General features: G+C 48.0%; 101 protein-coding genes, 5 tRNA genes and 3 pseudogenes (1 of these 109 only partly in view). 79 read left to right on the top strand and 30 right to left on the bottom strand.

What is annotated here, in order from left to right; translation table 11 throughout:
• Positions 1 to 361, bottom strand: partial view of an RNA polymerase sigma factor gene (locus CIP100161_RS07155; protein ID WP_155873145.1) — the start only. It extends 1,232 nt beyond the left edge of the window; the window shows 361 of its 1,593 coding nt (coding positions 1-361); its start codon is at positions 359 to 361; its stop codon lies off the left edge, out of view.
• A 392-nt stretch (positions 362 to 753) separates the two neighbouring features.
• The gene (ppgK, locus tag CIP100161_RS07145; protein ID WP_155873143.1) at positions 754 to 1,515 is read right to left on the bottom strand and encodes a polyphosphate--glucose phosphotransferase; all 762 of its coding nucleotides are present in this window, start codon (positions 1,513 to 1,515) and stop codon (positions 754 to 756) included.
• 151 nt (positions 1,516 to 1,666) lie between these two features.
• On the opposite strand from ppgK, the gene CIP100161_RS07140 reads away from it, so the two are divergent.
• Both CIP100161_RS07140 and CIP100161_RS07135 read left to right on the top strand, forming a co-directional pair.
• A complete protein-coding gene (locus tag CIP100161_RS07140; protein ID WP_155873141.1) occupies positions 1,667 to 2,551 on the top strand; it encodes an inositol monophosphatase family protein in 885 nt (294 codons plus the stop codon).
• A 192-nt stretch (positions 2,552 to 2,743) separates the two neighbouring features.
• Positions 2,744 to 3,037 (top strand): DUF4193 domain-containing protein, encoded by a 294-nt coding sequence (locus tag CIP100161_RS07135; protein ID WP_003851778.1) that lies wholly within the window; start codon positions 2,744 to 2,746, stop codon positions 3,035 to 3,037.
• 35 nt (positions 3,038 to 3,072) lie between these two features.
• On the opposite strand, the gene CIP100161_RS07130 is transcribed toward CIP100161_RS07135, so the two are convergent.
• Complete coding sequence (locus CIP100161_RS07130) at positions 3,073 to 3,585, bottom strand: DUF3093 domain-containing protein (RefSeq protein WP_155873137.1); 513 nt, start codon at positions 3,583 to 3,585, stop codon at positions 3,073 to 3,075.
• Between the two features lie 142 nt (positions 3,586 to 3,727).
• Between CIP100161_RS07130 and dut the strand changes: the two genes are divergently transcribed.
• The 4 genes from dut to dxs all read left to right on the top strand — a co-directional run bounded on the left by dut (position 3,728) and on the right by dxs (position 8,663).
• On the top strand, positions 3,728 to 4,186 hold the full coding sequence (dut, locus tag CIP100161_RS07125) for a dUTP diphosphatase (protein WP_155873136.1): 459 nt from the start codon (positions 3,728 to 3,730) through the stop codon (positions 4,184 to 4,186).
• Positions 4,187 to 4,244: 58 nt separating this feature from the next.
• Positions 4,245 to 4,982 (top strand): DUF3710 domain-containing protein, encoded by a 738-nt coding sequence (locus CIP100161_RS07120; protein ID WP_155873134.1) that lies wholly within the window; start codon positions 4,245 to 4,247, stop codon positions 4,980 to 4,982.
• A 299-nt stretch (positions 4,983 to 5,281) separates the two neighbouring features.
• The gene (locus CIP100161_RS07115) at positions 5,282 to 6,547 is read left to right on the top strand and encodes a class I SAM-dependent RNA methyltransferase (RefSeq protein WP_155873132.1); all 1,266 of its coding nucleotides are present in this window, start codon (positions 5,282 to 5,284) and stop codon (positions 6,545 to 6,547) included.
• A 208-nt stretch (positions 6,548 to 6,755) separates the two neighbouring features.
• Positions 6,756 to 8,663 carry a 1-deoxy-D-xylulose-5-phosphate synthase gene (gene dxs / locus CIP100161_RS07110; protein ID WP_174775775.1) on the top strand — a complete coding sequence of 636 codons (1,908 nt, stop codon included), beginning with the start codon at positions 6,756 to 6,758 and terminating at the stop codon, positions 8,661 to 8,663.
• 61 nt (positions 8,664 to 8,724) lie between these two features.
• Here the strand turns inward: dxs and CIP100161_RS07105 are convergent.
• Both CIP100161_RS07105 and CIP100161_RS07100 read right to left on the bottom strand, forming a co-directional pair.
• A pseudogene (locus CIP100161_RS07105) lies at positions 8,725 to 9,949 on the bottom strand (HRDC domain-containing protein).
• Positions 9,950 to 9,966: 17 nt separating this feature from the next.
• Complete coding sequence (locus CIP100161_RS07100) at positions 9,967 to 10,566, bottom strand: DUF3000 domain-containing protein (RefSeq protein WP_155873126.1); 600 nt, start codon at positions 10,564 to 10,566, stop codon at positions 9,967 to 9,969.
• A gap of 207 nt (positions 10,567 to 10,773) precedes the next feature.
• Here CIP100161_RS07100 and hemQ point away from each other — a divergent pair, with 207 nt between their 5' ends.
• Positions 10,774 to 11,478, top strand: a complete 705-nt coding sequence (gene hemQ / locus CIP100161_RS07095) for a hydrogen peroxide-dependent heme synthase (RefSeq protein WP_155873124.1) — start codon at positions 10,774 to 10,776, stop codon at positions 11,476 to 11,478.
• A gap of 78 nt (positions 11,479 to 11,556) precedes the next feature.
• Here the strand turns inward: hemQ and msrB are convergent, their stop codons facing one another.
• The 6 genes from msrB to CIP100161_RS07065 all read right to left on the bottom strand — a co-directional run bounded on the left by msrB (position 11,557) and on the right by CIP100161_RS07065 (position 13,156).
• Positions 11,557 to 11,967: a peptide-methionine (R)-S-oxide reductase MsrB gene (gene msrB, locus CIP100161_RS07090; RefSeq protein ID WP_155873122.1), complete on the bottom strand. Its 411-nt coding sequence runs from the start codon at positions 11,965 to 11,967 to the stop codon at positions 11,557 to 11,559.
• Between the two features lie 462 nt (positions 11,968 to 12,429).
• Complete coding sequence (locus CIP100161_RS12165; protein WP_232053123.1) at positions 12,430 to 12,735, bottom strand: dihydrofolate reductase family protein; 306 nt, start codon at positions 12,733 to 12,735, stop codon at positions 12,430 to 12,432.
• Between the two features lie 54 nt (positions 12,736 to 12,789).
• A tRNA-Gly gene (locus CIP100161_RS07080) sits at positions 12,790 to 12,862 on the bottom strand.
• 33 nt (positions 12,863 to 12,895) lie between these two features.
• A tRNA-Val gene (locus CIP100161_RS07075) sits at positions 12,896 to 12,967 on the bottom strand.
• A gap of 7 nt (positions 12,968 to 12,974) precedes the next feature.
• Positions 12,975 to 13,045 (bottom strand) — tRNA-Cys (locus CIP100161_RS07070).
• Positions 13,046 to 13,083: 38 nt separating this feature from the next.
• Positions 13,084 to 13,156: transfer RNA gene (locus CIP100161_RS07065), tRNA-Gly, on the bottom strand.
• Positions 13,157 to 13,429: 273 nt separating this feature from the next.
• Between CIP100161_RS07065 and CIP100161_RS07060 the strand changes: the two genes are divergently transcribed.
• The 10 genes from CIP100161_RS07060 (at position 13,430) to CIP100161_RS07015 (ending at position 22,497) form a co-directional block, all read left to right on the top strand.
• Positions 13,430 to 13,501: transfer RNA gene (locus CIP100161_RS07060), tRNA-Val, on the top strand.
• A gap of 266 nt (positions 13,502 to 13,767) precedes the next feature.
• A complete protein-coding gene (locus CIP100161_RS07055; RefSeq protein WP_155874557.1) occupies positions 13,768 to 14,334 on the top strand; it encodes a copper resistance CopC family protein in 567 nt (188 codons plus the stop codon).
• A gap of 9 nt (positions 14,335 to 14,343) precedes the next feature.
• Positions 14,344 to 14,958 (top strand): copper chaperone PCu(A)C, encoded by a 615-nt coding sequence (locus tag CIP100161_RS07050; RefSeq protein WP_155873120.1) that lies wholly within the window; start codon positions 14,344 to 14,346, stop codon positions 14,956 to 14,958.
• A 44-nt stretch (positions 14,959 to 15,002) separates the two neighbouring features.
• Positions 15,003 to 16,274: a Dyp-type peroxidase gene (locus CIP100161_RS07045; RefSeq protein ID WP_155873118.1), complete on the top strand. Its 1,272-nt coding sequence runs from the start codon at positions 15,003 to 15,005 to the stop codon at positions 16,272 to 16,274.
• Positions 16,275 to 16,461: 187 nt separating this feature from the next.
• A complete protein-coding gene (gene thrS, locus CIP100161_RS07040; RefSeq protein ID WP_155873116.1) occupies positions 16,462 to 18,525 on the top strand; it encodes a threonine--tRNA ligase in 2,064 nt (687 codons plus the stop codon).
• A 182-nt stretch (positions 18,526 to 18,707) separates the two neighbouring features.
• On the top strand, positions 18,708 to 19,292 hold the full coding sequence (locus CIP100161_RS07035; RefSeq protein ID WP_155873114.1) for an HIT family protein: 585 nt from the start codon (positions 18,708 to 18,710) through the stop codon (positions 19,290 to 19,292).
• On the top strand, positions 19,285 to 19,938 hold the full coding sequence (pgsA, locus tag CIP100161_RS07030; RefSeq protein WP_155873112.1) for a phosphatidylinositol phosphate synthase: 654 nt from the start codon (positions 19,285 to 19,287) through the stop codon (positions 19,936 to 19,938). The genes CIP100161_RS07035 and pgsA overlap by 8 nt, the downstream gene beginning before the upstream one ends.
• Before the next feature lie 26 nt (positions 19,939 to 19,964).
• Positions 19,965 to 20,906, top strand: coding sequence for a phosphatidylinositol mannoside acyltransferase (locus CIP100161_RS07025; protein ID WP_155873110.1), 942 nt, complete (start codon positions 19,965 to 19,967; stop codon positions 20,904 to 20,906).
• 17 nt (positions 20,907 to 20,923) lie between these two features.
• The gene (locus CIP100161_RS07020) at positions 20,924 to 22,024 is read left to right on the top strand and encodes a glycosyltransferase family 4 protein (RefSeq protein ID WP_155873108.1); all 1,101 of its coding nucleotides are present in this window, start codon (positions 20,924 to 20,926) and stop codon (positions 22,022 to 22,024) included.
• An 11-nt stretch (positions 22,025 to 22,035) separates the two neighbouring features.
• Positions 22,036 to 22,497: a hypothetical protein gene (locus CIP100161_RS07015; protein WP_155873106.1), complete on the top strand. Its 462-nt coding sequence runs from the start codon at positions 22,036 to 22,038 to the stop codon at positions 22,495 to 22,497.
• On the opposite strand, the gene CIP100161_RS07010 is transcribed toward CIP100161_RS07015, so the two are convergent.
• The 3 genes from CIP100161_RS07010 to CIP100161_RS07000 all read right to left on the bottom strand — a co-directional run bounded on the left by CIP100161_RS07010 (position 22,494) and on the right by CIP100161_RS07000 (position 25,710).
• A complete protein-coding gene (locus CIP100161_RS07010; RefSeq protein WP_155873104.1) occupies positions 22,494 to 23,693 on the bottom strand; it encodes an aminotransferase class I/II-fold pyridoxal phosphate-dependent enzyme in 1,200 nt (399 codons plus the stop codon). The genes CIP100161_RS07015 and CIP100161_RS07010 overlap by 4 nt on opposite strands.
• Positions 23,693 to 24,418, bottom strand: coding sequence for a 6-carboxyhexanoate--CoA ligase (locus tag CIP100161_RS07005; RefSeq protein ID WP_155873102.1), 726 nt, complete (start codon positions 24,416 to 24,418; stop codon positions 23,693 to 23,695). Before CIP100161_RS07005 ends, CIP100161_RS07010 begins: the two co-directional genes overlap by 1 nt.
• Before the next feature lie 71 nt (positions 24,419 to 24,489).
• Positions 24,490 to 25,710, bottom strand: a complete 1,221-nt coding sequence (locus tag CIP100161_RS07000) for a hypothetical protein (RefSeq protein WP_155873100.1) — start codon at positions 25,708 to 25,710, stop codon at positions 24,490 to 24,492.
• Positions 25,711 to 25,865: 155 nt separating this feature from the next.
• On the opposite strand from CIP100161_RS07000, the gene CIP100161_RS06995 reads away from it, so the two are divergent.
• The 11 genes from CIP100161_RS06995 to CIP100161_RS06945 all read left to right on the top strand — a co-directional run bounded on the left by CIP100161_RS06995 (position 25,866) and on the right by CIP100161_RS06945 (position 38,329).
• Entirely contained in the window at positions 25,866 to 26,720 is an 855-nt protein-coding gene (locus CIP100161_RS06995) for an acyl-CoA thioesterase (RefSeq protein WP_155873098.1), read from the top strand.
• A gap of 237 nt (positions 26,721 to 26,957) precedes the next feature.
• Positions 26,958 to 27,710: a YebC/PmpR family DNA-binding transcriptional regulator gene (locus CIP100161_RS06990; RefSeq protein ID WP_155873096.1), complete on the top strand. Its 753-nt coding sequence runs from the start codon at positions 26,958 to 26,960 to the stop codon at positions 27,708 to 27,710.
• Positions 27,711 to 27,845: 135 nt separating this feature from the next.
• Positions 27,846 to 28,385 carry a crossover junction endodeoxyribonuclease RuvC gene (gene ruvC, locus CIP100161_RS06985; protein ID WP_155873094.1) on the top strand — a complete coding sequence of 180 codons (540 nt, stop codon included), beginning with the start codon at positions 27,846 to 27,848 and terminating at the stop codon, positions 28,383 to 28,385.
• Positions 28,386 to 28,424: 39 nt separating this feature from the next.
• Positions 28,425 to 29,036: a Holliday junction branch migration protein RuvA gene (gene ruvA / locus CIP100161_RS06980; RefSeq protein ID WP_155873092.1), complete on the top strand. Its 612-nt coding sequence runs from the start codon at positions 28,425 to 28,427 to the stop codon at positions 29,034 to 29,036.
• Positions 29,037 to 29,053: 17 nt separating this feature from the next.
• Positions 29,054 to 30,142, top strand: a complete 1,089-nt coding sequence (gene ruvB, locus CIP100161_RS06975; protein ID WP_155873090.1) for a Holliday junction branch migration DNA helicase RuvB — start codon at positions 29,054 to 29,056, stop codon at positions 30,140 to 30,142.
• 3 nt (positions 30,143 to 30,145) lie between these two features.
• Positions 30,146 to 30,439, top strand: coding sequence for a preprotein translocase subunit YajC (yajC, locus tag CIP100161_RS06970; RefSeq protein WP_155873088.1), 294 nt, complete (start codon positions 30,146 to 30,148; stop codon positions 30,437 to 30,439).
• 230 nt (positions 30,440 to 30,669) lie between these two features.
• Positions 30,670 to 32,448 (top strand): protein translocase subunit SecD, encoded by a 1,779-nt coding sequence (gene secD, locus CIP100161_RS06965; protein WP_155873086.1) that lies wholly within the window; start codon positions 30,670 to 30,672, stop codon positions 32,446 to 32,448.
• A complete protein-coding gene (gene secF / locus CIP100161_RS06960) occupies positions 32,449 to 33,561 on the top strand; it encodes a protein translocase subunit SecF (protein ID WP_155873084.1) in 1,113 nt (370 codons plus the stop codon). It begins immediately after the preceding gene.
• Positions 33,562 to 33,674: 113 nt separating this feature from the next.
• Positions 33,675 to 35,381, top strand: coding sequence for an ABC transporter substrate-binding protein (locus CIP100161_RS06955; RefSeq protein WP_155873082.1), 1,707 nt, complete (start codon positions 33,675 to 33,677; stop codon positions 35,379 to 35,381).
• A 55-nt stretch (positions 35,382 to 35,436) separates the two neighbouring features.
• Positions 35,437 to 35,991 (top strand): adenine phosphoribosyltransferase, encoded by a 555-nt coding sequence (locus CIP100161_RS06950; RefSeq protein WP_155873080.1) that lies wholly within the window; start codon positions 35,437 to 35,439, stop codon positions 35,989 to 35,991.
• A gap of 58 nt (positions 35,992 to 36,049) precedes the next feature.
• Entirely contained in the window at positions 36,050 to 38,329 is a 2,280-nt protein-coding gene (locus tag CIP100161_RS06945) for a RelA/SpoT family protein (protein WP_155873078.1), read from the top strand.
• Positions 38,330 to 38,370: 41 nt separating this feature from the next.
• Here CIP100161_RS06945 and CIP100161_RS06940 read toward each other — a convergent pair whose 3' ends face one another.
• Both CIP100161_RS06940 and CIP100161_RS06935 read right to left on the bottom strand, forming a co-directional pair.
• The gene (locus CIP100161_RS06940; protein WP_155873076.1) at positions 38,371 to 38,733 is read right to left on the bottom strand and encodes a hypothetical protein; all 363 of its coding nucleotides are present in this window, start codon (positions 38,731 to 38,733) and stop codon (positions 38,371 to 38,373) included.
• Between the two features lie 159 nt (positions 38,734 to 38,892).
• Entirely contained in the window at positions 38,893 to 39,735 is an 843-nt protein-coding gene (locus CIP100161_RS06935; RefSeq protein WP_155873074.1) for a peptidylprolyl isomerase, read from the bottom strand.
• Between the two features lie 143 nt (positions 39,736 to 39,878).
• On the opposite strand from CIP100161_RS06935, the gene tpx reads away from it, so the two are divergent.
• From tpx to hisS, 3 genes are read left to right on the top strand one after another with little or no spacing between them, the layout of a single operon-like run.
• Positions 39,879 to 40,376, top strand: a complete 498-nt coding sequence (gene tpx, locus CIP100161_RS06930) for a thiol peroxidase (RefSeq protein ID WP_155873072.1) — start codon at positions 39,879 to 39,881, stop codon at positions 40,374 to 40,376.
• 11 nt (positions 40,377 to 40,387) lie between these two features.
• Positions 40,388 to 41,044, top strand: a complete 657-nt coding sequence (locus tag CIP100161_RS06925; protein WP_155873070.1) for an MBL fold metallo-hydrolase — start codon at positions 40,388 to 40,390, stop codon at positions 41,042 to 41,044.
• A gap of 40 nt (positions 41,045 to 41,084) precedes the next feature.
• Complete coding sequence (gene hisS / locus CIP100161_RS06920; protein WP_155873068.1) at positions 41,085 to 42,356, top strand: histidine--tRNA ligase; 1,272 nt, start codon at positions 41,085 to 41,087, stop codon at positions 42,354 to 42,356.
• 71 nt (positions 42,357 to 42,427) lie between these two features.
• Here the strand turns inward: hisS and CIP100161_RS06915 are convergent, their stop codons facing one another.
• A complete protein-coding gene (locus CIP100161_RS06915; protein WP_155873066.1) occupies positions 42,428 to 43,816 on the bottom strand; it encodes an L-serine ammonia-lyase in 1,389 nt (462 codons plus the stop codon).
• Between the two features lie 44 nt (positions 43,817 to 43,860).
• The gene (locus CIP100161_RS06910; RefSeq protein ID WP_155873064.1) at positions 43,861 to 44,451 is read right to left on the bottom strand and encodes a TetR/AcrR family transcriptional regulator; all 591 of its coding nucleotides are present in this window, start codon (positions 44,449 to 44,451) and stop codon (positions 43,861 to 43,863) included.
• A gap of 162 nt (positions 44,452 to 44,613) precedes the next feature.
• On the opposite strand from CIP100161_RS06910, the gene CIP100161_RS06905 reads away from it, so the two are divergent.
• The 3 genes from CIP100161_RS06905 (at position 44,614) to CIP100161_RS06895 (ending at position 50,122) form a co-directional block, all read left to right on the top strand.
• The gene (locus CIP100161_RS06905) at positions 44,614 to 45,348 is read left to right on the top strand and encodes a P-loop NTPase family protein (RefSeq protein WP_155873062.1); all 735 of its coding nucleotides are present in this window, start codon (positions 44,614 to 44,616) and stop codon (positions 45,346 to 45,348) included.
• Positions 45,349 to 45,366: 18 nt separating this feature from the next.
• Positions 45,367 to 47,388, top strand: a complete 2,022-nt coding sequence (locus CIP100161_RS06900; protein ID WP_155873060.1) for a YhgE/Pip domain-containing protein — start codon at positions 45,367 to 45,369, stop codon at positions 47,386 to 47,388.
• A gap of 64 nt (positions 47,389 to 47,452) precedes the next feature.
• Positions 47,453 to 50,122, top strand: a complete 2,670-nt coding sequence (locus CIP100161_RS06895) for a DEAD/DEAH box helicase (RefSeq protein WP_155873058.1) — start codon at positions 47,453 to 47,455, stop codon at positions 50,120 to 50,122.
• Between the two features lie 81 nt (positions 50,123 to 50,203).
• Here the strand turns inward: CIP100161_RS06895 and ypfJ are convergent.
• Positions 50,204 to 51,087 (bottom strand): annotated as a pseudogene (gene ypfJ, locus CIP100161_RS06890) (KPN_02809 family neutral zinc metallopeptidase).
• A 226-nt stretch (positions 51,088 to 51,313) separates the two neighbouring features.
• On the opposite strand from ypfJ, the gene aspS reads away from it, so the two are divergent.
• The 15 genes from aspS (at position 51,314) to nusB (ending at position 68,057) form a co-directional block, all read left to right on the top strand.
• Positions 51,314 to 53,113: an aspartate--tRNA ligase gene (gene aspS / locus CIP100161_RS06885; RefSeq protein ID WP_179951830.1), complete on the top strand. Its 1,800-nt coding sequence runs from the start codon at positions 51,314 to 51,316 to the stop codon at positions 53,111 to 53,113.
• 35 nt (positions 53,114 to 53,148) lie between these two features.
• Positions 53,149 to 54,498 (top strand): protein kinase family protein, encoded by a 1,350-nt coding sequence (locus CIP100161_RS06880; RefSeq protein ID WP_155873052.1) that lies wholly within the window; start codon positions 53,149 to 53,151, stop codon positions 54,496 to 54,498.
• A 36-nt stretch (positions 54,499 to 54,534) separates the two neighbouring features.
• Positions 54,535 to 55,893 (top strand): replication-associated recombination protein A, encoded by a 1,359-nt coding sequence (locus CIP100161_RS06875; RefSeq protein ID WP_155873050.1) that lies wholly within the window; start codon positions 54,535 to 54,537, stop codon positions 55,891 to 55,893.
• A 162-nt stretch (positions 55,894 to 56,055) separates the two neighbouring features.
• Positions 56,056 to 58,722, top strand: coding sequence for an alanine--tRNA ligase (alaS, locus tag CIP100161_RS06870; protein WP_155874556.1), 2,667 nt, complete (start codon positions 56,056 to 56,058; stop codon positions 58,720 to 58,722).
• Between the two features lie 264 nt (positions 58,723 to 58,986).
• Positions 58,987 to 59,502: a Holliday junction resolvase RuvX gene (gene ruvX, locus CIP100161_RS06865; RefSeq protein ID WP_155873048.1), complete on the top strand. Its 516-nt coding sequence runs from the start codon at positions 58,987 to 58,989 to the stop codon at positions 59,500 to 59,502.
• Between the two features lie 112 nt (positions 59,503 to 59,614).
• On the top strand, positions 59,615 to 60,763 hold the full coding sequence (gene mltG, locus CIP100161_RS06860; protein ID WP_155873046.1) for an endolytic transglycosylase MltG: 1,149 nt from the start codon (positions 59,615 to 59,617) through the stop codon (positions 60,761 to 60,763).
• Between the two features lie 121 nt (positions 60,764 to 60,884).
• Positions 60,885 to 61,727 carry a shikimate dehydrogenase gene (locus CIP100161_RS06855; protein ID WP_155873044.1) on the top strand — a complete coding sequence of 281 codons (843 nt, stop codon included), beginning with the start codon at positions 60,885 to 60,887 and terminating at the stop codon, positions 61,725 to 61,727.
• A 36-nt stretch (positions 61,728 to 61,763) separates the two neighbouring features.
• Positions 61,764 to 62,240, top strand: coding sequence for a prepilin peptidase (locus tag CIP100161_RS12570; protein ID WP_155873042.1), 477 nt, complete (start codon positions 61,764 to 61,766; stop codon positions 62,238 to 62,240).
• 77 nt (positions 62,241 to 62,317) lie between these two features.
• Positions 62,318 to 63,529 carry a chorismate synthase gene (gene aroC, locus CIP100161_RS06845; protein WP_155873040.1) on the top strand — a complete coding sequence of 404 codons (1,212 nt, stop codon included), beginning with the start codon at positions 62,318 to 62,320 and terminating at the stop codon, positions 63,527 to 63,529.
• Between the two features lie 7 nt (positions 63,530 to 63,536).
• Complete coding sequence (locus CIP100161_RS06840) at positions 63,537 to 64,085, top strand: shikimate kinase (protein ID WP_155873038.1); 549 nt, start codon at positions 63,537 to 63,539, stop codon at positions 64,083 to 64,085.
• Between the two features lie 46 nt (positions 64,086 to 64,131).
• Entirely contained in the window at positions 64,132 to 65,211 is a 1,080-nt protein-coding gene (gene aroB / locus CIP100161_RS06835; protein ID WP_155873036.1) for a 3-dehydroquinate synthase, read from the top strand.
• Positions 65,212 to 65,652: a type II 3-dehydroquinate dehydratase gene (gene aroQ, locus CIP100161_RS06830; RefSeq protein WP_155873034.1), complete on the top strand. Its 441-nt coding sequence runs from the start codon at positions 65,212 to 65,214 to the stop codon at positions 65,650 to 65,652.
• 31 nt (positions 65,653 to 65,683) lie between these two features.
• The gene (locus CIP100161_RS06825; protein ID WP_155874555.1) at positions 65,684 to 66,775 is read left to right on the top strand and encodes an aminopeptidase P family protein; all 1,092 of its coding nucleotides are present in this window, start codon (positions 65,684 to 65,686) and stop codon (positions 66,773 to 66,775) included.
• A gap of 101 nt (positions 66,776 to 66,876) precedes the next feature.
• Positions 66,877 to 67,440, top strand: coding sequence for an elongation factor P (gene efp, locus CIP100161_RS06820; RefSeq protein ID WP_003851660.1), 564 nt, complete (start codon positions 66,877 to 66,879; stop codon positions 67,438 to 67,440).
• Positions 67,441 to 67,457: 17 nt separating this feature from the next.
• Complete coding sequence (gene nusB / locus CIP100161_RS06815; RefSeq protein ID WP_155874554.1) at positions 67,458 to 68,057, top strand: transcription antitermination factor NusB; 600 nt, start codon at positions 67,458 to 67,460, stop codon at positions 68,055 to 68,057.
• A 669-nt stretch (positions 68,058 to 68,726) separates the two neighbouring features.
• Here nusB and CIP100161_RS12160 read toward each other — a convergent pair.
• The gene (locus tag CIP100161_RS12160) at positions 68,727 to 68,954 is read right to left on the bottom strand and encodes a hypothetical protein (protein ID WP_232053120.1); all 228 of its coding nucleotides are present in this window, start codon (positions 68,952 to 68,954) and stop codon (positions 68,727 to 68,729) included.
• A 7-nt stretch (positions 68,955 to 68,961) separates the two neighbouring features.
• Positions 68,962 to 70,323 (bottom strand): TIGR01777 family oxidoreductase, encoded by a 1,362-nt coding sequence (locus tag CIP100161_RS06805; RefSeq protein ID WP_155873032.1) that lies wholly within the window; start codon positions 70,321 to 70,323, stop codon positions 68,962 to 68,964.
• Positions 70,324 to 70,587: 264 nt separating this feature from the next.
• Here CIP100161_RS06805 and pyrR point away from each other — a divergent pair, with 264 nt between their 5' ends.
• From pyrR to secG, 29 genes are all read left to right on the top strand, one after another.
• On the top strand, positions 70,588 to 71,160 hold the full coding sequence (gene pyrR, locus CIP100161_RS06800) for a bifunctional pyr operon transcriptional regulator/uracil phosphoribosyltransferase PyrR (protein WP_155873030.1): 573 nt from the start codon (positions 70,588 to 70,590) through the stop codon (positions 71,158 to 71,160).
• On the top strand, positions 71,160 to 72,101 hold the full coding sequence (locus CIP100161_RS06795; RefSeq protein WP_155873029.1) for an aspartate carbamoyltransferase catalytic subunit: 942 nt from the start codon (positions 71,160 to 71,162) through the stop codon (positions 72,099 to 72,101). The genes pyrR and CIP100161_RS06795 overlap by 1 nt, the downstream gene beginning before the upstream one ends.
• Positions 72,102 to 72,123: 22 nt before the next feature.
• Positions 72,124 to 73,470, top strand: coding sequence for a dihydroorotase (locus CIP100161_RS06790; RefSeq protein WP_155873027.1), 1,347 nt, complete (start codon positions 72,124 to 72,126; stop codon positions 73,468 to 73,470).
• A 155-nt stretch (positions 73,471 to 73,625) separates the two neighbouring features.
• Positions 73,626 to 74,765, top strand: a complete 1,140-nt coding sequence (gene carA, locus CIP100161_RS06785) for a glutamine-hydrolyzing carbamoyl-phosphate synthase small subunit (RefSeq protein WP_155873025.1) — start codon at positions 73,626 to 73,628, stop codon at positions 74,763 to 74,765.
• 21 nt (positions 74,766 to 74,786) lie between these two features.
• Positions 74,787 to 78,143 carry a carbamoyl-phosphate synthase large subunit gene (gene carB, locus CIP100161_RS06780; protein ID WP_155873023.1) on the top strand — a complete coding sequence of 1,119 codons (3,357 nt, stop codon included), beginning with the start codon at positions 74,787 to 74,789 and terminating at the stop codon, positions 78,141 to 78,143.
• Complete coding sequence (pyrF, locus tag CIP100161_RS06775) at positions 78,140 to 78,988, top strand: orotidine-5'-phosphate decarboxylase (RefSeq protein WP_155873021.1); 849 nt, start codon at positions 78,140 to 78,142, stop codon at positions 78,986 to 78,988. Before carB ends, pyrF begins: the two co-directional genes overlap by 4 nt.
• Before the next feature lie 348 nt (positions 78,989 to 79,336).
• Entirely contained in the window at positions 79,337 to 79,660 is a 324-nt protein-coding gene (gene mihF / locus CIP100161_RS06770) for an integration host factor, actinobacterial type (protein WP_003851636.1), read from the top strand.
• Between the two features lie 3 nt (positions 79,661 to 79,663).
• On the top strand, positions 79,664 to 80,239 hold the full coding sequence (gmk, locus tag CIP100161_RS06765) for a guanylate kinase (RefSeq protein ID WP_155873019.1): 576 nt from the start codon (positions 79,664 to 79,666) through the stop codon (positions 80,237 to 80,239).
• A gap of 73 nt (positions 80,240 to 80,312) precedes the next feature.
• Positions 80,313 to 80,591 carry a DNA-directed RNA polymerase subunit omega gene (rpoZ, locus tag CIP100161_RS06760; RefSeq protein ID WP_003851632.1) on the top strand — a complete coding sequence of 93 codons (279 nt, stop codon included), beginning with the start codon at positions 80,313 to 80,315 and terminating at the stop codon, positions 80,589 to 80,591.
• Positions 80,592 to 80,692: 101 nt separating this feature from the next.
• Positions 80,693 to 81,937: a bifunctional phosphopantothenoylcysteine decarboxylase/phosphopantothenate--cysteine ligase CoaBC gene (gene coaBC, locus CIP100161_RS06755; RefSeq protein ID WP_155873017.1), complete on the top strand. Its 1,245-nt coding sequence runs from the start codon at positions 80,693 to 80,695 to the stop codon at positions 81,935 to 81,937.
• 140 nt (positions 81,938 to 82,077) lie between these two features.
• The gene (gene metK / locus CIP100161_RS06750; protein WP_155873015.1) at positions 82,078 to 83,310 is read left to right on the top strand and encodes a methionine adenosyltransferase; all 1,233 of its coding nucleotides are present in this window, start codon (positions 82,078 to 82,080) and stop codon (positions 83,308 to 83,310) included.
• 18 nt (positions 83,311 to 83,328) lie between these two features.
• Positions 83,329 to 85,356: a primosomal protein N' gene (locus CIP100161_RS06745; RefSeq protein WP_155873013.1), complete on the top strand. Its 2,028-nt coding sequence runs from the start codon at positions 83,329 to 83,331 to the stop codon at positions 85,354 to 85,356.
• Positions 85,357 to 85,437: 81 nt separating this feature from the next.
• Positions 85,438 to 85,947, top strand: a complete 510-nt coding sequence (gene def / locus CIP100161_RS06740; protein WP_155873011.1) for a peptide deformylase — start codon at positions 85,438 to 85,440, stop codon at positions 85,945 to 85,947.
• Between the two features lie 36 nt (positions 85,948 to 85,983).
• On the top strand, positions 85,984 to 86,919 hold the full coding sequence (fmt, locus tag CIP100161_RS06735; RefSeq protein ID WP_155873009.1) for a methionyl-tRNA formyltransferase: 936 nt from the start codon (positions 85,984 to 85,986) through the stop codon (positions 86,917 to 86,919).
• A complete protein-coding gene (locus tag CIP100161_RS06730) occupies positions 86,916 to 88,385 on the top strand; it encodes an RsmB/NOP family class I SAM-dependent RNA methyltransferase (protein ID WP_155873007.1) in 1,470 nt (489 codons plus the stop codon). The genes fmt and CIP100161_RS06730 overlap by 4 nt, the downstream gene beginning before the upstream one ends.
• Positions 88,386 to 88,425: 40 nt before the next feature.
• Entirely contained in the window at positions 88,426 to 89,100 is a 675-nt protein-coding gene (gene rpe, locus CIP100161_RS06725; protein WP_155873004.1) for a ribulose-phosphate 3-epimerase, read from the top strand.
• Positions 89,101 to 89,194: 94 nt separating this feature from the next.
• Entirely contained in the window at positions 89,195 to 90,199 is a 1,005-nt protein-coding gene (ribD, locus tag CIP100161_RS06720) for a bifunctional diaminohydroxyphosphoribosylaminopyrimidine deaminase/5-amino-6-(5-phosphoribosylamino)uracil reductase RibD (protein ID WP_155874553.1), read from the top strand.
• Between the two features lie 58 nt (positions 90,200 to 90,257).
• A complete protein-coding gene (locus CIP100161_RS06715) occupies positions 90,258 to 90,866 on the top strand; it encodes a riboflavin synthase (RefSeq protein ID WP_155873002.1) in 609 nt (202 codons plus the stop codon).
• 69 nt (positions 90,867 to 90,935) lie between these two features.
• Positions 90,936 to 92,219: a bifunctional 3,4-dihydroxy-2-butanone-4-phosphate synthase/GTP cyclohydrolase II gene (locus tag CIP100161_RS06710; protein ID WP_166443191.1), complete on the top strand. Its 1,284-nt coding sequence runs from the start codon at positions 90,936 to 90,938 to the stop codon at positions 92,217 to 92,219.
• Complete coding sequence (ribH, locus tag CIP100161_RS06705) at positions 92,220 to 92,687, top strand: 6,7-dimethyl-8-ribityllumazine synthase (RefSeq protein WP_155872998.1); 468 nt, start codon at positions 92,220 to 92,222, stop codon at positions 92,685 to 92,687.
• Between the two features lie 138 nt (positions 92,688 to 92,825).
• Positions 92,826 to 93,386 carry a PH domain-containing protein gene (locus tag CIP100161_RS06700; RefSeq protein WP_155872996.1) on the top strand — a complete coding sequence of 187 codons (561 nt, stop codon included), beginning with the start codon at positions 92,826 to 92,828 and terminating at the stop codon, positions 93,384 to 93,386.
• 9 nt (positions 93,387 to 93,395) lie between these two features.
• Entirely contained in the window at positions 93,396 to 95,459 is a 2,064-nt protein-coding gene (gene uvrC, locus CIP100161_RS06695; RefSeq protein WP_155872994.1) for an excinuclease ABC subunit UvrC, read from the top strand.
• A gap of 5 nt (positions 95,460 to 95,464) precedes the next feature.
• Positions 95,465 to 96,364 (top strand): RNase adapter RapZ, encoded by a 900-nt coding sequence (gene rapZ, locus CIP100161_RS06690; protein WP_155872992.1) that lies wholly within the window; start codon positions 95,465 to 95,467, stop codon positions 96,362 to 96,364.
• An 18-nt stretch (positions 96,365 to 96,382) separates the two neighbouring features.
• A complete protein-coding gene (locus CIP100161_RS06685) occupies positions 96,383 to 97,354 on the top strand; it encodes a gluconeogenesis factor YvcK family protein (RefSeq protein ID WP_155872990.1) in 972 nt (323 codons plus the stop codon).
• 87 nt (positions 97,355 to 97,441) lie between these two features.
• On the top strand, positions 97,442 to 98,428 hold the full coding sequence (gene whiA, locus CIP100161_RS06680; protein WP_155872988.1) for a DNA-binding protein WhiA: 987 nt from the start codon (positions 97,442 to 97,444) through the stop codon (positions 98,426 to 98,428).
• 370 nt (positions 98,429 to 98,798) lie between these two features.
• A complete protein-coding gene (gene gap / locus CIP100161_RS06675) occupies positions 98,799 to 99,803 on the top strand; it encodes a type I glyceraldehyde-3-phosphate dehydrogenase (RefSeq protein ID WP_155872986.1) in 1,005 nt (334 codons plus the stop codon).
• A gap of 130 nt (positions 99,804 to 99,933) precedes the next feature.
• Complete coding sequence (locus CIP100161_RS06670) at positions 99,934 to 101,151, top strand: phosphoglycerate kinase (protein ID WP_155872984.1); 1,218 nt, start codon at positions 99,934 to 99,936, stop codon at positions 101,149 to 101,151.
• Positions 101,152 to 101,261: 110 nt separating this feature from the next.
• The gene (tpiA, locus tag CIP100161_RS06665) at positions 101,262 to 102,044 is read left to right on the top strand and encodes a triose-phosphate isomerase (RefSeq protein WP_155872982.1); all 783 of its coding nucleotides are present in this window, start codon (positions 101,262 to 101,264) and stop codon (positions 102,042 to 102,044) included.
• Positions 102,045 to 102,217: 173 nt separating this feature from the next.
• A complete protein-coding gene (gene secG / locus CIP100161_RS06660; protein WP_003851593.1) occupies positions 102,218 to 102,451 on the top strand; it encodes a preprotein translocase subunit SecG in 234 nt (77 codons plus the stop codon).
• Between the two features lie 67 nt (positions 102,452 to 102,518).
• Here the strand turns inward: secG and pgl are convergent.
• The 5 genes and pseudogenes from pgl to tkt all read right to left on the bottom strand — a co-directional run.
• Positions 102,519 to 103,232 (bottom strand): annotated as a pseudogene (gene pgl / locus CIP100161_RS06655) (6-phosphogluconolactonase); the annotation flags it as partial.
• A gap of 25 nt (positions 103,233 to 103,257) precedes the next feature.
• Positions 103,258 to 104,217: a glucose-6-phosphate dehydrogenase assembly protein OpcA gene (locus CIP100161_RS06650; RefSeq protein WP_155872980.1), complete on the bottom strand. Its 960-nt coding sequence runs from the start codon at positions 104,215 to 104,217 to the stop codon at positions 103,258 to 103,260.
• Positions 104,218 to 104,241: 24 nt separating this feature from the next.
• Positions 104,242 to 105,891, bottom strand: a complete 1,650-nt coding sequence (gene zwf, locus CIP100161_RS06645) for a glucose-6-phosphate dehydrogenase (protein WP_155872978.1) — start codon at positions 105,889 to 105,891, stop codon at positions 104,242 to 104,244.
• Positions 105,892 to 105,952: 61 nt separating this feature from the next.
• Positions 105,953 to 107,035: a transaldolase gene (tal, locus tag CIP100161_RS06640; RefSeq protein WP_155872976.1), complete on the bottom strand. Its 1,083-nt coding sequence runs from the start codon at positions 107,033 to 107,035 to the stop codon at positions 105,953 to 105,955.
• 125 nt (positions 107,036 to 107,160) lie between these two features.
• The gene (tkt, locus tag CIP100161_RS06635) at positions 107,161 to 109,263 is read right to left on the bottom strand and encodes a transketolase (protein ID WP_155872974.1); all 2,103 of its coding nucleotides are present in this window, start codon (positions 109,261 to 109,263) and stop codon (positions 107,161 to 107,163) included.
• A 362-nt stretch (positions 109,264 to 109,625) separates the two neighbouring features.
• Between tkt and CIP100161_RS06630 the strand changes: the two genes are divergently transcribed.
• Entirely contained in the window at positions 109,626 to 110,573 is a 948-nt protein-coding gene (locus tag CIP100161_RS06630) for a heme o synthase (protein WP_155872972.1), read from the top strand.
• A 118-nt stretch (positions 110,574 to 110,691) separates the two neighbouring features.
• On the opposite strand, the gene CIP100161_RS06625 is transcribed toward CIP100161_RS06630, so the two are convergent.
• The 4 genes from CIP100161_RS06625 to mptB form a co-directional block, all read right to left on the bottom strand.
• On the bottom strand, positions 110,692 to 111,630 hold the full coding sequence (locus CIP100161_RS06625; RefSeq protein WP_155872970.1) for a COX15/CtaA family protein: 939 nt from the start codon (positions 111,628 to 111,630) through the stop codon (positions 110,692 to 110,694).
• A gap of 80 nt (positions 111,631 to 111,710) precedes the next feature.
• Entirely contained in the window at positions 111,711 to 112,508 is a 798-nt protein-coding gene (locus tag CIP100161_RS06620) for an ABC transporter permease (RefSeq protein ID WP_155872968.1), read from the bottom strand.
• A gap of 2 nt (positions 112,509 to 112,510) precedes the next feature.
• Entirely contained in the window at positions 112,511 to 113,464 is a 954-nt protein-coding gene (locus CIP100161_RS06615) for an ABC transporter ATP-binding protein (RefSeq protein ID WP_155872966.1), read from the bottom strand.
• 24 nt (positions 113,465 to 113,488) lie between these two features.
• Positions 113,489 to 115,186: a polyprenol phosphomannose-dependent alpha 1,6 mannosyltransferase MptB gene (gene mptB, locus CIP100161_RS06610; protein ID WP_232053193.1), complete on the bottom strand. Its 1,698-nt coding sequence runs from the start codon at positions 115,184 to 115,186 to the stop codon at positions 113,489 to 113,491.
• Between the last annotated feature and the right edge of the window lie 157 nt (positions 115,187 to 115,343).

The raw sequence follows: 115,343 nt of genomic DNA, 5'->3' as shown, positions 1-115,343 counted from the left end.
TGCTCTTCTTTGCTGCGGTTTTCTTGACAGTTTTCTTTGCTGCCTTTTTAGCAACCTTCTTAGCGGTTTTCTTGGCTGTCTTTTTAGCAGCTTTTTTGACTGGTTCAGATGAAGGTAACTCAATTGCTGGCTCGGCTGTAGCTGATTCAGTAGAGCTTGTTACTGTTGGTGTTGCAGCTACTTTAACTGCAGTAACTTTACGGGCAACCTTGCGTGCGGTTTTCTTGGCAGCGGTCTTCTTAGCTGCCTTTTTTACAGTGGCAGAGGATGCCTCGCCAGCATTCGCCAAGGCTTGTCCTGAAGGCGCTGTGCCTCCAGCGGTTGCCGTTGCGGAAGATTCTGAATTCTCAGTGGCTGCCACGTAAGCCCTTTCGATTGGGAGTTAAAACTACACTCAGGTGCGAACAAATCCGCTATCAGCATTCAACGGAATTGTGAAAGATCATCGAGTGTAACTGCTACAACCGTTTTACTCTTAGTTGAGAGGAATTGCATGAAACTAAGGGATGACAAAAATGACTTTGGCATGGCACCATAGCGCACGATTGCGTACATGCAGTTCGGTTGCTGTGATTACACTCTAATGATCGTGTTAGCACGCTCAGTTAGACAAAACGCCATTATAAAACAAAACAGTAATTTTTGCCGTATTGAATGTTCCTATTGTGGGATCAGGGGAGTTTGATACGGCTTATTTATGTGACGGCTGGTGCAAATTGCATTAAATTCCAGCCGTAACGTTGCTTCGAGTAGCTAGGGGTGAAGATTTTGGGATGCTGCCATAGCAGCTCCTACGATTCCAGCGGTGTTTCTTAACTGAGCTGGGACAACCTTGGTGTTAACAGTGAGGCGAGGTACCCACTTTTCGGCTTTACGGGAGATACCACCACCGACGATAAAAGCTGATGGCCAAAAGAGCCGCTCGTATTCGTTGAGCACCTTCGATACACGCTTTGCCCACTTTCCGTATCCGATTTCATCGCGATCTTTTGCTGCAGACGATGCGAATCTTTCTGCTTCTTCACCATCGATGAGCATGTGGCCAAGCTCAGTGTTAGGAAACAACGTGCCGTTGACTAAGAATGCCGAACCAATACCCGTGCCAAAAGTGAGAAGGATTACGCTTCCTTCACGTGCAACGGGATCACCAAATTGAGCTTCTGCTAACCCAGCAGCGTCTGCATCATTGAGAACCGAAACTTCGGTGTTGCCCAAGTGTCGAGCAAATAACTCTTTTACGTCTACATCAATCCAAGACGGGTCGATATTGGCGGCGGTGAGAGCTCGTTGTTCATGAATGACGGAAGGCAGAGTAATGCCGACAGGCCCTTCCCATTCGGCTTGATCGAGGATGCGTTTAGCTGTTTCGGCGACTGCATCGGGGGTTGCAGGTTTAGGGGTAAGGATCTTGATACGATCTCCTACGAATTCTCCTGTGTCTAGATTCACGCGCGCTCCCTTAATGCCAGAGCCGCCAACGTCGATACCGAATCCGATGTTTTCCATGCGGATCATTCTACTGAACTCGTAGTAGTTCTTTCTTGCAAAGTGGTGTACAAATCGCCTTTGAGATCAGCAACATATTTTTGAACTCTGTGAATCTGTACCTGAGGTACGCCAGCCTTGGATAGAAATTCTAATTTGAGAAATTTTCGGGGAGTAAAACATGACTAAATCAGTCTTACAAGAACATGTAGTGGAGCAACTCTCTGCGAAAGTGGATTCTTTACGTGAGTATGCAGAATTGGCGGCGATAGCGGCAGAAGTTGCGTGTCAGGCATCAGATCACATTAGGTGCACAATGAGAGAGCTTGGCGACGTTACCGCCGGAATGGAAACGAAATCATCTGATGTAGATCCCGTCACGATCGTTGATAAGGCTGCTGAGCATTTTATCGCTGATGCATTGTCACACTTGCGACCAGGTGATGGGGTGTTAGGGGAAGAAGGAGCAGAATCTTCAAGCAGCACTGGAATAACATGGATAGTTGATCCCATTGACGGGACCGTGAATTTTATCTATGGAATTCCGCAATACGCGGTTTCGGTTGCGGCGTGTATAGGCGAGAACGTCGTGGCAGGCGCTGTGATTAATGTTGCAACTAGTGATCTTTATGTTGCGGCATGTGGTAGCGGAGCTTTCGTTTTGAGAAGTGATTCTAATGCGCTCAAATCCATTGAGGCTTCAAAGTGTTCAGATCTACAACAGGCTTTGATCGCTACCGGATTTTCGTACTCTTCTCGGCGTCGAGAAGATCAAGCTAAGTTACTGGTTAGTCTTTTGCCCAACGTGAGAGACATACGCAGATTTGGTAGTGCTGCTTTGGACCTTTGTGCGGTAGCTGAAGGTCGTGTTGATGGATACTACGAACACGGCCTTAATGCTTGGGATTTTGCTGCGGGTGCGTTAATCGCTCAAGAAGCGGGTGCCAAAATAAAGCGGCCAGAGCTTAAATTGGCTTCTTCGGCGGGGGCACTACTTTTGGCTAGTTCAGCAACAATATTTCGTGAACTTGAGCTGCAATTTTCTCCATTTGACATGCGGAAATGAAAGGTTCTGCGAACGATTGCGCTTGTGGCTTTGCTACCCCCACTGGAGACGCATGGATCGTGGAGGTGACAATCCCAAAAAACTCACTTAATATGCGCCTCGAAGAAAGCCACAAAAGCGATCGAGCCAGCCCCCTTATTAACAATGCTTTGATCGCTTTTTCCTGACACAACGTATAAGGATGAGTGCCCCATGGCCACTGATTATGATGCACCTCGTCGTCGAGAAGAAGATGAGATGGAATCTGATTCTCTCGAAGGACTAAAAGCCGCGGAATCTAACAAAAACGATATGGACGACGATGGAGAGATCGTCGAGCCTTTTGAATTGCCTGCGGTTGATCTTAGCGGTGAAGAACTCAATGTCACCGTGATTCCTCGCCAAGCAGATGAATTCACGTGCTCTGAGTGTTTCCTCGTGCAGCGTAATAATCGGATCGATCATGTAGAAGATGATGGGTCTGTTGTGTGTAAAGACTGCGCATAGCAAAATGGAGCTGCTTTTGTGCAGCTCCATTTTTGTTATCGAGATGGATGTTGATGTGGCAAAAATGCATGAAGTAGTGTTTCGGGGTCCTTGGAAGAAACGAGCCAATAGGGCGTAGGGTCGTCATCATCATTTAGGACCAGCATCACCATCTCAGGTACCCATTCATGTGAGACCACAAAAGCGCTGGGGTCTAGTTGGCGCCCCATTGCATTTCTTTTTGCAGTTGCGGGGACCATCATCGATCGCGAAACTACCGAATCAGGTAGATTCGCATCGCCAGCAACCAACCAACGGGTACCATCTGGATCAACTTCGACTGCAATTCTGGTTTTGGAAAGCGACAACAATACCCATACTGCCACTGCCGTAAGAAGGACCGCAGGGGCATACAGCCACAATGCGGAACGGTTCATAGCAAGTTGTGCAGTAATTAACGCTACAACGAATGCGCCGAGTAACCACCAGTGCCATGGAACCCATTGTTTTTCGGAATAAATAACCGATGTATCTGCAGCTGATCCAGCACTAGAATTTTGGGAAGTCACAACTCGATAGTCTACTTATGCTGGCAACAATAGCCAACGACACTTTCTGAACTTAGAAGCAACCTTTGTTATCTTGATAGTTCGTTATAACTCGTATTAGTTAAAGTTCGACTGCTCAAGCTGAACGTAAGGAAGATACCGTATGGAAAACGATCACGAAAAGCCAAGTATGGTGGCAATTCAGCGATTAGACCCTGAGCTTCCGCTGCCGGTTCGCAAGCACTGCGGTGACGCCGGCGCTGATCTATTTTCGGCTGAAAGTGTCACAATCGAACCAGGACATCGGATTCTTGTCGGAACTGGCATAGCGATTGCACTGCCAATAGGTACTGTTGGCCTTATTCACCCTCGTTCTGGTCGTGCTTTGAAAGAAGGTCTGAGTATCGTCAATACTCCAGGTACTATTGATGCTGATTATCGCGGTGAGATTAAAGTTTGCCTGATTAATTTGGATCCCACGACTCCCATTCACATTGAGCGAGGGGAAAGGATTGCACAATTACTGGTGCAAAAGGTTGAGCTGGTCGATTTCTGCGAAGTTGAAACATTGTCAGAAACCGAGCGTGGTATCAACGGTTACGGATCTACTGGAGTTAACTGAGACTAGAATCTGTGAAGCAACACCAAAACTTCTTTAACAATCAACCAATGGAGTAATTATGTGGCCTTTTAAACGCCAAAATGGTGATTCTGACCATGATGAAAATAATCATGAGGCAGCTGCTGTACAGCGGGGCGTCGATACGCAAAAAAAAGTCACTCAAACTGATGCAGATTCACCTGACCCAATTCACGATGCAATTTCAGGGGAAACTGGTCCCTTTGATGCTGATTCCGTGAATATTGAGGATTTTGATTTCTCCGATTTTGCAGGCGGCATTCTCAACCTCGGGTCACTTCTTGTACCCTTGCCAAAGACATCAGAAGTCCAAGTGGAAATGGGACCAGATGGACCCAAAATGCTTCACATTTTGACTCAATTCGGTCGTATTACTCCCGTAGCGTTTGCTGCCCCTAAGGCGCCAGGTCAGTGGCGCTCCGCAACCCAAGAAATTGCTGAAGGAATGCGTGCTGACAATCTTGATGTCGATTTCCAACAAGGGCCGTGGGGGCGCGAGATCGTAGGAACCTCCGATGACGGCAACGGTGTGATCCGAATTATTGGTGTTGATGGACCTCGATGGATGCTACGAGTTACTTTGGCAGCGCCATCGGAAAGCGCTGAGCGTATGGCTGAATTGGGTCGAGAGGTTGTAGCGCGTACGTTTGTTCGCCGCGGAAATGAGCCAATTTTGGCGGGAAGTAGTCTTCCAGTAGCTTTGCCACAACCATTGGCAGAACAGGTCCAACAGGAAATGATGCGGCGAGCTGAACAGCAAGCAACTCCAATTGAATAAAACTTAATTTAGATATTGTTTGTGAATTACGTATCAGGCGAAACCAAGAACGATCGAATCACTGGGGATTTAAGTTTCGCAGAGTTTTCTCGTTAAACCTCGGCAGCTATTGGGTCTGAGTAAGTTCTTAGTGGTCAAGATGGATTTCGGATACGAAGAGACGTTCACAAATTGATCGAAATTTCTTACCCGAGTAGTTGCAAAACTGATGTATTTTATGGTGATACGCGCCAATCAGGCGGTCAATGACTTCTTAGATTCGACGTCCACCGCTCCACTAGACGAAGAAAAAGAACGATATGACAAAGGACAAGCAAGGCATTGAACGCGGAAGCGTTATAGATGTTGAAATTCTTAATGCTGCACATGGCGGACAGGGAATTGCCAAATACGATGGACGAGTAATATTCGTGAAAGGCGCTTTCCCAGGGGATCGACTCAGCGCAAATATCACTCATGTGAAAAAGAAGTTTGCTCGGGCTACCATCGCGTCGATCGAGATGCCCTCACCGCTTCGAAGGCAGCAACGATGCCTAGCTGCTGCGAATGGTGCTGGCTGCTGTGATTTTGGTGAATTGGATCCAGAAATTGAGGGCCGGTACAAAGCTGATTTAGTTCTTGAACAATTGGAGAGGCTCGGAAAGGTCTCACAGCCTCCTTCCTGTGAAGTTGTATCATTCGGTTCTCCTACTCAGTGGCGAACCCGCATGCGTTTAGGTGTTGATGCTCAGGGCAGAGCAGGGGGATTCGCAGGTCAGTCACGTGAAGTCGTTTCAGGAGTGCCATGTAGTCAAGGCGTAATGGGGTTGCTTGCTGGCATAGTAGGTCCGGAACAGAATGTATTACGTTTTACCCCAGGATCTCAAGTAGTGGTTGTTCGTGATGATCTCGGTCAGCGCACTGTCGTTGAGACTCAACCAGCGCCCCGCGGTAAACGTACCGAGTCGATGATAAAAGTCGTAGAGGGTACTGGCAAAGTTTCCCAAGTTATTGATGGCGTAACATTTGAACTCCCTGCAACTGGATTTTGGCAAGCTCACAAAGATGCGGCTCAAGCATATGCAGATACCATTCGCGAATGGTTTGGATCTCTAATAATTCGGAATACAGAGTCGTCACTGGTGGCGTGGGATCTCTATGGCGGATGTGGTTCTTTTGCTTCGGCGATTTTATCGGCAGTTGATAATCGTGGTGTTGTCCATTGTGTAGAAAGTGCGCCGGCTGCAGTTTCGGCTGGCAAACGAGCTCTTTCTCAACTAGTGGAGGATCAAAAAATAGTTTTCTACACGGCAACAGTTGAGCAGGCCATGAATCAACTGCCTGCCCCTACTCTCGTTGTATTAGATCCACCCAGAGTAGGAGCTGGTGCTGAAACAGTACGAGCGATTGCACAATCGGGACCACAAGCTGCAATACACATCGGTTGTGACCCTGCCACGTTTGCTCGTGACATCGCCGAATGGAACCGAAACGGTTTTATGTTGGAAAAACTGCGTGTATTCGATGCGTTTCCCGGTACGCATCACTGCGAAACCATCGGTTTATTAACAAAGAAAACTAATTAGATTAGAGGGACTTTGCTGCTAGAGTCTTGGCAGTGCGTTACGCAGAGTACACTTGTTGTCAAGACTTTATTCGATGTCTTTGATCTTTCTATTGTCTTTTTGCATAGCAAGGCACTGGTAGTCAAAGCTGTTGGATTTTCGCGCAGTTGAGTCTGTGCCTGATCTGTAAACCGCCAGTATTTTTATGAAAGGGTGCAACTCAACGCGCATGAGCATTCTTGAGCACATCTCGTCACCTGCCGATGTCAAAAATTTAAGCTACGAACAATTAGATACATTAGCGAGCGAGATCCGCGAATTTTTAGTGGAAAAGGTTTCGGCGACTGGAGGCCACTTAGGTCCGAACCTTGGGGTGGTCGAACTGACACTCGCAATACATCGTGTATTTTCTTCACCAAGTGATCCCATCATTTTTGATACCTCGCACCAGTCCTACGTTCATAAGATTTTGACAGGTCGTGCAGGAGCTTTCGATACCCTTCGCCAAAAAGATGGATTGTCTGGATATACTTCTCGCGCTGAAAGCAACCATGATTGGACTGAATCATCGCATGCGTCAGCTTCGTTATCGTATGCGGATGGATTGGCGAAGGCTTTCCAACTAAAAGGCGAAAAAGCTCGAAATGTGGTTGCAGTCGTCGGTGATGGCGCTCTAACTGGTGGTATGTGTTGGGAGGCCTTAAACAATATTGCAACTGGGACCGAGCGCAATGTTGTGGTGGTGGTCAATGACAATGGGCGAAGCTATTCGCCGACTATTGGCGGTTTTGCGGATAATTTAGCGGCGCTTCGGATGAAACCAAGCTATGACCGCGTGATGGAGCAAGGTAAAACTACTCTTAAATCTTTAGGGTGGGTAGGCGAGCGTACATTTGAAGCTCTTCATGCTTTTAAAGAAGGCGTGAAGTCAAGTGTCATCCCTACAGAGATGTTCCCAGAATTGGGCATGAAGTATATTGGTCCAGTTAATGGACATAATACGAAAGCTGTAGAGGCCGCGTTACGCTATGGACGAGACCATAAAGGTCCTCTGATTGTTCATGTGGTGACAGAAAAGGGCAAAGGATATGCCCCTGCTGAAAATGACGTAGCTGAATTGATGCACTCGACGGGTGTTATCAATCCGAAGACCGGTGAACCAGTGGGTACTAAGAGCCCCGGATGGACATCAGTTTTTAGTAAAGAACTCGTAAAGGCTGGAGAGACGCGCAAAGATATTGTTGCAATCACGGCTGCCATGGCTGGACCGACAGGGCTTTCTGCCTTTGGTGAGAAATTCCCTGATCGATTGTTTGACGTTGGAATCGCAGAGCAACATGCTATGACGTCTGCTGCTGGTTTGGCGCTAGGCGGTCTCCATCCAGTCGTTGCTATCTATTCGACATTTCTCAATAGAGCATTTGATCAATTACTCATGGATGTCGGTTTGCTCAATCTTCCGGTGACGATCGTTCTGGATCGTGCGGGAGTTACCGGCTCCGATGGCGCAAGTCACAATGGTGTTTGGGATTTTGCAGTAGCTGGGATCGTACCAGGTATCCGAATTGCGGCACCGCGTGATGACGAGAACCTCAAGGAGTTGTTCGCTGAAGCACTCACTATTGATTCTCCAACGGTTGTGAGGTTCCCTAAGGGAGAACTGCCGCCTCGGCTGACTGCGCAGCAGCGTTTCGACGATGGTGCGGAACTATTGCATTATTCCGATTCGGATCATGAGGATTTGACACCGAGCATTTTAGTAATTGCCGTTGGCTCTCTCGTTCCATCTGTTATGGAAATTGTGTCCGACATTGAAGAGTGCGGTTGTAATGTGACTGTGGTTGATCCACGATGGGCCGTACCTGTCGCGCCATCAATCGTGGGATTAGCAGCAGATCATGATCTTGTTGTAACGGTCGAAGATGGCATTATTCATGGCGGAGTGGGCGCTATGATTAATGAGGCGCTTAATGCCTCTGAGATTGATGTACCGGTTCGAAATTTGGCATTTCCTGAGGTGTTCCCAGAACATCAAAGCAGGAATCAACTACTTGATGCTGTGGGCTTGTCTCCTCGAGGCATAAAGACTCAAATTATCACCGCTGCAGAATCGCTTTTTCTTTTAGACAAAGAATAGCTTCTGCAAATAGGGAGGGCCTTCGTTTCTCAGAATGTAGGCCCTCCCCCTTGGATTTTATCTATGAAGCGTACTCAATCTTTATTGAGTGCATTTGTGATGACTGCTGCGCTGTTGTCAATTTGCCAAGGTCGTGCTTCTAACCTTATCAGGCATTCAATCACATCGTTTTGTGATATCGGTCGTGGTACATCGCGTAGCTGCCAGCATAATTCTTTGACCGACTGCGGTTGCATGAGATTTTCTGCTGGAAGATTTAAAAGTAGCGCCTTTTCAACGATGGAATTTTTTACCTCTTCGAAGTCTTCTAGAGATCTGGGATGAATCTTTTCCCAGACGTATTTTGATGGTAATTGGTTCTCATCGAATTGCGATTTGCGTGGCCAGGTACGTGGATCGGATTCCAAAACATCGTTGATCGTCGGCATCCAACGAGCGATCCGCTTACGGTACTGTTTAGGAATCTCTGAGGCGCGTAGTGCAGCTTGTGAGTTGCGAGGTGGACGCTGTGCAACGGAAATCAGTACTTTGTCCGGTAACAAGCGAGATACGGATGTATCTTTCATGCGAGCTTCATCGTCACGTAACTCCCAGAGGGCTTCAGCAACGACTAGCTGCCGAGGTCGGGTCAGACGGCTGACTCCTTTGATATCTTGCCAGCTACGCTGTGTATCCAAGCCATGACTGCTTGTATTTATGAGATGAGCACATTCCTGCTCATGCCATTCTAATTTTCCATGAGCATCAAGTAGGAGTTTCATGGATTCTGCAAGCGGAAGGAGCTTCTCGACGTCTAGCGCTGCATAAACAAGCCAACTGTGGGGAAGTGGACGACGTGACCAGTCTTCGGCACCGTGTGCTTTTTTGAGGGTAACTTCTAAGCGTTCTTCGAGCATGGACGCTAAATTAACTCGGGGTAATCCTGCTAGTCTTCCTGCTAATTCAGTATCGAAAATCGTACTGGGGTAGAAACCTAACTCGGAAAGACAAGGAAGATCTGTTGCTGCGGCATGGATAATCCACGGTTGATTGTTTATCACCTTGCCTAACACAGATGTGACTAGGCGTCGATTAGCTTCTGGGTCGATAAGTACCGTGCCGCTTCCTTCGCGACGAATCTGTAAGAGATAAGCGCGGTCATCATAACGATACGCTCCAGCGCGTTCAGTATCTATTGCGAAGGGGCCAGTGCCCTGCGACAGCTGATAAGCTGCTTCGTAAATTGACCGAGAAGTTGCAGCGAGTGGGGGTAATCCCTCGCTCGGTTGAGTGACTAAAAGTGCCATAGCAGTAAAAGTTTAGGTTATCGGGAGATGCTTGTCGTACCCTCGGGAGGCAGTCCGGCTACATTTGCTAATACTTGAGCAAAAGCTGATACATGAGGTGCAAGATCAATTGTTGCCGCTGTCCAAGATGCGCGCATTTCAACTTGATATGCACGAGGAGGTCCACCAATTTCGCCAAAGCGAACTGATGCTGTAGCAGTTACAGTTCCTCCGAGATTCGTGTGATCAGCATGGGTTTTATCTAAAGCTTCTGTAAGCCAGTGCCAAGCGACGTCGGGTAAAAGTGGATCATTTGCAACAGATGCATCCATATCGGCTTGAATGTAAGCAACTAATCGCATCGATCCGTCCCAAGATTCGTCTGATGACGGGTCGTGGAGGAGGATAAGCCGGCCGAAGGCGTCACCTTGCGAATCATCTGACAAAGCGCCGGTGACCTCCAGTCCCACTGCGTGGCTAAAAGGAGCTAGCCGTTGCGGTGGACGGATCGTGCCTAAGGAGATCTCTGGCCGGAGCCTAGCCTTGTGCATCGATTCCACGGCGTCCATAAAATCCTGAGGGATGGATTCGTGAGAGCTTTCTGAGGCAATAATGGGCATTGCTTGGTTTTCAGTCACATCGCACAACCTAATAAGGTCGGCTCGAGTTTGGGCGGAGGCGCGCCGATTTTTAGCGGAACGTTGTTACTTCAGGGGAATAAACTTTGACCAAGTTGTGGATCAAACTTAGGATGGATAAGTGAATTGGTCAAAAGGCGAATTCGATCCAAAGTCGGTGTAGTGGTTGAGCACCGGGAGTTCTAGGTTAAGATAGGCAGATGATACATGGCTGAGAAGCTCAATTTCGAAGAATTAAATAGCATGCAGCGTTATTCGCAGTTTGCTGTTTTCCGTGCGATTCCTGGTGCGTTGGGAACCGATCGTGCAGAAATCATTGCTCAAGCCCAAAGCTTTTTTGACGACCTAGGGACTACTGGGAGAGTGGAAGTTCGTGGGATTTACGACCTAGCAGGTTGTCGTGCGGAAGCGGACTTCATGATTTGGTGGATTGCTGAAGAATTTGAAGAAATTCAAGACGCTTTTGCTCGGTTCCGGAGAGAAACCGTGCTGGGACAAGTCTCTGAAGTTGCATGGTTGGGTAACTCCCTTCATCGGCCAGCGGAGTTTAATCGCTCCCACCTTCCATCCTTTATCATGGGGGAGAAGCCAGGGGATTGGATTACGGTGTATCCATTTGTGCGTTCTTACGATTGGTACATCATGGATCCACAAAAGCGTCGCAAAATTCTAGCTGAGCATGGGCAAGCCGCACGAGACTTCCCAGACGTGCGTGCAAACACCGTTCCAGCGTTTGCGCTTGGTGACTATGAGTGGATGCTTGCATTCGAAGCGCCTCGGCTCGATCGGATTGTAGATCTCATGCATAAGATGCGTTACACGGAGGCCCGTCTTCATGTTCGTGAAGAAACCCCATTTTTTACGGGGCGTCGGGTGTCTGAGGTGTCAGAACTCGTCAACGTTTTGCCGTAGTAAAGGCTATTAAAAGCGTGGGGTCAGCAGCATTCGAACTGCTGGCCCCACGCTTTTAAATGAATGAAATTTAGTTCCTTAGCTTTCTTCTGCAGGAGTTAGTGTTAAGCACACTGAGTTAATGCAATAGCGCAGATCTGTGGGGGTATCGTAACCTTCACCTGCAAAGACATGCCCTAAATGGGATTCGCAATTTGCACAGATTACTTCAGTGCGGACCATCCCATGAGAGGTGTCTGTGCGCTCTATAACCTTATCGCCGGCTAATGGTGAGAAAAAAGAAGGCCATCCGCAATGGGAATTGAACTTTTCTGTTGATCGAAAAAGTTCAATACCACAAGCACGACATGAATAGACACCTTCGGTGGTGGTGTTGGTGTATTCCCCAGTGTGCGGTGCTTCGGTACCTGCTTCTCGCAAAACACGGTACTCTTCGCTGCTGAGTCGTTGGCGCCATTCGGCGTCGGTGATCAATTTAAAATTTGTCATCGTTTGTCCTTAGCTCGTCGGAACTGTGTATTGGCTATAACTCATGAGTTGAAGTATTTATTGCCTAGGATTCTCTAATGTGTCGTGAATTACTTTATAGCGTGAAAATATTAAACCATTAGGAGAAGAAGATAGCTTTTCTAGCTCAAGGCGTGTAGTAACAGGAGCGTCAGATATTTCTCCGAAAGGGGGGTCTACGGGAAAAATGATATTTGGGGCGATCGTTAAATAAATACGATCGACCTTTAGTGAGCTCGTTGTCGGCGGTGCTACGATGACCTCTACTCCTAGGTCAATTAGCTTTTTGTAAGCGCCGTTTCCATTGTTCGGAACTGTTGACGGGTTGTTGAGTTATGGCAAATGGGGATAATTCCGACGGTAGGTGAGGGGAGAATAGCTCGGATGAGAAGGTGAAATGTAAAGATCTGCTCAAAAGCACGAGTTTAGGCAAGCTGTGGCAGCCTAACTTTTGTCTTTGGGTCTTAATGCTGTTTGGAGTCTTGCAGGACCATATTTTTCTTTCCGTGCAGTTTCGGCGCCCACAATGATGGCATCTGCCCATCCGCGTAGTTGTAGTAGTTGTATTAGTAACTCTGCATCTGTTTGGTCGCCCAGCGAACCGGAGACTTCCGATAAAGTTGCTGAACCATTAATAGATGTAATCGCAATGGCGCGGCATTCTGGTTCGTCGATTGTAGTGGCAGGCAGAGCTGAATAAACAATCCGTTCGATTGCCTCTGTATTGGAAAAGGTAGAGTCACGCTGCATGCAAGTTAACACTACTAGGAAAATAAAAAAACCGGCGTTAAGCCGGTTTAGTTGAGCGGATGACGAGACTCGAACTCGCGACCCTCACCTTGGCAAGGTGATGCGCTACCAACTGCGCTACATCCGCATGTTTTCGTTTAAAGCCTGAAAACAAGGCTTGTGCGCGATACTGGGATTGAACCAGTGACCTCTTCCGTGTCAGGGAAGCGCTCTCCCGCTGAGCTAAACGCGCGAGTATGAGGTGGAAACGGGAATCGAACCCGTGTGCACGGTTTTGCAGACCGTTGCCTCACCACTCGGCCATTCCACCGTGGCGTTGCCGCCTCGGAAGGTACTTAAAAATACCAGAGCGGATGACGAGACTCGAACTCGCGACCCTCACCTTGGCAAGGTGATGCGCTACCAACTGCGCTACATCCGCATACAACCTGTGTTGCGAGATGAAACTCTAGCCGGATGTTACGGTTTAGTGCAAATCCGCAGTTGGTGGGGTGAAAACTGACGAGGTAAGTCTGTGGGTATATCTACTAAGTATGGTTACTTCGTGTCGTTAAAAGGTTCGGCGGCGGTTTATTGTCTCTTATTGTCTCGAGTTAAAAGAGACGGGAGTGCGTTGTACTGCGTTCTATATAGAGATTGGGTTTTTGGTGAGGATCGTGCTACATTGATCTTCGTTCGATGATGATTCGAAGCTGGTCCTATGGCTCAGTGGAAGAGCGTTCCGTTCACACCGGAAAGGTCGCTGGTTCGATCCCAGCTAGGACCACACAATTCGAATCCCCACACTATTTGGTGTGGGGATTTTTCTATTAGCTAAGTCTGGGGGATGTATGGGGCTACATTGCTATTCTTAGCGGAATAGGTCTTCTTAGATTTTTGAATGTTGTCCAACCAATTCGGGGTTGTGAAAAATATGACTTGGTTTGGAACTTTTTCAATTCTCTGAACGACTTGTATTGCAGGCTTTGAATTTTAATAATTTTTGAGTCTGCGATAGTAGTGTCGATTTCCCCTGATGTGAGTGGTGAATTTGTGAAGAGTCAATGTGTACGTAGCACGTGGCGGGGCGTTAAATTCGCTTCTATAGGCGTGTTAACAAGTCTTTTTTTGCTTCAGCAAACCGCTTTTGCTCACGACGTTGTGATTTCTTCTAATCCGCAAGATGGTGCAAAAGTAACGGAATTCCCGACAACCGTTGAACTGACCTTTTCGGGTATCCCTAAAAAAGATTTCAATACAGTTGCATTGAGTCGGAAATCTGATTCGACAGTCTTGTATCGGGGTGAGCCTCATCTTGATGGTCAGGTAGTGAGCTTCACATTGCCTTCGAATATTGAAAAACAAGCGGGTGAGTATCTAATTGGTTTTCAGATCACTTCATCGGATGGGCACTCCACCAAAGGGCGAACCACATTCACTTATGTTGATCCTTCACAAGTAAACGGTTCTAGTGAAGTCTCGGCAGGAGGTGAATTGAAATCCACCACCTCTGAAGGGCTGAGGTCGGCGACTACTTTCGCCGCAGGCGGGATCGCATTAATTGCACTAGCTATTGTTTCTATTTTTTTAGTTGCACGACGTAACTCCCAGAAAGGATAATAATTAATTATGTCTACTTCTCATCGCATTAAGGGCGCTATTGCAGTTTTTGCCATGGCTTCTATCGCTTTGACGGCTTGTTCTAACTCTCAATCTGATTCTGAGAAAAAGGTCGATACCGCATCATCCGCTGCGGCGGCGGCTTCCGAAACGAACTCTATGAGCATGGGCGCCGATTCTGTCATGATGATGAACCCATATGTTCGCTCCATGGAAGACGGAAAATCCATGACCGGTATTTTTGGTGAGATTATGAACCACTCTGACAAGGATGTCACGGTTGTGGGATTTAGTTCTTCCATTAACGCCAAGATGAATCAACTTCATGAGGTCGTTGACGGGGTCATGAAAGAAAAAGAAGGCGGATTTGTAATTCCTGCTGGCGGAACCTACACCTTGGAGCCAGGCAAAGATCATATGATGCTCATGGGCGTCGATAAGCCAGTTGCTGCTGGTGACACTGTCTCCGTCACGCTTGAACTATCTGATGGCGCCTCAGTTGACGTTAAGGATATTCCAGTTCGAAAGCTGGGGGCTGGTGATGAAAACTATGGGGCAGACGGTGCAGTGCACATGGATCACGGAACCAGTGAGACAATGAAGCACGATCATAGCCATAAATAAAAATTAAGTCGTTGAATCTCTAGTTGAGGAAAAGGTTACTGAAAATGGCCGCAACTCCACGTTTCACTGTTAAATCACTAGGCGAAAATCTTAAGATGAGTCGTCGTGGATTTCTTACCGGTACAGCCGGAGTTGCAGCCGCAGGGGCATTGAGTGCGTGCACGGAGTCTGTGCATGATGTGAATGCTGTGGACGCAGATCAAACAGTTGCCCAAGAAATAGAGCCATTCGACGGTATCCATCAATCTGGAATTGCCACTCCTGCACAGGCACATCTTATCGTGCTGGGGCTTAATTGCCGTGCGGGAGTGGATTCTGCTGCAGTGCGACGTTTGCTAACCCTGTGGACCGAGGATGCTCGGGAATTGACTCAGGCGCGAAACCCAGTTGGTAGCCTTGAACCCGAAATGACTTCGTCACCTTCACGCTTGACAGTCACTGCTGGCGCTGGCGCACGGCTATTCGATATTCTCGGCAAACCCGAAATGAAGCCTGCATGGCTTAAAGATATTCCAGTCTTTTCTAAAGACAGGCTTGATCCGCGTTGGGGACAAACTGATCTTGTACTGCAGATTTGTTCAGATGATCCAATGACTGCAGCTTTCGTCATGCGGCATATGACCCGATCAGGATCCGATTACGCTGAAGTTAAATGGGTTCAGCAGGGATTTTTAAACGCTCGGGGCACTTTGCAAAAGGGTGAAACTCCGCGAAATCTATTTGGCCAAAAAGACGGCACCATTAATCCGCATACAGCTGAAGATTTTGACCAGCAGGTTTGGATTGATGATGCAGATGATTCTCCACGCTGGATGCGCGGTGGAACGTGCATGGTTGTTCGGCGTATTTCGATGAACTTAGATACTTGGGAGCGTCTGGATCGTCAGTCCAGAGAGGTAGTAGTTGGACGCGATCTCGTAGAAGGAGCCCCACTTAGCGGTGGAAAAGAGCACGATTCTGCTGACTATGAGGCGGTTGATGAATATGGTCTTCCGAAGATTGATGCCCGTTCCCACATGGCATTAGCAACGGCACCTTCAGATTTGCCTAATCAGAGACTCCTTCGGCGTGCTTATACTTACAATGAGACTCCGATGGCTGGTTCCGATCAGTTATCGAATGCCGGCCTTGTGTTTTGTTGTTTCCAAAAGGATCCGCGTAAACAATTCATCCCGATTCAACAGCGCCTAGATGCTAGCGACCGTTTGAATGAGTGGATCAATCATATCGGTTCTGCGGTGTACGCAATTTTCCCAGGTACAGATCAAAAGAAATCGGAATCTTCCATTTGGGGCGCCGCGTTATTCGATTCTTAGTCAATTCGCGGTACTATAAGCAAGAACGCGTCGAAAAGTACCGAGTTTAAATGGATCATAAATGTCCTCGGAATATTTCCGTGGACATTTACTATTTTGACTAGAGAAAATCGGGCTATTGTCGGAACGTTTGAGCGTCCAGGTATGACGCTCAAACATGAGCGCAAGTAAGGAGCGCATTTTTTTAATGGCACATCTCATTGAGGCAGCCCCCAATCCCCATCAGCCTTTCGTTGTGGCTGCAGGCGTTGCGGTCGGTGCTGCTATGCGGGAACTGGAACTTCCTAATAAAGGTCCTGAAGCGATCGTTTGTGTGAAGGATAGTGAAGGCACACTGCGTGATCTGTCTTTTGTGCCTGAGCATGATAGTGAGTTCACTCCAGTTCCTGCTAATACTGAAGATGGACGTACAGTCATCCGCCACTCGTGTACCCATGTGTTGGCTCAAGCGGTTCAAGCGGAATTTCCAGGAACAAAGTTGGGCATTGGCCCAGCGATTGAAAATGGCTTCTACTATGACTTTGATGTTGCAGAGCCATTCACTCCGGAAGATCTTCAAAAGCTTGAGAAGCGAATGAAGAAAATTATCAAGCAAGGGCAAAAATTTGAGCGTCGAACTTTCGCATCGGTTGCCGAAGCTGAAGAAGCTCTAAAGGACGAGCCTTATAAGCTTGAGTTGATTCGCGATAAAGGAAACGTTGATCCAGAATCGGATGAGGCAACCGAGATTGGTGCTGGTGATCTCACAGGTTATTACAATGTCAACCCACGTACAGGTGAAGTGGACTGGTACGATCTGTGCCGCGGCCCCCATGTTCCGACAACCAAGTACATTCCAGCATTTGCGTTGACACGATCATCAGCAGCCTATTGGCGTGGTGATCAATCTCTAGCAGGTTTGCAGCGTATTTATGGCACCGCATGGGAGTCTAAAGAAGCGCTTGAAGAATACCAGCTAATGATGGCCGAGGCTGAAAAACGTGATCATCGTCGACTAGGTGCAGAGCTTGACTTGTTCAGCTTCCCAGATGAAATCGGATCTGGTTTTCCGGTATTCCACCCTAACGGAGGAATTGTTCGTCTTGAGATGGAGGAGCACTCTCGTCGTCGTCATATCAACGCTGGATACTCCTTTGTTAATACCCCCCACATCACCAAAGGTGATCTGTTCAAGAAGTCTGGCCACCTAGATTTCTATGCCGATGGCATGTTCCCTCCTATGCAGCTTGATGGTGAGGTTGACGAAGAAGGAAACGTCGTAAAGCAGGCTCAGGACTACTATGCAAAGCCTATGAACTGCCCGATGCACAACCTCATCTTTGCATCGCGTGGTCGATCCTACCGTGAGCTTCCATTGCGCCTCTTTGAGTTCGGAACGGTTTACCGCTATGAAAAATCTGGCGTAATCCACGGGCTTACTCGTGCACGTGGATTCACTCAAGACGATGCTCACATTTACTGTACTGAGGATCAACTTGAGCAAGAGCTCACATCAGTACTCGATTTCATCATTTCGCTTCTTCGTGACTACGGCTTGGATGACTTTTACCTTGAGCTTTCCACCAAGGATCCGAATAAGTTCGTTGGTTCCGATGAAATTTGGGAAAAATCTACGGCAATTCTGCAGCGTGTAGCAACTAAATCTGGTCTAGAACTCGTTCCAGATCCTGCAGGAGCAGCATTCTATGGACCTAAGATCTCGGTTCAGGCTCGAGACGCCATCGGTAGAACCTGGCAAATGTCGACTGTTCAGCTTGACTTCAATCTCCCAGAGCGATTCAACCTAGAATATACATCTTCCGATGGTTCTAAGAAGCGACCAATCATGATTCACCGTGCGTTGTTTGGCTCAATCGAAAGATTCTTTGGTGTCTTGTTGGAACACTATGCCGGCGCGTTCCCAGCATGGTTGGCTCCTCACCAAGTAATAGGTATTCCAGTGGCAGATTCTTTCTCTGAGCATTTGGAGAAAGTTACAGGACTGCTTCGTGATAAAGGCGTTCGCGCTAGCGTGGATACTTCTGACGATCGTATGCAAAAAAAGATTCGTAATCATACGACGGGTAAGGTTCCATTTATGCTCTTAGCGGGTGCGCGTGATGTTGAGGCTGATGCGGTGAGCTTCCGATTCCTCGACGGCACGCAAGTAAATGGGGTACCTGTGGATAAAGCCATCGACGTGATCATGCAGTGGATCTCTTCGCGAAATAACGAACAACCAAGCGAAGAAACCGTGAAAAAACTGGTGTAATACCCGTTGCCGTGCGTGCTTATGAATTAACCCACGATGTATTCAATGTATACATCGTGGGTTAATCCCTCATTGTGCGCATAAACGAAGTACGGTGTAGTAAGAAATTGAGATAGTTGCAACAGGAAGTTTCAAAATTCACTGTTGGACATTGTTATCTAATTGGTGGTTGAGGAGCAGATATGGGGTCAGTGCCAGACAACGGTGAAACATACGTTGATCAAGGCATCGGCGTGGAAGATCGTCTAGAACGCCTATGGGCGCCTTATCGTATGGCGTACATTAAGAAAGATCCCGTTGACGATGCACGTGGCTCTACCAATCCTTTTGTTCGAATCCCTGAGATGTCCGATGAAGATGGGCTCATCGTTGCGAGAGGGGAGTACGTTTACTGCCTTCTTAATCTCTTCCCTTATAACTCTGGGCATATGATGGTTGTTCCTTATCGCCAAGAACCCAATTTGGAAGACCTTACTGCCGAAGAAATTTCTGAACTTTTTGCTTTTGGCCAAGCTGCGATCAAAGTTGTGAAATCAGTATCGCACCCAGATGCTATCAATGTAGGGTTCAATTTGGGTCGTGCGTCGGGTGGCTCGGTAGGTGAACATCTCCATATGCACATCGTGCCGCGTTGGTCTGGAGACGCGAATTTTATGACTGTTATTGATGGGACAAAAGTATTGCCACAGTTGTTGCGTCAGACGCGATCGTTGCTCGCGCAAGCGTGGAACGAGATGGACGGAATCCCAGGAGTAGCTCATGCTTAGTGTCCATGGTAGGAAACCCGCATCTGTCATTGTCGAGCCTGTGGCAAAAGCTCTGATCAAGATTGGTTTTACCCCTAATTCCATTACCATCGTAGGTACTGCTATTACGATCGCGATCGCAGTCGTTTTAATTCCGACTAATCACCTATTTGCTGCTGCCGTGCTGTCAGGCGTATTTGCAGCATTCGATATGGTAGATGGGACCATGGCTCGGATGCGGGGCGGGGGAACGAAGTTCGGAGCTACTCTCGACGCTTCTTGTGATCGTATTACTGATGGTGCATTGTTTGGCGCTATTACCTGGTGGCTGATATTTCATCATGCTGCATCTCAAATGCTAATTGTTGCATCATTTGTAGTTCTGGTGTGTTCTCAGGTTATTTCCTATGTCAAAGCCCGAGGTGAAGCGTCGGGTTTCACAATGAACGGAGGTTTGGTCGAACGCCCTGAGCGTCTGATTGTGGGCTTGGGAGGAATTGGTCTAGCCGGCCTTGGTGTGCCTTTCGCGGTAGACGTTGCAATTTATCTATTGGCTATAGGATCGATTTTTACCGTGGGGCAGCGTCTTTATATTGCTTCTCGATCTGAAAACGCCTTGGAAAAAACAGCTGCGCCCGCTGGAGCCAAAGAACACCCTAATTTCTAAGGGGCAGACATAGACTGAGCATTTTTATGAAGTCAACAAGTATGAAGACTAATAAGCGATTCCAAAATCTTAAAAAATGGAAGCTTCACGCATCGGCAGCTGCTTATTTAGCTGGGTGGAAAGTAGTCCGGTTATTGCCAGAACCCGTGGCGCATCGGTTATTTTCGTGGGCAGCAGTGATTGCTTCACGACGCGGCAAAGGGATGGATCAACTTAGACGTAATCTCACGCGGGTAGTGGGGGCAGAAAACGTCGATAGAGCGTTGGTTAAACGATCGATGCAATCCTACGCCCGCTATTGGTGTGAAGCGTTCCGATTGTCTGTCATCGCTCGCGATCCTGATGTTATTCATCGAGTTGATGCCCATGCCGTTGGCGTGGAGCAAGTTAATCCCCACAGTCCGATGATTATTGTCTTGCCGCATTCAGGCAATTGGGACCTTATAGGTATGTACTTTGTAAAAAAAGTGGGCACTTTTACGACCGTGGCAGAACGCGTAAAACCGGAGTCCCTTTTCCGTGCTTTTGTGGATTATCGTCGTTCACTAGGTTTTGAAGTTCTTCCGCTAACGGGAGGCGAGACCTCACCGTATTCTATGCTTTTGAAACGCGTTCGCGAGGGCCGGACTGTGTGTCTATTAGGCGAACGGGATCTTACCTCTAATGGTGTTGAAGTCGAGTTTTTCGGAGAAACTACCAGAATGCCCGCCGGTGCAGTAAAACTAGCGCTTGATAGTGGTGCACCATTGCATGTTGCGCATACTTGGTTTGAAGGAAACGATTGGGGCCTAAGCTTGTCTGAGCCTGTAGAGATTACTGATGTAAAATCTGGAGTTCAGGCAATTGCTCAGATAATGGAGAAAAATATTAAGGCCCACCCAGAGGACTGGCATCTCTTACAACCGTTGTGGATAAGTGATCTGGATCGACGGCGTTACCAATCAGGGCTGCAACAAAAACATGATTAAGAAAGGCGTAGTAGTTGATGCCCTCGATGCGAATCGGTATTGTCTGCCCTTATTCTTTTGACGCTCCAGGTGGGGTTCAAGCCCATGTGCTTGATTTAGCCGAGAAATTCATTTCGCAAGGGCATCATGTTGAGGTTTTGGGTCCTGCTTCGGAATCAACTCAACTGCCAGACTTTGTAACAAAGGGCGGCGCGTCATTGCCGATCCCATATAATGGATCAGTCGCAAGATTATCATTCGGTCCAAGCACATTTATACGTGCTCGAGATTTCATCAATCGCGGCCAGTTTGATGTGCTACATATCCACGAACCAAATTCGCCTAGTTTTTCCATGGCCGCGCTGAAAGTAGCACGCGGTCCTATTGTTGCTACATATCATGCCTCGAGCAATCGCTCGTTGGCCCTTAAATTTGCATTGCCATTTTTGCGTGGTCAATTAGAGAAAATCCGTGGTGGAATTGCTGTATCGGAAATGGCTAGGCGATGGCAGGTCCAGATGCTAGGTGGGGATCCAATTCTTATCCCGAATGGGGTCGAAACGGCCCAATTTGAACTCAACAAGAAGCCGTTGTGGTCAGGGAGAATTCCTGAGATTGTCTTTTTAGGGCGACTTGATGAGCACCGTAAAGGTCTAGATATTCTTCTTCGAGCACTAGACCAACTCGATCAGGAAGTACGGGTTACAGTAATCGGTGGCGGTAATCATCCGTTGGCTCCTCGAGTTGATTTTGTAGGGAGAGTTAGCGATGGAGAAAAGGCTGAAATCCTAGGGCGCGCTGATATCTATGTGGCTCCGAACCGTGGGGGAGAAAGTTTCGGAATCGTACTCGTAGAAGCGATGGCTGCAGGGTGCGTCGTCGTAGCTAGTGATTTGGAGGCTTTTTCTGCAGTATGTGATGCGCAGAGTCCGGAACCGTCAGGAATATTATTTCGAAATGGTGATGCTGACGATCTTGCATCTACACTGAGAAACGTTATTGAGAATCCCAAATTTGGGCAGAAACTCGTTACCTCTGGAACTCAAAGAGCAAAAGAATTCGATTGGGATAATGTTTCCAAAGAAATTATGCGGGTTTATGAGACAGTATGTGATGGCACCACCGTGACCGCCGCATAGGAGAAACATTTATGACAACAATTCTTGTTGCAATAGTTGTATGCCTTATTACCGTGTTTACCGCGTGGGCGTGGAGCACTGCACAACGTCTGAATCGACTTCATATTCGTACGGATTCTGCACTTCAAGCGCTTCAAGCAGCATTAGATCAACGATCTGCAGTGTTAGCGGCGCTTTATCCTCAACATAATGCCCTAGTGCAGTCTGCCCAAAAGATCCAATTAGACTATGAGTCTTTTTCAGAACGATCTGAAAAAGAAAAACGCGTCGGTGCATGTATATCTCTTCTTGGTGATGCTGTTCCTGCATCGTTAGTGGAAGCAGAGGCGCGAGTTCAATTGGCCTTCCGCTTTTATAATGACGCGGTTGCAGATACTCGAGCCCTTAGGGTGCGGCCACTAGTTCGAGGTTTACGGCTTGGTGGAACTGCACGGCTTCCTATTTTTTTCGAGTTGCCCAATACCCATGACTAGGAGTTATTTATTTCATCTAAACGGTGATTTTCTAATTGATTGAGTGCATCAGCTAGTTGATCAATATCGTGGTGAGAATGCATTGCGGTCATCGTTATTCTCAACATGGCACTTCCACGGCTTACTGTCGGGTATCTGATTGCTGGGATAAAAAATCCATTATCACGAAGTAGCTGTGCAGACTTCAGCGCTTCATTTTCGTCTCCAATTGTGTACGAAATGATGGGGGAGAAAAAGCCGTTTTTCTGAACTGGGACTACGTTTGAGCTTCGCTGTGCGAAGTACGCAATATTGGATTGGAGCCTGCGAATGCGATCTGGTTCTTGTTCTAGAACTGTCAGCGCAGCATCGGTAGTTGCCATCGTCGCTGGTGCTGGAGCGGTGGAAAAGACATACCCGCGCCCTTGATTGCGTAACAAGGTAGCAACTTGCTCAGAGCATAATGCGAAGCCGCCTTCGCCTCCAAGGGCTTTACTTGATGTACCGACGATTACTTCTTGTGAGAAATCGGTTGGTGCGTGAGGGAACAAATGCGCAGTGCCACGCCCTGCTTTTCCTAAGCAACCGATTCCGTGGGCGTCGTCGATAAGTAACCATGAGCCGTGTCGGGCTGCTACTTGCCGTAACCGTTCGAGATCTGCGATTGTGCCAGACATGGAAAACACCGCATCGGTAATAATAAGCGAATTCGCAGTATCACAATGAGCTAATGCGTCATCGAGAGCTTCATAATCTCCGGTGGGAAAAGTCTTTACGTGAGATTTGCTGAGTCGGCAACCGTCAATGATGGAGGCGTGATTGAGTGAATCTGAATAGATGGTGCAATGTGGTCCGGCAAGCGTAGAGATGATGGTGACATTTGCTTGATAGCCAGAAGCGAAAAACACTGCGTCGGGGGAGCCGAAAAATTGAGCGAGATGAATTTCGATGCTGCGATGAATACTGCTGCCAGTGGTCAATCGGGAGCCGCCAGACCCTGTGCCTAAAGAGTTGATGGCTTGGATTGCGGCGTTTTTTAGGAAAGGATGTTCGCTAAGACCTAAATAATCAGAGCTAGAAAATAGCAGCATAGGGCGATTATCGATTATCGCGTGTGGAGTTTGAGGTGAAGAAAACTGCGCGGGTGTGCGTTCAAGTCCTCGTTCACGCCACTCCACGTTGCGTTGGTGAGCATAAAAATCAAGCGATGGAGACATTAGTTAACTCCGGTAATGAGGACTGGCTGTTGTTCAAGATAACTAATCGTATCTTCAGGCCTGCTCAACCTAGTATCCAAAAGAAAAACACGCCCGCCGATGGGAGAATAGGGATCTTTCATGTGAGGAATACGGATGTAGGTATTTTCTGTGGTGACATATCCCGTTGTATAGGCAGGATCATCAGAGATGCATATTTCTGCGACGATGCCCGGTGCGCTCATCACCTTGGATGCTAAGACTAAGGCTTCGTTGAAGTGTGATTTTTTAAGTGTTGGACCAGCGGACTCTTGTGGTGTGACCCCAAACGTCGATGCGCGGACTCCTCGTTGTGGATCGTATGGATCGAGGCGTTGTCCAGTGCGCGCACATAGCAGAATTGCTCCACGCATGTTGCGAGCGCCCAAGACTGCATGAAGTGCCATCTGCGCGATTGTTGGACTAACAACGTTGGAAAGTTGCTCGATTACTTGACGGTGGGCTTCGCTAGGATACCGAGCAGGAAGGCATTTGACCTCTAATGCAGGGATTGTGATGATATCTGCGTCCTTAATTCTGCGGATTGTCAACATAGTGATCTCCGGTTTCCCCTTGGAATGCCTATTCGCACGCTGATAAAAGCTGGACAAAAATTCATTGGCCCGTGATTCATCAACAAGAGTTTCAGCTCCAGAGATGTGGGCTCCGTTGCTGCTCGCATGCATCTTGATGCTGACATAGCTCATATAGGAAGCATAAAACAATGGGTTAAACAGTGTTCAATTTTATTGAAATAATCTCTACAAACTTTCCGATGTCACGGCATTTTTGTCGAGCTGCGTGCCTCAACATTGATAGAAACCCACCATCCAACGGCAACAAAAAGTGAAACGAGGTAGAGAAGATTTCGGGCAATAAGTACGTAAATCGTAAAAGACGTGTCAAACGGAACGGAAATAATATCGTCATAGCGGGCGGGATAAACTAACCAACTGAAAAACGTAATGAAGATACTCATAATTGCGAGTAGACGTACCGCCCAAGACCTTGGGCGCACAGCTACGGCTACCACAATTAGTGGGGCAATCCATAAAACATATTGGGGTGAAAGTACTTTATTTGTACAGATAACCAGCAAGACCATCACGATAGACCATGCCAACGTGGTCTCTGGATTCCAACGATCAAACAGGAAATTCACGAGTGCCCACCCAACTCCAAAAACCACAGTAGCCAGCATAGCCCACGATGAAATCATTAAAGCCGTCTCGATATTTGGGCCAGTTACTTCGAAGCTTTTCGACGTAGCGTAATAGACGGAATAATGCTCCGGATCACCAAGAGCTTTATACATAAACCATGTGCCAGGGATCGATTCAATCTGAATCCCTCGATCTGTTTGGTACGTCAAAGGCGACACCAGTCGATCGAAACCATCAACAAAATAGACAATTACTACTAAAACCGCGGAAGTCGTAAAAAATACAGCAAGACGTATCCAACTGCTCATGCTTCTAAAACCGCTCACTAGACCCGCAGCTAGAATTCCAGGCCAAAGCTTCATCATTGTTGCTATCGCTATTAAAGCCGATGCACGCTGTGGATTCACAAAATAACACAGGGCAGCCAAACCCACGGCCACTCCGCACATAATATCTAAGCGCAATAAGAAAACGTGTTGGGTAGCAAGACCAAAAATTATCCAGACAACTGCTGCAAACCGAGAACCCGGAAAGCGTTCTTGGCTCACTGTGAGTAATGCGCCAAAAAACAGAGCGTCGAAAAGCAAACAAAGAACTGCAAACCCAACAACAAAAACTGCATGTTCAGAACCCGTTATCCACGATAACGCTTTAATCGGCCATATTCCGACGGCTGGATATTCTTGCAATGCACTTGGAGAAAGGCCAAAGATGCCGACATAGTAATAATTAACATCGCCTGTAGGGCGAAGATCGAGCATGATGAGCTTGACTAGGGCGATACGAGAGATAACCCAAAGTACGCACAACGAGGGGATCGAACCGATTTTTTGCACGGAAAAATTGTACGAATAATTGCAGCCTCATGGGGGATACCACCACTGAAACTGCAAATAAATAATGAAATACAAAGTAGGCTAACTCATCAATTTCGTTACACTAGTGGCCATCGATATAGCTCACAAGCCGGACCGTGGGAAGAAGAAAACATATGGGAAGAATATTTGATGTCCTCAATGTTGAGACTTTAGATGCCGATCTCTTTCGAGGTCCTGTTGTTGAATCGGCGCTAGCGCGTACCTTCGGCGGGCAAGTTGCCGCTCAAGCGCTTGTATGCGCTACGCAAACGGTCAACACTGAAGACTTTATTGTGCATTCTCTGCATGGATACTTCGTGTCTGCAGGAGATTCATCAAAGCCTACGATTTTTGAAGTTCAACGTATCCGCGACGGGCGTAGTTTCATCTCACGGCACATCACCGCCCTGCAAAATGGGCGGCCAATTTTTGTCATGCAGGCCAGCTTCCATATAAGAAACGACCACGGACCAGAGCATTCAGATCTTGTACGGCGTGTGCCCCCGCCAGAAGCTGTCCAAATAGACCGAGACGGACTGCCAGCAAGCTCAAGGGCCTTGCTTGATGAGTGGGGAGACTGGGATATTCGAAAAATTGCTTCGAAAGACTTCGAGAAAAATCCATACACCCCAAGTCAACAAGTAGTGTGGTTTAAATCTAAGGAAGCGCTACCCGACGATGAAACATTCCACATTTGCACACTGGCATATATGTCAGACATGACTCTTCTCCACTCATCTCTCGTCCCACACCCTGAAGAGCCAGTAAAACTCGCATCACTGGATCATGCCATGTGGTTCTTGCGCCCGTTCCGAGCTGACGAATGGTTGCTCTACGACCAAGTGTCACCTTCCGCACACGCGGGACGTGCATTAACACAAGGAAAAATCTTCAACCTTAATGGTGATTTAGTAGCTATCACAACACAAGAAGGTTTGACTCGCCACCTCAAACCTGGCGAAGCAGATATTCCATTTGTATCACAATGAATAAAATAAACAGCAATAAAAAGTGCGATAAACACATAGGGCACAAACTCAATATCACATAGCTGTCGTATAATAGCGCCGTTGCCAAAAAAACGAGGCACCGTGGAACTTTCCGTTACCAGCTAGTGATTGCGTTGCTCAAGAAAAACATCGCAATGTTACTACGCTGAAACAACTCATCAACATTCGATATGACGATGCTCAGACCACGGTGTCAGACTAAATGAAAGGGAGCCAATGTCCGGCCACTCCAAATGGGCTACAACCAAACATAAAAAAGCAGCCAACGACGCCAAGCGTGGCAAAGAGTTTGCCAAGCTTATCAAGAACATCGAAGTAGCTGCGCGTACCGGCGGTGGCGATCCTTCAGCAAACCCGACTCTTGATGACATGATCAAGAAGGCCAAAAAGGCTTCAGTTCCAAACGACAACATCGAACGTGCTCGCAAACGCGGCTCTGGAGAAGAGGCCGGTGGCGCTGACTGGCAAACCATTATGTATGAGGGCTACGGTCCTAATGGAGTAGCTGTACTTATTGAGTGCCTTACAGATAACCGCAACAGGGCAGCTTCTGAAGTCCGAACTGCGATGAGCAAAAATGGTGGCAACATGGCGGAAAACGGTGCAGTTTCCTACATGTTCAAGCGTCGCGGATTTGTCCTTGTAAATAAAGGCGAACTAACTGAAGACGATGTGCTCATGGCAGTACTTGACGCAGGTGCAGAGGAAGTAAGTGACGCCGGCGATAAGTTTGAGATTCTTTCCGCGCCGGGTGATGTAGCTGCAATTCGTGATGCATTGGCAGAAGCGGGAATTGAAGTGGAGGATTCTGATTCTGATTTCCGTGCTGATGTTCTGGTTCCGCTCGAAACAAATGATGCTCGTAAGATTTTCCGGTTAATTGATGCCCTTGAAGAATCTGATGACGTTCAAAATGTTTACACCAACATGGATCTGAGCGACGAAGTTCTAGCAGAGCTGGACGCATAATACTTTTTGTATTTGTTTCAAGCGGTTGTCGTGTCCTGCTATGGACACTGCAGCCGCTTTTCGCAATTATGTGCTAAATTGAAGTGTCAATGGTTTTACAGATATGTTCGCAACCACTTCACTAGATAAGGCACTATGACCATCACGCATCGTCCTCAGCATTCCGTTGTAGGCTTAAGGATCATGGGAATTGACCCCGGTCTGACGCGCTGTGGATTGTCGGTAGTTCAGGCTGGAAAAGGGCGAAGCGTTATACCCGTAGCTGTCGGGGTGGTGCGTACACCGCCTCATGCTGAGTTGTCACAACGATTGTTAGAATTGAGCGAAGCGGTAAATGGCTGGATCGACGAGTATCAACCTGATGTCGTTGCCATCGAGAGAATTTTTGAGCGCGGAAATGTGTCAACTGTGATGAATACCGCCCACGGAGTAGGAGTGCTTGTTCTTGCAGCTGCACAACGCGGCATACCAGTGCATATGTACACGCCTAGTGAGGTGAAAAAGGCAATTTCGGGTAATGGTCGAGCCGACAAAAAACAGATGACGGCCATGATTACAAGAATTCTTGGGTTGGCGGAAGCTCCCAAACCAGCTGATGCGGCCGATGCTCTTGCTCTAGCGGTATGCCATTGTTGGCGAGCTCCAATGCTAGCGATACATAACTCCCAGAGATAGCCCGTAACAATAGATATTTAGAAAAAAGGGGTATATGAAATGATTGTTTCTCTGAGAGGTACAGTCGAATCGATCGGTTTAGGTAGCGCTGTAATCGAATGTAATGGCGTAGGTTATGAGGTGCTAGCTGCCCCTACAACTCTTGGACGGTTAACTCGGGGGGAGCAGGCGCGGGTGTTAACCACAATGGTGGTCAGGGAGGAATCCCAAACACTGTATGGGTTTACCGACGATGCTTCACGACGCATGTTTGTTCTGTTGCAGTCGGTATCGGGCTTGGGACCTAAACTTGCCTTAGCAGCACAGTCTGTTTTTACTACAGAGGACATCGCTCGACATATCGCTGGGGGTGATGCCAAGGCTCTGCAGAAGATTCCTGGAGTCGGTAAACGGATGGCTGAACGCATGATCGTTGATCTAAAAGATAAGGTTTCTGGATTCAATGACGGTATTCCTGCTGACGCACAGCCCCAGTTGTCTATTGCCGTCGATCAAGCAGTCCAAGAGCAAGTACTTGAAGCTCTCGTAGGACTAGGGTTTAGTGAAAAATCTGCATTACCAGTGTTGTCTCGTGTGTTGCGGGACTCCCCAGAGCTCTCAACATCTCAAGCATTGCGCGCAGCATTAAGCGAATTGGGCACTAAGAACTAAATAGGGGAGAGCTATTCGTGGCTAATATTGAAAAAACCGAGTTTCATGTCCCAGCACCGGTGTCTGCTGCTGGGAATCAGAAAAGCTCACTGAGCAATATTGATGTCGATGCACGATTGCAATCTAATGAAGGAGAAGTAGAGACTTCGCTTCGTCCACGTAGTTTGGATGAATTCATTGGACAACCAAAGGTGAGAGATCAGCTCAATCTTGTCTTATCAGGTGCTAAGAGCCGAGGAGTCGCACCAGACCATGTGTTACTTTCGGGACCGCCTGGACTAGGAAAAACAACAATGGCGATGATTATTGCCTATGAATTAGGTACTAGTCTTCGTATGACATCCGGTCCTGCATTGGAACGCGCCGGTGATTTAGCGGCCATGCTATCTAACTTGATGGAAGGTGATGTTTTATTTATCGATGAGATACACCGTATGGCGCGTCCGGCTGAAGAGATGCTGTATATGGCGATGGAGGATTTTAGAATCGATGTCATCGTCGGTAAAGGGCCAGGGGCAACGTCAATCCCCCTTGAACTAGCTCCTTTTACTCTGGTTGGTGCAACTACACGGTCCGGAATGCTCACCGGACCATTACGTGATCGATTTGGGTTTACTGCCCAAATGGAATTCTACGAGGTTGAAGATCTCACCAAGGTTGTCGTGCGAGCTGCTGCGGTTTTAGGAGTCAGCATCGATCATGATGCGGCTGTAGAAATAGCCTCCAGATCACGTGGAACACCACGTATAGCAAATCGTCTGCTTCGTCGTGTTCGAGACTTCGCAGAAGTCAACGCCGACGGACATATCAATCTCGCAGCAGCTCAAGCTGCATTGTTGGTATTCGACGTAGACGAAATGGGGCTCGATCGATTAGACAGAGCTGTGTTGGAAGCGTTGATAAAGGGTCATGGTGGTGGGCCAGTAGGTATTAATACTCTAGCGCTAGCAGTCGGCGAAGAGCCGTCGACAGTTGAAGAAGTCTGTGAACCATATTTGGTCAGGGCGGGGATGGTTACACGCACCGGCAGAGGCCGAGTAGCCACTGCGACTGCTTGGCGTCATTTAGGACTTGAACCTCCGGAAGGAATTATTGGTTCGCTATAGTCATTGAGCATGACCTCAACTTTACTTTTATACGTGGCCTTGGTGGTGGTGTTTGTGCTGCCATCACTGCTTATCAGGCGAAAGCAAAAACAACATTTGAACCGGCTGAGGAGCCTGCAAGAATCGATGATGCTAGGCCAGCGAGTTATCACAACCGCTGGCGTACATGCCGTAATCAAAGGGATAGCCGAGAACACAGTTGACTTAGAAATAGCTCCAAATATTTTAGTCACTTTTGAAAAATCTGCTGTGATTTCCATTGACGACGATAAATCGGATACTGAACTAGAGGCTTAAATCGCTGTATTACGCCCGCCTTGGAACACGGATTAATACGGTGGCAAAGAGAATTCCATTAAACCTTAATGATTTTAAGGTGTGTAGTTCTGTGGACAGTGCTTCGGTGGCGTACCATAGCCAAGAACCAAAATTGCTGTTCGATCGTGTTCATTTTCGCATTGATGGAAAGCAAAGAGAAGCTGACGGCGGCGTGCTGTTAGATCATCATTTACATAGGAGTTAGTTCATTGCCTTCGCAAACGAAGAAGGTAGCCAGTAATTCTAGGAGTTGGCCGTTCAAGTCACTCTTCGTTTTTACTGTGCTCATCGCAATTATCTATGCGCTTGTTTTCGCTACGGCTGATCATTCGCCGCGACCGAAACTCGGTATCGATCTTCAAGGTGGTACCCGTGTGACACTTGTTCCTCAGGGGCAAAATCCAACTGAGGACCAACTTGCGCAGGCAAAATCCATTTTGGAAAATCGTGTCAATGGAATGGGTGTCTCCGGTGCAAGCGTTGTTAGCGACGGCGATACGTTGGTCATCACCGTACCAGGTGAAGACACAACACAGGCTCGTGCACTAGGACAAACATCGCAGCTACTTTTCCGCCCAGTGGCAACGCCAGAAGCGCCAGATACAACGAAATTGCTTGATGCAATGAAAGACATGGCGAATCGATGGGTTGAAGTTGGAGTGATCACTCCACAAGAAGCCAATGATGCGCTCTCGAATACGGCCAAAGCGTTAGCACAATCTGAAGGCAAAAAACCGGAGGATGCCAAAATCCTTACAGTCACAGCTAAGGAACCTAAAGAACCTGCTAACTCCATTGAGTCGGAACAGTTGCGCAATAAAGTCCTTGAGGTTATGAAGAAAGACCGTCAGTCTACTGATGCGACTACACAGCTCTCTGCCAGCTCGTTACTCAAATGTGACAACACACCTGATCCGCTACAAGGTACTGATGATCCAACAAAACCATTAGTAGCCTGTGATCCATCAAGCGGACAAGTGTATGTTCTCAGCCCTGCGCCATTGCTCCAAGGCGAAACTGATCAAGCTAACGGTAAACGACTCACCGGTAACGAGATTGACACCAACCGTCCGATCACGGGCGGGCTGAACCCACAAACAAGCCAAATGGAGATCGGCTTCTCCTTTAAATCGGACAATGGGGATCAAGGCAGCGCAACTTGGGCGAAATTGACTCAAGAATACCTGCAAAAACAGGTAGCTATTACTCTCGACTCGAAGATTATCTCTGCTCCAGTTATCCAATCTGCAACCCCAGTAGGCTCGGCAACCGCAATTACTGGAAGCTTTAGCCAAAAAGAAGCACAGGATCTGGCTAACAACCTGAAATACGGAGCTCTGCCTTTGAGCTTTGCTGGAGAAAACGGGGAAACCGGTGGCACGACCACAACAGTTCCAGCTTCACTAGGCGTGGCGTCTTTGAAGGCAGGTCTGATTGCTGGACTCGTGGGATTGATTTTGGTGGCATTGTATTCGCTTATCAATTACCGTTTCTTCGGCCTAATTTCGATGTTCTCGCTGGTTGCATCCTTCGCTTTGGTATTCGGTGCCCTGGTCTTGTTGGGACGTTGGATCGGCTATTCCTTGGATCTTGCTGGAATCGCTGGTTTGATTATCGGCATTGGTACTACTGCCGACTCCTTTGTCGTCTTGTATGAACGCATCAAGGATGAAGTTCGCGATGGGCGTTCGTTCCGTTCCGCAGTACCAAGGGGTTGGGAACGTGCCCGCCAAACAATTATTACTGGTAATGCCGTTACCTTGATTGGTGCAGTGATTATCTACATTTTGGCCGTTGGAGAAGTGAAAGGCTTCGCATTTACGCTTGGGCTCACAACCATCTTCGATATCGTTGTTACCTTCCTTGTTACAGCTCCACTAGTCGTCCTTGCATCTCGAAAGCCGTGGACATCTTCAGGTGCAGCAAATGGCATGGGAAAAATTATTTCTATGCATCACGGTGCCAACGCAGCTAAAGGAGAAGAATAGATGAGTGGCAATAGCGTTTTGTCAAAGCTCTACGCCGGTGATGGTGGACTAGACTTCGTTGGACGCCGTCGAACGTGGTACCGAACCACACTTACCATTGTGGCGATTTGTTTCATTGCCATAGCCGTTCGCGGTTTTAGTCTTGGAATTGATTTTGTTGGCGGCACCAAGATGAATATGCCGGCAGCACAATTGGAAACTTCAGAAGTTGCTGACACATTCAAAGATGCCACAGGTATCGAACCAGAGTTGGTTCAAATTGTGGGATCTGGTGATACGCGTATCTTGGAAATCAACTCTGAGCGACTAAGTGAAGATCAAATCTCTCAAGCTCGTGCAGCACTTTTTGAGAAATATCAACCTGTGGGCTCCCAAGGTCAACCAACGCCAGACGCTATCGGTGATTCTACGGTATCGGAATCTTGGGGATCTACGATTACCCAGCGCATGCTGATCTCGATGTTTGTATTCCTAGCGGCAGTTTTTGTCTACATTACGATTCGCTTGGAAAAAGAAATGGCAGTAGCCGCAATTGTTGCGTTGCTCGTAGATTTGATTGTTATTTCTGGAGTTTATGCTCTAGTTGGCTTCGAGGTTTCTCCTGCGACTATCATCGGTCTTCTTACGGTCTTAGCTTTCTCGTTGTATGACACTGTGATCGTGTTTGACAAGGTGCGCGAAAATACAGCCGGATACCTGGGTAATCGCACTCGCACCTATGCGGAACACGCAAACCTAGCTGTTAATCAAACGGTGATGCGTTCAATCTCGACGACGATTATCTCAGCACTTCCAATTATTGCTTTGATTGTTATCGCTGTGTGGCTCATGGGAGTCGGTACCCTGAAGGACTTGGCTCTTGTCCAGCTCATTGGTGTTATTGAAGGTACTTTCTCGTCCGTATTCCTTGCCACTCCAATCTTGGTTTCATTAAAGAATCGCTCTAAGAAGACCGCCGAGCATAACCGTCAAGTAGAAATGCACCGATGTGGTTCAGATGCTCAAGATGACTCTGCCCCCGAGCAATCAGCTGAATCTACGCAGAAGCGTAGGGTGTCTGGCCCACAGGTTACATCGTCGACAGGTGCAAGTTGGCGTCCTGACCGAGGGTAATTCCACATTATTGATTGAAAATTCCCCCTGAATTGAACTAACTTCTTTCAATTCAGGGGGAATTTTCATATGAGTGCTGCCAACTAGATAGTGTGGATTCAATCCTTGTTGGTATGAGTTACTATAATTTTCCTAGTCCACAGGGCATAGGTAATGTGCTAGTAGGAAAGGCCAAGCAAACTGTGAGGATTAGAATCCCTTCAATGAACCTCCGTAAGAAAGTCGTACGCGTTGGCGGTTTATTGAGCGTTAGCGTAATAGCAGTGGCTTTGTCTTCCTGCAGCGCACATCCTGAGTCATCTTTGGTCCGTAGTAACCAGTTGGGCTATGCCGTAAGCGATCGATTGGTAACCACTAATGCTGGCTCTACCGAAGGCGCATCAACCAATGCACAGTTGCTTGCAGGACGGCTGTACCCAGCACCTTATGTTTCCGGACCGAAGGGGCAATTAATTCCTAATTTGTCGATGGCCTCAGCACAGGTGCTTCCAGGTATTAATCAGAAGATTGTTTATACGATTTCACCAGATGCAGTGTATTCCGATGGTGAAGCCGTGACTTGTGATGACTATCTTCTTGCCTTTACGGCGGGTGCTTATGATTACGTTTTTGATTCCTATATGCCGCTGATGAAACAAATCGACAAAGTGGGATGCAAACCTAGGGATCGTGAAGTCACTGTTACATTGAAGGAAAATTTTGGTCCTCGGTGGCGACAGTTATTTCCAGCGGGTGTCATTTTGCCTGCTCACGCAATAGCGCGCAAAATGGGTGTGACTCTTGAAGATCTCAATACTGTATTGCAATCACGCGATGTGGATGCGCTTCGACCAATTGCTGAAGTATGGAATCGAGGTTTTTTGCTCGACCAATTTGACCCTAATCTTCAGGTTTCATCGGGGCCTTATAAGGTTGATCGTGTGGGGGATCGAGGGGAAGTCTATCTAGCACGAAATCCTCATTATGGTGGACAACCAGCGGAAATCGAGTCATTGGTGGTCTGGCCTAAAGGAGCTAACCTCAAGGAGCTTAAAGACGCCGGTTCTTTGGAAATTGCTGAGATTGCCAGTTCAAAAGAAATCGATTGGCTAGACCGAAACGATCCTACTAATTCGTTTGATGTACAAGCTCAATCGGGAGTATTGACTGAAGAACTATTGTTGGCCAACGCGGGCGTATTTGCCACACAAGAAAACCGACAAGCCTTTGCATCCTGCATTGATCAATCGAGTATTGCATCCGAATCCAGCGCGCTATCTGGCGTTGAGGTAGCGCCTGTTACAGCACGCACAATTCGTGCTAATGATCCCATGGCTGGTCATGTCAAAGATCTCACAGAGGCGCATCTGCGTAGTGACGTAGAGCAAGCTCGCCGACTTACCGGACAAACAATTGCTATCGGCTATGAGGGGCCTGATGCCCGAATGGAAGCAATTGTGGCGAATATCCGTAGATCCTGTGAACCGGCAGGAATTATTGTGGTGGATGCGCATCAAGAAGGCAGTGGTATTAGGGATCTGTCCAGAAGCTTTACGACGGATCACGGGTATCAATTCGATAAAATAGGCACGATTGATGCTGTTTTGAAAGCTGTTGATCCAGCGACCGAGTTCGAATCAGTGGCTACAACTAGTAATAACATCGCAGCGACACGGCAAGCTGAACTAAGCACATGGGATGTTGTTCCATCGATCCCATTAGCGTCGCAACCGCGAGTGTTTGTAGTGGATCGACGTGTGTCTAATGTGGTTCTTAATACTGATCTAGCTGGAATCGGATGGAACATGGATAGGTGGTTCTTTTCTAAGAATTCAAAATAAGAGCAAATGTACGTTATTTTTAATCAGTGTCGATTTCTAGGAAAGAACTGCCTTTATGACTGTCCCCCTGTATGCAGATGCCCGAGAAGCAATTGCGTGTAAAACTCGTTTCGTTCCCGATTTCCCTGTACCTGGAGTAATTTTTGAGGACCTCACTCCAGTATTGGCTGATGCCACCGCTTTTTCTCTCATCGTTGATGAATTGGCAGAAAATGCAATGCGATTAGGAGCTGATTTCATTGGTGGGTTAGACGCACGTGGATTTCTTCTAGGCTCTGCAGTCGCGTACAAAGCCGGAACCGGCATTCTTGCCATTAGGAAAAAGGGCAAATTACCTCCGCCAGTACACTCTGAGGAATATTCTTTAGAGTATGGCACTGCAGCACTCGAGCTACCTGCTGAAGGTCTAGAGTTGGAAGGCAAAAAGGTCGTGCTGGTCGACGACGTTTTGGCTACTGGTGGCACATTGGATGCGGCTCGCAAATTGATTGAAGCTTGTGGTGCCACTGTAAGTGGATACGCAGTTGTGCTCGAAGTTGACGGACTGGGTGGCCGGGAGCGATTGAACGATACACCTTTGGTAGTAATTAATGAAGGCGCTACGGCGTAACTCAAGTTGTTCCGGTACTTTTGGCTAAAAATAGAGTTGGAAAGGCATATTCGCAACGATGACGCAAGATAAGAAAACAGCGAAGCAGTCCAATTCGATGCGGAGCATGTCAGCTCGATTGGCCAGAAGCCTTACGGGTAACAGGGTTCGGGTGAACTCCGTACTGGAGCCCATGCTGGCGATTCATAGGGAATTTCATCCTAAAGCAGATGCGGAGGTGCTCAATCGAGCCTATGCAACTGCGGAACGGCTTCATGACGGAGTATTCCGAAAGTCGGGGGACCCTTATATTACTCATCCGCTAGCGGTTGCAACGATCGCAGCGGAAATCGGCATGGATACCACTACATTGGTGGCGGCGTTACTCCATGACACAGTGGAGGATACGGATTACTCCCTTGAAGATCTCACAGCTGACTTTGGCGCTGAAGTAGCTCGTTTGGTCGATGGTGTTACCAAACTTGATAAGGTTGCCTTGGGTGCTGCTGCTGAAGCAGAAACAATCCGAAAAATGATTGTCGCGATGAGCCAAGATCCACGTGTATTGGTTATCAAAGTAGCTGACCGGTTGCACAATATGCGCACAATGCGCTTCTTACCTCCAGAAAAGCAGGCTAAAAAAGCGCGTCAAACCCTTGAAGTTATTGCCCCATTGGCTCACCGTCTCGGTATGGCCAGCGTCAAATGGGAACTTGAAGACCTCTCCTTCGCTATCTTGTACCCCAAGAAATACGATGAAGTCGTTCGCTTGGTTGCGGATCGTGCTCCTTCACGAGACCGTTACCTTAATCAGGTCATTGCGCAGCTGACTTCTACCCTTAAAGAAAATCATATTGATGCTGAAGTGATGGGTCGACCTAAGCATTATTGGTCGATCTACCAAAAGATGATTGTCCGAGGTAAGGACTTCGATGAGATTTTTGACCTCGTAGGCATTCGGGTTCTCGTCGATAATGTGAATAATTGTTATGCGGCAATCGGCGTTGTCCACTCATTGTATTCAGCTATGCCTGGGCGATTTAAAGACTATATCTCTTCACCTAAGTTCGGTGTCTACCAGTCCCTGCACACAACTGTCATGGGGGATGGTGGCAAGCCGCTTGAAGTACAGGTTCGTACCCATGAGATGCATTACAACGCCGAGTTCGGTATCGCTGCACACTGGCGTTACAAAGAAACCAAAGGCAAGAATAGCGGTGAACAGGCCGAAATTGATCAAATGGCGTGGATGCGCCAGCTGCTGGATTGGCAAAAGGAAGCTGCAGATCCCAATGAGTTTTTGGATTCGTTGCGCTATGACCTGACAAGTAAACAAATTTTTGTGTTTACCCCTAAGGGCGACGTAGTCAATCTGCCAGTTAACTCCACGCCTGTCGATTTTGCTTATGCAGTCCACACTGAAGTGGGGCACCGGTGTATTGGTGCGAAAATCAATGGAAAACTTGTTGCGCTGGAGTCCAAGCTTAAATCTGGTGATCGGGTAGAGATCTTTACTTCGAAGGATCAAAATGCCGGTCCTAGCCGTGACTGGCAAGATTTCGTGGTTTCTCCTCGCGCTAAGGCTAAGATTCGTCAATGGTTTGCCAAGGAACGTCGTGAAGAATATCTCGAAGTTGGTCGCGATGCTTTAGCAACCGAGGTGCAACGTGGTGGTTTGCCAATGCACCGGCTGTTCACCGCACAATCAATGAAGCAGGTTGCTACTGAACTGCATTACCCTGACGTTGATGCGTTGTACACAGCGATTGGTTCAGGCTCGATCTCCGCTGCACATGTTGCTAATAGACTCATTGCTGCATTTGGTGATACTGAAGACGCTGAAAATACTTTGGTATCGCGTACGCCGTTTAGTGAGCTAGTGAGTTCGAAGTCCCAGGTGACCGATAAAAATGGAATTCTCGTCGAGGGAAGCCCTGACGTCATGGCCAAGCTGGCTAAGTGTTGTATGCCAGTTCCAGGGGATGAAATCTTCGGTTTTGTCACCAGAGGTGGCGGAGTTTCGGTACACCGAACTGACTGTACGAACGCGGATAGTCTTAGAAACGAGCCAGAGCGGTTGGTTAACGTTCAATGGGCCTCTGAAGGTGGCAGTGTTTTTGCAGCAACGTTACAGCTGGAAGCGCTGGATCGTGAGGGGTTGCTGATGGATCTGACTCGAGTGATCAATGAGCAACGTGTACAGGTGGTGGCGATGTCGTCACATGCTTCAGATGACCATGTTGCTACGGTACGTTTTACGTTCTCAGTTTCAGATACTAAACAGTTGGGATCGCTTATGACCCAGCTTCGTAATACAGAAGCAGTTTTCGACGTCTACCGTGTGACCTCTGGAGGGTAGAAAAATAGTTGGAAATTGGCGCTGAACCGATTTCCAACTATTTAACAATATAATGTTAGATGGCTTAAGTTGTATTTAAACTTTTTAGCGATCTGAGAAATCAATGGGAAAAGAGAACCCAAAATTGCTACAACAGTGGACACGATAGACAGGATATCCCTGATCTTTTCGATAGTCTGCTTCGTGTTAGATTTCTCCTTGTTCTCGCCTTCAGCTCCGCTGGTACTAAGCTCACTTGCCTGAGTATCGCTGGAGGACAAAACTTCTTTAGCTGATTTGAAAATTTCGCTAGTGGAAGAATCGGATTTTTGGGTGTCAGCCATAGCAGGAGCGGAGAGGGAACCAGCGGAGATTGCAACTGCGGTGGTAGCGGCTACGAGGCCCTTGCGGGAGAAAAGCTTCATGAAATTACTACTTTCGGTGAAGTCGGACAACAATGTCGATCATATTAGCTTTTTGTCAGCTAGAAAGCCACCTATCGTTGTCGAAAATTTATATGTCTAGAAAAGAGTGGACCAGTAGAAACCTCATGGGCCCCCTGGTTCACTCAATCAACATATTTATTAAGACACTGCTGCGGTCTTAATCTTTACTTCTTCAGTCGGAGCGCCGTCTGTGCCGCCGTCCTTTACGCCTGCTTCAGCAATCTTGTCTAGGGTCTTAAGGCCATCGTCAGAGATTTTTCCAAAGTAAGTGTATGCAGGTGGTAGCGGAGAATCCTTGTAGTTAAGAAAGAACTGGGATCCATTGGTCCCTTCGCCAGCATTAGCCATGGCAATGCTTCCGCGAGGGTAAACAACAGGGGTTTGCTTATCGGACGCTTCATCGGTTGGGTATTCATTATCAAACTGGAATCCAGGTCCACCTGAGCCCTTACCGCTTGGATCGCCGCACTGCAGCACGTAAATTCCACTAGTGGTTAGACGGTGGCAAACAGTATCGTCATAGTATTTTTGCTTGGCAAGATGCTCAATGGCATTGACGGTGCAAGGGGAAGCTGCACGGTCGAGTTCAAGATCAATCTTTCCTTTGTTTGTATCCAGAGAAACTGTGGTTGTTCCCTTTGCAGAAACGGATTCAGTTTTGGGTTTGGATACGTCCTTGGATGCGTCGCCCGCATCGTTGTAGGTGCAGGTAACGGTATCGTCTAGTGCCTTGGCACGTTTCATCGCTAGGGGGGTGAAGTTGGATTCTTCAGTTGTGGGGGTAGCTTGGTCAGAAGCTTGGGTTTGCGCAGAATCATCCGAGGAGTTTGCCCAGTAAATACCGCCGACGATTGCTAGAACTGCGACTGCTGCTGCAGCGACGACGCCTAACGGTTTTGTTTTTTCTGCACGATCTCTTGACTTGATTTCTTTTTCTAGAGATCGCATAGCGCTCTCACGGCGTTCCTTGTTAGTGCCCACAGGCCTTCCAATCCTTTACTTAGATGAGCCGAGCATGAAATGGCTCGCTGTTTCATTATTGTTGGTAAGTCTAGCTTGCTGTTGTGATGCCCCAAAGTTAGAGCCTGTAGCAAGGAAGGAGATTCGTCGTTACCCTTGGGGCTATGGCTATTACACATTTTCAAGAATTAGCAGTAGAAACTAGCGGATCTCTTCCACAAGTTGGGCAGGCTCTTCCTCCTTTCCTTCTCGTCGATGCAGATTTGACTGATTTCGATGCTAAGCGGTTTGCCGGCAAAAAGATTATTCTCAACGTTTTTCCGTCTATTGATACTGGGGTTTGCGCGCAATCGGTGCGGCACTTTAATAAGGAAGCGGCTGATTTAGCTGACACTGTGGTGATTTGTGCTTCTGAGGATCTACCATTTGCGCATTCTCGTTTCTGTGCTGCTGAGGGCCTCGATAATGTCATTACGGGATCCTCGTTCCGTTCTTCTTTTGGTCAAGACTATGGAGTTGTCCTCGAGGGATCACCATTGAAGGGCTTGTTAGCCCGTGCCATCATCGTTGCTGATGAGCAAGGTACTGTTCTTCACTCCCAGCTGGTCGATGAGATCACGACTGAGCCTGATTATGCGGCTGCTTTGGCGTCCATCAAGTAAAATACGGTTGGATGAGCCACATGGAGATTTTGAGTTTTCCAGCAGGACCGTATCAAACCAATTGTTACGTGGTGCTGTCGGAGGAATCTGAGGGGCGTCGATACGCGAGCGTGGTAGACCCTGGACTCTGCGCGAAAGAGCTAATTGATCAGTACTGTGAAGAAAACTGCGTTGAAGTAGTGCAAGTTTTGCTCACTCATGGCCATATTGATCACTGTAGGGATGCTGCTGCTCTTGCTAATGCTTGGGCAGTGGCGTTGCAGATTCATCGCGACGATGAATTCTTTTTGGACAAGGGGAAAGGAATGTCGGAGGACTCGAGATTACTTTTCCACGCCGATGCGATGAATCTCCCAGTTTCAGTGAGCTATTTAGGCGATGGTGATGAAGTTGAACTTGGTGGTCAACGATTCGTTGTTCGCCATGCGCCTGGTCATTCACCTGGGTGCGTCTTGTTCGTTGGTAAAGACTTCTGTTTTTCAGGTGATGTGCTTTTCAAAGGATCGATAGGACGGACTGATCTTGCGCACTCTGATCCTCATGCTATGGAGACCAGTCTAAAGACTGTAGTTCTTGGGTTAGAGGATTCATTGACAATATTGCCTGGGCATGGTCCAGCTACCACGATGCGCGCTGAGAGGGCTTCGAATCCGTATTTGAGGGTGTAGTACTCGAATTGTTTTATTGCTACCGCTAAGCTGTATCGACGTGAGTAAAAAGAAACTGCAGACGATTCAAGCCCCTAAGGGTGTGCCAGACTATATTCCACCAGTTTCCCCCGAATTTTTGGAGGTGCGTGATACTTTTGCCCATCAAGCGCATCTGGCGGGTTATGAGCACATCGAGCTGCCGATCTTTGAAGACACCACTTTGTTTGCCCGTGGCGTCGGTGAATCAACCGATGTGGTAACGAAAGAAATGTACACATTTGCGGATCGAGGGGATCGGTCAGTTACGCTTCGTCCTGAAGGTACAGCTGGCGTAATGCGTGCAGTTATCGAGCACAATCTCGATCGCGGACAACTTCCGGTCAAGCTCAACTACTATGGTCCGTTTTTCCGCTATGAGCGCCCGCAAGCGGGGCGTTACCGCCAGCTGCAACAAGTAGGCGTTGAAGCTATCGGTGTTGATGACCCCGCTCTCGATGCGGAAGTTATTGCACTTGCGGACCGCTCTCTCAAGGCAATTGGCTTGACTGGTTACCGTTTGGAGCTTACGAGTCTTGGCGACCACACGTGTCGTCCGCAATACCGAGAAATGCTCCAAGAATTCTTGTTTAAGCTGCCTTTGGACGAAGAAACTCGTCATCGTGCGGAGATTAATCCACTACGAGTTTTGGACGATAAGCGTCCAGAAATTCAAGAGATGACTGTAGATGCGCCGTTGATGTTGGATAACCTGTCTGATTCGAGTAGGAAACACTTCGAGCTGGTTACGGGAATGCTGGATGATCTCAACGTTGCCTATGTAGTCAATCCTCGAATGGTTCGTGGTTTGGACTACTACACCAAGACCACATTTGAGTTTGTTCATGACGGTTTGGGTGCACAGTCGGGTATTGGAGGCGGTGGGCGTTACGACGGCCTCATGGCGCAGTTGGGCGGCCAAGAACTTTCAGGTATCGGCTATGCACTGGGAGTGGACCGCTGCTTGCTTGCTCTTGAAGCGGAACAAAAGCGAGTAACCGATGGCTCTCGAGTGAACGTTTTTGGTGTGGCCATGGGTTCGGCAGCGAAGCGCGAAATGGTTCGGATCATCGACGCACTTCGTTCTGCTGGTATCAGTGCAGATATGGCCTATGGCGATCGCGGTTTGAAAGGTGCGATGAAAGGTGCGGACCGCGCTGGAGCTCGTTTTGCTCTTGTGTTAGGCGATCGTGAGCTTGAAAACAATTGTGTTGCTGTTAAAGATCTAGCTCAACAAGAGCAACGCGATGTACCCCTTGACAATTTGATCTTGGAGATTCAGTCAGCGTTGTAAGACACGAGGAGGCCACGCTTTCGGCGGTGGGAATACATAGTATTTTTATTACTCGTGCAGTCCCACCGCTTTTAGCATTCAGTGATGCTGACAGGAAGTCCAAGATGAATAGCTAGGCCGCCTGTGGAAGTTTCTTTGTATTTTGTGAGCATGTCTCGCCCAGTTTCAGCCATAGTAAGCACCACATCATCGAGTCGAACACGATGTTTACCTGATCCGATAAGCGATAAGCGAGCTGCATTGATAGATTTCACTGCACCAATGGCGTTGCGTTCAATGCATGGAATTTGGACCAAGCCACCGACTGGATCACAGGTTAGCCCGAGATTGTGCTCGAGAGCTATTTCTGCAGCATGCTCTACTTGGCGTGGGGTTCCATTGAGGACTTGGCATAGACCAGCAGCGGCCATAGCGCTTGCTGAGCCAACTTCACCTTGGCATCCAACCTCAGCACCGGAAATTGAAGCGTTGTATTTGATGATGATGCCTATAGCGGCAGCTGTTAGCAAGAAATCTCGATGGCTTGTTTCCGTAAATTGAGGAACAAATTTTTCAGCGTAGTGCAAAACTGCAGGGAGAATTCCTGCCGCACCATTTGTAGGAGCAGTGACAACCCGTCCGCCAGCTGCGTTTTCCTCGTTGACTGCGAGGGCAAAGAGATTCACCCATTCCATTGCGCGAAGGGCATCATTGGTATCCACTGGGCCATCAGTGAGATGTTGGAAAAGCTGTGGCGCACGCCGTTCTACTTCGAGTCCACCCGGTAGGATTCCCCACGTACTCAATCCTTGATTAACGCATTCTTGCATAGTGGCCCATACGGAATCGAGATGTTCGTTTACAGGCGAGATGCTTCCATGGATTGATGTTTCATTGGCTTCCATAAGCTGTGGAATACTGAGAGCGTTGCTCTGGCATTGATACAGAAGCTCGTCTCCTGTGGTGAACGGATACGGCATTAGGTCCTGATTTGCTGATTTGACAGCTGTCTCTGGAGTTCTTTGTTCGCGCATGGTATCGGCTGTTGCGATGAAACCACCACCGATGGAGTAATAGATCTCAGGGGTGCCGATACGATTGCCATCGGGGTCATAGGCGACGAAAGTCATCGCATTGGGGTGTTCTGGTAGTGGAACTGGGTCGAAAATGAGGCGATAATGTACCTCTCCTCGGGGGCCACTGACTGTTCCTTGGGTGGGAATTGCGGAGCCAAAAACAGGTTTTACGTCAGGCGTAAGAGTGATAGGGGTGTAGCCTGCTAAGCCAAGAATTGCTGCACGATCGGTACCGTGGCCGATGCCGGTGGCAGCGAGGGAACCATGCAAGGTGATAGCAATTTCGGAATCATCAGGGCAGTTGTTTTCACTAAGAAATGCTTCAGCCGCGCGAAGTGGCCCAACGGTGTGGGAGGAAGAAGGGCCAATTCCGATACTAAACAAATCAGTGACACTGATTGACATACTGCTCCTTGATCGGGGTGGGGAAGATGGGGGAAGTTACCAACCTAGCTATTTTTAGTGGCTTTAGCTACTCCAGTTTTGCAACCTGCAATGAAGATGTCGATGAGGTGCTCAGTTGTGGGAGTCGGTGTATCTGTCGCACTGAAATGAGGGGGTGCACATAGAGCAATAATGCCGGTGTAGAAGTCCAAGATTGAGATGGAGGGATGAATTAGTCCTGTGGCCCGAAGATTGGAATCGATAGTGCGCATCAACTTCATGAGCGTACGTCGGGCGTCTAAAAATTCTGGAGCCAAACTTGATTCGGGAGGCTGGATGATGGCTGGAATAACGATATTAAGCCCAATCGTAGAAATGAGAGATATGAGAGTGATGAGTTGCTGTTTGGCTTCGCCCGATGATCGGGGAGGGCAGTTGGCTATGGAATTGAGCTGTTCGATGCCATTGTCAGCGATATTGCTAATGCAGGCATTAAGGAGATGCTCCCGCGTTGGGAAGTTTCGGTACAACGTTGCGATTCCGACTTTGGCGCGTTCTGCGACTGACTCGACCGTCATGTGAGTACCGGCTTGAATAAGGAGAGCGCTTCCGGCTGAGATAATGCTGTTTCGCCTTCGTAACGCGTCCGTTCGCATAGTTTAGAGTCCTCGAGGGTTTGACAATGGTGTCTTGGGAGAGAAATATGTTGATGATCCGCTTTAGTGGAGGGTACCTTCTCACTTATTGTGAGTGCAACACCTCTGCGGTAGCCCTAATACATTTTAGAAAAACGACTAACAAGATAGGATCCCCCGTTCGTGGAAACAACGCACAGCCTCACGACGGACAACGCACCGACTGAAGATCAGCCGATCCTAAGTGTTTCTGACCTCCATATGGTCAGTGGTACGCACCTCCTAGAGTTAAAAATCTACGCTGGTCTTAGCTTGGTGCACTGCGGTCGAGAAAATTCGGCAACCACGTTGTCGATGACGCTCGCAGGACGTATGAAGCCCATAAGTGGTTCGATTGAATTAAAAGCTCAGGATTCAGACACGGTGCTAACAACGCCACGCCAACTGCATAAAGCAGTCGCCTTGGCAGGTGTACCGGAATTAGATTCACTCGAACGACTCGTGCCAGTCACAGCTGCAGTGCGTGAACAATTGGCATGGTCACAGCCTTGGTATCGCCGAGTTCCTCGGGAGGTAACCAAGTCGGAAACGTTCATTAACGCAGCCAAACTACTCGGTCTTCCCAACAGTAAAGATTTTGCGAGACAAAGCATTGGAGATCTCGACCCCCTCACCCGTTTTCGCTTACGTATCGCTCTTGCACTAATTGCAAGACCACACACAGACTTGCTCATTGTGGACGATATCGACCAAATCCGAAGCCTCCGCTTAAGAGCTGATCTTTTAAGGGAGTTAAAAAACATTGCTGCATCAATACCCGTTGTCGCTATGTCCGCCAACGATGACGTTGACAAAATTGCAGACCACGAGATTCACGTTGCTGGCGCCCTACAACGAAAGCAAAAAGCAAAGGCATAACGAGGAAAACCTAACATCATGAACCTATTTCATATCGGTACGGAATTCCGCAGATTCGGACATGGAAAACTACCTCCCATAGCAATTGTCGTTATCATGCTTATGCCCTTGCTCTTCGGCGGATTATTTGTTTGGTCTTACTGGGATCCAATCGGACATCTCAACAAATTGCCCGTAGCAGTAGTCAACTCAGATACAGGAGTAACCAAAGAAGGCAAGACCATCAACGCAGGTGAACAGATCACCCATAGACTTGTCGATCAACAACAAGCAAAATTTATAGAGGTCTCCGCCGAACAAGCTCGCAAAGGAATTGCTGACGGCACCTACTACTTCGCTATCGAATTCCCCACAGATTTTTCTCAAGCTGCTACCAGCGTAAAGGATCCCCAGCCACATCAAGCAAAACTAAATGCTGTCTACAACAATGCCAATGGCTTTTTAGCTACAATGTTGGGTAACCAAGTTGTAGGACGCGTTCTCGCCGCAGTAAATGAGAATCTTGGATCACAAGTAGCAAACCAACTCCTTGTCGGGTTTAATACCATCGGCCAAGGCCTTGGCGCTGCAGCAGATGGAGCCGGCCAACTCGCAGACGGATCCCATAAAGCTCATGATGGTGCCGACAAGCTGGCAGACGGCTCAACACAGCTCAACAATGGACTCCAACAAGCAAACGACGGAGCACACAAGCTTTACGACGGCGCAGGCCAACTTGACCAGGGAATTCATACCGCGAGTAACGGTGCTGACGCACTCGCCGACGGACTAACAAAACTCAACGCAGCGACCGATACCCTCGGAAACGGCGCGGGTCAAGTATCTGCGGGCGTCGATAAGCTCGCGGGCGTCGCACAACAAGCGAGCGACGCTCAAGCACAATTGACAGTTCCACTCGTTAACCTGAGTGCCCAACTACGTGCCACAGGCATACCCCAAGCGATCGACCTTGCTAACAGCGCCGACGGCATTATTAACTCCATCAACGCAGCCGGAATCGGTCCTCAATCGGATATGATGACTCAGCTTTCGAAACTACGAAACGGGGCATCGGAAATACACCGACAGCTTTCCGATCCCACGGCACAATATCGCGCAGGTATAAATTCAGCAACGGAAGGTGCTCAAAAACTTTCCACTGGGTTGCATCAGTTGTCTGATGGCTCCGAAAAGCTTGTTATAGGTACCAAGACCCTAGCCGATGGCACGACCAAGCTTTCAGCAGGATCTCAACAGCTGACGGTGGGTGCATCGCAACTTAGCTCAGGATTAGTTCGTCTTGATGAAGGCGCTTCCGAACTATCGCTCAAGCTAGGAGAGAGCAAAGACAAAATTCCGCAATTCCCTGATGAGACGATCGCTGACTCAGCGCGAAACGTATCTACACCTGTGGCAGAAAACGTTGCCAGAGATTCCCTCTCGCTTTTTGGATTAGGGCTCGCACCTATGTTTATCGCACTAGGACTATTCATGGGCGGCACCGTAACCTTCATGCTCATGCGTCCACTACAGCGACGTGTAGTTGATTCAGGTGTAACACCATTCCGCGTTGTTCTAGCATCCTATATACCTGCCGTTATCGTGGGATTTTGTCAAGCAACCATTATGTTCTTAGTGCAACGCTATGCTATTGGGCTTCACGCTCATAACGAATTCCTTCTGTGGGGAGCGATGTGCCTGACATCCATGTGCTTCATGGCGATAACCCAAGGACTCAACACAGTATTCGGCTCTACTGTCGGACGCGTATTGTGTATCGCATTCATGTCGCTACAGATCGTATCTTCCGGAGGACTGTACCCACCGGAAACACAACCAGCACCACTGCGCTGGTTCCATACCTTCGATCCGATGACATACTCAGTAAATATCCTTCGGCAGGCGATTTACCCAACAGACGTAGCTTTAGACCATCGAGCAGTACAAGGTGTTAGCGTCTTGATCTTCATCGGTGCACTTTTCCTACTATTTTCTACAATTGCCGCAATGCGAGAACGGCAAATGAAGATGAAAGACTTCCATCCAGAAGTAGCGGTATAACACCTGTATCTCAATAACGAAAAAACATCGTCCGAATTCAAAGAAAATGAAATAATCGGACAATATGGACCCACTTCGTATGAGCACGCTGCGCTCCCAAGGAACGTACCTTAGGGAAGTCGCACAGCGTGCTCGATTACTTCTGAACTCGCTACTAGAGCCACATGAACCAGCAAAGTTCAACACTCACGGAAAAATCAGCGATGTATGGGTCGTACCTCAAACCGCTATATCCTGGCCACCGCATCTCTTCACCCACGAAGAATTCTCCGAAGATTACATTGAAGTTACGGAAATCCTTGAAAAATTTATCGACTCAACGGCAGGTATCGTAGACCTTTTACACAAAACTAAAATTGGTGTATGGAGTACACTTACGCGCCGGGTTTCTTCCACCGCGAATCAGCAATTCGGATCGGCTGCAACAGAGCTTGAAAACCTAGTCGCGAATCCAGAACTTCAATTGCAGTTATCTCGTGTCATTGAATATCTGCGCCGATATGATAGCGCTCAAGCAGCTTATAAAAAAGGAGTTCATCATTTTCTGGTAGACAATCTGAGCTCTCCCTACAGTAGAGCTGTGCGATCAAGCCTTGCGTCTGCAATGCAGCTTCCGGAAGTCTGTATTGATAATCTGAGCAAAGAATACGTAAGGCCAGCAATTCTCCTGTGCGAACAATTACGGACGCATCCGCTTTCACCGTGGACGCTACAACGCAAAGCGCTTCAAGCAGAAACCAAAATTATTCAATGCCGTGCGCTCGCACTCCTCGGTAGCCTTAGTATCGATTCTCTAAGCCAAGTGACCAGCGAACGTGTTAGTGTTGCTGCGATAAAGCGTCAGGGAATAACTTCCGTGGCAGAAATAATTTCTCGTTCAGTTGAAGACTTGGAACAAATTCCAGGCGTCGGACAACAAACCGCAAAGCGGGTAAAAGCTGCAGCTCAGACCCTCTATTCGGAGGCGTTAGCCCAACCGCTTTCCACTTTAGGTTCAGAGCAGAGCACGGAACTCGAGGCCCTTCTTAATATTCTCTATCACTATGGTCGGAGTAGGGAAGCACTATCAGACGAATTGGATCGCATTGATCGCCTTGAACGGTACTTGCAACCAGTAATCACACATGAAAAAGCGTTATGGAGGTCTATTCCACCGGCGTATTTTGTGATCTATAGCAAGGGGTCAGATGAGCACAACACTGCATATTTGCAGTTTATTGATGATATTTCTTGGGCAAACATAGCTTTATCCATTCCAGACCTACTCTCTGAGAGGCAAGACTCGGTAGACATTTGGAAGGATTACTGTGAACGCCCAGCGCATTACCAGTCGCTATGGTCTGCCATTCGTGGGAATGACCAAATGCCCTATAGTCAGAGCGGTTTATCGCCCGAAACGTTAGAACGTATTCGCGCATTAAAGCTCAATACTTCTTTACTACGAGATGTCTTTCTGCGTGGTTATCAAAGTTTTGGGGCAAAATTTGTTATTGTTCAGCGCAAAGTAATTCTTGGCGATGAAATGGGCCTTGGTAAAACTGTGCAAGCTATCGCAGCAACTGCTCATGTTGCTGCTGAAAAATCTGCTGAGAACCCAGTAAAGATACTAATCATTGTCCCAGCGTCGCTGGTGACTAACTGGGCTCGAGAATGGGAAAAATTCTGCACCATTCCTGTTCAGATTGCGCATGGAGAAAACAAACAAAAAGCAGTTACCCAATGGAATGATACTGCTGGGGCGCTTATCGTTACATATGATGGTGCGAGAACTATGCAGCTTCTAGGGGCCACGGTTGTCATCGTCGATGAAGCTCACTACATAAAAAATCCTGAGGCTAAACGATCGCGAGCGGTCTCGCGGATTATTGCAGAATCGAAATATACGCTTCTTCTCAGTGGTACTCCATTGGAAAATGGAATAGAAGAATTTTGTACATTAGTTTCTTATCTCGATTCGCATTGTGCAATAAGTGCACCACGATTAGCTCCAGCATTTAAAGCTCATATAGCGCATCTTTATCTCCGGAGAAATCAAGGCGATGTCCTTGACGAGCTTCCTGAAAAAATCGATCACACTGAATGGATCGAGCTCAGTGCAGAGGATGAACATCTATACAGACACGCAGTACATGAACGTAACTGGATGCTGATGAGAAGGGCAGCGATGCTAGCAGCTCGGCCTGATTGTGCGAAAATGGAGCGCTTAATCGACATTGTGAAAGAGGCAGAAAGTGCTGGAAAGAACGTAATTATATTTAGCTACTTTCGCAGTGTGCTCGAACGTATTGAAAAAGATTTGGGCGAATACGTTGCGGGATCAATCACAGGAGATGTGTCGCCTCAACGACGACAACAGCTGATTGATGAGTTGGGAAACACTGGCAGACATGTGTTATTGCTGCAAATTGTTGCAGGAGGTGTAGGGCTAAATATTCAAAAAGCCAGTGTGGTTATATTTACTGAAGCGCAAGTTAAGCCCACGCTGGTAGATCAAGCTATTGCACGTGCACACCGAATGGGGCAACGAGATCCTGTCACAATTTATCGACTTTTTGGCGCCGATACTGTCGACGAAAGACTTACCGAATTATTGGAGCATAAGAGGGCAGTATTTGATAATTATGCTCGGGATGCTGAGGCAGCAGAGGTTTTTGACGCCGTAGATGTCTCAGAAGGAGAGCTAGCCCGTAATATTATTGAGATAGAACACGATCGCTTACAGATTGATAACTAAGATGGATCTTTTTCCAACTATTCAAGTTGGAAAAAGATCCATTAACCATCGTGCAAATATGACTTTGCGGCTAACAGCAAATTAGTCTTTGTACACGTGCCGATCGAGAGTATCGCAGCTGCTCATTTTCCCTGAATTATATCCTGCGAGGAATGCTCGTTGTCTCTGATCGGAAGAACCGTGAGTAAACGATTCGGCGTTGACTCTTCCGGTTGCGCGTTCTTGGATGTTGTCATCGCCAACTGCGCGAGCCGCCGTTATAGCATCATCGACTTGTTGTTTGGTGATCGGTTCAAGGAAGGCATTATCCCCTTTATCTGCGTAATGTCCCCAGACACCCGCATAGCAGTCGGCCTGTAACTCAATCTTGACTGCATTCGAATTAGGGCCGGGGTCATTATAATCAGATAGTCCTAGTGTGCCTTCTAGGTTTTGAATATGATGCCCGATCTCATGTGCCACAATGTATTCCTGCGCGAACGGAGTATTTTCGCCTCCGTAACGTTGTAAGGAATCAAAGAAGCTAACATCAAAATAGGCGGTGCGATCACGGGGGCAATAAAAAGGGCCGGTAGCAGAAGAGGCGGTGCCGCAACCTGTGGAAACCGCTTGTGAAAATACTGTGATGTTGGGTTTTTCGAATGCAATTCCAGCTTGCTTTTGAAGTTGTTCTTGCCACATTTGATTAACCGAAATAGCAGTAAATTCGACACGGCAGTCCGCATGTACATTTGCATCATCCGTTGTCTTGCAGTGCTCCAAAGTCCCAGGGGGCGCTTGTTGTTGATTTTGTGTAGAATCAGAGCCAATAATTTGACCTAAGTCTGATGGATTGCCGCCCATGAGTAGGAATAATCCTACGAGTAGTAATGTTCCTATGCCGCCTCCTGCAGCGATGCGTCCGCCGCTACCGCCGCCCGATCTGGCAAGATTTTCTGGTTTTCTATACCGCCACGAAAAGTCATGTTCTCATCATGCCATAGGTTTTAGCCGTGAGGAGTTCCTTTATGCAGCGTAAATGCAAAATTGAAAGTGGCATGGATGAAAATGACCCCAAATGAAAACGGCAATCAATCACTTTGGGGTAAAAGGTGGTCTGGTGTCGCGAATATTACGGTAACGCGTTAAAATCGTTCAGTTGATAAGCAAAGGGCGGGCTAACTCCCGTACAAGCGAAAGGATTTGGTGCACGTGTTGCGCACTCATCTCGCAGGTGATCTTGGTAAAGAGACCGCCGGCCAGACAGTTACCCTCACAGGTTGGGTTTCACGCCGTCGAGATCATGGTGGTGTTATCTTCATCGATCTCCGTGATTCTTCCGGGCTGGTTCAGGTCGTTTTCCGTGAAAATGATGTAGCTGAGCAGGCACACCACCTGCGGAGTGAATTCTGTATCAAGGTAACCGGTGAAGTAGAGGCTCGTCCAAAAGGTTCCGAGAACCCCAATCTTGCTTCGGGTGCAATCGAGGTCAACGTCACTGACTTGGAAATCCTGAATGAAGCTGCACCATTACCATTTCAGATTGATGATGTTTCTCAGGGAGGCGAAGTCGGAGAAGAGACACGCCTTAAGTATCGTTACCTAGACTTGCGTCGCCCGAACCAAGGCGCAGCCTTGAGGTTGCGGTCGCAAGCTAATAAAGCGGCGCGTAATGTACTCGATTCTCACGATTTTGTTGAAATCGAGACGCCAACTCTGACGCGTTCGACTCCAGAAGGTGCCCGTGACTTTCTTGTCCCAGCTCGTCTGAAGCCAGGATCATGGTACGCGCTACCTCAATCACCGCAGCTATTCAAGCAGCTTTTAATGGTTGCGGGCATGGAGCGCTACTACCAAATTGCTCGTTGTTATCGAGATGAGGATTTCCGCGCTGACCGTCAACCTGAATTTACTCAGCTCGATATCGAGATGAGCTTTGTTGATCAAGATGATGTCATCGCATTGGCTGAAGAGATTGTTTCTTCGCTGTGGAAGCTCATCGGATATGAGATTCCTACACCGATTCCACGCATGACGTATGCCGATGCTATGCGTCTATATGGTTCGGACAAGCCCGATCTACGGTTCGACATTAAGATCGTTGAGTGCACAGACTTCTTCAAGAACACCACTTTCCGAGTGTTCCAAAATGAATACGTCGGTGCAGTTGTGATGGATGGTGGAGCTTCTCAGCCACGTCGTCAGCTTGATGCTTGGCAGGAATGGGCGAAACAGCGCGGAGCTAAGGGGCTCGCATACATTTTGGTCGGCGAGAATGGTGAGCTTACCGGCCCAGTTTCTAAGAACATCACTGACGAAGAACGTGCTGGTATTGCAGCCCATGTTGGCGCAAAGCCAGGCGATTGCATTTTCTTTGCTGCTGGTGAGACTAAGAGCTCACGCGCGCTCTTGGGTGCTGCTCGAAACGAAATCGCTAAGAAACTTGACTTGATCAAGGAAGGTGATTGGGCATTTACTTGGGTCGTAGATGCACCGTTGTTCGAGCCATCTGCGGATGCAACGGCATCAGGAGATGTGGCACTTGGTCATTCGAAGTGGACTGCAGTTCACCACGCTTTTACTTCTCCGAAGCCTGAATGGCTAGATTCTTTTGACGAGAATCCAGGAGAAGCAACTGCTTATGCTTACGACATTGTCTGCAACGGTAATGAAATCGGTGGCGGTTCGATTCGTATTCACCGTCGTGATGTTCAAGAACGAGTCTTTAAAGTTATGGGCATCACGGAGGATGAAGCTCGCGAGAAGTTTGGTTTCTTGCTTGATGCCTTTGCCTTCGGCGCTCCTCCACACGGCGGAATTGCTTTCGGTTGGGATCGAATCGTCTCGTTGCTTGGCGGATTCTCCTCAATTCGTGACGTAATTGCGTTCCCGAAGTCAGGTGGTGGCGTTGATCCGCTGACCGACGCTCCCGCACCCATTCCACTTGAGCAGCGTCGAGAAACTGGCGTGGATTTCAAACCAAAGAAAAAGACTGACGAGTCCGCGGTCTAACAATGCAAAGCTCACAGTGGGCTAGGCACTAGAAATTGGGGCTTTGTTGGCGTCATAATGATGCTAATGGAGCCCCGATTTTCGCGAAAGCGGTATCGCTTAATGAAAAGGAAGAAACCGACGTGATGTTTGAATCGCACAGCCAGATTATTTCTGCTGCTGAAGAACTTTTGACTAAGCGTTATGGTGGTTCGCAATCATTGACTGATTGGGATCGCTTAGCAGGATCAGGAGCAGCAGTCGTATTGAGAGCTCGTGTCGCGTCGTCCCCATTTTTTCCCAATCGTTCAGTGGTTGTGAAATATATCCCGCCCACTGGAAGGCTTATCGACGAATCCACGCTGATGCGTGAAGTAGTTTCTTATCAGTTCACAACATCTCTGAATGCTGATGTTCGACCAGGTCCTGTCCTCTTGGCCTATGACGTAGAACAGCACCTTCTGGTGATTTCCGATTCCGGAGATGGAGATACATTCGCCGAGCTCCTTGAGCGACATGAAAATGATGTGCGAATTGGGATTTTGCGCAATTTGGGTGAAGCTATCGGAAAGCTGCATGTAGGAACAGCTGCCAAGGAACAAGATTTTAATATTTTGCTCCATAGGATGTTAGTCAAACATCCAGAAGTGCAGCCTATGCACGGTTTCAGAGAAAGGTTACTGCGTCTTAATATCGGCGTGGGAATCACACTTGTGGAACAAGCCGGGATTACGGTTCCGGATGTAGTGAAAAGCTTTGCACAAGAAGCAATGCGAAGGTTAGTTACCGGTCAACATCGAGCCTTTACACCATTTGATTTGTCTCCAGACAACATTATTGTGGCTGACCGCACCGAGTTTTTAGATTATGAGTGGGCCGGATTCCGTGATGCGGCCTTTGATGTGGCTAGTGTTATCGCAGGTTTTCCTCAGTATCTTTTTGCTCGCCCCATCTCGGATGCTGAAGCAGATATTTTCATCGAATCATGGGTACAACAGGTTGGGGATATGTGGCCCAACGTACGGAATACGCCCCGTTTACACGCGCGGATTTTAACTGCACTAATCGGCTGGGCTTTTTCAAGCGTAACGATGATGTATTTAGGTTCTAGCAGTGAAGCCTATGAAGAGCTTTTTCATAAAATAGGTACCGAAAATGCGACTGCATTTGATGTCGAGGAAATCGTTAAAGAAATTGCCGCTACTGGCGATATTCTACTGGGAACGTTTATTCCAGATACGAGTGAGGATGCAGATTTGGTTGCTTTGCTTCGACAGGATCTCTATGAGACATTTGAAGCATTGAATCGATTTGCGCAACGAGAGTCGGATACGAGATTTCCGGTAGTTGCTAATTTTGCCCAAGCAGTTGTTGACCTCCTCACGGACGATGAGTCGGCTGAATAGAGTTGCAGACTAACGAAAAGGAGGCTGAGGAGCGTGATGGATTCTCTTTTTGATTCTTCAGTCCAAACTGCTCGGTCATTTAGTGATTCAGATGCTCATAACTTTTTCAAAGCGGGGCCGTATGCACCATTGGCAGCACGCATGCGCCCTCAATCGTTGGATGAAGTTGTGGGGCAACGCCATCTGTTAGACCCTGGGAAGCCTCTACAGCGGCTGATTGCTGGATCTGGTGATGCATCTGTGATTTTATATGGGCCTCCTGGAACTGGTAAAACCACGATTGCTTCGTTGATAAGTGCTGGTACTGGCCATGAATTTGTTGGATTATCTGCATTAAATTCTGGCGTGAAAGAAATCAGAGAGGTTATCGATCAAGCACGTCGAAACCTTATTCATGGAAAACGGACGGTCTTATTTATCGACGAGGTCCATCGTTTTTCCAAGACGCAACAAGACGCCTTACTTGCTGCCGTAGAAAACCGAACAGTTTTGTTGGTTGCAGCTACAACTGAAAATCCTTCGTTTTCCGTAGTTGCGCCGTTGCTTTCACGCTCGCTCATTCTGCAATTAAAACCTTTAACTCATGACGATATTAAAACCGTGTTGTTGCATGCCTTGCAAGATAAAAGAGGTCTTAGTAATCGAATCACTATTTCTGACGAAGCGTTGGAACAACTAGTTCTCCTTTCAGGCGGCGATGCACGGCGTTCATTAACCTATTTAGAAGCGGCATCTGAATCTCTAGCCGATGGGGAAGAGCTAACGCCTGAGATCATTCGGCACAATGTTGACAAAGCTATTGTTCGATATGATCGCGATGGAGATCAGCATTATGACGTTGTCAGTGCTTTTATCAAGTCGATGAGAGGCTCTGATGTTGATGCTGCATTGCATTATCTCGCCAGAATGATCGATGCAGGAGAAGACCCCCGTTTTATCGCGCGTCGCCTTGTGATTCACGCCAGTGAAGACGTTGGCATGGCGGATCCTCAAGCATTGAGCGTAGCAGTAGCGGCGAGTCAAGCAGTCGCTTTGATTGGTATGCCAGAAGCACGTATCAATTTAGCGCAGGCAACTATTCACTTGGCGACGGCGCCAAAATCCAACGCTGTGATAACTGCGATCGATGCTGCGCTAGCAGACGTAAAGCAAGGTAAAACAGGTCCAGTTCCAGCGCATTTGCGTGATGGTCATTATGCGGGTGCCAAGCAACTGGGAAACGCCGTTGGGTATAAGTACCCGCATGATGATCCTCGAGGAATTGTCGAGCAGCAATATATCCCTGACGGACTTGAGGATGTTGTTTATTATCGCCCAAGCGAGCATGGGGCAGAACAACGGATCGAGAGTTACTTAGGCAAGTTGCGTAGGATTGTACGAGGGCAACGTCGATAAGCTTTTGGTAAAAAGATTTGATGATACGCAAGGCCTGTGATTTGTTTTGATCGATCTACGGGTAAGCTAGAAAACCGATTGCTTTTCTGCTGGCATGTGCACACTCAGGTCATGCAGTAAAGAGAAATGAAAACTGTTAACTATCAAGCGAGGACTACTGCTGTGCAGACCCATGAAATTCGGGAACGCTTTACTAATCACTTCGTCAAAGCTGGACACGAAGCTGTTCCAAGCGCGTCGTTGATTCTTGACGACCCGAACCTGCTGTTCGTCAACGCAGGTATGGTTCCGTTCAAACCATACTTCTTGGGTCAACAGAACCCACCGTTTCCTAATGGCACCGCAACGTCGATTCAAAAATGCGTACGCACCCTTGATATCGAGGAAGTAGGTATTACTACCCGCCACAATACGTTCTTTCAGATGGCGGGTAACTTCTCCTTCGGTCAATACTTTAAAGAAGGCGCCATCACACATGCATGGCAGTTGCTCACTGGAGCGGTCGCTGAAGGTGGCTTGGGGTTAGATCCTGAGCGCCTGTGGGTCACTGTCTACCTTGATGACGACGAAGCCGCAGAAATCTGGAACAAAAAGATTGGTGTTCCTAGCGAACGCATCCAGCGACTAGGCATGGCGGATAATTACTGGTCAATGGGCATCCCTGGCCCTTGCGGTCCGTGCTCGGAAATTTACTATGACCGTGGCCCCGAATATGGTGCTGAAGGTGGTCCAATTGCTGATGACAACCGCTACATGGAAATCTGGAACTTGGTTTTCATGGAAAATGAGCGTGGAGAAGGCATCGGCAAGGATAATTTTGAAATTATCGGACCGCTTCCTAAAAAGAACATTGACACCGGAATGGGCATTGAGCGTGTTGCTTGTATCCTTCAATGTGTAGACAACGTCTATGAAACTGATCTGTTGCGACCAGTTATTAATGTTGCAGAAGAGCTGACTGGAGCAACTTACGGTACGAATGACGATGATAATATTCGTTTCCGTGTGATTGCTGACCACTCGCGTACGGGCATGATGCTCATTCTTGACGGAGTGACTCCAGGAAATGAAGGACGCGGATACATTCTGCGTCGCCTGTTGCGTCGTATCATTCGATCTGCACATTTGCTTGGTGCTAAGGGTAAGACGCTTGAAAAGTTCATGAACACCATCATGGATACGATGACTCCTTCATATCCAGAAATTGCGGATAACCGTGAGCGTATTCTTCGAGTTGCGATCACCGAAGAAAAGGCATTCCTTAAGACTTTGGCTTCAGGAACCGAGCTTTTCGAAGACAAAGCAGACCAAGTAAAGAATTCCGGAAATAAAGTTCTTGACGGCGCAGCTGCTTTTAAGCTTCACGATACCTACGGTTTCCCCATCGATCTGACGCTTGAGATGGCAGCTGAAGCGGGACTCAACGTTGACATTGAAGGCTTTAATTCATTGATGGCGGAGCAGCGCGCACGAGCAAAAGCCGACAATCGCGCTAAAAAACATGGGCACGCGGATTTGTCCATATACCGTGAATGGGTAGACGAGCACCCTACAGTCTTTACTGGCTATGATGAGCTCACAACCGATTCCAAGGTATTGGGTCTATTGTCCGCCGGCAACAAGGTTAACGAAATCAAAGCCGGTGAAAAAGTCGAAGTAATTCTGGAAGCATCTCCGCTTTATGCAGAAGCAGGTGGCCAGTTAGGCGACCGCGGTCAAATTCTCATGGGCGACACAGTGCTAAATGTCAATGACGTCCAAAAAATTGGAAAGAAGCTCTGGGTCCATAAGGCTACTGTGGCACAGGGCGGACTAAGCGTTGGCGATGTCGTAACCGCACAGGTAGATAGTGACTGGCGTCATGCTGCTCGACAAGCGCACACAGGAACGCACTTGATCCATGCTGCTCTGCGCCAAGTGCTTGGCCCTACCGCGGTTCAGGCTGGTTCTATGAACAAGCCTGGCTATCTTCGCTTTGACTTTAACTACACTGAAAGCTTGACACCACGGCAGCTGGAAGAAATTCAGAACATAACTAACCAAGCCGTTGACTCCGATTGGGATGTTAATACCATTGAAACCTCTCTCGAGGAAGCAAAAGCAATGGGAGCACTGGCCTTGTTCGGTGAGAATTATGGATCGGAAGTTCGTGTCATCGAAGTTGGTGGACCATTCTCCATCGAGTTATGCGGTGGCACACATGTAGCACATTCTTCGCAAATCGGCCCTGTTGCAATTTTGGGTGAATCTTCTGTGGGATCAGGCGTACGTCGTATCGAGGCGTACACAGGACTCGATTCCTTCAAGTACTTGGCCAAAGAGCAAGCGCTTGTAGAAAACATCGCATCCTCAATGAAAGTTAAGCCGGAAGAGTTACCAGATCGTATTGCTGCATTGACTCAAAAGCTTAAAGACGCTGAAAAAGCTATTGCTGATATGCGTTCGGCTCAATTGCTTGCCCAAGCTGCGGGGCTAGTTGCAGGGGCCATAGAGGTCAATGGGATCAAGCTTGTTGCCCAGCGAGTCTCCGATGTGGAAAACATGGGTGATCTTCGTTCTCTTGCTGCAGATATTAAACAACGCTTAGGCGATGTTCCTGCAGTGGTTGCTTTGGTGGGCGAAGACGCCTCCGGTAAGGCACCATTTGTTGTCGGCGCTACAAAGGCTGCTGTTTCCGCAGGATATAAAGCGAATGCATACGCGAAGATCCTAGGACAGTACATTGAAGGAAATGGCGGTGGGAAGCCAGACATGGCTCAAGGATCTGCACGAAACTCTAGTGGATTCGAGCAAGGAATTGCAGCTGTAAAGGCAGAGATGTCAGCATAAGCGATTTATTTTGAAACCCCGACCGCATCGATGTAAACAATAATTTACTGTTCGTCGATACGGTCGGATTTTTTTGAATGAGCTCTAGTAATATTTGATAAATATCGTGGTAATAGTGGCATAAAACCCATAAGTTGGCGTTCGACGGTCACAAATAGGTAACATTTATTTGCTAGGTACATCGCCGTACGTGTCAATTGTGCCTTTAAACGTCAAAAGTTTACTTTAGTGACTGCGCAATGTTCACGCTGTAAGGATTTTTACATGGTAGTTCAACCAGACATTCCCGGAGATAACGATCCCGGCATGGGGCGACGACTCGGCGTTGATGTAGGTACCGTTCGAATTGGATTAGCAATGTCCGATTCTGGTGCTCGTATAGCAACGCCATTTGAAACAGTCGCACGCGAAACAGGGCTTAAAGACAGCGATAAGCAAGACATCGACAGAATCGCAGAAGTAATTTGTGACAATCACATAGTAGAAGTAGTTGTCGGGCTTCCGCGAGATCTAAAAGGCAATGGTTCAAAAAGCGTCAAACATGCCAAAGATGTCGCTTTTAGGATTCGGCGTCGGATGCATAAAAATGGGTGTGAACATGTTGCAGTGAAAATGGCTGATGAGCGTCTGACCACCGTGGTTGCGACGCAAGCTCTCAGAGCCTCTGGTGTTTCAGCGAAAAAGGGGAGAAGCGTTGTTGACCAAGCCGCAGCAGTAGAAATTCTTCAATCTTGGTTGGATGCCCGAAACAACATACTAGAGAATCGGACAACCCCGTAGAAAAGCCCACTTGCAGCATAATGCGGCGCTGCAACTGAAAATAATCGCTGTAAAAAGTAGAATCAATAATCTAGCAAGGTCAGTAGCGACCTGAAACGAAAGGCTCACATCGATGCGAATGGAAAGTAAATACGTCAAACGGCGTCAACGTGGTTTGGCCGTGTTGTTTGCTGCCTTAGTCTTGATTATTGGTTCGATAATTTACATCGGCGTCCATTTTGTCAACGGAGGGTCCGATTACAAGGGTGCGGGTAACGGAGAGATGGCGCTTGTTGAGATCAAAGAAGGGTCATCTCTTTCCGAACTAGGGCCTGAACTTGCCGAGCGTGGGATCGTCGCAAGTAACGATGCTTTCCAAGGTGCAGCGTTTTCTAATCCGGGGGCAAGCCAAGTTGAGCCAGGTTTTTATCGCCTAGAAAAGAAAATGAGCGCTGCAGAAGCAGTCAAAGCGCTGCTTGATCCTTCGCGTAAGATCGATATGCTCGAAATCCATGGTGGCTCCACATTGACGGACGTCACAGTGGTTAAGGGACAAACACGTAAAGGAATCTACTCAATGATTTCGGACGTGACGTGTTCTCAAGGCTCGACCAAATGTATTAGTTCTGAGGAACTGCAGCAGGTAGGTGCAACAGCATCGTTGGAAGAACTTGGAGTTCCAGATTGGGCTCGGGGTGCAGTTGCTGCGCGTGCAAATGATCCTAAACGGTTGGAAGGCTTGATTGTTCCAGGTTCATATGTTGTTAACCCAGAAAAAGATGCCCTTGGCATTTTGCAGGATCTGATTAAACGTGGTGCCGAAACATTCGAAGAGACTTCACTTGCGCAGCGCGCACAGACTGTTGGTCTGAGTCCTTATGAGTTGCTCACCGCGGCTTCGCTTGTTGAACGCGAAGCGCCAGCAGGGGACTTTGACAAGGTTGCACGTGTCATTCTTAATCGTTTAGCGAAGCCAATGCGTCTTGAGTTTGACTCAACTGTGAACTATGGCTTGGCAGAACAGGAAGTCGCTACGACTAACGAAGACCGCGCTCGCGTGACTGCATGGAATACTTATGCTAAAGATGGGCTACCAGATACTCCGATCGCTAGTGCTTCCGTTCAAGCTATTGAAGCACTTGAAAATCCTGCCGAGGGGGACTGGTTGTACTTCGTAACGATTGATAAAAACGGGACCACTGTGTTCACCAATAATTTTGATGATCACCAAAATGCTACCCGCGATTCGATTGAAAATGGCGTGTTAGATAGCAATCGATAAGCGTTAATGCGCCTTGTGGCCTTATCCTAAACAATCAGGATAAGGCCATTTTATTTTTGTTACGAACCTAAAAGAGGCTTGGCGGGGGTAACTATTGCCAAGTCATTTTATACTGACCATTATGATTCACTTTCGAGCAGCCGTCTTAGGACACCCCATTGAGCATTCCTTATCTCCGTTACTTCATAACGCTGGTTACGCGGCTATAGGTCTTTCGCAATGGTCTTATGGGCGATTTGATTGTGATTCACAGCAGTTATCTGAATTAGTCGATAAATGTGATCCATCATTTCGGGGCTTTTCGGTAACGATGCCGTGCAAATTTGAGGCGTTAGATTACGCCACGTCGGTAAGCGAACGTGCACAGAGAATTGGTTCTGCAAATACTTTGGTTCGAGCTGAAAATGGCTGGTATGCGGATAACACAGATACCGAGGGGGTTCGCGGTGCCTTGGAGATCCTTTTTAGCGATCGGGGTGGCGCGGTGGAGGCACTCAAAAATACAAGGGCAATAGTTGTCGGTGCTGGAGGTACGTCTCGACCAGCAATCTGGACATTAGGTACTTTAGGCGTCGCAGAAATAATTGTGGTCAATAGAAGCGATCGTCGTGAAGAATTGGAAGCAGTTTTAGAAGGGGAATCCACCAAAATAAGTTTTGTTGGGTTTGATGCAAATCTTCGGTCATATGCACAGTCAGCTTCAGTAGTTATTTCCACTGTGCCGTCTGTTGGAGTATCAGATTATATTGATGACTTGGTTCATGCTCCAGTTCTCGATGTCATTTATGATCCGTGGCCGACACCATTAATCCAACATGCTCAAAAGAAAGGTGTTCCGTGCATAGGTGGACACATAATGCTTTTGCACCAAGCCTTGAGCCAGTTTGAACAATTTACGGGGGCGAAGGCACCTCGCGAAGCAATGCAAAAAGCACTGTTTGACCACCTGTTTGGGGACAAATAATCCTGCAAATAGTGTTTCTCTCATACAATAGATAGCATGGGGGACGCACTTAAAATATTGGGAATAACTAGTATTGGATCGTGGTGGGCCTTTCGACTGATTCTGCTTGATTGCACAACTCGTCGTCTGCCTAATCGATATACGTTAAGCGCTGCTGCTTGCTCATTTATATGGGCAGTTTTAACACAGCATTTCGAGTGGATCCTCTACGCGGGAATTTGGGTTTTACCCTATGTCGTTATAGGTATTTTGAGTGCAATGCGAGGAATTGGGGGCGGTGATATAAAACTAAGTATGGCGCTTGGAATCGTGTCGGCAGCACATGCTGGTGCTCAAGGCGTGGTTGTTGCCAGTATTTGCTCTTCATGCTTGTCAATAGGTTTAGGTCTGATTCTTCGATTTCTTCACTCGAAGAGATGTAATTCCACGAAATATAGCAATCTTCCGCATGGTCCAAGCATGATAATAGCGACATGGTTTGTGGTGGTATGGAGTCAAATTACCCCCACATAGTCAGTGTTTTACCCAGAAACAACAAGAAATCATATGCAAACCGATCTTCTTGTTCATGACATGCCATAATTTCAAGCATGCTTCGTTGGACAACTGCTGGAGAATCACACGGACAAGCATTGATTGCAATGCTCGAACACATGCCTGCTGGTGTGCCTATTAGCCGAGAGGAAATTTCCTTTCAACTAGGCAGACGGCGTCTTGGTTTTGGACGTGGGGCACGAATGAAATTTGAAGCTGATGAGGTAAGTATTCTGGGCGGTGTTCGTCATGGTTATACGATTGGCAGCCCAATCGCAATTATGGTCGGGAACACTGAGTGGCCAAAATGGACGACCATTATGTCTGCAGATGCAATTGACGAGTCTGATCCTGATGTTGTCGCAGCTATGTCTTCTGGACGTGGAGCTCGCTTGACGCGGCCTCGTCCTGGACATGCTGATTTTGCGGGAATGGTTAAATATAACCATGATGAAGCTCGGCCGATATTAGAGCGATCCTCAGCACGAGAGACTGCTGCGCGAGTGGCTGCAGCCACAGTTGCACGGAACTTTCTGCGTGAAACGCTTGGCGTGGAAGTATTCTCGCATGTTATTTCCATTGGACGTTCGGAAATTGATCAAACAGCTTGCCCAACATTTGAGGACTCAGGAAGAATTGATGATTCTCCTGTCCGTTCAGCTTCAGCACAAGCGGAAGCGAGCATGATAGATCAAATTAATGCAGCTAAAAAACAAGGAGATACCCTTGGCGGCATTGTTGAGGTCATCGTTAACGGCCTTCCTATCGGCTTAGGCTCTCATATTTCAGGCGAGGATCGACTAGATGCACAGCTTGCAGCGGCCCTCATGGGCATCCAAGCAATAAAAGGCGTGGAAATCGGTGACGGATTTGAAGAAGCCCGAAGGTTAGGTTCAGAAGCACATGATGAGATTGTGTTGAGGGACGGCGTAGTTGCACGACAAAGTAACAGGGCAGGTGGTATCGAAGGCGGTATGACCAATGGAGAAAGCCTTCGAGTACGTGCGGCAATGAAGCCAATTTCGACCGTGCCTCGAGCATTACAATCCATTGATATGGATTCTGGTAAACGTGCTACTGGAATCCATCAGCGATCTGACGTATGCGCTGTTCCTGCAGCTGGTGTTGTTGCAGAAGCAATGGTTGCGTTGGTTTTAGCACGAGCAGTGTTGGAAAAATTTGGTGGCGATTCCTTAGCAGAGACCAAGCGAAATATCGCTGCTTATAACGAATACGTTAAAACCCGGATTGCATTCGATGGTGAGTAGGAAAGTGATGAACGATCAGTTACTCGAATTAGAGGTGAGTGTTCGTGTTCGCCCAATCGTTGTTTTAGTAGGTCCACCTGGAGCAGGGAAAACGACCATTGGCCGTCGTCTTGCGAATGCCCTGCATACTTCGGTGGTGGATAGCGATGCGTTGATTGAACAACACCAAGGCAAACCCTGTGGTGCTGTGTTTGCTGAACTCGGTGAGCCAAACTTTCGAGCTTTAGAAGCAGAAGTAATAGACTTTGCTCTCACAACAGCAGGAGTAGTGAGCCTCGGCGGTGGTGCCGTGACAACGGAATCAGTGCGGCAAAAACTTCGAGAGCAAATAGTGGTATGGATAGATGTATCCGCAGCGGAAGGTGTGCGTCGAACTGCAGTTGAAAATTCGAGGCCATTACTGGATACAACGGATCCACTTGAACGCTACAGCGAATTATTAGATCAGCGTCGTGATTTTTATAAAGAAGTAGCAGATTATCGCGCGCACTCAGATGGTCGGAGTCCGCAGCAAATTGTTGCTGATATTTTGGGCTTTCTTGAAACCTTACGTTGAATCGTGTGACTAGTTTTATCGCCGTATGCCGAGAAGGAATTAAACAGTGCCAACTATAGAAGTAAAAAGCAGCAATCCGTATCAAGTACGGATTGATAAACAACTAAACGCTGAGATCGTTACAACAGCAGAACTCAGCGGTGCAGAAAACGTAGTGATCATCACACAACCCCCACTTCTTGAACGTGCTGCAAAGCTCGACAAAATGCTGGCACAAGCAGGACTTACTTCTCATATCATGGCTGTGCCTGATGCTGAAACCGGTAAAACTCTTGAAGTCGCCGGATATTGTTGGGATCAGCTAGGCGAATGGGGATTTTCTCGAAGCGATCTAGTAATTGGATTCGGTGGTGGAGCTGCTACAGATTTGGCCGGATTTGTGGCTGCTGCTTGGATGCGAGGTATAAAAGTAATTCAGGTTCCTACTACGTTATTAGCGATGGTTGACGCAGCCGTGGGGGGGAAGACTGGTATCAATACTGCTTCTGGAAAAAACTTAGTGGGAGCTTTCCATGAGCCGATTGCGGTGTTTATCGATGTTGATCATCTCGAATCATTGCCACAGGATGAGATCGTTGCCGGTTCGGCTGAGATCATAAAAACTGGTTTTATTGCAGATCCTAAAATTCTCGAATTGTATGAGGAAGATCCGGCTGCTTGTCTGCTTAGAGATGGACATCTTCCGGAGCTTATTGCGCGCTCAGTTGCTGTGAAATCAAAAGTTGTCAGTCAAGATTTAAAGGAATCTGGTTTACGCGAGATCCTCAACTATGGGCACACATTTGGACATGCTGTTGAACTGCGTGAAAAGTTCTCATGGCGGCATGGCGATGCTGTTGCCGTAGGCATGGTATTTATCGCGGAGCTAGCCAACATCCGTGGTCTTATTTCAAATGAGCTGGTAGAACAGCATCGTAAAATTCTAAAGTCGATAGGATTGCCCACCTCCTATCCGCAAGGGCACTTTGAAGAACTTCATCAAGGTATGAAACATGATAAGAAGAATCGAAAAAGTATGATTCGATTCGTCGCTTTACGCAACATTGGTGATGTAGTTCGTCTTGAAGGCCCAACTGATGATGAACTTCTCCAAGCATATTTGCGTCTTGCACCGGAGGTGAGCTAAATGAATGTTGTGATCCTCAACGGGCCGAACTTGGATCGGTTGGGCAAACGACAGCCTGATATCTATGGTTCGACAACTTTGGCAGATGTAGAACGTGAGCTGTTTCGACTCGCTGAGCAGCTAGGTGTCAACATCGAATGTAAACAGTCAAATTATGAAGGTGAGTTGATCGACTGGATACACTGTGCGGCGGATGCAGGTAATCCTGTGATTATCAACCCCGGAGGGTTAACGCATACTTCGGTGGCATTGCGTGATGCTTTGGCTGAGGTATCAGATGGACCCGGGTTTATTGAAGTCCATATTTCGAATATTCATGCGCGAGAAGAATTTAGACACCACAGTTTTTTGTCGCCAATCGCGACTGGAGTTATCGCGGGACTAGGAATAATTGGTTATGAATTAGCCCTCCGATATGTAGTTTCGACTTTAGATTCATAAATAACTCTCATCGATGTAGGAGCATATGACAATGCCTTTGGCTGATACTCGTTTTTTACAGCGTCGACGCGCCCTTTCTACACAGCTTGCAGCCAAGCGTATCGACGCTATGTTGGTGACGCATTTGACGCATATTCGCTATTTATCGGGATTTACCGGTTCAAATGCTGCACTAATCATCAATAAGGATTTGTCGGCACGTATTTCAACAGATGGTCGATACACCACACAAATTGCCGAGCAAGTACCAGATATTGAATCTTTAATGGCTCGCAATTGTGCCTCGGCTCTATTATCAGAAATTAAAGGCCCAAGGCGGATCGGATTCGAGGCGGACTACTTATCATTTTCTCAATGCGAAGAATTACGAAAATCAGCCGGCCTCGACGTGGAGTTGATTCCAGTAACTGGAGCCATCGAAAAACTTCGGTTAATAAAAGATACATTGGAAATTGAATCTCTTCGATCGGTAGCAGAAATTGCAAATACCGCTTTTCAGGAACTCATCGATGATGGTCTGATTGCTGCTGGGCGTACTGAACGTGCGATAGCTGCCGATCTGGAATATCGGATGCGTATTAAAGGGGCAGAGCGGCCGAGTTTTGACACTATCGTGGCATCGGGTCCAAATTCGGCAAAACCGCACCATGGTGCCGGTAATCGGGTGATATGCGAAGGGGATATCGTCACTATAGATTTTGGTGCATATGCTGATGGCTATAACTCAGATACGACTCGAACCGTCATGGTTGGGCAACCAACTACATTTGCTCGAGAGATCTACGCAGTAGTTTTAGAAGCCCAGCGGGCAGGTTGTGCTGCTGCTGGACTAGGTACCTCATTGGTAGACGTCGATAAGGCGTGTCGCGAGATCATTGAGGACGCAGGATATGGTGAATATTTTGTTCACTCAACTGGTCACGGTCTGGGATTAGATGTTCACGAACAGCCTGCAGCGGCTGTGACTGGAAGCGGAGTTTTGGAAGAAAACATGACTCTCACTATCGAACCTGGAATTTATGTCCCAGGTAAAGGTGGAGTACGAATCGAAGATTCTCTTGTCATCCGTGGCGGAGCAGCTGAAAACCTTACGAGTCTTCCCAAGGATCTTTTGATACTCTAAAGTATCGAAGCGAAATTAATAATATTGTTAAAGCTTTAGTGTAGTATTGACTGGCTACCGACAGCATCAAATCTTTTCATCGAAAGAAAGAAGTATTCAGCGTGGCAACTACTGCCGATTTTAAAAATGGTCTTGTCCTCAAGATTGACAACAAGCTCCAGCAGATTATTGAGTTCCAGCACGTCAAGCCCGGTAAAGGCCCTGCATTCGTGCGTACAAAGCTGAAGGATGTTGTCTCCGGAAAAGTCACCGATAAAACCTTTAACGCTGGTGTCAAAGTTGAAACGGCAACCGTTGATCGCCGTGATATGACTTACCTGTACAACGATGGATCCTCTTACGTTGTCATGGATGAAAAGACCTTTGAACAGGCGGAGCTGGCTCCTCACATCTTCGGTGATGCTGCTCGTTTCCTTCTAGAGAACACCACTGTTCAGGTATCTTTCCACGAGGGTGAGCCTTTGTTTGCTGAACTGCCAATCTCTCTCGATCTTCGCATTGAGCACACCGATCCCGGCCTTCAGGGCGATCGTTCTACTGGTGGTACGAAGCCAGCAACTCTTGAGACTGGTGCTGAGATTCAGGTCCCACTGTTCATCGAGACTGGAAATGTGGTTAAGGTGGATACCCGCGACGGTTCCTACCTATCTCGCGTAAACAACTAATTGTGAGCGGTAACAAAGTGAACCCTGAAGATGAAAATACCTCTCAGTCGAAAAAACAGGCTGCGGAATTGAAGTCTCAAGAGACTAGGTCTTCTTGGAAACGTCGTGGTAGCCGCTACAAAGCGCGTCGGCGTGCGGTAGATATTCTTTTTGAAGCAGAAATGCGGGATATCGATCCCGTTGCCATCGTCGAAGACCGAGTTGTGCTTTCGCGGCTAAACGGGACAGACGTGAATCAAGTTCCTAGCTACACTAAAGAAATTGTTTCTGGTGCAGCTATGGAGCTGGACCGAATCGATGAATTGATTGCAGCCCATTTGGCCGAGGATTGGTCGTTGGAACGAATCATGACTGTTGATCGCGCAATCCTTCGCGTCAGTGTCTGGGAATTGATCTTCAACCCCGATGTTCCTTTGGCTACCGCAATTATCGAAGGCGTAGAACTAGCGAGTGAATATTCAACGGATGTATCGCCAGCATATGTTCACGCGCTTCTCGACAGTATCGCTAAGAATATTGACGAATACCGCTCCGGCTCGGTGACACCTGTTGAAAACAGCGAAGCCGAAGCGGCTGATTCTCCGGTTGCAGAATCAATCGAAGAAAACTTACAGTAGTCTTTCTTGAAAAATGTGGTGGTCGCACGATCACGTGCGACCACCACATTTTTTATATCGCCGTTGCTTTAGCCCAACTGTTTTGTAAAACAAGCACGTCATTAACGCAGTTGGACAAGCACATATGTAGTTGGGAATCAGAGAGCCCTGCAGCGCTGCAAATATCAATTTCTGCACGAATTATGGTGGCGGCTGAATTATCGACTACAAAAATGTCACCGCGTACTGTGCGATTGTTTATTTCATTAGTGGCAAGATAAATTTTTTGATCGTTTTTGTTTCTGGTAGGTATCGATCGGCGCGGACTACCAATACGCTTGGCAACACAATGAACTGGAAATTAAATCCATTAATGTTAGCAAAGCCAACTGATGGTCCAGTAGGTGGGACATGCAAAGTGATTTCAAGCGATTTCATTTTTTACGACTCGTTCAATTGAAATCGCTGTAGATACGCCCATCATTGGTTCTCCCAGGTCACTCGATGCGGGAATTGTGAATCAAAATGATTCCAGACGCCAACAAAGGAATCAATAGTTGACACGGTAAAAGCGCCCAACTGGTTGAAACTTACTCCAGCACTTGCGTCGAAAGTTTGTTGCGTTGTTGCATGAAGGAGATTGTCACTTTCTTCGTAGAAACTGACACAAGGCAACAGCGTAGTTTTATTCTACTCATTGCACACCGCAAGTAGCTGTGCAGCTTCGTTTAAAGCTAATGTTGCCCGCCATGCACTGCCCATGTAGACCATATGATCTATTTTTTGAATAGTGATTGATTGGTTGATAAAACCAGTAGTAATGCATTGATCTGTACGGACAAATTTTAAATTTTCGTCCGTAAGAATCTCTTCGATAGTGGAGATATTTCGAGTCGGTGCGATGGTAAGTTTATTCATTGCTCGATTAAATATCGAGAAGGTTTTCGCCGCCGAGTTCGTGCGCCAGGCAACTACGAATATCGACATAGCGAAAGTGGTAGTTCAAATTGTTTAAAACACGTGGTTGGACGCGTTGATCCGCTAAGGCTAATTCCTTTGCCCCCTGTTGGCCGAGCAGAATTGCTGGACCTAAAGATGGAATCGTCATTTTTGCCGGCCGCTTGAGCTCTTTCGCAAGTACATCGACAAAATCTTGATTTTTGATTGGATTAGGGGCTACTGCATTGATAGCACCTGAAAGCTTTGGATTAAGCACAGCATGAATATAAATATCGCAGAGATCGTCAATAGCAATCCATGACATCCACGGATTGCTGCCGCGAAATGGTCCACCAAGTCCTACAGAAAACACAGCTTTAAGAACCGGAAGCATTCCGCCACGACCGCTCATTACCACACCCGTCCGAATGTTGACGATACGCTTATTTGAGGTCGCATCCGTGCGGCTGGCTGCTTCCCAGTCCTCGCACACACTGGCTAGGAAGTCGTCACCTTGAGCGGATCCCTCATCAAGAATCTCGTCTCCACGCGCATGTCCGTAGTATCCAATCGCAGAGGCGGACACCATCGTGTGGCAGGTACTGCTTTTTTGAACTAATTGGGATAACTGCCGAGTAGGTTCAATCCGAGAGTCTCGAATCTCGGCTTTGTGTGAATCATTGAACCGTCCCAAGATGGGTTCCCCGGCAAGATGAATTAAGGCATCGAGGCCCTCAAGTAGATTTGAGGCTGGGTGTGCAGGATCCCAATGACGCTGATGCGGTTTGGATTTGCCGCGTACAAGTTGAACGACAGTATGGCCAAGGGTGGTTAACTGTGCTGTGAGTGCTCGCCCGACGAGCCCACGAGAACCGGTGAGTCCAATAGTTAACGGCGTCGATTCAGTGGGATTATTTCTTGTCAATTCATTGAATCGTTGCTGCGCCTGAATATCATTGATGAGCTGATGCTGACGATATGCAAAGGCTGGAGATAAGGTAGTGCGTGGTGCACGCGTGTGCACTGTATCAGTGATAAGGGTGCCACTGGGGTGATCAGTAAAGTCGTGTATGTGGCGCCATGAAGCCAAAGACTTCACTGGGGCATTAATGCATACATCCGTAAAACGATGATGCCGTATATACCCGCTGAGATCGTGACGAGCTTCCCATCGTAATCCAGCCGGCAACGCAAAAACTGTTGTTCCTTTGGCTAATGAGGTTGCTTGTTCAATGGGGCGTAGAGGCAAAAAAGGAGGAGTAAGCCTAAATACTGCTCCGGGTCGGGTATGCCATTCCCATACATCTATACGTGGTGCTGGGATGACATGGCTTGTGTGAAGACTCATGAATGCCTTTCTCGCCGATAGGTTATCTGTTTGAGGATACAGAAAAATTGTTGAGGAATAACAGGTCGGTTAAGGCAAAGTAATTATTTTTCATGCGCATTCGGGGGAGAAGATGAGTAAGACCATGTGAAAAATCTGTTGTGGTGTTATTGTTTTTCTAGCCTTAGTTCGTCTTACTGCTTACTTAGGTGCAGAGTACTCTGCAAATATCATGAATCGGCATCCTTTAACAGACCGCACAGAGAGGCGGGAAAGGAGGTCACGATGAGTGAAAACAATGGCGACAATATCGAACTTCTTTCGGAAAACGATGTTGCTCGTACTATTGCACGCATCGCGCACCAAATTATTGAAAAAACTGCGCTCGACGCATCAGGTACAAAGCCTGTTTTGCTGCTCGGTATTCCTTCTGGTGGAGTGCCTATCGCGTTTCAGCTCGCGCAAAAAATCAAAGAATTTACCGGAGTTGATGTCCCGGTTGGTTCACTAGATGTCACCCTTTATCGTGATGATCTGAGAAAAAATCCCCATCGTGCGCTACAGCCAACTAACCTTCCGATAGATGGAATAAATGGGCATCATATTATTTTGGTAGATGATGTTCTTTATTCTGGCCGCACAATTCGTGCCGCTCTTGATGCTCTTCGCGATATCGGTCGACCAGATATTATTCAGCTCGCTGTATTGGTGGATAGGGGCCATCGGCAGTTGCCTATCCGCGCAGATTATGTTGGCAAGAATTTGCCTACTTCTCGTGGCGAAGATGTTCAAGTCTTTATCAAAGAAATTGATGGCCGAACAGCCGTTGTTTTGACTCGCGGCACGGAGGAAGCATAGTGAAACATCTATTATCTATTGCTGACCTTAGCAAAGATGACATCATTGGCTTGATGGATGAAGCGGATCGTTTCCGAGAAGCACTTTTAGGGCGTGATATTAAAAAACTTCCTACGCTTCGTGGTCGGACAATTTTTACCCTTTTCTACGAAAATTCGACGCGTACACGTTCATCATTTGAAACAGCTGGAAAATGGATGAGCGCTGATGTTATCAACATCTCTGCTAGCTCATCTTCTGTTAAAAAGGGTGAATCCTTAAAAGACACTGGCCTGACGCTATCTGCGATTGGTGCAGATGCCATTGTTATGCGCCATTACTCATCAGGGGCGACTGAACAACTGGCTCGTTGGGTTGCTCCAGGTGGAGTAGGGCCGAGTGTTATTAATGCTGGTGACGGTGCGCATCAACATCCAACTCAAGCATTATTGGATGCTGTCACGATTCGTCAACGCTTAGGTGATATCGATGGTCGCAAGGTTGTGATTGTTGGCGACTGCTTGCATTCGCGAGTGGTACGTTCCAACGTAGATCTTCTCACCACTTTGGGCGCCGAAGTAGTTCTCGTTGGACCCCCCACGCTATTGCCTGCTGGTATTGATACATGGCCAGTTCGTTATTCCTATGACATGGACGCCGAAATCTATGACGCAGATGTCGTCATGATGCTTCGAGTCCAGCAAGAACGGATGCATGGTGGATTCTTTCCAACACACCGTGAATACGCCACCCTCTATGGCCTTTCAGCAGAGCGCGAACGAAAACTCCAAGATCATACGATCGTGATGCATCCAGGTCCAATGCTACGAGGCATGGAAATCAACTTCGGAGTGGCCGATGCTCCTCGTACAGCTGTACTACAGCAAGTTAGTAATGGTGTGCATACCCGAATGGCCGTTTTGTTCACTCTTATCGCTGGTCAAGACACAGCGGCATTTTAAAACTCAAGGAAGAGCAGCAACTATGAGTACTCAAATTTATCCAGCAACAGGTCGACTAGCCGAACCGGAACAAGGCACTCTGCTAATTAAAAATGTAAAGATCTACGGAGAGGGTGAGCCTGTCAATGTCTTGATCACTGATGGTGTGATCACTGACACTCAGGCTGGTGACGTAAAAGTAGATCGTGAAGTGGACGGCCAAGGCGGAGTTTTACTTCCTGGCCTTGTAGATATTCACGTTCATCTTCGAGAACCAGGTCGCGAGGATACTGAAACAATCGCGACTGGTTCAGCTGCCGCTGCGAAAGGTGGTTTCACGGCAGTATTCACTATGGCAAATACCATGCCTGTAATGGATCAGCCGATTATCGCAGAATCCGTCTGGCATAAAGGCCAAGATATTGGCCTTTGCGACGTTCACCCTGTTGGATCGATAACAAAGGGCCTCGAGGGCAAAGAAATCACCGAATTTGGCATGATGGCACATTCTCAAGCCAAGGTTCGTATGTTTTCCGATGACGGAAAGTGCGTTGATAATCCATTGATAATGCGTCGAGCAGTTGAATATGCGCGAGGTATGGATGTGCTGCTAGCGCAACATTGCGAAGATCCCCGATTGACTGACGGGGCAGTTGCTCACGAAGGCGCAATGGCAGCCAAACTCGGTTTGGGCGGTTGGCCACGTGTTGCAGAAGAATCGATCGTGGCTCGGGATGCGATCTTAGCTCGCGATTATGGCGGGCGTATGCACATCTGCCATGCTTCAACACAAGGGACTGTTGAACTTGTTAAATGGGCGAAACAACATGATATTCCGCTGACAGCCGAGGTTACTCCGCATCACTTGTTGCTTACTGATGAACGACTCGCCACATATGACGGTGTAAATCGTGTCAATCCGCCACTTCGTGAAAACTCCGACATTCTCGCATTGCGTGAAGCATTGCTCAACGGAACGATTGATTGCGTGGCGACTGACCATGCGCCGCACGGATCCGAGGATAAATGTTGCGAATTTGAACATGCGAAACCCGGCATGCTGGGCTTGGAGACTTCCTTAGCAGTGGTTGCAGCAGTTTTCGTGGAAACCGGACTCGCAGATTGGCGCTTTGTTGCCAAAGTTATGAGCGAGCGTCCTGCAGAAATCGTGAAGCTTCCAGGCCATGGCCGACCAATCGCAGCTGGTGAGCCAGCGAACTTAACTATCGTGGATCCAGGCGCCAAATGGACTGCTTCTGGTGAAAAGATGGCTTCCAAAGCAACGAATACCCCATATGAGGGCATGGAATTTAATGCGCGGGTAACGACCACGATTTTGCGCGGTCGTCTGACCTGTGTCGATGGTGAACCAACCCAGGCACGAGCGTAACGAACAAACGGGTGTAAAAAGCGCTAAGTCTGGGAAAATTGGGTAATTTATCCACCAGCTGGCTTTATCGCCTGAGCACCTCAAAACGTACAAAGTGAAACGCGGATATTGCGTTGATATCCGCGTACCCAAAAACAAAAGTGAAAGGCGACAGAGTGACGTCCCAAGATCGAAGTGAAGCCGTACTTGTGTTGGCTGATGGCCGCATATTTAAAGGAGAGTCTTTCGGCGCGGAAGGAACGACTCTAGGTGAAGCAGTTTTTACTACGGCAATGAGTGGTTATCAAGAGACCATGACGGATCCGTCGTATCACCGTCAGATTGTGGTAACTACGGCTCCGCAGATCGGTAACACCGGCTGGAATGATGAAGACGGTGAATCCCATGGTGACAAGATTTGGGTTGCTGGTCTTGTGATTCGGGATTTGTCTGCGGCTGTGTCTAACTGGCGTGCAAAGCGCAGCTTGGAGGATGAAATGTGTGAACAGAACATTGTCGGAATTTCTGGTGTTGATACACGCGCAATAGTTCGTCATTTACGTAATTTCGGTTCAGTTGCTGCAGGTATTTTCTCAGGAGAAGCGGCAAAACAACCGCATGATGAGCTCATCGAGATAGTAAAATCGCAGCCTTCAATGGCAGGAGCAGACTTGGCTAGCGAGGTATCTACCCAAGAAGCTTACGTTGTAGAACCAGACGGTGAAGCACTTTATACCGTTGTTGCTTACGACATGGGTATTAAGACGAACACTCCTCGTAATTTCTCCCGTCGCGGAATTAGAACGGTGGTTGTTCCTGCAAATACGTCTGCAGCGGACATCGCTCAATATAATCCCGACGGTGTTTTTGTATCCAATGGGCCAGGCGATCCAGCTACAGCAGATGAGATGGTAGGGATTGTGCAAGAAATTCTGGCACAGCAAATTCCATTTTTCGGAATTTGCTTTGGCAACCAGATTCTCGGGCGTGCACTGGGAATGAATACCTACAAAATGAAATTTGGTCACCGTGGTATCAACGTGCCGGTTTTGAATCATCTCACTGGGAAAATTGATATCACAGCGCAAAACCATGGATTTGCTTTGGAAGGCACAGCGCTTGAGCAATTTGATACGCCGTTCGGCCCTGCCCATGTAACACATACTTGCCTTAATGACGACACCGTGGAAGGTGTAGCACTAGTGAACGGTTTGGCTTACTCAGTGCAGTACCACCCAGAAGCGGCAGCGGGTCCGCATGATGCAAATCCTTTGTTTGACCAGTTCATCGACCTTATTCAAGCAAATAAGAAATAATCACCAGGAAGGTAGAAAATAATGCCAAAGCGCAATGACATCAAACACGTCCTGGTCATCGGTTCTGGGCCAATCGTTATCGGACAAGCGTGTGAGTTTGACTATTCCGGAACGCAAGCGTGCCGAGTTCTTAAAGAAGAAGGACTCCGTGTCACTTTGATCAACTCGAATCCGGCGACAATCATGACGGATCCAGAGTTTGCCGATCATACATATGTTGAGCCGATTGAGCCGGAATACATTGAAAAGATTTTTGAAAAAGAGATCGCTGAGGGACACCCCGTTGACGCTGTGTTGGCAACACTTGGTGGACAAACAGCATTGAACGCAGCGATCAAATTGGATCGTCGCGGATCTCTTGAAAAATACAACGTAGAACTCATCGGTGCAGACATTGACGCGATTGAGCGCGGCGAGGATCGCCAAAAATTCAAAGATATTGTTGCGAAAATCGGCGGGGAATCAGCGCGTTCCCGCGTGTGCCACAATATGCAAGAGGTATATGACACCGTTGAAGAGCTCGGCCTTCCGGTAGTAGTGCGTCCTTCCTTCACCATGGGCGGTTTGGGTTCTGGGCTTGCCTTCAACCAAGAGGATCTTGAACGAATTGCAGGCGGTGGACTTGCAGCGTCCCCGGAAGCAAACGTACTTATTGAAGAATCAATTCTTGGCTGGAAAGAATATGAGCTTGAGCTCATGCGTGATGGCGCTGATAACGTTGTGGTTATTTGTTCCATTGAAAATGTCGATGCACTAGGCGTACACACCGGTGATTCTGTTACTGTCGCTCCTGCTTTGACCCTGACCGATCGTGAATACCAAAAGATGCGTAATCAAGGCATCGCGATTATTCGTGAAGTAGGAGTCGACACTGGTGGATGCAACATCCAATTCGCAGTAAATCCCCGCGATGGCCGCTTGATAACCATTGAGATGAATCCTCGTGTATCAAGGTCATCCGCTCTTGCATCCAAAGCAACTGGATTTCCCATTGCTAAGATTGCTGCCAAGTTGGCTATCGGATACACGTTGGATGAAATTACAAATGACATCACGGGCGTTACACCAGCGGCTTTCGAACCAACTCTCGATTATGTAGTAGTCAAGTCTCCACGTTTTGCTTTTGAGAAGTTCACCGGATCTGACGATACCTTGACTACAACGATGAAATCCGTTGGCGAGGCAATGGCTCTTGGTCGTAATTACATCGCGGCGTTGGGTAAAGTCATGCGTTCGCTAGAAAACAAGCAAGCTGGTTTCTGGACGACAAGTGACGAATTCTTTGCCGGGGATCGCGCTAAGAATCTTGACGCAGTATTAGAAGATCTGAAGCGTCCAACAGAAGGGCGGATGTATGACGTAGAGCTGGCTCTTCGTCTTGGAGCTTCAATTGAAGAGGTGCATCAAGCTTCTGGGCTTGATCCATGGTTCTTGGCGGAGCTTCAGTCATTAGTAGATTTCCGAGAATCTTTGATGAAGGCGCCAGTGTTGGATGAGCCGTTGCTTCGAAAAGCCAAGTTCTTCGGATTGTCTGACCGCCAAATCGCGGCCCTTCGTCCTGAATTTGCAGGGGAAGATGGTGTTCGTCGCCTGCGTTGGTCGCTAGGGGTACGGCCAGTATTTAAGACTGTAGATACGTGCGCTGCAGAATTCGAAGCTACGACTCCATACCATTATTCAGCTTATGAGCTCGATCCAGCTGCTGAATCGGAAGTACGTCCTCAAACTGAAAAAGACAAGATCATCATTTTGGGATCAGGTCCGAACCGAATCGGCCAAGGTATTGAGTTTGACTACTCATGTGTTCATGCTGCACTCGAACTTTCACGCGTGGGATATGAGACAGTCATGGTTAACTGCAACCCAGAAACCGTGTCGACAGATTATGACACTGCTGACCGTCTGTATTTTGAGCCATTGACGTTCGAAGATGTTATGGAGGTCTACCATGCTGAATCAACATCTGGACATGTTGCCGGTGTGATCGTTCAGCTTGGCGGGCAGACTCCACTTGGATTGGCCGAAAAGCTTCGTGATGCGGGTGTTCCCGTCATCGGTACGACTGCAGAGGCTATCGATCTTGCTGAGGATCGCGGAGAATTCGGTGAAGTATTGCGTAAAGCGCAATTGCCAGCTCCAGCTTTCGGTACCGCTACATCATTTGAAGAGGCTAAAGCTGTTGCCAATAACATTGGTTACCCCGTATTGGTTCGTCCATCTTACGTCTTGGGCGGCCGCGGCATGGAAATTGTATACGACGAAAACTCATTGCATTCGTACATCGAACGAGCAACTGAGATCACGAGCGATCACCCAGTGCTCGTGGATCGCTTCTTAGATAATGCAATTGAAATTGACGTTGATGCGCTTTGTGATGGCGAAAATGTCTACCTTGCTGGTGTTATGGAGCACATTGAAGAAGCAGGTATTCACTCCGGTGACTCTGCTTGTGCGCTGCCACCTATGACGCTAGGTGCCGAAGATATCGAAAATGTCCGTCGCTCAACAGAAGCGTTGGCACATGGTATCGGTGTTAAGGGATTGATAAATGTTCAATATGCATTGAAAGATGACATTCTCTATGTGATTGAGGCTAATCCCCGTGCATCTCGTACAGTACCTTTTGTCTCCAAAGCTACTGGTGTCCACTTAGCAAAAGCAGCAGCGCGGATTATGACTGGGGCAACGATCCCCGAGCTTCAAGCGGAAGGAATGATTCCAACCGGTTATGATGGTGGTTCCTTGCCAGAAAACGCTCCGATTGCAGTGAAGGAAGCAGTACTTCCGTTCAATCGATTCCGCCGTCCTGATGGCACAATGTTGGATACTTTGCTAAGCCCTGAGATGAAATCAACGGGCGAAGTGATGGGGCTGGCCGATAATTTTGGTGCTGCCTATGCTAAGGCAGAGCAGGCGGCTTTTGGCGCACTTCCGACTGAAGGCACGGTCTTCGTATCAGTAGCGAACCGTGATAAGCGTACTTTGATTTTCCCAATCCAGCGACTAGCTTCACTTGGATTCCGAGTATTGGCGACATCCGGTACTGCAGGAATGCTTCGCCGCAATGGTATTGAATGTGAAGTTGTTTTGAAACAGACCCAAGTGCAAGAAGCACGACAAAACGGTACTGAGGGGCAGCGTTCGGTAGTGGATATGATTAAAGCTGGCGAAGTGGACCTCATTCTTAATACACCTGCAGGGTCTTCAGGCGCGCGTCACGACGGTTACCAGATCCGTGCAGCGGCAGTTAATGTTGGCGTTCCTCTAGTTACAACCGTGCAAGGTGTTACTGCGGCAGTACAGGGAATCGAAGCGCTTAGGGCTGGTGAACTCAGCGTTCGAGCGCTGCAAGAGCTAGATCATTCGGTGACTCGATGATCCAAGAGCGAAAAAATCTAGTTACATTCGGCGATCAACTGGTAGAGGCTGGTCGCCGGCTGGGCCGGCTGTGCGTCGGAATAGATCCTCACCCTAGCTTGCTCAAGCAATGGGGATGTGACGATGGAATAGCAGGATTGCAGCGGTTCACTGAAATTTGCGTCGAAGCATTTTCTGGGAACGTGGCGCTGGTGAAACCTCAAGTAGCTTTTTATGAGGCGTGGGGTGCTGCGGGCTATCAAATTCTTGAATCGGCGATTTCAGAGCTGCGACAGGCAGGAACGCTTGTGTTGTCAGATGCAAAACGCGGAGATATCGGCTCTACAATGGCTGGTTATGCTCAAGCATGGTTGTCAGAGGAATCCTCGTTGAGCTCTGATGCGGTGACCGTATCCCCATTCCTCGGCTATGGCTCTCTTTCACCTGTATTTGAGATAGCTGCATCTACCAATAAAGGTGTTTTTGTTTTGGCAGCCACCTCGAATCCAGAGGCGCGATCTTTGCAGGATCGTGTTGGTGAAGATGGACTGAGCATTTCGCAATTGATGGTGGATTCGGTCGCGCTTTCAAATCGAGAACATAAAGAAAATAACCACTACGGGAATGTAGGTGTTGTAATTGGAGCAACCTTAGCGCATCCACCGCAGTTAGAGCGGCTCAATGGGCCGATCTTGTTACCAGGCGTTGGCGCACAAGGCGCAACGCCTGCCGATGTAGCTCGATTGACTCAGGGAGTCCAGGAGCTGGCGTTTGCCAATGTCTCGCGTGGAATTCTCAAGACAGGGCCTTCTACATCTGCGTTATCCACAGCCATTAGTAAATTTGTAGAGGAATTTACTAATTAAATAATCCCAGCTCAGCACCCTTGTTGCTAACCGCAGGTAGGAAAGCTCCGACCTGCGGTTTTTCAATGGCTTAGGGCGATTACCTGTTGATATACAAACTGGTGCTAGACTGATTCGGACATCAACGCGATTTCAAAGTGACGTGTGAATTATTCTCGAATTTTTCGGCAATGTTTTGAAGTCTTACTCATCCGAAGTGGCACAACTCAGAAGTGGTGTAGTTGTATTTCTGATCGTTGTGACCATGGGTGTCTTGCCCACTGTGGTGGAGAAATGTGTATCGTTGATTCTCGGCATTATGCCGATGCTTAAAGTGAACCAAAATAAACTTCGAATCGGAGGAACCCCGTGGCCCTTCCCAAGTTGACCGACGAGCAGCGCAAAGAAGCACTTGCAAAGGCTGCTGAGGCCCGCAAGGCACGTGCAGAGCTGAAAGAGCAGCTTAAGCGCAGTGACATTACCCTCAAGGAGGTGCTCGACAAGGCCTCTTCGGATGAGATCATCGGTAAGACTAAGGTTTCCGCACTCTTGGAGTCCTTGCCAAAGGTGGGCAAAGTGAAAGCCAAGGAAATTATGGAGGAGCTGGAAATTGCTCAGACCCGTCGTCTGCGTGGTTTGGGCGATCGTCAGCGCCGTGCCTTGCTCGAACGTTTCGGGTACTCGGAGGATTAATTCATGAGTGGCGATAACCCAGTAGGCCGTCTGGTAGTGCTCGCAGGGCCTTCTGCCGTGGGTAAATCCACGGTGGTTCATCGCCTCCGCGAAGAAATTGAAGACCTCTACTTCAGCGTATCTATGACTACGCGCGCTCCTCGGCCAGGGGAGCGCGATGGTGTGGATTACTTTTTCGTGTCGCCTGAAGAGTTTCAATCCAAGATTGATGCAGGGGAGATGCTGGAATGGGCTGATATTCACGGTGGTCTTCAACGTTCGGGAACTCCTGCGGGACCTGTAGAAGCTGCGCTTCTGGCAGGTCGACCTGTTCTCGTCGAAGTGGATTTGGTCGGTGCACGAAACGTTGCGTCGCTAAAACCTGAATCTGAGACTGTGTTTTTGGCCCCGCCGTCGTGGGAGGTTTTAGTGGAACGTCTGACAGGACGTGGTACTGAACCCGAGGATGTAATAACTCGTCGACTGGAAACAGCGAAGAATGAACTTGCTGCTCAGCACGAGTTCAAACACGTTGTTGTCAATGAGGACGTGGAACAAGCTGTGTCGGACATCAAGGAAATCCTTGTCGGATGTCGTTAAAGCTAGCGCCTGCTACATTTTTGTGTAGCTGTTGAATCCGAGAACTATCAAGCTGTGAAGAAGAGGTGCCTCCGTGAGCAACGTGGCAGAGAACAATGACGGTGTATATGATGCACCAACCGGTATTACCGCCCCACCGATCGACGAGCTGTTGAAGCATGTTTCTTCGAAGTATGCTTTGGTGATTTTTGCTGCAAAGCGTGCCCGTCAGATCAATAGCTACTACCAGCAGGCAGACGAAGGCGTATTTGAATTTGTAGGCCCATTGGTAACTCCTGAGGCTCAAGAAAAGCCGCTTTCAATCGCTATGCGCGAGATTGAAGCTGGTTTGTTGGACCACGAAGAAGGCTAAAGCCTTCGCGGTTTAGGCGGACCATAGTTGAAGCAACCCCCTTTGCACTGTGTTTTAAACGGCAAAGGGGGTTCGTTTTACTCGAAAGTAAGTGAGATATTATGACGAATACTTCATTCGATAACAGCACAATTGTAGTAGGTGTTGCCGGCGGTATTGCTGCCTACAAATCCTGTCATGTAGTGAGGGGTTTTAAAGAGGATGGTGCGAACGTTGTTGTTGTGCCAACCTCTGCAGCATTGAATTTTGTTGGTAAGACAACTTTTGAAGCTCTTTCTGGAAATCCTGTTTCTACTACCGTGTTTGATGCTGTCGATGAGGTCCGCCATGTCAATGTTGGGCAGCAGGCTGATCTGATTGTCGTGGTTCCTGCCACAGCTGATCTGATTGCGCGAGTGGCAATGGGACGAGCAGATGATTTGTTGACGGCAACTCTACTTGTAGCTACCTGCCCAATTGTTTTGGTGCCAGCAATGCATACAGAGATGTGGAGTAACGCTGCCACCCGTGAAAACGTTGCGACGCTGCGTCGCCGAGGCATCATCGTTATGGATCCGGCTCATGGTCGTCTAACTGGTGCGGATACTGGCCCTGGGCGTTTGCCTGATCCCGATCAAATTATCGATTTTGCTAAAACTGTGGCACGCACGAAAGTCATGCCTCGCGATCTGGTGGGGAGGAAAGTGCTAATTTCGGCAGGAGGCACTCAAGAAAGCATTGACCCTGTACGTTATGTGGGCAACAGATCGTCAGGTAGACAAGGATTTGCGCTAGCGGAGATCGCATCACAGCGTGGGGCCGAGGTTACAGTCGTCGCCGGTGCAACGGATAAGCTTCCTATTCCTTGTGGGGCGCGAGTAGTGAATGTTGCATCGGCTGTAGAAATGCAGCGGGAATGCATGCGAGAGGCGCGTAATAGTGATGTCGTGATTATGGCTGCTGCGGTAGCTGATTTCCGTCCGCGCGAAAGTGCTTCTGCCAAGATGAAGAAGGGGGCCGCTGACTCTTCACTTCAGATGATATCGATGGTGGAAAATCCTGATATTCTGCGAGGACTTGTTGAACAACGACAAGGTGAAAAACCTGTCATCATTGGATTTGCGGCTGAGACTGGGGACGCAGATCATACACCTTTGGAGTTTGCTCGACAGAAGTTGGGCAGGAAAAAGTGCGATCTTTTGATGTGTAATGAAGTTGGCATCGGCAAAGTGTTCGGTCAGTCGGATAACAGTGGATTCCTATTGTCTCGTCAAGGAAACGTTGAGGAAATTTCGCAGGGATCGAAACACTGGATTGCTTTTAATATTTTGGATCACGTCGTGAGGTTGCTAGAAGCTGAGGAGTGACTGATCTTTGCGAATCTTGTCTTTTTAGACAGCTTGGTCTATATTGGGTGAAATCAGCTTAAACGGTGACGTCTTTATTGCAGAATAGCTTTGTCTAACGGAAGCCGTTTAAATCAATCTTTTCACTGAAGGGCAATCGAGTGTCTGAAACTGCTGCCTCCGGCTTGCGTTTGTTTACTAGCGAATCGGTTACCGAGGGGCATCCAGACAAAATCTGCGATGCGATCTCGGACACCATATTGGATGCCTTGCTGAGCGTTGATCCTCACGCTCGCGTGGCTGTGGAGACTGTAACCACAACTGGTTTAGTTCACGTCGTTGGAGAAGTTCGTACCTCCGGCTACGTGGAAATTCCAAAATTGGTTCGTGACAAACTAATTAAAATTGGGTTTAACTCTTCTGAGGTTGGCTTTGATGGTCGTACCTGTGGAGTGAGCGTATCCATTGGGGAACAGTCTCAGGAAATTGGTGCTGGCGTTGATCAGTCTCATGAGGTTCGTTCAGGCGAGAATATAGATGCGGATGACCAAGCCGGAGCAGGCGATCAGGGATTGATGTTCGGCTATGCTACGAATGAGACAGCTACATTAATGCCTTTGCCTATTGATCTGGCGCATCGACTCGCTCGTCGTTTGACTCAGGTGCGTAAGACCACTGTCGTTTCCCATTTGCGTCCTGATGGGAAAACTCAGGTAACGCTTGCTTATGACGAAGCAGGTCGTCCGGTACGTTTGGATACGGTTGTTGTGTCTACTCAGCACGATCCTGATGTAACTCAGGAATGGCTGTTCGCTCAGATTAAAGAGCATGTTGTCGACTGGGTGCTTCGCGATTCGGGCTTGGAGTCCACACTCGATACCAGTGATTATTCATTGCTGGTTAATCCTTCGGGCTCCTTTATCGTTGGTGGCCCCATGGGCGATGCGGGGTTGACGGGACGAAAGATTATCGTCGATACCTATGGCGGCATGGCACGACATGGTGGTGGTGCATTCTCTGGTAAAGATCCTAGTAAAGTAGACCGTTCTGGCGCCTATGCTATGCGTTGGGTTGCTAAGAATATTGTTGCTGCGGGCTTGGCTGATCGAGCAGAAGTACAGGTTGCGTATGCGATTGGTCGCGCAAAACCTGTTGGCTTGTATGTTGAAACTTTTGGGACCGCCAAATTTGGTTTGACGGATGAACAAATCCAAGATGCAGTATTGCACGTCTTTGATCTCCGTCCTGCAGCAATTATTCGAGAGTTGGATCTTCTTCGTCCAATTTATGCTGGTACGGCCGCCTATGGCCATTTCGGACGCGATGATTTAAATTTGCCATGGGAAGATACGGATCGAGCACAACAGTTACGTGACGTGTTGTCTTTAGGCTAAATATGTAGAATCATTGCCATGTCTAAAACCCGCGTAGCTGCTTCAAGTCTTCCAGTTGCGCGGGTATTGCCATTACTAGGCGTTGCTCATCTGGATCGTGTTTTCGAATACCTAGTGGATTCGACGATGTCGGATGATGCCCAGCCAGGGGTCAAAGTTCGAGTAAGGTTCGGCGGCAGGCTCGTTGACGGAGTTATTTTAGAACGGACCTCAAGGCAGGAGCACGAGGGGAGACTTGCTTGGCTAGATAAAGTACAGTCGCCAATCCCCGTTTATACTCCAGCGTTGCGGCGACTCATCGAATCACTGTCTACGCGATATGCGGGGATCACTTCTGATGTTATTCGTTCAGCAATTCCTTCACGGCATGCAAAAGCAGAAGAAGGGGATTTTTCCACTAGGTGGGAAGATCTAGGTGACGTTGATGAACCCGATTTGTCTATGTGGGCAAAATATGTCCATGGAAAATCTTTTGTAGACGCTGTAATTGCTCATCAAACTGCACGCGCTGCTTGGCAAATTGCGCCGGGCGAAAATTGGGCAGCTGCGCTTGCCGCGTTGGGTACTAAAGTTGCAATTGCGGGTGGGGGAGTACTCATCGTTGTCCCTGATCAACGTGATGTAGAAACTTTGGAAGCTGCATTTCGTGATTTAGTATCTGCTCGACAAATCACGGTGATGACGGCCGCTCAAGGACCACAGGCACGCTATCGACGGTTTTTAAGTATTTTGCATGGTCAAGGGCGAATCGTTATTGGCACTCGGAGTGCTGCGTTCGCTCCTGTTGACAACCTACAATTAGCAGTTATTAAAGACGATGGTGATGAAAATCTAGTTGATCCGCGTAGCCCCTACATTCATGCGCGTGAAGTTTTAAGTACACGGTCTACGCAAGAGCATTGTTCACTTATCCTTGCGGGGCACTCACGTAGTACCGAGACACAACTTTTGGTTCAATCGGGTTGGGCTCATAATCTAGTGGTTGATCGTGAACGAGTGCGAAAAATGATGCCGCGCATTCATGCTGTTGCGGATACAAACACAGCGTTGGAACGTGATCCACTTGCGAGGGCTGCACGAATTCCTTCATCAGCTTTTTCTTCATTAAGGGATGCATTGAAGCGAAATCGACCAGTGCTCATTCACGTCCCGAGAAAAGGATATATTCCTGTATTAGCTTGTCAACAGTGTCGTTCTGCCGCGCGTTGTAGACACTGCAACGGCCCCTTGGAGTTGCCATTTCCGGAATCTGGTGCACCACAAACACCGCAATGTCGATGGTGCGGCCGTCCAGATAGTCATTTTCGTTGTACGCATTGTGGGTCCTCGAACCTTAGGGCAATCGTATTGGGTGCCGAACGGACCGCTGAGGAAATTGGTCGAGCATTTCCTCAGACTCGAGTAGTTGTCTCTGGCGGAAACCGAATACACGATAAGATTCCAGATGCACCAATAGTGGTGGTAGCCACCCCTGGAGCTGAACCGGAAATAGCGGACGCTGGAAGGTATGGAGCTGCAGTGTTGCTTGATACTTGGGCTCTACTAAGCCGTCAGGATTTGAGGGCCTCCGAAGACGCACTCGCAAAATGGTTTTCTGTATGCACTTTAGTAGAGCCCTGTGTAGTGGGTGGGGAAGTTGTCGTTGTGGCAGATGCAGGCCTTTTCGAAGTTCAAGCATTAATTCGATGGGACCCCATTTGGGCTGCATCGCGTGAGCTTGATCTTAGGCAAGAAGTACATTTTCCACCTGCTGCCCATATGGCGGCTATCGATGGTGCTCGTGATGCTATCGATGAATTTTTAGAGATGATCCAACTTCCTGAGCATGCAGAAGTTCTAGGACCCGTGAGCCTTCCGACGGGGAACAAACTTCCAGGCGAATACGATGAAAATACCTATGGCCCGCCACAACGCGTATTGATTCGTATTCCGCTGAAAGACCGTAATGAATTAGGCGAAGTCTTAAGATCTGGAATTGTTCAACGATCCGCTAAACGTAAAGAATTACCTCTTCGGGTGAAAATTGATCCTATCCATGTAGGGTAGATACTTTGGCGTGAGCCTATATATGCGGCTCTATCATCTGGTTTGTACTTGGCGGAATAAGAAGAGACTAAAGGAAACAAAGTGGCAATTCGTGATATTCGGTTGTTTGGTGATCCAGTTTTGACTACAAAGTCGTCGGAGGTTGAAGTCTTTGACTCCAGCATTCGAAATTTGGTTAATGACATGTTGGAAACCATGGATGCAGCTGGCGGAGTTGGCTTGGCTGCTAACCAAGTCGGAGTAACTAAACGAGTCTTTGTGTATGACTGCTCGCACATTGAGGATGGACTTCGAGGGCATATCATCAATCCAGTTTGGGAATCCATTGGAGACGAAACTCAAATTGGCCCAGAAGGTTGCTTGTCCATTCCAGATGTTCAGGAAGAGACCGAGCGTTGGATGACAGTAAGTGTTAGTGGCCGTGACGTTGATGGAAACCCGATTTCAATGGTTGCTTCTGGCTTAATGGCACGGTGTATCCAACATGAAACAGACCATCTAGATGGTGTTTTATTTTTAAAAAAGCTTGATAAAGACCACCGGAAAGACGCTATGGCTCAGATCCGGAAGTCTGAATGGTTTAATCAATAGCTATAGAGTCCAACTTGAAGACTTAATGAGGAAAGTATGCGTCTAATTTTTGCTGGAACACCTGAGCCTGCAGTTGTAGCTCTATCCCGATTGCTCGAAAGCGAACACGAAGTAGTAGCGGTATTGACCCGTCCGGATGCTCGTCGTGGACGTGGAAGGACTCTACACCCTTCACCTGTGTCGGAGCTTGCGCAACAACACGGTATCGAAGTACTAACTCCGGCTACGATCAAGCCAAATACGCCTGATGGCGATGCATTTCGGGCTCGTCTTGCGGAACTGGCGCCCGACTGTGTTCCAGTAGTTGCATACGGAAACCTCATTACTGAGGATCTCTTACAGGCTGTTCCACATGGATGGATTAATCTGCATTTCTCGATCTTGCCGCGTTGGCGAGGTGCAGCCCCAGTTCAGGCTGCTATTGCAGCTGGAGATACTTCGACGGGTGCCACGACTTTTAGAATTGATAAAGGACTTGATACGGGTCGTATTCTTGGAGTCATTCACGAGCCGATTCAATCAACTGATACCGCTGACGATTTGCTCACTCGGTTGGCGTACTCAGGTGCAGATCTTTTGGTTAACACCATGGATAATTTGGCACAAGGAAATGCTACATATAGTGAGCAAATTGGCGAAGCAACGTATGCACCAAAAATAACAACAGAGGATGCGCGAATTCAGTGGACACACCCAGCCGAAGCCGTCGATAAGCATATTCGTGCTGTAACACCAGGCCCAGGGGCTTGGAGTTTTCTAGGTGACCAGCGCTTTAAAATTGGCCCTGTCAGTGTGTCAGAAGATGCAGATTTACAACCAGGACACATGAAAATTGAAAAAAACCGTGTGTTAGTAGGAACTGGCGATCGTAATATTGAGCTTGATCAAATTCAGCCACAAGGGAAGAAACGAATGAAGGCCTCTGATTGGGCTCGCGGATTGCAAAATACAGAAGGCTTGGTGCTGTCATGAGTGGTGGTTTTCGATCCCGTGCACGCTCAGGAGACCAGCCCCCCGCACGCAGTGAAAAGAAGCAATCTACAAATAAGTCTCGACAAACAATGAGATCAACGCAATCCGATCCGCGATGGAAGCCACTTAGAGGCATTGACCTACCGCGGTCAGTTGCTTTTTGGGTAATCCAACGAGTTGAGGTTGATGCGGCGTATGCGAATCTCACACTTCCAAAAGTCCTCAAGCAGTCCAAGCTTTCTGGTCGCGATGCAGCATTTGCCACGGAACTAACCTATGGAACTTTAAGAACACAAGGTGTTATCGATACCGTGATCGCAGAATGTTCTTCACGGCAACTTGAAGCATTAAAATCGGAAGTGCGAGCAGCGCTGCGCCTTGGTACCTATCAGCTTTTGTACACACGGGTGGGTGCTCATGCAGCTGTAGATACAACCGTGCGAATCATGGAGGCGATTGGTCAAGATCGCGCAAAAGGATTTGTCAATGGTGTTCTCCGTACAATTTCAAGAACATCTCCTGAATCGTGGATCGAAAAATTAACCCCATCTGGTGAGATCGAGTCAATCGCATTTCAGCATGCACACCCTGCTTGGATCGCTCGAAGCTTTTCCCAGATTGTCGGAATGAATGAGCTAGAGGCTGCATTATCGGCAGATTCTGAGCGTCCAAAGGTGCACTTGGTAGCACGGCCAGGGGAGATGAGCGCAGAAGAGCTTGCACTTATCGTTGGAGGTGATGAAGGTAAGTATTCTCCCTATGCTGTCTACCTAGAATCTGGTGATCCAGGAGCGTTGGAACCAGTTCACGAAGGTTTGGCTGCGGTGCAAGATGAAGGCAGTCAACTGATTGCGCGAGCGGTGACCGAGGCTCCAATATCTGGAGACGATCAAGGAAAATGGCTTGATCTGTGTGCTGGTCCCGGCGGAAAAGCAGCATTGCTTGGCGCAATAGCACGTATTGACGGTGCGACGGTAGATGCCGTCGAGGTAAGCGAGCACCGTGCGAAACTGATCGAAAACATTGTTCGAGGTTTGCCTGTCAAAGTTACCGTGGGTGACGGACGCTCCCCAGGTTTAGCGCCAGGATATGACCGGGTATTAGTTGATGCACCGTGTTCTGGACTAGGAGCATTGCGACGACGCCCTGAAGCACGATGGCGAAAACAAGAGTCTGACATTGAGGAACTGACAAAGCTCCAATCACAGTTGCTCGATTCGGCTTTGCGGCTTGTACGAACTGGCGGAATCGTTGTCTACTCAACGTGTTCACCAGATTTAAGAGAAACACGACAGATTGTGGATCGAATGCTTCGTTCTCACAAAGTCGAGGAGCTCAACGCTGCGGAGCTCGTTCCTAGCATGGAAAACACTGGTGAATATAAGTCGGTACACATGTGGCCACATCGGCATGGCACTGATGCGATGTTTTTCGCAGTCCTGCGTAAAAATAGTGAGATGGGGTAGCGTCGCTTCGAGCTTATGGTTTGCACGCTAGACTGAAGCTATGACTCAGACTCCACAATGTCCGATTATTGCGCCATCAATTCTAGCTGCAGATTTTCGTAAGCTTGAAGAGGAAATCCAGTCGGTTAGCCATGCCGACTGGATTCACGTTGATGTGATGGACGGTCATTTTGTGCCAAATCTATCTTTTGGGGCAGATATCACTCGTGCTGCACGGATGAGCACCTCGCAGCCCCTTGATGTTCATCTAATGATCGAAAATCCAGAAAAATGGGTGGACTCGTATATTGAAGCTGGTGCCTTTACTGTCATTTTCCATGTGGAAGCAACAGACAATCCGGTTGATCTAGCACGTCACATTAGAGAACAGGGTGCAAGAGCCGGGTTTTCACTAAAACCAAGTACTCCGATTGATCCTTATCTCGATATTCTAGAAGAGTTTGACGAAGTTTTGGTCATGAGTGTCGAGCCTGGATTTGGTGGACAAAAGTTTATGCCGGAGCAATTAGAAAAGGTTCGTCAACTTCGTCGAATTATTGATGAACGTAATCTAGCTGTTACTATCGAAATTGACGGTGGTATTTCGGAGTCCACAATTCACCAAGCTGCAAAAGCAGGGTGCGATGCCTTTGTTGCCGGTTCAGCTGTCTTTGGCAGTAATGACCGTAATGGCGCCATTGACGCATTACGAGAACGCGCGTGCAGTCGTGCTTAGCCGGAAAGATTTGTAGTTGAATTACGGAGTGCCGCTTAGTGCCGAGCTGCCGTTGAACACCATGTATGCGGAGACAACGGTTCTCAGCACCGAAATGAACATCATTTATCCTGCCATCATCGCAGCAGTGCAAGAAGGAGAAAAAGCTTGGGGGGCTACACACCCTAATCCTCCGGTTGGAGCAGTGGTGCTGTCTAGCGATGGCTCGATTATAGGAAGGGGACATACCCAACCACCCGGTGGCCCTCATGCTGAAGTAATGGCATTGAGACAAGCGGGGGAGTATGCGGAAGGTGGCACATTAGTGGTCACTTTAGAGCCGTGTAATCATTGGGGAAGAACTGGCCCATGTAGTCATGCTATTTCTGAATTCGGTATTAAGCACGTGGTCTACCTCATGCCAGATACCGGTTCGCTAGAGAAGGGTGGGGCGGAGTATCTTCGGCGTCAAGGGTTAAGGGTGACCTTTTTAGATCTCAATGTTGCCGCACTCATCCCTTGGCAAACATCTAAAGATCGTGGTTGGCCGTATGTTGTAGGTAAAACTGCTCACACTCTAGACGGCTTTATTGCTGCAGAAGACCATAGCTCAAAATGGATAACAGGCAGTGCAGCGCGTAATTATGCCAATCGGCAACGACAGCATTTTGATGCGATCATTGTCGGAACCGGCACTGTCAAAGCTGATGATCCAGCTTTGACAGCTCGAAACGGCGATGGCACCTTATTGCCACATCAGCCTCTAAAGGTGGTTATCGGAACGAGTAAAATTTCTGAGAGCACGCAGTTAGCTCGATCAGGATTCTTACAGTTTTCGACAATCGAAGAGGCATTGGTACAACTTTGGGCCCTAGGAGCGCGTTATGTGCTGGTTGAAGGTGGTCCACATTTATTGCATGGATTTTTAACAAGCGGAAATCTGGACCAGTTACATTCTTATAGTGCGCCCATGCTCTTAACCCGAGGAGCTTCCCTTTTGCAAGAGGGGGAGAAGAAATCTGCGGAAAGTGTTGGTACTACGATAGCAAGTGCGTTAAGAGGAAGTACTCAATCTATTTCGATGCTCGGGGACGATATCCTTCAAGTAATTAATATTTGATCTGGATGCCTGAGCGGTTGCGGCAAAATCTCATCGAAAAAATAAAAGGATTAGCGAAATGTTTACTGGGTTAATTGAAGAAATCGGAACGATTACTGAAGTGGAAGAGCAAGGCGACTCACTCGTTCTCAGTATCTCAGCCCCAGCCCTTATGGTTGATATCAGGCAAGGCGATTCAATTTCAGTCAACGGTGTGTGCTTGACAGTTATTAATTATGACACTATTGGTTTTACAGCTGATGTAATGAAAGAATCTCTCGATCGTTCTAGTCTGGGGCAACTCCGAATCGGCAGCAATGTGAATCTGGAACGTGCCATGCGTGCGGATGCTCGCATAGGGGGACATATCGTGCAAGGGCATGTTGACGGCACTAGTGTACTGTTGTCTCGGGATCATTCGGAACATTGGGATGTATTGCGTTTTAGCCTTCCAGTAGAGATTTCGCAGTATGTGGTTGAAAAAGGTTCGATTGCTGTTGACGGAACTTCATTGACGGTGTCGTCGATAAGCGAGCCTCTTGCAGAGAATCATTGGTTTGAAGTTTCGTTAATTCCCACCACTTTGGAGCACACTACGCTCGGTGAGCTAAAGCTTCGCGAGGTTGTGAATTTAGAAGTAGACATTGTTGGAAAATATGTCGAGCGAATGCTTGCGGGAAATAAATAACATCACGAATAGCGAGAAACGAGTAAGGTAGTGCGGGTGGATATAACCCGAAGCGGTACTCCTCATAACATTGAGGCTCTCCCGTCAGATCAGCAGAATAACGATCATCCAGGGGTAACTTTGGACAGCATCGAAAGGGCCATCGCAGATATTGCAGATGGAAAGCCTGTGGTCGTAGTCGACTCAGAGGATCGTGAAAACGAAGGCGATTTAATTTTTGCAGCTGATAAAGCAACGCCCGAGTTAGTAGCTTTTATGGTGCGATATTCTTCGGGTTATATATGTGCCTCTTTGATACCGGAAGAGTGCGATAGACTCCAGCTTCCACCAATGACATCTCAAAACGAAGATACACGGGGTACTGCATATGCTGTCACGGTAGATGCGAATACGGGAACAACTGGTATTTCTGCAACTAGTCGCGCAGATACTTTGCGAAAACTTGCTGACAGTCAATTCGGGCCTCATGATTTCACCCGTCCTGGACATGTGGTTCCACTACGTGCGAAAGCAGGAGGTGTGCTCGAACGTGCAGGGCATACTGAGGCGGCTGTCGATCTAGCTCGAATGGCAGGTTTGAATCCAGCAGGTGTGCTATGTGAAGTTGTCAGCGAAGACGATCCCACAGATATGGCACGCGCACCTGAACTACGACGATTTGCGGATCGTCATGATCTTGCGCTTATTTCGATTGAACAACTTATTGAATGGCGGCGTAGACATGAACTGCTTGTTGAACGCGCCGTGTCAACTCAACTACCCACTGAATTCGGGCGGTTTACCGCGGTCGGTTATCGTGGAATCGTTGACGGAGTAGAACATATTGCGCTGGTCTCTGGGAATATTTCCTCTGATGGAGGCAACGACGTTCTCGTTAGAGTCCACTCTGAATGCTTGACCGGAGATGTATTGGGTTCTCGTCGGTGTGACTGTGGACCGCAATTACAGGCGTCACTACGTGCTATTTCCGAGCGAGGGCGTGGAGTCTTGGTGTACTTACGTGGACATGAAGGGCGTGGAATCGGATTACTGCGTAAACTTCAGGCGTATCATCTGCAAGATGAAGGCGCCGATACAGTTGACGCAAATAAGGCATTAGGCCTGCCAATTGATGCGCGTAACTACTCCGTTGCTGCACACATTCTACGAGATCTTGGTGTGCAGTCAGTGCGTCTACTTACGAATAATCCAGAAAAATTCCTTGAGCTGGAACGCTACGGGGTAACAGTAAATGGACGAGAGCCTGTCAAAGTGGAAGTGCACGAAGACAATATTCGTTATTTGACCACAAAGCGGGATCGAATGAACCATGATCTGCCATGGATTACCGAATACAAAAAGGAACAAAGCTAAGTGAGCAAAGAGGGACTGCCCAATGTATCTTCGGTAGCAGGAGAGGGTCTTGTTGTCGGAATAGTCTCAGCAACGTGGAATGAAAAGGTCTGTAATCAGCTTCATGCTGAAGCGATTCGTACGGCAAAGGACTGCGGTGCAAAGGTTATCGAAACACGGGTGATCGGTGCACTGGAGTTGCCGATCGTAGTGCAAAAACTCGCTCAGACCTGTGACGCGGTGGTTGCTAATGGTTGTGTGATCAAAGGAGGTACTCCTCATTTTGAATACGTTTGCGACTCGGTGACGGAAGGGCTTACACGTATTTCTTTAGATAGCGGAGTGCCAGTCGGTAACGGAGTACTTACTACTTTGAATGAAGAACAGGCAATTGACCGTGCTGGTTTTGATGGTTCCAATGAGAATAAGGGCGCGGAGGCCACCATTGCGGCCATGCATACGGCGCTTGTTCTACGGAATTTACCATAAGGTAAAACACCGCTGCTATGTGAGCTGAGATCTTTACGATTGAAGCCGTGGTGTCTTAAGTACTAGAGTCGTGTGAAGGAAAATGCATGATAAGTGCTTTCAGAATGAGAAAAATTTCAGTGAATTAAGGTAAAAATTGTGACTGCATCCTCTGGCAACAGCAACGGTGATAATCCATCTACTCAACGTGCCATTAGGCTTAGTGATGAGGAAATTCAGCAATATGTTGCTTTAGACGCTCCACTGACGACGGGTAAGCCGTGGGACTTAGAAATTAATTCTGTTTATCTGCGGAGATGGGCGTGGAGTGGTGCTGCTTTTATTTTAGCGATTCACATATTCTTGGCGGTTGTCGTAGCGATCGGGGACACTGGTACTACAGTGACGCTCGTTGATCAATGGGGTTATTTCTTAGTTGGTCTTGTATTTGCGTCAGCATTTTATTTCGCTTTTGCACGGCCACGCGTTCGGGCTAATGAAGACGGAGTAGAAGTTCGAAATTTCGTGGGTACTCGGTTTTATCCTTGGTCCGTTATATACGGTTTGAACTTCCCACAAGGCAGTAAATTTGCTCGCCTTGAACTGCCAGAATTTGAATATGTCCCATTGTGGGCTATTCAAGCTGGAGATGGTGCACGATCAATCTCAGCCATTGAAGATTTTCGTATCCTTGAGTCTCAATTTATGCCAGAGGATTAAGCTACAGCAGTGTCTGACCCATCTACATATCGTCCAGCCCCCGGCACCATTCCAACGGAACCGGGGGTCTATAAGTTTCGTGATCCCGAAGGTCGGGTCATTTATGTAGGTAAAGCAATCAACCTACGATCGCGGTTGTCCAATTATTTTCAAGATCTAAGCGTCCTGCATCCGCGCACGCGACAAATGGTAACCACAGCCACCTCAGTGGAATGGACAGTCGTTGCCTCTGAAGTAGAAGCGCTCCAGCTGGAATATACTTGGATTAAAAAATTTGATCCTTATTTCAACGTTAAATATCGCGATGATAAAACGTATCCAGTACTTGCAGTTTCAGTAGGCGAGAGGTTTCCCCGTGCCTATTTTTATCGTGGTCCGCAGCGAAAAGGAGTGCGATATTACGGCCCATATTCGCACGCATGGGCTGTTCGAGAAACTTTGGATTTGCTGACACGTGTTTTCCCCATTCGAACTTGTACCAAAGCCGTATTTAATAGGCATGAGGCATTAGGAAGGCCATGTTTGTTGGGGTACATCGACAAGTGCTCAGCTCCGTGCATTGGTCGAGTGAGTGAATCCGAACATCGAATAATAGTAGATGGATTTTGCTCATTCATGGCGGGCAATACAGATTCGGTCGTACGGCGCTTAACTAATGAGATGATGTCGGCTTCAGAAGCTCTAGATTTTGAAAAAGCAGCTCGTAAACGCGATGATCTGAATGCAGTTCGTAAAATTACGGAACAACAAGCAGTAGTTCTTGGCGATGGTACCGACGCAGATGTTATCGCAGTCGCAGCTGATGATCTTGAGGCTTCTATTCAGTTATTTCATGTGAGGGCCGGTAAGATTCGAGGCCAGCGTGGTTGGATTGTTGAGCGTACCGACAATTCTGAAAGTGAATTAGAAGAGCTATTACAGTCGTTCCTTATTCGGTTCTATTCCGATGAAGTAGCGCATGAAGACCAAGTATCCAATAAAGAGCTGACAGTTGCTCGGCGAGGTGTCGATAAACAGTCCCATGAGCGTGATCTTGCCATTCGTCGTGCTAGTTCCTCTGTGGTACCTAAAGAAGTTTTAATACATAAAGCTCCTGCAAATGTTGAGCAAACTGCCGCAGTTTTGCGTAGTTTGCGTCATTCGAATGTGGATGTGCGCGTACCTCAGCGTGGCGACAAACGAGCTTTAGCAGATACAGTTTTTGCGAATGCCCAAGAAGCTTTACGGCAGCATAAAATTAAGCGGGTATCGGATTTAACTGCGCGGTCCGCTGCGCTACAAGAGATTCATGAAGCTCTGGGCCTAGACGAACCACCTCTGCGCATTGAATGTACAGATATTTCTCATATTCAAGGCACAGACGTAGTAGCTTCACTTGTGGTTTTTGAAGATGGACTGCCGAAAAAGTCGGACTATCGTCGTTACAAAATTAAAGAGGCGGCTGGCGATGGTAGGTCCGACGATGTTGGCTCTATTGCAGAAGTTGTTCGCCGAAGGTTTGCACGCTACAAAAGCGATCGTCTTGCGGTTCCTCAAGAAGATGAGTTTGATGGCTCACGATTTGAAGATGAATCATTGGCGGAAGAAAACAATATGGCGACGAAACAGCGGTTTGCTTATTCTCCTCAATTATTCATTGTTGATGGTGGAGCGCCCCAAGTGGCTGCGGCACAAGATGTACTCGATGAATTGGGTATTACGGATGTAGCATTAATCGGAATTGCTAAGCGCTTAGAGGAAATTTGGTTACCTGGTGAAGAAGACCCATTGATTCTTCCACGAAATTCACAGGGTTTGTACCTTATTCAGCAGCTGCGAGACGAAGCGCATCGATTTGCTATTACATTTCATCGACAACAGCGATCGCAACGGATGCGACGGTCTATTCTTGACGATATCAATGGTCTAGGTCCAGCACGTCGAAAAGTTTTAGTGGCGCATTTTGGTTCGGTCAAAGAACTAAAAAAGGCTTCGGAATCAGAAATTACGATGGTAAAAGGAATTGGTCCTACACTTGCTCATAGTATTTATGTTGCATTGCACCCGAACTCAGATGACTCCTCAGTACAATAGGCGCTATGAACCTCAACGTAAGAACTGATGTCGAGCCTCGAACAGAAATCCCACCAGTAGTAATTACAGGTCTGTCTGGTGCAGGACTAAGTTCGGCAGCCCGTGTACTTGAAGATATGGGTTGGTATGTAACTCAAAACATCCCATCGCAATTTGTGGTCCAACTCGTTGAGTTGTGTGCTGATCCAAATTCACCAGTCGATAAAATCGCCATTGTTTCAGATGTTCGGTCGAAGGAATTTAGCGGTAGCCTGGAAGAAGTGATTTCGGAGCTTTCGGGACTCGGTTTAAAACCTTTGGTCGTATTCATGGATGCGCGAAATGACGTTTTGATCAAGAGATTTGATAATTTGCGCCGAACTCACCCGCTTCAGGGAAGCGGTACTTTGCTTGTGGGAATCGAGCGTGAGCGTGAGATTATGAATCAAATTAAAGAGTCAGCAGATGTTGTCATCGATACCTCAGACCTATCCATTCATGATCTTCGGCGTAGTATCGAACTCAATTTCAACGGGATCGCTAATAAGCTACAGCATGTTACGGTGCAATCTTTTGGTTTTAAACACGGTTCTCCGCGTGACACGGATTTGCTTATCGACGTTAGGTTCTTACCAAATCCGTTCTGGGTACCTGAACTGCGTCCGTTTAGAGGAACGGACAAACCTGTGTCTGATTATGTATTAGCAGATGAGGGTGCTCAGAAATTCCTTGACAATTTCACGCGAATGCTACGGGACATGCGACCTGGCTTTAAACATGAAGGCAAGAATTTTATTACAGTTTCCGTTGGATGTACTGGCGGCCATCATCGTTCAGTAGCTATAGCTGAGGAATTAGCGCGTCGGTTACGAGAGGTACCGGATCTTGACGTCAGCGTTAACCACCGAGATATCGCTAGAAATTAGTGAGGATTGAGTCTCATAGTGAATAAAACAGACACCTCGAAACTCAAAATTGCGAGCATGGGCGGAGGCCACGGCCTATTTCAAACCCTTCGTGCCGTTCGGCAGCTTAATCCTGCATGCATCGACGCAATCGTAACAGTAGCCGATGACGGCGGCTCATCAGGGCGAATTCGTCGTGAGCTAGGACAGATTCCTCCTGGAGATCTGCGGATGGCACTTGCAGCACTCGCTCCTTTTGACGATGAAGGTTTGCAATGGGAAACGCTCCTCCAACACCGTTTTGGTGGGCATGGAGCATTAGCAGGCCACGCAGTAGGTAACCTTATTATTGCTGGTTTGTGCGATACCTTAGGAAGCGAAATTGCTGCTTTAGATGCGGTAGCAAAAGTCATCAAAGCTGAAGGGCGCGTACTGCCAGCATGTGCTGAGCCATTAGAAATTGCCGCAGAAGTCTCAGGACTCGATGACGATCCGCGAATAATGCGAGAAGTTATTGGCCAAGTTGCAGTCGCATCAACGCCAGGTACTGTGCGGCGTGTCCGCCTTATTCCAGAAAAGCCAGAGGCAACTGAGGAATCGGTCGAAGCTATTGTAAACGCGGATTTAGTGACTTTAGGACCTGGGTCATGGTTCTCAAGCGTTATCCCACATGTTTTGGTTCCAGGAATTCCTACGGCATTGGCTAGTACTAAAGCTTTGCGAGTAGTAGTGCTTAATCTAAGTCCAGAGCCGGGAGAAACCGCTGGTTTTACCGCTGAACGACATATCCATATCCTGTCTCAACATGCCCAGACGTTGAAAGCAGACATAATTTTAGTAGACGAGGGTTTAATTCCGCACAAAGGCGAAAGAGTTCATCTGGAACGAGCTGCAGCAGTGCTTGGTGCGCAGATTTCGTATCATGATTTAAGCGAAACTGATCCTAGTGGGCGACGAATTCATCGTCATGACCCCGCAAAATTGGCTGAAGCGTTACGTTTGCAGCTTTAGAGCATTGGGCACGTTAATATGAATTTTTGCCCTTAGCTTTATCCCATTATGCACCAGACATTAACTAAAACGTGAAGGAACGGATACGTGGGAGCTCTTTCTGCCCAAGTTAAAGATGAACTAATTAAGGTGTCATCTACAAAACAGAGGTCTCGCATCGCCGAACTTGCTTCGATCATTCGATTTGCCGGGTCTATTGATAATGCGCTTGGGAAGACTGTTATAGAAATCGAACTAGATAACGAAGCCGTGGCAATTCGTGTTGCGAAAGAAATAGAGGATTTATTTGCTATTCCTGCCAAGTTGGTGGATTTAGGTCCGATGGCGACACGGCGGACTCCACGGCATGTGGTTCGAATCCCCGAAGACGCAGAAACTTTAATTCGTCGAGTTGGGTTAGTAACGCGTAATGGCCATGCCGTAGTAGGGCTACCGCCGCAGATTATATCTGGATCAATTTCTGATGCTGAGGCTGCGTGGCGTGGTGCTTTTTTAGCCGCAGGCCAGCTGTCTGACCCAGGTCGGACTTCAGGTTTGGAAGTTGCATGTCCTTGCCAAGAGGCATCTTTAGCTTTGGTTGGATGCGCTCGCAGATTGGGTCTGTCGGCTAAACCCAAAGAAACTCGTGGTGTAGAAAAAGTTGTTGTTCGAGATGGTGAGGCAGTTGGGGCATTGCTATCTCGAATGGGAGCGCATAAAACGCGACTTGTGTGGGATCAAAAGCGAGCACGAAGAGAAGCGCGACCTTTAGGAAACCGATTAGCTAATTTTGACGACGCAAATCTTCGTAGATCGGCGCGAGCAGCGGTAGCTGCAGCAGCGCGCGTAGAACGAGCGATGACAATTCTTGGAGATGACGTTCCCGACCATTTGGCTCAAGCCGGCCAATTACGTGTGCAACATCGACAGGCATCCTTGGAGGAACTTGGCCGATTAGCAGATCCCCAGATTACCAAAGACGCTGTTGCTGGAAGAATTCGCAGATTACTCCATATGGCGGATAAAAAAGCTTCTGATATGGGAATTCCTGATACATCAGTGGTCGTAACCGAGGAACTGCTAGACGACTTCTAAAACATTAAAAGCCGATGTGATAACCTTCACATCGGCTTTTAATGTGGCAAAGGGTGGGCGTAAGTCATGGTTCGTGATGTGAATTCTATGCCTCCAAAACGGGGTAATTTATCAACAAATCGCCGGTCATAAACGGACATAAAGCAAAACTAAGCAACATTTGCTCGGTATTGCACCCCCAGATTTAGCTCTTTTAGTCGTGGAAGGGCATTACGTGTGGGCAAAAAACTTCTGCAAGTCTGAACAGATATAGGTACACTTTGAAAACGAAGGGACACCGGAACGAAACAGTCTCGATCGGACAAGATCGGAAAGAATGGTTCGCATTCGGCTTCCAAAAACAATCACTCAAATGTGAGGAGATATTAAAGTGACGATTCGCGTAGGTATCAATGGTTTTGGCCGTATTGGTCGTAACTTCTACCGTGCAATTGCTGAGCGCGGTGCCGATATCGAGGTTGTTGCAATCAACGACCTGACTGATAACCACACTCTTTCACACCTATTGAAGTATGACTCCATCCTTGGTCGTTTGGGCAAGGAAGTCAGCTACGATGATGACTCCATCACCGTCGATGGCCATCGCATGGTTGTCACCGCTGAGCGCGATCCTAAGAACCTTAAATGGGGCGAGCTAAACGTTGACATCGTTGTTGAGTCGACTGGCTTCTTCACAGATGCAAATGCCGCGAAGGCTCATATTGAGGCTGGTGCAAAGAAGGTTATCATTTCTGCACCTGCAAAGAACGAAGATGCAACATTCGTCGTCGGCGTAAACCACACTGACTACGATCCTGCTAAGCACAACATCATTTCTAATGCATCCTGCACGACCAACTGCTTGGCTCCAATGGCTAAGGTATTGGACGAGAAGTTCGGCATTGTCAAGGGCTTGATGACCACCATCCATGCTTACACCGGTGATCAGCGTCTTCACGATGCACCCCACCGCGATCTTCGCCGTGCACGTGCCGCAGCTCAGAACATCGTTCCTACTTCCACTGGTGCCGCTAAGGCTGTGGCCTTGGTTCTTCCAGAGCTTAAGGGTAAGCTTGACGGCTTCGCAATGCGCGTTCCAGTCATCACTGGTTCTGCAACGGATTTGACCTTCGAAACCACCAAGGAAGTTTCCGCAGAAGAAATTAACGCTGCAATGAAGGAAGCTGCCGAAGGCACGCTCAAGGGAGTCTTGGCTTACACCGAGGATCCAATTGTTTCCACCGATATTGTAACCGACGCTCATGCATCCATCTTCGATGCTGGCTTGACCAAGGTTATCGGCAACCAAGTTAAGGTTGTTTCTTGGTACGACAACGAGTGGGGTTACTCCAACCAGCTTGTTTCCCTGACTGAATACGTCGGTGAGCGTCTCTAATTAGAGATCGTAAAGTGCTAATAAATTGGCGCTAACCCTGCGGCCCGGGGTGTACCTCGAGGTACACCCCGGGCCGTGGTGCTTATATTCTTCGCAATACCGAACAACTGACCATAGAATAGGTTTTGTTATGGCTATTAAAACTCTAAAAGATCTCTTGGCAGAAGGCGTTGAAGGACGCCACGTGCTTGTTCGCTCGGATTTCAACGTACCACTGAATGACGATCGTGAAATTACCGATGCTGGACGCATTACTTCCTCGCTCCCAACGATCAAGGAACTGGTTGACAACGGTGCTCGAGTAATCCTGATGGCTCACTTGGGTCGCCCCAAGGGAGAAGTAAATGAAAAATTCTCCTTGGCTCCTGTAGCGGAGGCATTGTCTGAAGCCCTCGGACAGTATGTTGCACTTGCAGGCGACGTCGTTGGTGAAGATGCTCACGAGCGTGCGAACGGTCTCAATGATGGTGACGTTCTTCTCCTTGAAAACGTTCGCTTTGACCCACGCGAAACCTCGAAGGTAGAAGCTGAGCGTGGCGAATTTGCAGATCAACTTGTGGCACTAACCGCTGAAAATGGTGCTTTCGTATCTGATGGCTTTGGTGTTGTCCACCGCGCTCAGGCATCAGTATTTGACGTAGCACAGAGGTTGCCACATTATGCGGGAACCTTGGTGGAAAAAGAGCTAGAAGTTCTTGGAAACAAGGTTGCCTCTGCTCCAGAACGTCCTTATGTGGTTGTTCTAGGTGGCGCAAAGGTGTCTGACAAGCTTGGTGTAATCGAAGCGCTAGCAACAAAGGCAGACAAACTTATTATTGGTGGCGGAATGTGCTACACCTTCTTGGCCGCCAAAGGCATCAATGTGCAAAAGTCGCTGTTGCAAGAAGAACAAATCAACAAGTGCAAAGAGCTTCTAGAAGCATACGCTGATAAGATCGTTCTTCCAGTTGATTTGATGGCAGCTGCAGAGTTCGCCAGCGATGCAGAAAACAAGATCGTTGCGATTGACGAAATCCCTGAAGACTGGATGTCTCTTGATATCGGACCTAAGACTGTTGAGAAGTTTGCTGAGGTTCTAGCGACATCAAAGACCGTATTCTGGAATGGCCCTATGGGCGTTTTCGAATTTGAAAACTTCTCGGCCGGTACCCGTGGCATAGCAGAAGCTATTATCGCAGCTACGGCTAATGGTGCATTCTCTGTTGTTGGCGGTGGCGATTCGGCTGCTGCTGTTCGACTTCTTGGCCTAGACGAGGATGGATTCAGCCATATCTCTACTGGTGGCGGAGCATCACTCGAACTTCTCGAAGGTAAAAACCTTCCTGGTGTTTCGGTACTCGAAAGCTAAAAGACTTATGAGGTAGGCGCGAAGATTCTTCGAAACGGGGAATGTTGGCACCTACCTTTTCATTTTGGTTGTTTGCTAAAGCAACCTATTAAGAGGAAGGAAATTCCATCATGGCACGTACCCCACTTATTGCAGGTAACTGGAAGATGAATCTTGATCATCTTCAAGCTGTCGCAACAGTGCAAAAACTTGCTTTTGCACTTCCAAAGGAATACTACGAAAAAGTTGACGTAGCTGTCACCGTACCGTTTACTGATCTTCGCTCTGTTCAAACACTTATCGAAGGCGATAAGCTTGCTATTACTTATGGTGCTCAAGATGTCTCACAGCATGAGGCTGGTGCCTACACAGGTGAAATCTCTGCCCAGATGCTTGCCAAGCTTGGATCTACTTGGGTCGTTGTTGGACACTCAGAGCGCCGTAACTACCATGGTGAATCTTCGGAGCTCGTCGCAGCTAAAGCTAAAGCTGCGTTGAGTCAAGGAATTAGCCCCATCGTATGCGTTGGGGAGCCTCTTGAAATCCGTGAAGTCGGAACACACGTGGAATATGTCGTCGAGCAGACTCGCGCATCGTTAGCGGGACTTACCGCAGATGATTTGGCAAAGACTGTTATTGCTTATGAACCCGTATGGGCTATTGGCACGGGTAAAGTAGCATCCGCGGCCGATGCACAGGAAGTTTGCGCAGCAATTCGTAACCTCATTATTGAGCTTGCTGGAAAAGAGGTGGCTGAAGGACTTCGCATTCTTTATGGCGGATCGGTTAAAGCAGAAACCGTTGCCGAGATCGTAGGTCAACCAGATGTTGATGGCGGCCTAGTGGGTGGCGCTTCTCTTGACGGTGAAGCATTCGCCAAACTAGCAGCTAATGCAGCAACTGTTGTCGACTAGTTAGTAGTAGATGATCAGGGTGGTTCCGTGTTATGCCATGCAGCCCACAGAGCCACATTGTTATAGCGCTGCGACATTTAGTGTATAGTTACTTGAGATTTAATAAGGTTCGTAGTCGAGTAGTACTATGCACTAACGATTGTGAATAGTGTTCGGCATTTATAAGGAATAACATGGCTTTAGCTCTAGAGATCATCTTGGTAGCGGCAAGCGTTATCATGACGCTTTTTGTTCTGCTTCACCGTGGTAAGGGTGGCGGATTGTCAAGCCTTTTTGGTGGAGGCGTACAGTCTAACCTTTCTGGTTCTACAGTCGTAGAAAAGAACCTAGATCGCGTCACCATCTTTACGGGCTTGATCTGGATTGCTTGCATTGTTGCGTTGAACCTCATTCAGGCATACAAGTAAAACCAAAGTGTGGGGCGGAGAGCTGCTTTCTTAGCTCTCCGCCCCACACTTTGGTTTTATATGACTGAAGAAGCTGTGCGGCAGAATTATCAAGTATAAGTAATGTTTCTTTGGTGCCGTGAACGCCCGCTGCAGGCCATTTGTCGGCTGGCGAAGCATTAACAACGTGCTGTGCTGCTTCAGCTTTTTCTGCACCGGCAACGAGTAACCACACACGCGCAGAAGAATTTACCGCGGGGAGTGTGAGCGACACCCGCTGTGCTGGTGGCTTAGGAGAGTCGGAAACCACAGTGATTAAGTGCACGTCCTCTTTGATAGCCGCAGAATCGGGGAACAATGAATTGATGTGTCCTTCGCCGCCCATTCCTAATAAATGAAGATCAAATCCTCGCGGGGCATATTTATTGATGCATTCGCTATATGCTGAGGCGTGAGTAGACATCTCGCCACCATTGAGATGGAAACCATGGATGTTTGATGATGGAATAGCAATTCGATTGAGTAGTACTTCGCGCGCTTGCCCCTCATTCGAATCCGGATGCGTCACTGGTACGTTTCGTTCATCACCGAAAAATACATGTACTTTTGACCAATCGATTGAACTATGAGCTAGCTCCTTAAGCAACCCTATTCCGGCACCGCCGCCGGTGAGGACTATACGAGCGACACCATCGCCATGTACTCCGCCGTTTGAAAAAACGTCATCAATAACCTGGAGGAATCTGCGATGGGCTTCCTGAATAACTGCGTCGAGGTCTGATACTCGAATAACTTCAACCATAAAAGTGTCTCATCTTTCGAAAATTTTATTGCGTCGGGTAGGACACTCTACTCAGACCGCGAAGTGCTCGAGCATAAGCGATATCTGGGTCGAGATGGCGCAATTCTTCCGCCAAACAATCAGCTTGACTACGTCGTGTCACTGCCACGTGTGCTGTTGACCGGCCAGGGATACTAACCGAAAGTGTTTGGTCGTCGTCAAGGGCTTCGATGACAACGCAACCAGAAGGGCGCTCTAACTCGATTCGTTTAACTGGTATTTTTGCCAGTCCGGCATCATCAAAAGCTGCTGAACCAGAACCGTAATTATGACGTTCGACAGAGATCCCGAGCCGCTCGCATAGCCAGCCTGCAGCGAGGTCGACACTGGGACAATCGGATTCGCCATAAACTCGAACGTCTTGGACCATTTCATATGGAGCTTGATCCAAACTTGAAGCGAGAACTCCGCGCCAAGGAGTTAATCTTGCCCATGAAAAATCGGAATCTCCAGGAGCGTAGTGATTGCGGCGGTTATACAAAGCGTCTACTGGTGGATCAAAGTATGAATCTGTAATACGACGCTGTGCAATTTTACCGATGGGATCCTCGGCTGGATTGATCGGAGCAGAAGAGGGCCACCATGCCACGATAGGGGTATCAGGGAGTAACAGCGGAGTAACGACATGCACAAGGTGCTTTGCGACGCGCCCTGCTAATTTGATGAGAATCATCTCAGAGGCGCCGGCGTCGCCACCAATGCGTACCTCTGCATCAACTTGGGACTCGCCTTCGTGCGAGCCAGCGACCAAAATGATTACACGTGAGGGATGCTCTTGAGAGGCTTCATTAGTAGCTCGAATAATACCTTCGACATCGCTGGTGTCTCGAGCTACAACAATAAGAGTAAGTACTCGGCTGGTGGTTACCTGACCTCCTGTGTCACGAATTTTTACCAGAGTCTTGGCGATTTCCTGTGTAGTGGTATTCGGCAGTGTAAAAATCACGGCGTATCTCAGCTTCCTCGCTCGTTAAGGTCGACGCCAAGCGCGACCTTCGCGCTCCAGCATCTTGTCTGCACCAGCTGGGCCCCAGGTTCCAGCGGGGTATTCTTCCGGTTGCCCGCGATCAGACCAGAAGTTCAATATCGGATCTAGGATCTGCCAGCTAAGCTCAACTTCTTCATTTGTTGGGAAGAGACTTGCTTCGTCGAGAAGCGCATCGAGAATAAGTCGTTCGTAGGCTTCCGGTGATTCTTCGGTAAATGCCTCTGAGTATGAGAAGTCCATGTTGACGTCTCGTACTTCCATCGTGTTACCAGGAACCTTGGAGCCAAAACGCATCAGCATACCCTCATCAGGCTGGACTCGGATCACTACGACGTTGCGGCCTTGGGAATGACGGCTACCTTCGCTAAAAGGCTGATGAGGCGCATCCTTGAATACTAGGGCGATCTCAGTCACCCTGCGCCCTAAACGCTTTCCAGTCCGAAGGTAAAAGGGAACACCGGCCCAACGACGCGAATTTATCTCGAGTGTGCAGGCAGCATAAGTCTCAGTTCCGGAATTAGGATCAAATCCGTCTTCTTCTCGTAGACCTTGGACGAGCTCAGATCCCTGCCAACCGCGCGAATATTGCCCACGGGCTGTTGTCTTGGCAAAAGGTTCTACTGGGCGAGTAGCACGAAGAACCTTGATTTTTTCAGCCTGAAGCTCTTGTGGGGTAAAAGCTACGGGTTCCTCCATAGCTACCAGCGCCAAAAGCTGAATAAGATGGTTTTGGATAACGTCTCTAGCGGCGCCGATTCCATCATAGTAACCAGCGCGACCGCCTAGACCAATATCCTCAGCCATGGTGATTTGGACATGGTCAACATAGTGAGAATTCCAGAGCGGATCAAATAGCTGGTTTGCAAAGCGCAGTGCCATAATATTTTGCACTGTCTCTTTACCCAAGTAGTGGTCGATACGGAATACTGACTTTTCAGGGAATACTGAATTGATCAAGTTGTTCAGCTGACGTGCTGATTCTTGATCATGCCCAAAAGGCTTTTCCACAATGACACGACGCCATGAATTGCCCTCGGCTGTAGCCATGCCTGAACGCTGAAGTTGATGGCAAACATCCGAAAAATAATCTGGTGGAACAGAGAGATAAAAGGCCCAGTTACCGGCAGTTCCACGGGTCTGATCAAGATCCGCCAAAAGCGATGCCAAACTATCAAACGCTGCATCATCATCGAAATTGCCCTGAACGAAGTGCATACCTTCGGCAAGTCGTGCCCAAACATTTTCGCGGAAATCGGTACGGGCACCGGCAACAACTGCTTGCTTGACGTAATCTTCAAAGTCGGCCTTAGACCAGCCTCGTCGACCGTAGCCGACAAGACTGAAACCTGCAGGCAATAGGCCTCTGTGTGCGAGATCGTAAATTGCTGGCAGGAGCTTTTTCCGAGCGAGATCACCAGTTACACCAAAAATAACCATTCCGCATGGGCCCGCGATGCGGGGGAGACGTTTGTCCTCAGCATCCCTTAGGGGGTTGACCCATTTGCTTGACGTTCTACTACACGAATTCTCATGTGTATCAGGATAGGAAAAATCAACACCGTCGAAAGCAAGTTCAGCATTGTTACTTTCTACGGTGTCTCCGTTAGCCACTGGTTTACTCACGTTGGGCAAGTTTACCCTCTCGATGGTGGTTCTCAGAACCCAACGCGATTATTTTTGTGCTGAAACTGTATTACTTCAAGCGAGATTCCATCGAATCAAGAAGTTCGCTCCAGGCTGCTACGAACTTATCGACGCCCTCTTGCTCCAGCACAGCGAACACATCTTCAAAGTCAATGCCTGTTTGAGAAATGCGTGTAAATATTTCATTTGCCGAATCGCTGCTGGAACTAAGCGTGTCACCATGAATATCATCTGCGGCTAACACAGCGTCGATGGTAGATTCCGGCATCGTATTGACGGTGTCCGGGCCAGCGAGTTCCGAAACATAGAGCGTGAGCGAATAATCTGGGTTTTTTACTCCAGTGGAAGCCCACAAAGGACGTTGAACATGAGCTCCTTCAGGTAGATCAGCAGCTTGGAATGCTTCAAGGAAGACAGCGTAAGCGCGTTGGGCATTCGCCACACCTGCTTTTCCACGCAGGGAAAGTGCTTCGTCACTACCAATTTGTTCCAGGCGTTTGTCCACTTCGGTGTCCAAACGCGACACGAAGAACGATGCGACTGAATGAATCTGAGATACGTCAAGCCCGTTTTCTGCTGCTTTTTTGATGCCTTCGATATACGCAGCGATGACTTCACGGTAGCGTGCTACTGAAAAAATGAGCGTTACGTTAACGCTTATACCTTCTGCCAATGCATCAGTGATTGCTGGCAATGATCCTCGGGTAGCGGGGATCTTGATCATGACATTCGGTCGATCTACTTTATTCCACAATTCACGAGCTTGGGCGATCGTGGCATCTCGATCCTCGGAGATTCGAGGATCGACTTCAATGCTTACGCGGCCATCTTTGCCTTCAGATTCGGCGTAGATTTCAGAAAAAACGTCGCAAGCTGCGCGCACATCGTCAATACTCATGGCGTAGACAGCGGAATTCGCATCGGCTCGAGCGGCCTTTAGCTTTTCAATTTGGGAATCATATGCAGTTCCCTTGCTCATCGCAGTTGCAAAGATTGCTGGGTTCGTCGTAACGCCAACGATCGATTTACTCTTAATAAGTTCGGCGAGGTTGCCGGATTGAAGGCGATCGCGAGATAGATCATCAAGCCAAGTTGAAGTGCCCACATTCTTGAGTTGGTCAATTGCAGTCACTATAAAACCTTTCAGTCGAATATTGAGGATTGTGATTTTTCTAAAGAAAAACAAACGCAGATTATTGGTGAAACTACATAAGCGAACCAGCAACCTGCGTTTGCAACATGGAGAGAATCTCGTTCTTATTGCTGAGAAGCGGCAAGTGATTCGTGTGCCGCAGCAATGACTGCCTCAGTGGTTATGCCAAATTCGCTGAAGAGCTTCTCATACGGAGCAGATGCGCCGAAGCGTTCAAGCGATACAGCTCGACCGTGGGTGCCCAGATGTCGGTACCAAGACAAGGCGACCCCTGCTTCCACTGATACGCGAGCGCTGACCGCTCGCGGAAGTACCTCTTCTTGATAAGCAGCGTCTTGTTCCTCGAACCAATCCAAGCAAGGAACGGACACAACTCGAGTCGCAATCTTTTCTGCTTCCAAAGCTTGAGCTGCTTCGACTGCAAGCTGCACTTCGGAACCCGAAGCCATCAAAATAACGTCAGGAGTTTTTTTAGATCCTTCAACGAGGACATATGCACCTCGTGAGACACCATCCCGCGCTTTTTCTTTAGTTCCTTCGAGAACCGGTACGTTTTGACGTGTAAGCGCTAGACCTTTAGGACCTTCCTTATAAAGGAGTGCAGCACGCCAAGCCGCAGCAGTTTCGTTAGCATCAGCGGGACGAAGCATCGAAACGCCAGGAATAGCACGTAGCGATGCAAGCTGCTCGACAGGTTGATGAGTAGGACCGTCTTCGCCTAATCCAATGGAATCGTGCGTCCAGACATAGTATGCGTCGGTTCCCATCAAGGCCGCCAGACGGACAGCAGGGCGCATGTAATCCGAGAAAATCAGGAAGGTTCCACCATAAGGACGGGTTCCACCGTGGAGAGAAATACCATTGATAATTGCTCCCATGGCGTGTTCGCGGATACCGAAATGGAGATTACGTCCACCTGGCTCAGCAGTCCAAGTGGATGTGGAAATCGTAGATGGACCGAACGATGGAGAACCCTTAATAACGGTGTTATTCGAGCCTGCTAGGTCTGCAGAACCGCCCCACAACTCAGGAAGCGTCGCGCCGAGTGCCTGTAACGTAGCCTCAGAAGCCTTGCGGGTTGCGACGCCCTTGGCGTCAGGCTCCCACGAAGGTAGATCAGCATCGAAACCATCTGGAAGTTCGCGGGAAGCCATCCGATCAAAGAGGGCTTTATTTTCGGGGTTCGTTTCTGCCCAAGATTCGAAAAGTTCACGCCACTCAGCATGTCGCTGAGCACCTCGCTCTACAAGCTTCCGCGTATGAGAAATGACCTCCGGAGCTACCGCGAAGGATTCCTCAGGATTAAAACCGAGTGCTTTCTTGGTTCCGGCGACTTCTTCAGCACCAAGAGCAGCGCCATGTACAGCGCCGGTATTCATCTTTGTAGGCGCAGGATAGCCAATGATGGTCCGCACGCGGATAAAAGTAGGACGAGAAGTATCGGCTTTAGCCTCTGCGACTGCTTTCTCAATCGCTTCAACGTTTTCGCCGCCGTCAATTTCAATTACTTGCCAGTGATAAGCACGGTAACGATCGACAACCTTTTCGTTGAATGCAATCTCAGTATCTTCTTCGATCGAGATCCGGTTATCGTCCCAGAAAACGATGAGATTTCCAAGCTTTTGAGTTCCGGCAAGTGAACATGCCTCCGCGGTAACGCCTTCTTGAAGATCGCCATCAGAAGCAATCACATAAATGTAATGGTCGAACGGGGACGTGCCTTCAGCCGCGGCAGGGTCGAATAACGCACGCTCACGTCGCGAAGCCATCGCCATGCCAACAGCCGATGCCAAGCCTTGGCCCAATGGTCCAGTTGTAATTTCAACGCCTTTAGTATGACGGTATTCTGGGTGGCCAGGAGTTAATGCGCCCCAAGTGCGCAGGGCTTTAAGGTCGTCAAGTTCGAGGCCGTAGCCACCGAAGTAAAGCTGAATGTATTGCGTAAGTGAAGTGTGCCCACATGACAACACAAAACGATCGCGACCAGCCCAATGAGGATCCGAAGGATCGACGTTCATGACACGCTGGAAAAGAGTGTAAGCCAGAGGGGCCAAGCTCATAGCAGTGCCGGGGTGGCCCGAACCGCAATTCTGGACTGCATCAGCGGCGAGTACACGAGCGGTGTCTACTGCCTGAGTATCGAGGTCGTCCCAGTCGCTAGGGTAGTGACGGGAGGTAAGAGCCTGAAGCTCCGGAGATAAAGTCACTGTTTGCCATCCTTGTGTTGCGAATATTGTGAAATTTCAATCCAAACGACGGATCGAAAAAGTTACAGTTGCCACCTTAGTAGGATTCGTGGCAGTTATGGGGTATGAGAAAGAATTTTTAGTGATGTTACTTTTTGAATCTCCCGATTGGGCGGTAAGGGCCTCCGAACTAGGTGGGAATACGTCAATTATTTAAACGGTACGGTACGGTTGAATGTTTAGGGTCGGTACAATGATTTCGCATGCTGGGCGTTAGTATAAAAACGCTATTCACACATTGCTAAGGCCGTAGCGCTTCGTGAATGGTACGGACAGTTAGCGATTTGCAGGCCGACTGTAGTTTACGCACTTAAATTTTGAACATGTTGGAGGAAACCTTGGAGACAATCAAGGCCTATATAGCGTTAACAAAACCTAGGGTCATTGAGCTCCTATTGGTAGCAACTATTCCGGCGATGCTTCAAGCAGAACGCGGAGAAAACAACATTGGGCTGATATTGCTTACGTTGTTGGGCGGTTGGATGGGAGCTGCAGCTGCCAATACATTCAACATGGTTGCCGACTCGGATATCGACCAGAAGATGGGACGTACGCGAGCTCGGCCACTAGTTCGTAACAAAGTTTCTAATCGGAACGCTTCAGTATTTGCTTGGACTCTCACTGTCGTGAGTTTTTTATGGCTATGGTTGTTATGCCGATCTGTACTTGCGGGATTATTCATCCTCTTGACGATCTTCTTTTATATATTTGTCTACACAAAATATCTTAAGAGGAAAACCCATCTCAACATCGTGTGGGGCGGTGCGGCAGGTTGCATGCCCGTAGTCGTCGGGTGGGCTGTGATCACTGATAACCTGCCAGCTGGTACACCAGCACAATGGTGGCAGGCGATTGTGCTTTTCATGGTGATCTTCTTCTGGACACCTCCACACACATGGGCATTAGCCATGAAGTACAAAGATGATTACGCACGTGCAGGCGTTCCTATGCTCCCTGTTGTTCGTACTCCTGTGGAAGTAACTCGCCAAATTGTGTGGTACACCGTTGCAACGGTACTCACCACATTTCTTCTTATTCCTGCTGCCTCATGGATCCACGCAGTCATTGCTGTCGTGTCAGGCGTGTGGTTCTTAGTTATGGCTGTCAGGCTACATAACGGGATTAAAAATGGCGGTGAAGTCAAACCATTAAAACTATTCATCCTTTCCAATAATTACTTGGCTGTCTACTTTGTGGGATTGTCGATTGATGCAGTACTTGGTTGGGAGACAATCGGTAGTCAACTTGGGTGGACAACGACGTTCTTTTAAGCACAAATCAATTTGAATAACTCAGGATAAGCAAAATGCCTCGTGATGTTCCATAAAACATCATGAGGCATTATTCGTCTGCGGGTTTCGACCTTTGAGTTAGATCTGCAACTTAGACCTATACACTCACGCGTTTCTTGCCTTCTGCCCACAAGAATGCGCAGAAGGCGACCACAACAGAGCACATTCCAATATGGACCGGAACAGTCCAACGCGGAACTCCGAGTCGGTATTGAATGACACCAATAAGTGCTTGAATGATAATCATGAGGATGAGCATCCAACCCACGTTTTGGGCTCGTTTAGGCGCCATTTGAAGTGCTAGTCCAACAACTAGCAGTAGTGTAAGCGCTAAGTAGACATACATCGACCAAGCATGAACATGGGCCATCCAATCGATATCTACATCTAACCGGCCTTCCATGCCGACGCCTGAATCACCCGAATGCACGCCTGCACCGGTAGTCATAGTTCCGGTAATCAAAACCAAGGAAAGTAAAAAGGCACTAAAAGCAGCTAAAAATCTTAGCGAACCGGCGAATAGGTAGACCACTTCGCCGTCGTCAGGCTCTGCAAGTCGAATATAAAGGATAGCTGCCATCCATACTAGGAAGACAGATGGGAGAAAATGCACGGCAACTGCCCACCAGCGTAAGTCCAAATGGACTGAAATACCGCCGATTACAGCTTGAACAACGATGCCTAAACACTGAATCCAGGCATTAACTTTGATTTCTTTACGACGTCCGGTGGAATAAACTGCAACAAAAACAGAAACAGCAATGCCCACGAGGACAAAGGTGAGTAGTCGGTTTCCAAACTCAATTGCTTGATGGATCCAAGGTGCAGCTCCTTGGACGGGCACTAGGGATCCTTCATGGCAGTTAGGCCACGTGTTACATCCCAAACCGGAACCTGTTACACGAACAATAGAACCGGTTATGGTGATGCCACCTTGAGCAAAAAGCAACGCCATGGCTAATCGACGTTGTGTAGAAATTGTGGGTGCAAATTTTCTCGGTTGAGATATATGCGATCGAAGATCTGGGGTAGTCACAAAGCCAGATTGTACTCAGAGTTGTTTAAACATGCGGTACTGCCAGATCCGGCAAGGTAGTGGCTTATACCACTAGCATATTAGCTATTAAATTTGAACCATCGAGTAGCGCCCAAGGCGCCTAGAGCAAGCCAGAATAATAAGATGACGCATTCTTTGATTGGAACAATGCCTGAGAATGCTAAGGATATGCCTTTACCTGCTGCAACTGATGGGACAATGGACATCCAAGTGGATGATTCAGAACCGTTTCTAAATACAACAAACGACACAATGCCTATTAAGCCGAACCAAATGAGATTTGCCAATCCCAGAACTAGTTCGGATGAAAGCGTTCCGCCCATCAGCAGACCGAGGGCAGTAAAAGCTGCGACTCCGAGGAAGAACACTGCCATTCCGCAGAAATAGGCGCTAGGAGTTACACGCCACCCTAAAGCGAAGGCTACGCAAGAGATCACTAAGACTTGGAGAATACTGACTGTTAAGACTCCAATAACTTTGCCCAGGACTATCGTCCATGAAGGGACCCCGCTGGCACCAACTCGCTGGAGTGCGCCATAACGACGATCGAACGCTAGTGAAATTGCTTGCCCTGTGAAACCTGAGCTTAGAGACGCCATTGTGAGCATTACTGGCAGAGTGGCAAGTAGGGGAGTTGGTTCGTCCACAATATGTAAGAACGAGATTGCGACAATGCTAATAACAGGAATGACAAAGCTTAATAATATTTGTTCACCATGTCGAAGAAAGAGCTTCGCTTCAATACGTCCTTGCGACGTGACCATTTTCAGTATTGATGCTTGAACAGGATGCGGCTCGAAAATTCCGGCTGGGAAGCGGGGCACCGTGCTTTGAAAAGACTCATTAAGTTTGGGCATCGTTAGCTCCTTAGCTCGTTTCCCGTAATAGATAGGAAGATATCCTCAAGATTTTGAGTATCTGTTGTCCAAGAGGTTATAAGCACATTTTTTTGTCGTGCCACTCTGGCTAATTCGGAAAGTGCACCTGTGAGATCCGCAGAAGCAACTCGGTAGCGTAGCGGGCGTAACTCTGAAATCGCTAGATTTGGAATTTTTGCGATAATTTCAGAGATTTCCAGCGGTGCTGCAGTAGTCATTACTGCAGTCTGTTGTCCTGGAGCAGAAGTAAGGAGCTCTTGCGTTGTGCCCGAAGTAATAATTTTGCCTCGATCAATAATTGCAATTCGATCGGCGAGCGCCTGAGCTTCGTCCATGAGGTGCGTTGTAAGGATAACGGTTACACCATCGCGCTTTAACGATGAAATGAGATCCCATACGACGAGACGAGACTGAGCATCTAAACCGGCAGTAGGTTCATCGAGGAACACCATTCGAGGACGTCCAATAATCGCGAGAGCTAGTGATAGTCGTTGTTGTTGACCACCCGATAAGCGTCGATATGTAGTTTTTCGGACTCCTTGAAGTCCTAACACATCTATCAACCACTCAGGATCTAATGGATTTTCACTATACGAGGCCGCCAGACCTAACATTTCTGATACGCGAATACCAGAATAAGAACCGCCGCTCTGGAGCATAATTCCGATTTGCTGGCGAACTGCATCACCTTCAGTGGCGGGATTCATACCGAGAATTGTGACGCTGCCTGAACTTGGTTTAATGAAGCCTTCACACATTTGGATCGTTGTCGATTTTCCTGCTCCATTGGGCCCAAGGAGAGCAAAGACTTCTCCCCGGTAAACCGACAGGGTAATACCCGCAACAGCTTGCTTTTCTCCAAAAGATTTCACCAAATTTGTTAGTGATAACACTGGTGAATTGCTTGAGTCGTGCGTTGATCCTAACTTAGTCACGAAAAGTCAGTTTAAAGCAAAACTTCATCGACGGTTGAATATCCACCGGACGAAGAGAACAAAAATAATAAAACTTGTGATGGAGCCTAAGTAAATAGAAAGGACAGTAACTGGGGGTAATGATAGGCCACGGGGAAGCACGAAAAATGAAAGAAGCGTGGAATACCCAATAACGGTATACCGGAATAAACGTCTATTAGCCCACGCTGCGAGTGGCAAAATTGCCCAAAGCATGTACCACGGATGGACTACTGGGAAGCAGATGACAAGGATGAACGTCGATACGCCCAAGCCTCCAATAGCGGCTATTCGACCAACATATGTTGCCACTAACATTCGGACCATGACTGCTAAAGCTACAAAAATACCGGCGGCGCGGGTGACTACTAGGATCGCTTCTGTGTGATCGCCTAAGCCTAGAAGCATTCCAAACCAGCCGAAGATAACACCAATTGCTGTCGAGATAGACATCCAACTCCGAATAGAGACGGCCCCGCCTTGTCCCGTTACCCATCCCAAGCTAATTCCTGAAATGAGGGTAACAAATGCGATACTGGCCACAAATCCGACAAAATGCAAAGTTGTGGATATGCTCAGCGCTTTCCAATGATTAAAGCCATAAAGATGAAGTGCTCGAGCAAAAGCCATTCCGATAAAGCCTAGCCCGATAAAGCCCGTAACTTTTACCATGCCGGCCGATGAAATCATGGTGATGGACAAAAAGAGGAAAAAAGCTACCAAACCGTAGCGTTCTAAGGACAACAAGGTACAAGCGCGTAGACCCACTTCAAACCCAGCTAGTAGCAAACCCAATAGAATTGCCTCATTATGGATACCACCTACAAGGTGCAAGATAGTCAGCGGGTTTAACAAGCCGAGCCACAGGGCTGCCTGCGGGAACACACGGCAACGAATTGCAAGACGTGAAATTGCCCAGCCCGCTAGGGCGATACCAGCAATCGATAGTGCCCGATGGCAAAATACGCTCCACACTATAGAATCATCGGTCACAATGCTGATTACTTTGGCAAGACCTAAAGCGACTGGACCATATGGTGATGGCGAATGCGCCCAAATAAAAGGAACACTGCGAGCTAGCGGGTTGTCTGCGCCTAATAAGTCCACTGGCCCAGCTAAATAAGGATCGAGCCCTAGTTTGAGAATTCTTCCATTAGCTATATAGGAATAGATGTCTTGAGTGAACATGGGTGCACTCAATAAAATCGGAAGACTCCAAGCTGCAAAAGTGCGTCGTAAGAGAGACGCACTCACTAAGGCCTGGGAGTGGCGACTGTGGTGGTTGATTACTCCTACGAAAGGTGCCATTAAAAGCCAAGCCACCACAATAAATCCTACGCCGATGAAGCATATAATCATTGAGGTCTGCAACATCCGAGACATGAGCGAACCTGCGGGAAAACCTGTGTAGGGATTGCCCACTACGGGAAGGGCGCCTGCCCCCAAGCCGCCGAGACCAAGCAGTAACGCTCCAATTGTCCCTAGCCATCGAATCTGCGCAAAACGGTGCAGTTCAGAAAAAGTCAGTGTCGACCCCTTGGTGCCTGGGGTGCGTAGCACCGATCGCACAGCGCTATGCGATGCACTGGAATCTGCGATGAGGTCTGTGCCAGTAGCCGTATTAATAAAGGTGGATCCACCTTGATATGGATCGTGTGGTCCCAATTTGGTAGGAACATCTGAATAATCGCCGGTACTTAGCATTGTTGCTCTTGAACCGGAGCGGCCTAATCGTGGAAGTTCTTCACGAAATGAGCTCCACAGGTGTTTCAGAATATTCTTCACACCGAAGATCTTAGCGGGTGGATACTGACTACCGATGTTGTAAATGGGGTGTTGGTGAAAAGGGGCTCAGTGCAAA

Origin of the sequence: Corynebacterium rouxii, from assembly GCF_902702935.1 — a bacterium.
Lineage (GTDB): Bacteria > Actinomycetota > Actinomycetes > Mycobacteriales > Mycobacteriaceae > Corynebacterium > Corynebacterium rouxii.
The sequence above is the reverse complement of the archived record's forward strand: the minus strand, read 5'-3'. Positions and strand labels throughout refer to the sequence as shown.

Excerpts from the sequence above, each read along its gene's own strand:
- ppgK (WP_155873143.1), bottom strand. The coding sequence starts at position 1,515 with ATGATCCGCATGGAAAACATCGGATTCGGTATCGACGTTGGCGGCTCT.
- CIP100161_RS07140 (WP_155873141.1), top strand. The coding sequence starts at position 1,667 with ATGACTAAATCAGTCTTACAAGAACATGTAGTGGAGCAACTCTCTGCG.
- CIP100161_RS07135 (WP_003851778.1), top strand. The coding sequence starts at position 2,744 with ATGGCCACTGATTATGATGCACCTCGTCGTCGAGAAGAAGATGAGATG.
- dut (WP_155873136.1), top strand. The coding sequence starts at position 3,728 with ATGGAAAACGATCACGAAAAGCCAAGTATGGTGGCAATTCAGCGATTA.
- CIP100161_RS07120 (WP_155873134.1), top strand. The coding sequence starts at position 4,245 with ATGTGGCCTTTTAAACGCCAAAATGGTGATTCTGACCATGATGAAAAT.
- CIP100161_RS07115 (WP_155873132.1), top strand. The coding sequence starts at position 5,282 with ATGACAAAGGACAAGCAAGGCATTGAACGCGGAAGCGTTATAGATGTT.
- dxs (WP_174775775.1), top strand. The coding sequence starts at position 6,756 with ATGAGCATTCTTGAGCACATCTCGTCACCTGCCGATGTCAAAAATTTA.
- hemQ (WP_155873124.1), top strand. The coding sequence starts at position 10,774 with ATGGCTGAGAAGCTCAATTTCGAAGAATTAAATAGCATGCAGCGTTAT.
- msrB (WP_155873122.1), bottom strand. The coding sequence starts at position 11,967 with ATGACAAATTTTAAATTGATCACCGACGCCGAATGGCGCCAACGACTC.
- CIP100161_RS12165 (WP_232053123.1), bottom strand. The coding sequence starts at position 12,735 with ATGCAGCGTGACTCTACCTTTTCCAATACAGAGGCAATCGAACGGATT.
- CIP100161_RS07050 (WP_155873120.1), top strand. The coding sequence starts at position 14,344 with ATGTCTACTTCTCATCGCATTAAGGGCGCTATTGCAGTTTTTGCCATG.
- CIP100161_RS07045 (WP_155873118.1), top strand. The coding sequence starts at position 15,003 with ATGGCCGCAACTCCACGTTTCACTGTTAAATCACTAGGCGAAAATCTT.
- thrS (WP_155873116.1), top strand. The coding sequence starts at position 16,462 with ATGGCACATCTCATTGAGGCAGCCCCCAATCCCCATCAGCCTTTCGTT.
- CIP100161_RS07035 (WP_155873114.1), top strand. The coding sequence starts at position 18,708 with ATGGGGTCAGTGCCAGACAACGGTGAAACATACGTTGATCAAGGCATC.
- pgsA (WP_155873112.1), top strand. The coding sequence starts at position 19,285 with ATGCTTAGTGTCCATGGTAGGAAACCCGCATCTGTCATTGTCGAGCCT.
- CIP100161_RS07025 (WP_155873110.1), top strand. The coding sequence starts at position 19,965 with ATGAAGTCAACAAGTATGAAGACTAATAAGCGATTCCAAAATCTTAAA.
- CIP100161_RS07020 (WP_155873108.1), top strand. The coding sequence starts at position 20,924 with ATGCCCTCGATGCGAATCGGTATTGTCTGCCCTTATTCTTTTGACGCT.
- CIP100161_RS07015 (WP_155873106.1), top strand. The coding sequence starts at position 22,036 with ATGACAACAATTCTTGTTGCAATAGTTGTATGCCTTATTACCGTGTTT.
- CIP100161_RS07010 (WP_155873104.1), bottom strand. The coding sequence starts at position 23,693 with ATGTCTCCATCGCTTGATTTTTATGCTCACCAACGCAACGTGGAGTGG.
- CIP100161_RS07005 (WP_155873102.1), bottom strand. The coding sequence starts at position 24,418 with ATGAGCTATGTCAGCATCAAGATGCATGCGAGCAGCAACGGAGCCCAC.
- CIP100161_RS06995 (WP_155873098.1), top strand. The coding sequence starts at position 25,866 with ATGGGAAGAATATTTGATGTCCTCAATGTTGAGACTTTAGATGCCGAT.
- CIP100161_RS06990 (WP_155873096.1), top strand. The coding sequence starts at position 26,958 with ATGTCCGGCCACTCCAAATGGGCTACAACCAAACATAAAAAAGCAGCC.
- ruvC (WP_155873094.1), top strand. The coding sequence starts at position 27,846 with ATGACCATCACGCATCGTCCTCAGCATTCCGTTGTAGGCTTAAGGATC.
- ruvA (WP_155873092.1), top strand. The coding sequence starts at position 28,425 with ATGATTGTTTCTCTGAGAGGTACAGTCGAATCGATCGGTTTAGGTAGC.
- secF (WP_155873084.1), top strand. The coding sequence starts at position 32,449 with ATGAGTGGCAATAGCGTTTTGTCAAAGCTCTACGCCGGTGATGGTGGA.
- CIP100161_RS06955 (WP_155873082.1), top strand. The coding sequence starts at position 33,675 with ATGAGTTACTATAATTTTCCTAGTCCACAGGGCATAGGTAATGTGCTA.
- CIP100161_RS06950 (WP_155873080.1), top strand. The coding sequence starts at position 35,437 with ATGACTGTCCCCCTGTATGCAGATGCCCGAGAAGCAATTGCGTGTAAA.
- CIP100161_RS06945 (WP_155873078.1), top strand. The coding sequence starts at position 36,050 with ATGACGCAAGATAAGAAAACAGCGAAGCAGTCCAATTCGATGCGGAGC.
- CIP100161_RS06940 (WP_155873076.1), bottom strand. The coding sequence starts at position 38,733 with ATGAAGCTTTTCTCCCGCAAGGGCCTCGTAGCCGCTACCACCGCAGTT.
- tpx (WP_155873072.1), top strand. The coding sequence starts at position 39,879 with ATGGCTATTACACATTTTCAAGAATTAGCAGTAGAAACTAGCGGATCT.
- CIP100161_RS06925 (WP_155873070.1), top strand. The coding sequence starts at position 40,388 with ATGAGCCACATGGAGATTTTGAGTTTTCCAGCAGGACCGTATCAAACC.
- CIP100161_RS06915 (WP_155873066.1), bottom strand. The coding sequence starts at position 43,816 with ATGTCAATCAGTGTCACTGATTTGTTTAGTATCGGAATTGGCCCTTCT.
- CIP100161_RS06910 (WP_155873064.1), bottom strand. The coding sequence starts at position 44,451 with ATGCGAACGGACGCGTTACGAAGGCGAAACAGCATTATCTCAGCCGGA.
- CIP100161_RS06900 (WP_155873060.1), top strand. The coding sequence starts at position 45,367 with ATGAACCTATTTCATATCGGTACGGAATTCCGCAGATTCGGACATGGA.
- CIP100161_RS06895 (WP_155873058.1), top strand. The coding sequence starts at position 47,453 with ATGGACCCACTTCGTATGAGCACGCTGCGCTCCCAAGGAACGTACCTT.
- CIP100161_RS06875 (WP_155873050.1), top strand. The coding sequence starts at position 54,535 with ATGGATTCTCTTTTTGATTCTTCAGTCCAAACTGCTCGGTCATTTAGT.
- ruvX (WP_155873048.1), top strand. The coding sequence starts at position 58,987 with ATGGTAGTTCAACCAGACATTCCCGGAGATAACGATCCCGGCATGGGG.
- mltG (WP_155873046.1), top strand. The coding sequence starts at position 59,615 with ATGCGAATGGAAAGTAAATACGTCAAACGGCGTCAACGTGGTTTGGCC.
- CIP100161_RS06855 (WP_155873044.1), top strand. The coding sequence starts at position 60,885 with ATGATTCACTTTCGAGCAGCCGTCTTAGGACACCCCATTGAGCATTCC.
- CIP100161_RS12570 (WP_155873042.1), top strand. The coding sequence starts at position 61,764 with ATGGGGGACGCACTTAAAATATTGGGAATAACTAGTATTGGATCGTGG.
- aroC (WP_155873040.1), top strand. The coding sequence starts at position 62,318 with ATGCTTCGTTGGACAACTGCTGGAGAATCACACGGACAAGCATTGATT.
- CIP100161_RS06840 (WP_155873038.1), top strand. The coding sequence starts at position 63,537 with ATGAACGATCAGTTACTCGAATTAGAGGTGAGTGTTCGTGTTCGCCCA.
- aroQ (WP_155873034.1), top strand. The coding sequence starts at position 65,212 with ATGAATGTTGTGATCCTCAACGGGCCGAACTTGGATCGGTTGGGCAAA.
- CIP100161_RS06825 (WP_155874555.1), top strand. The coding sequence starts at position 65,684 with ATGCCTTTGGCTGATACTCGTTTTTTACAGCGTCGACGCGCCCTTTCT.
- CIP100161_RS12160 (WP_232053120.1), bottom strand. The coding sequence starts at position 68,954 with ATGAATAAACTTACCATCGCACCGACTCGAAATATCTCCACTATCGAA.
- CIP100161_RS06805 (WP_155873032.1), bottom strand. The coding sequence starts at position 70,323 with ATGAGTCTTCACACAAGCCATGTCATCCCAGCACCACGTATAGATGTA.
- pyrR (WP_155873030.1), top strand. The coding sequence starts at position 70,588 with ATGAGTGAAAACAATGGCGACAATATCGAACTTCTTTCGGAAAACGAT.
- CIP100161_RS06790 (WP_155873027.1), top strand. The coding sequence starts at position 72,124 with ATGAGTACTCAAATTTATCCAGCAACAGGTCGACTAGCCGAACCGGAA.
- carB (WP_155873023.1), top strand. The coding sequence starts at position 74,787 with ATGCCAAAGCGCAATGACATCAAACACGTCCTGGTCATCGGTTCTGGG.
- pyrF (WP_155873021.1), top strand. The coding sequence starts at position 78,140 with ATGATCCAAGAGCGAAAAAATCTAGTTACATTCGGCGATCAACTGGTA.
- gmk (WP_155873019.1), top strand. The coding sequence starts at position 79,664 with ATGAGTGGCGATAACCCAGTAGGCCGTCTGGTAGTGCTCGCAGGGCCT.
- coaBC (WP_155873017.1), top strand. The coding sequence starts at position 80,693 with ATGACGAATACTTCATTCGATAACAGCACAATTGTAGTAGGTGTTGCC.
- CIP100161_RS06745 (WP_155873013.1), top strand. The coding sequence starts at position 83,329 with ATGTCTAAAACCCGCGTAGCTGCTTCAAGTCTTCCAGTTGCGCGGGTA.
- fmt (WP_155873009.1), top strand. The coding sequence starts at position 85,984 with ATGCGTCTAATTTTTGCTGGAACACCTGAGCCTGCAGTTGTAGCTCTA.
- CIP100161_RS06730 (WP_155873007.1), top strand. The coding sequence starts at position 86,916 with ATGAGTGGTGGTTTTCGATCCCGTGCACGCTCAGGAGACCAGCCCCCC.
- rpe (WP_155873004.1), top strand. The coding sequence starts at position 88,426 with ATGACTCAGACTCCACAATGTCCGATTATTGCGCCATCAATTCTAGCT.
- ribD (WP_155874553.1), top strand. The coding sequence starts at position 89,195 with ATGAACATCATTTATCCTGCCATCATCGCAGCAGTGCAAGAAGGAGAA.
- CIP100161_RS06715 (WP_155873002.1), top strand. The coding sequence starts at position 90,258 with ATGTTTACTGGGTTAATTGAAGAAATCGGAACGATTACTGAAGTGGAA.
- rapZ (WP_155872992.1), top strand. The coding sequence starts at position 95,465 with ATGAACCTCAACGTAAGAACTGATGTCGAGCCTCGAACAGAAATCCCA.
- CIP100161_RS06670 (WP_155872984.1), top strand. The coding sequence starts at position 99,934 with ATGGCTATTAAAACTCTAAAAGATCTCTTGGCAGAAGGCGTTGAAGGA.
- tpiA (WP_155872982.1), top strand. The coding sequence starts at position 101,262 with ATGGCACGTACCCCACTTATTGCAGGTAACTGGAAGATGAATCTTGAT.
- secG (WP_003851593.1), top strand. The coding sequence starts at position 102,218 with ATGGCTTTAGCTCTAGAGATCATCTTGGTAGCGGCAAGCGTTATCATG.
- CIP100161_RS06630 (WP_155872972.1), top strand. The coding sequence starts at position 109,626 with ATGTTGGAGGAAACCTTGGAGACAATCAAGGCCTATATAGCGTTAACA.
- CIP100161_RS06620 (WP_155872968.1), bottom strand. The coding sequence starts at position 112,508 with ATGCCCAAACTTAATGAGTCTTTTCAAAGCACGGTGCCCCGCTTCCCA.
- mptB (WP_232053193.1), bottom strand. The coding sequence starts at position 115,186 with ATGCTAAGTACCGGCGATTATTCAGATGTTCCTACCAAATTGGGACCA.